Source organism: Myroides fluvii (assembly GCF_009792295.1).
GTDB classification, from domain to species: domain Bacteria; phylum Bacteroidota; class Bacteroidia; order Flavobacteriales; family Flavobacteriaceae; genus Flavobacterium; species Flavobacterium fluvii_A.
Genome location: NZ_CP039934.1, coordinates 3103063 through 3218405, shown reverse-complemented (window position 1 = coordinate 3218405; position 115343 = coordinate 3103063). Strand labels below are relative to the sequence as shown.

At 36.6% G+C, this 115343-nt stretch carries 96 protein-coding genes and 1 pseudogene (2 of these 97 only partly in view); 32 read left to right on the top strand and 65 right to left on the bottom strand.

Translation table 11 applies throughout. The features are described 5' to 3' along the window. From FBR08_RS14330 to FBR08_RS14285, 10 genes are all read right to left on the bottom strand, one after another. Positions 1–843, bottom strand: partial view of a CTP synthase gene (locus FBR08_RS14330; protein WP_158963346.1) — the 5' portion only. The gene continues 771 nt to the left of window position 1, outside the view; the window shows 843 of its 1614 coding nt (coding positions 1–843); it begins with the start codon at positions 841–843; the stop codon falls past the left edge of the window. Positions 844–1069: 226 nt separating this feature from the next. Beyond that, entirely contained in the window at positions 1070–2992 is a 1923-nt protein-coding gene (locus tag FBR08_RS14325) for an LTA synthase family protein (RefSeq protein WP_158963345.1), read from the bottom strand. Between the two features lie 194 nt (positions 2993–3186). Then, positions 3187–4350 (bottom strand): VWA domain-containing protein, encoded by a 1164-nt coding sequence (locus FBR08_RS14320; RefSeq protein ID WP_158963344.1) that lies wholly within the window; start codon positions 4348–4350, stop codon positions 3187–3189. Positions 4351–4374: 24 nt separating this feature from the next. Beyond that, complete coding sequence (locus FBR08_RS14315; RefSeq protein WP_158963343.1) at positions 4375–6666, bottom strand: DUF5682 family protein; 2292 nt, start codon at positions 6664–6666, stop codon at positions 4375–4377. Positions 6667–6673: 7 nt separating this feature from the next. Beyond that, complete coding sequence (locus tag FBR08_RS14310; protein WP_158963342.1) at positions 6674–7774, bottom strand: ATP-binding protein; 1101 nt, start codon at positions 7772–7774, stop codon at positions 6674–6676. Between the two features lie 18 nt (positions 7775–7792). Continuing rightward, a complete protein-coding gene (locus FBR08_RS14305) occupies positions 7793–9637 on the bottom strand; it encodes a HEAT repeat domain-containing protein (RefSeq protein WP_158963341.1) in 1845 nt (614 codons plus the stop codon). 19 nt (positions 9638–9656) lie between these two features. After that, positions 9657–11099 (bottom strand): SWIM zinc finger family protein, encoded by a 1443-nt coding sequence (locus tag FBR08_RS14300; RefSeq protein ID WP_158963340.1) that lies wholly within the window; start codon positions 11097–11099, stop codon positions 9657–9659. Positions 11100–11288: 189 nt separating this feature from the next. Continuing rightward, positions 11289–12467, bottom strand: coding sequence for an efflux RND transporter periplasmic adaptor subunit (locus tag FBR08_RS14295; RefSeq protein ID WP_158963339.1), 1179 nt, complete (start codon positions 12465–12467; stop codon positions 11289–11291). Positions 12468–12479: 12 nt separating this feature from the next. Then, complete coding sequence (locus FBR08_RS14290; RefSeq protein WP_158963338.1) at positions 12480–16820, bottom strand: CusA/CzcA family heavy metal efflux RND transporter; 4341 nt, start codon at positions 16818–16820, stop codon at positions 12480–12482. A gap of 69 nt (positions 16821–16889) precedes the next feature. Then, on the bottom strand, positions 16890–17222 hold the full coding sequence (locus FBR08_RS14285) for a hypothetical protein (RefSeq protein ID WP_158963337.1): 333 nt from the start codon (positions 17220–17222) through the stop codon (positions 16890–16892). Positions 17223–18236: 1014 nt separating this feature from the next. On the opposite strand from FBR08_RS14285, the pseudogene FBR08_RS14280 reads away from it, so the two are divergent. Together FBR08_RS14280 and FBR08_RS14275 are read left to right on the top strand one after the other, a co-directional pair. After that, positions 18237–18766: pseudogene (locus FBR08_RS14280) on the top strand (AAA family ATPase). Positions 18767–18812: 46 nt separating this feature from the next. After that, positions 18813–19580, top strand: a complete 768-nt coding sequence (locus tag FBR08_RS14275; protein WP_158963336.1) for a sulfite exporter TauE/SafE family protein — start codon at positions 18813–18815, stop codon at positions 19578–19580. A 192-nt stretch (positions 19581–19772) separates the two neighbouring features. On the opposite strand, the gene FBR08_RS14270 is transcribed toward FBR08_RS14275, so the two are convergent. From FBR08_RS14270 to FBR08_RS14250, 5 genes are all read right to left on the bottom strand, one after another. Beyond that, entirely contained in the window at positions 19773–20129 is a 357-nt protein-coding gene (locus FBR08_RS14270; protein WP_158963335.1) for a four helix bundle protein, read from the bottom strand. 132 nt (positions 20130–20261) lie between these two features. After that, positions 20262–21836, bottom strand: a complete 1575-nt coding sequence (locus tag FBR08_RS14265; RefSeq protein WP_199268606.1) for an MFS transporter — start codon at positions 21834–21836, stop codon at positions 20262–20264. 13 nt (positions 21837–21849) lie between these two features. Further along, a complete protein-coding gene (locus FBR08_RS14260; RefSeq protein ID WP_158963334.1) occupies positions 21850–22968 on the bottom strand; it encodes an HlyD family secretion protein in 1119 nt (372 codons plus the stop codon). A 16-nt stretch (positions 22969–22984) separates the two neighbouring features. Next, a complete protein-coding gene (locus FBR08_RS14255; protein ID WP_158963333.1) occupies positions 22985–24304 on the bottom strand; it encodes a TolC family protein in 1320 nt (439 codons plus the stop codon). 86 nt (positions 24305–24390) lie between these two features. Further along, on the bottom strand, positions 24391–25260 hold the full coding sequence (locus tag FBR08_RS14250) for a helix-turn-helix domain-containing protein (RefSeq protein ID WP_158963332.1): 870 nt from the start codon (positions 25258–25260) through the stop codon (positions 24391–24393). A 263-nt stretch (positions 25261–25523) separates the two neighbouring features. On the opposite strand from FBR08_RS14250, the gene FBR08_RS14245 reads away from it, so the two are divergent. Next, positions 25524–26750 (top strand): MFS transporter, encoded by a 1227-nt coding sequence (locus tag FBR08_RS14245; RefSeq protein ID WP_158963331.1) that lies wholly within the window; start codon positions 25524–25526, stop codon positions 26748–26750. 105 nt (positions 26751–26855) lie between these two features. On the opposite strand, the gene FBR08_RS14240 is transcribed toward FBR08_RS14245, so the two are convergent. The 4 genes from FBR08_RS14240 to FBR08_RS14225 all read right to left on the bottom strand — a co-directional run bounded on the left by FBR08_RS14240 (position 26856) and on the right by FBR08_RS14225 (position 29748). Continuing rightward, complete coding sequence (locus tag FBR08_RS14240) at positions 26856–27287, bottom strand: hypothetical protein (RefSeq protein ID WP_158963330.1); 432 nt, start codon at positions 27285–27287, stop codon at positions 26856–26858. A gap of 1 nt (position 27288) precedes the next feature. Continuing rightward, positions 27289–27618 (bottom strand): hypothetical protein, encoded by a 330-nt coding sequence (locus FBR08_RS14235; RefSeq protein WP_158963329.1) that lies wholly within the window; start codon positions 27616–27618, stop codon positions 27289–27291. 870 nt (positions 27619–28488) lie between these two features. Continuing rightward, entirely contained in the window at positions 28489–29256 is a 768-nt protein-coding gene (locus FBR08_RS14230) for a methyltransferase domain-containing protein (protein ID WP_158963328.1), read from the bottom strand. 213 nt (positions 29257–29469) lie between these two features. Continuing rightward, positions 29470–29748 (bottom strand): (2Fe-2S) ferredoxin domain-containing protein, encoded by a 279-nt coding sequence (locus FBR08_RS14225; protein WP_002985161.1) that lies wholly within the window; start codon positions 29746–29748, stop codon positions 29470–29472. A 65-nt stretch (positions 29749–29813) separates the two neighbouring features. Between FBR08_RS14225 and FBR08_RS14220 the strand changes: the two genes are divergently transcribed. After that, positions 29814–30908 carry a DUF3810 domain-containing protein gene (locus FBR08_RS14220; RefSeq protein ID WP_158963327.1) on the top strand — a complete coding sequence of 365 codons (1095 nt, stop codon included), beginning with the start codon at positions 29814–29816 and terminating at the stop codon, positions 30906–30908. 2 nt (positions 30909–30910) lie between these two features. Here the strand turns inward: FBR08_RS14220 and FBR08_RS14215 are convergent, their stop codons facing one another. From FBR08_RS14215 to guaA, 5 genes are all read right to left on the bottom strand, one after another. Then, positions 30911–32215 (bottom strand): NAD(P)/FAD-dependent oxidoreductase, encoded by a 1305-nt coding sequence (locus tag FBR08_RS14215; protein WP_158963326.1) that lies wholly within the window; start codon positions 32213–32215, stop codon positions 30911–30913. 314 nt (positions 32216–32529) lie between these two features. Next, positions 32530–32751: a DUF3820 family protein gene (locus FBR08_RS14210; RefSeq protein WP_158964315.1), complete on the bottom strand. Its 222-nt coding sequence runs from the start codon at positions 32749–32751 to the stop codon at positions 32530–32532. After that, positions 32751–33158 (bottom strand): OsmC family protein, encoded by a 408-nt coding sequence (locus tag FBR08_RS14205; protein WP_158963325.1) that lies wholly within the window; start codon positions 33156–33158, stop codon positions 32751–32753. The genes FBR08_RS14210 and FBR08_RS14205 overlap by 1 nt, the downstream gene beginning before the upstream one ends. After that, entirely contained in the window at positions 33158–35194 is a 2037-nt protein-coding gene (locus FBR08_RS14200) for a LysM peptidoglycan-binding domain-containing protein (protein WP_158963324.1), read from the bottom strand. Before FBR08_RS14200 ends, FBR08_RS14205 begins: the two co-directional genes overlap by 1 nt. Before the next feature lie 69 nt (positions 35195–35263). After that, positions 35264–36790 (bottom strand): glutamine-hydrolyzing GMP synthase, encoded by a 1527-nt coding sequence (gene guaA, locus FBR08_RS14195; RefSeq protein ID WP_158963323.1) that lies wholly within the window; start codon positions 36788–36790, stop codon positions 35264–35266. 251 nt (positions 36791–37041) lie between these two features. Here guaA and gltS point away from each other — a divergent pair, with 251 nt between their 5' ends. Then, the gene (gene gltS / locus FBR08_RS14190; RefSeq protein WP_158963322.1) at positions 37042–38247 is read left to right on the top strand and encodes a sodium/glutamate symporter; all 1206 of its coding nucleotides are present in this window, start codon (positions 37042–37044) and stop codon (positions 38245–38247) included. Between the two features lie 164 nt (positions 38248–38411). Beyond that, positions 38412–38555 carry a hypothetical protein gene (locus tag FBR08_RS16785; protein ID WP_199268605.1) on the top strand — a complete coding sequence of 48 codons (144 nt, stop codon included), beginning with the start codon at positions 38412–38414 and terminating at the stop codon, positions 38553–38555. Positions 38556–38801: 246 nt separating this feature from the next. On the opposite strand, the gene fsa is transcribed toward FBR08_RS16785, so the two are convergent. Both fsa and FBR08_RS14180 read right to left on the bottom strand, forming a co-directional pair. Beyond that, positions 38802–39458 carry a fructose-6-phosphate aldolase gene (gene fsa / locus FBR08_RS14185; RefSeq protein WP_158963321.1) on the bottom strand — a complete coding sequence of 219 codons (657 nt, stop codon included), beginning with the start codon at positions 39456–39458 and terminating at the stop codon, positions 38802–38804. 80 nt (positions 39459–39538) lie between these two features. Beyond that, the gene (locus FBR08_RS14180; protein WP_158963320.1) at positions 39539–40348 is read right to left on the bottom strand and encodes an SDR family oxidoreductase; all 810 of its coding nucleotides are present in this window, start codon (positions 40346–40348) and stop codon (positions 39539–39541) included. 161 nt (positions 40349–40509) lie between these two features. On the opposite strand from FBR08_RS14180, the gene FBR08_RS14175 reads away from it, so the two are divergent. Both FBR08_RS14175 and FBR08_RS14170 read left to right on the top strand, forming a co-directional pair. After that, a complete protein-coding gene (locus tag FBR08_RS14175) occupies positions 40510–41532 on the top strand; it encodes a M28 family metallopeptidase (protein WP_158963319.1) in 1023 nt (340 codons plus the stop codon). Next, entirely contained in the window at positions 41504–41821 is a 318-nt protein-coding gene (locus tag FBR08_RS14170; RefSeq protein WP_158963318.1) for a hypothetical protein, read from the top strand. The genes FBR08_RS14175 and FBR08_RS14170 overlap by 29 nt, the downstream gene beginning before the upstream one ends. Positions 41822–42143: 322 nt before the next feature. On the opposite strand, the gene FBR08_RS14165 is transcribed toward FBR08_RS14170, so the two are convergent. The 9 genes from FBR08_RS14165 to FBR08_RS14125 all read right to left on the bottom strand — a co-directional run bounded on the left by FBR08_RS14165 (position 42144) and on the right by FBR08_RS14125 (position 57143). Continuing rightward, positions 42144–42539: a helix-turn-helix domain-containing protein gene (locus FBR08_RS14165; protein ID WP_158963317.1), complete on the bottom strand. Its 396-nt coding sequence runs from the start codon at positions 42537–42539 to the stop codon at positions 42144–42146. A 507-nt stretch (positions 42540–43046) separates the two neighbouring features. Continuing rightward, positions 43047–43589: an RNA 2'-phosphotransferase gene (locus tag FBR08_RS14160; RefSeq protein WP_158963316.1), complete on the bottom strand. Its 543-nt coding sequence runs from the start codon at positions 43587–43589 to the stop codon at positions 43047–43049. After that, a complete protein-coding gene (locus FBR08_RS14155) occupies positions 43590–44936 on the bottom strand; it encodes an SMI1/KNR4 family protein (protein ID WP_158963315.1) in 1347 nt (448 codons plus the stop codon). It abuts the gene before it with no gap. 20 nt (positions 44937–44956) lie between these two features. Next, on the bottom strand, positions 44957–45511 hold the full coding sequence (locus tag FBR08_RS14150) for a HutD family protein (protein WP_158963314.1): 555 nt from the start codon (positions 45509–45511) through the stop codon (positions 44957–44959). Positions 45512–45558: 47 nt separating this feature from the next. Beyond that, positions 45559–47760, bottom strand: coding sequence for a peptidase domain-containing ABC transporter (locus FBR08_RS14145; protein WP_158963313.1), 2202 nt, complete (start codon positions 47758–47760; stop codon positions 45559–45561). 3 nt (positions 47761–47763) lie between these two features. Next, on the bottom strand, positions 47764–49251 hold the full coding sequence (locus FBR08_RS14140; protein ID WP_158963312.1) for a radical SAM/SPASM domain-containing protein: 1488 nt from the start codon (positions 49249–49251) through the stop codon (positions 47764–47766). A 327-nt stretch (positions 49252–49578) separates the two neighbouring features. Continuing rightward, on the bottom strand, positions 49579–51987 hold the full coding sequence (locus tag FBR08_RS14135; protein WP_158963311.1) for an outer membrane beta-barrel family protein: 2409 nt from the start codon (positions 51985–51987) through the stop codon (positions 49579–49581). 232 nt (positions 51988–52219) lie between these two features. After that, a complete protein-coding gene (locus tag FBR08_RS14130) occupies positions 52220–54574 on the bottom strand; it encodes an outer membrane beta-barrel family protein (RefSeq protein ID WP_158963310.1) in 2355 nt (784 codons plus the stop codon). 178 nt (positions 54575–54752) lie between these two features. Continuing rightward, positions 54753–57143, bottom strand: coding sequence for an outer membrane beta-barrel family protein (locus FBR08_RS14125; protein ID WP_158963309.1), 2391 nt, complete (start codon positions 57141–57143; stop codon positions 54753–54755). Between the two features lie 334 nt (positions 57144–57477). On the opposite strand from FBR08_RS14125, the gene FBR08_RS14120 reads away from it, so the two are divergent. Then, entirely contained in the window at positions 57478–58194 is a 717-nt protein-coding gene (locus FBR08_RS14120) for a helix-turn-helix transcriptional regulator (protein WP_233266124.1), read from the top strand. Between the two features lie 85 nt (positions 58195–58279). Here the strand turns inward: FBR08_RS14120 and FBR08_RS14115 are convergent, their stop codons facing one another. Then, on the bottom strand, positions 58280–59098 hold the full coding sequence (locus FBR08_RS14115) for a helix-turn-helix domain-containing protein (protein ID WP_233266123.1): 819 nt from the start codon (positions 59096–59098) through the stop codon (positions 58280–58282). 204 nt (positions 59099–59302) lie between these two features. Between FBR08_RS14115 and FBR08_RS14110 the strand changes: the two genes are divergently transcribed. Beyond that, positions 59303–60811, top strand: coding sequence for a hypothetical protein (locus FBR08_RS14110; RefSeq protein ID WP_158963307.1), 1509 nt, complete (start codon positions 59303–59305; stop codon positions 60809–60811). 67 nt (positions 60812–60878) lie between these two features. Here the strand turns inward: FBR08_RS14110 and FBR08_RS14105 are convergent, their stop codons facing one another. Then, on the bottom strand, positions 60879–61847 hold the full coding sequence (locus FBR08_RS14105) for an aminodeoxychorismate synthase component I (protein WP_158963306.1): 969 nt from the start codon (positions 61845–61847) through the stop codon (positions 60879–60881). A gap of 39 nt (positions 61848–61886) precedes the next feature. Between FBR08_RS14105 and FBR08_RS14100 the strand changes: the two genes are divergently transcribed. Together FBR08_RS14100 and mdtD are read left to right on the top strand one after the other, a co-directional pair. Further along, entirely contained in the window at positions 61887–62465 is a 579-nt protein-coding gene (locus FBR08_RS14100; RefSeq protein ID WP_158963305.1) for an anthranilate synthase component II, read from the top strand. A gap of 146 nt (positions 62466–62611) precedes the next feature. Next, the gene (gene mdtD / locus FBR08_RS14095) at positions 62612–64039 is read left to right on the top strand and encodes a multidrug transporter subunit MdtD (protein WP_158963304.1); all 1428 of its coding nucleotides are present in this window, start codon (positions 62612–62614) and stop codon (positions 64037–64039) included. A gap of 59 nt (positions 64040–64098) precedes the next feature. On the opposite strand, the gene FBR08_RS14090 is transcribed toward mdtD, so the two are convergent. The 6 genes from FBR08_RS14090 to msrA all read right to left on the bottom strand — a co-directional run bounded on the left by FBR08_RS14090 (position 64099) and on the right by msrA (position 69495). Next, a complete protein-coding gene (locus tag FBR08_RS14090) occupies positions 64099–66366 on the bottom strand; it encodes a cation:proton antiporter (protein WP_158963303.1) in 2268 nt (755 codons plus the stop codon). A gap of 116 nt (positions 66367–66482) precedes the next feature. Then, positions 66483–67193 (bottom strand): LytR/AlgR family response regulator transcription factor, encoded by a 711-nt coding sequence (locus FBR08_RS14085; protein WP_158963302.1) that lies wholly within the window; start codon positions 67191–67193, stop codon positions 66483–66485. Beyond that, positions 67159–67899: a sensor histidine kinase gene (locus FBR08_RS14080; RefSeq protein WP_158963301.1), complete on the bottom strand. Its 741-nt coding sequence runs from the start codon at positions 67897–67899 to the stop codon at positions 67159–67161. The genes FBR08_RS14085 and FBR08_RS14080 overlap by 35 nt, the downstream gene beginning before the upstream one ends. A gap of 239 nt (positions 67900–68138) precedes the next feature. Then, a complete protein-coding gene (locus tag FBR08_RS14075) occupies positions 68139–68552 on the bottom strand; it encodes a hypothetical protein (RefSeq protein WP_158963300.1) in 414 nt (137 codons plus the stop codon). 111 nt (positions 68553–68663) lie between these two features. After that, on the bottom strand, positions 68664–68957 hold the full coding sequence (locus tag FBR08_RS14070) for a hypothetical protein (protein ID WP_158963299.1): 294 nt from the start codon (positions 68955–68957) through the stop codon (positions 68664–68666). Positions 68958–68964: 7 nt separating this feature from the next. Continuing rightward, on the bottom strand, positions 68965–69495 hold the full coding sequence (msrA, locus tag FBR08_RS14065; RefSeq protein WP_158963298.1) for a peptide-methionine (S)-S-oxide reductase MsrA: 531 nt from the start codon (positions 69493–69495) through the stop codon (positions 68965–68967). Positions 69496–69640: 145 nt separating this feature from the next. Here msrA and FBR08_RS14060 point away from each other — a divergent pair, with 145 nt between their 5' ends. After that, on the top strand, positions 69641–70306 hold the full coding sequence (locus tag FBR08_RS14060) for an ABC transporter ATP-binding protein (RefSeq protein WP_158963297.1): 666 nt from the start codon (positions 69641–69643) through the stop codon (positions 70304–70306). 68 nt (positions 70307–70374) lie between these two features. Here FBR08_RS14060 and FBR08_RS14055 read toward each other — a convergent pair whose 3' ends face one another. The 6 genes from FBR08_RS14055 to FBR08_RS14030 all read right to left on the bottom strand — a co-directional run bounded on the left by FBR08_RS14055 (position 70375) and on the right by FBR08_RS14030 (position 75094). Beyond that, positions 70375–71406 carry a hypothetical protein gene (locus tag FBR08_RS14055; RefSeq protein ID WP_158963296.1) on the bottom strand — a complete coding sequence of 344 codons (1032 nt, stop codon included), beginning with the start codon at positions 71404–71406 and terminating at the stop codon, positions 70375–70377. A 107-nt stretch (positions 71407–71513) separates the two neighbouring features. After that, positions 71514–72017 (bottom strand): hypothetical protein, encoded by a 504-nt coding sequence (locus FBR08_RS14050; protein ID WP_158963295.1) that lies wholly within the window; start codon positions 72015–72017, stop codon positions 71514–71516. A gap of 11 nt (positions 72018–72028) precedes the next feature. Next, on the bottom strand, positions 72029–73486 hold the full coding sequence (locus FBR08_RS14045) for a DUF3570 domain-containing protein (RefSeq protein WP_158963294.1): 1458 nt from the start codon (positions 73484–73486) through the stop codon (positions 72029–72031). Between the two features lie 10 nt (positions 73487–73496). Beyond that, the gene (locus tag FBR08_RS14040) at positions 73497–73706 is read right to left on the bottom strand and encodes a DUF4266 domain-containing protein (RefSeq protein ID WP_158963293.1); all 210 of its coding nucleotides are present in this window, start codon (positions 73704–73706) and stop codon (positions 73497–73499) included. A gap of 3 nt (positions 73707–73709) precedes the next feature. Continuing rightward, entirely contained in the window at positions 73710–74639 is a 930-nt protein-coding gene (locus FBR08_RS14035) for an FAD:protein FMN transferase (protein ID WP_158963292.1), read from the bottom strand. A gap of 41 nt (positions 74640–74680) precedes the next feature. Then, positions 74681–75094: a thioredoxin family protein gene (locus FBR08_RS14030; RefSeq protein ID WP_158963291.1), complete on the bottom strand. Its 414-nt coding sequence runs from the start codon at positions 75092–75094 to the stop codon at positions 74681–74683. Positions 75095–75649: 555 nt separating this feature from the next. On the opposite strand from FBR08_RS14030, the gene FBR08_RS14025 reads away from it, so the two are divergent. The 4 genes from FBR08_RS14025 (at position 75650) to FBR08_RS14010 (ending at position 80535) form a co-directional block, all read left to right on the top strand. After that, on the top strand, positions 75650–76984 hold the full coding sequence (locus tag FBR08_RS14025; RefSeq protein ID WP_158963290.1) for an autotransporter outer membrane beta-barrel domain-containing protein: 1335 nt from the start codon (positions 75650–75652) through the stop codon (positions 76982–76984). Between the two features lie 25 nt (positions 76985–77009). After that, the gene (locus FBR08_RS14020; RefSeq protein ID WP_158963289.1) at positions 77010–78083 is read left to right on the top strand and encodes an imelysin family protein; all 1074 of its coding nucleotides are present in this window, start codon (positions 77010–77012) and stop codon (positions 78081–78083) included. 84 nt (positions 78084–78167) lie between these two features. Further along, positions 78168–79553 carry a di-heme oxidoreductase family protein gene (locus FBR08_RS14015; protein ID WP_158963288.1) on the top strand — a complete coding sequence of 462 codons (1386 nt, stop codon included), beginning with the start codon at positions 78168–78170 and terminating at the stop codon, positions 79551–79553. Positions 79554–79776: 223 nt separating this feature from the next. Continuing rightward, positions 79777–80535, top strand: coding sequence for a TIGR02757 family protein (locus FBR08_RS14010; protein WP_158963287.1), 759 nt, complete (start codon positions 79777–79779; stop codon positions 80533–80535). A gap of 86 nt (positions 80536–80621) precedes the next feature. Here the strand turns inward: FBR08_RS14010 and FBR08_RS14005 are convergent, their stop codons facing one another. The 3 genes from FBR08_RS14005 to FBR08_RS13995 are packed head-to-tail and all read right to left on the bottom strand — an operon-like array spanning position 80622 to position 84143. Next, positions 80622–81539: a Ppx/GppA phosphatase family protein gene (locus tag FBR08_RS14005; RefSeq protein ID WP_158963286.1), complete on the bottom strand. Its 918-nt coding sequence runs from the start codon at positions 81537–81539 to the stop codon at positions 80622–80624. Positions 81540–81542: 3 nt separating this feature from the next. Next, positions 81543–83651 (bottom strand): polyphosphate kinase 1, encoded by a 2109-nt coding sequence (gene ppk1, locus FBR08_RS14000; RefSeq protein WP_158963285.1) that lies wholly within the window; start codon positions 83649–83651, stop codon positions 81543–81545. Between the two features lie 3 nt (positions 83652–83654). Then, the gene (locus FBR08_RS13995; RefSeq protein WP_158963284.1) at positions 83655–84143 is read right to left on the bottom strand and encodes a SixA phosphatase family protein; all 489 of its coding nucleotides are present in this window, start codon (positions 84141–84143) and stop codon (positions 83655–83657) included. Positions 84144–84306: 163 nt separating this feature from the next. Between FBR08_RS13995 and FBR08_RS13990 the strand changes: the two genes are divergently transcribed. Further along, the gene (locus tag FBR08_RS13990; protein WP_158963283.1) at positions 84307–84864 is read left to right on the top strand and encodes a DUF4199 domain-containing protein; all 558 of its coding nucleotides are present in this window, start codon (positions 84307–84309) and stop codon (positions 84862–84864) included. 19 nt (positions 84865–84883) lie between these two features. Beyond that, positions 84884–85702, top strand: a complete 819-nt coding sequence (gene kdsA, locus FBR08_RS13985; protein WP_158963282.1) for a 3-deoxy-8-phosphooctulonate synthase — start codon at positions 84884–84886, stop codon at positions 85700–85702. 50 nt (positions 85703–85752) lie between these two features. On the opposite strand, the gene FBR08_RS13980 is transcribed toward kdsA, so the two are convergent. From FBR08_RS13980 to FBR08_RS13955, 6 genes are all read right to left on the bottom strand, one after another. Further along, positions 85753–88203 carry an SEL1-like repeat protein gene (locus FBR08_RS13980; RefSeq protein WP_158963281.1) on the bottom strand — a complete coding sequence of 817 codons (2451 nt, stop codon included), beginning with the start codon at positions 88201–88203 and terminating at the stop codon, positions 85753–85755. Between the two features lie 111 nt (positions 88204–88314). Beyond that, a complete protein-coding gene (locus tag FBR08_RS13975) occupies positions 88315–88887 on the bottom strand; it encodes a hypothetical protein (protein WP_158963280.1) in 573 nt (190 codons plus the stop codon). Between the two features lie 171 nt (positions 88888–89058). Then, positions 89059–90000, bottom strand: coding sequence for a siderophore ABC transporter substrate-binding protein (locus FBR08_RS13970; protein WP_158963279.1), 942 nt, complete (start codon positions 89998–90000; stop codon positions 89059–89061). Positions 90001–90017: 17 nt separating this feature from the next. Next, a complete protein-coding gene (locus FBR08_RS13965; protein WP_158963278.1) occupies positions 90018–90776 on the bottom strand; it encodes an iron ABC transporter ATP-binding protein in 759 nt (252 codons plus the stop codon). Further along, the gene (locus FBR08_RS13960) at positions 90773–91720 is read right to left on the bottom strand and encodes an iron chelate uptake ABC transporter family permease subunit (RefSeq protein ID WP_158963277.1); all 948 of its coding nucleotides are present in this window, start codon (positions 91718–91720) and stop codon (positions 90773–90775) included. The genes FBR08_RS13965 and FBR08_RS13960 overlap by 4 nt, the downstream gene beginning before the upstream one ends. Beyond that, positions 91713–92663 (bottom strand): ABC transporter permease, encoded by a 951-nt coding sequence (locus FBR08_RS13955; RefSeq protein ID WP_158963276.1) that lies wholly within the window; start codon positions 92661–92663, stop codon positions 91713–91715. The genes FBR08_RS13960 and FBR08_RS13955 overlap by 8 nt, the downstream gene beginning before the upstream one ends. A gap of 430 nt (positions 92664–93093) precedes the next feature. On the opposite strand from FBR08_RS13955, the gene FBR08_RS13950 reads away from it, so the two are divergent. From FBR08_RS13950 to FBR08_RS13930, 5 genes are all read left to right on the top strand, one after another. After that, entirely contained in the window at positions 93094–93957 is an 864-nt protein-coding gene (locus FBR08_RS13950) for a hypothetical protein (protein ID WP_158963275.1), read from the top strand. 133 nt (positions 93958–94090) lie between these two features. Continuing rightward, positions 94091–94759, top strand: a complete 669-nt coding sequence (locus FBR08_RS13945; protein WP_158963274.1) for a spermidine synthase — start codon at positions 94091–94093, stop codon at positions 94757–94759. A gap of 181 nt (positions 94760–94940) precedes the next feature. Beyond that, positions 94941–96056 carry a GNAT family N-acetyltransferase gene (locus FBR08_RS13940; protein ID WP_158963273.1) on the top strand — a complete coding sequence of 372 codons (1116 nt, stop codon included), beginning with the start codon at positions 94941–94943 and terminating at the stop codon, positions 96054–96056. 343 nt (positions 96057–96399) lie between these two features. Further along, positions 96400–96843: a GNAT family N-acetyltransferase gene (locus FBR08_RS13935; protein WP_158963272.1), complete on the top strand. Its 444-nt coding sequence runs from the start codon at positions 96400–96402 to the stop codon at positions 96841–96843. Continuing rightward, positions 96843–97916: an alanine racemase gene (locus tag FBR08_RS13930; RefSeq protein WP_158963271.1), complete on the top strand. Its 1074-nt coding sequence runs from the start codon at positions 96843–96845 to the stop codon at positions 97914–97916. The genes FBR08_RS13935 and FBR08_RS13930 overlap by 1 nt, the downstream gene beginning before the upstream one ends. Before the next feature lie 33 nt (positions 97917–97949). Here FBR08_RS13930 and FBR08_RS13925 read toward each other — a convergent pair whose 3' ends face one another. The 3 genes from FBR08_RS13925 to corA all read right to left on the bottom strand — a co-directional run bounded on the left by FBR08_RS13925 (position 97950) and on the right by corA (position 101306). Further along, entirely contained in the window at positions 97950–98639 is a 690-nt protein-coding gene (locus tag FBR08_RS13925; protein ID WP_158963270.1) for a phosphoribosylaminoimidazolesuccinocarboxamide synthase, read from the bottom strand. Positions 98640–98759: 120 nt separating this feature from the next. Further along, the gene (locus FBR08_RS13920; protein WP_158963269.1) at positions 98760–99479 is read right to left on the bottom strand and encodes an OmpA family protein; all 720 of its coding nucleotides are present in this window, start codon (positions 99477–99479) and stop codon (positions 98760–98762) included. Positions 99480–100220: 741 nt separating this feature from the next. Continuing rightward, positions 100221–101306: a magnesium/cobalt transporter CorA gene (gene corA, locus FBR08_RS13915; RefSeq protein ID WP_158963268.1), complete on the bottom strand. Its 1086-nt coding sequence runs from the start codon at positions 101304–101306 to the stop codon at positions 100221–100223. 75 nt (positions 101307–101381) lie between these two features. On the opposite strand from corA, the gene hutI reads away from it, so the two are divergent. From hutI to FBR08_RS13900, 3 genes are read left to right on the top strand one after another with little or no spacing between them, the layout of a single operon-like run. Beyond that, positions 101382–102635, top strand: coding sequence for an imidazolonepropionase (gene hutI, locus FBR08_RS13910; RefSeq protein ID WP_158963267.1), 1254 nt, complete (start codon positions 101382–101384; stop codon positions 102633–102635). 27 nt (positions 102636–102662) lie between these two features. Further along, a complete protein-coding gene (locus FBR08_RS13905) occupies positions 102663–103709 on the top strand; it encodes a formimidoylglutamase (protein ID WP_158963266.1) in 1047 nt (348 codons plus the stop codon). Then, positions 103709–104383, top strand: coding sequence for a response regulator transcription factor (locus tag FBR08_RS13900; protein ID WP_158963265.1), 675 nt, complete (start codon positions 103709–103711; stop codon positions 104381–104383). Before FBR08_RS13905 ends, FBR08_RS13900 begins: the two co-directional genes overlap by 1 nt. Positions 104384–104862: 479 nt before the next feature. Here the strand turns inward: FBR08_RS13900 and aroC are convergent, their stop codons facing one another. The 3 genes from aroC to FBR08_RS13885 all read right to left on the bottom strand — a co-directional run bounded on the left by aroC (position 104863) and on the right by FBR08_RS13885 (position 107600). Further along, on the bottom strand, positions 104863–105939 hold the full coding sequence (aroC, locus tag FBR08_RS13895; protein WP_158963264.1) for a chorismate synthase: 1077 nt from the start codon (positions 105937–105939) through the stop codon (positions 104863–104865). Between the two features lie 62 nt (positions 105940–106001). Then, positions 106002–106544: a YqiA/YcfP family alpha/beta fold hydrolase gene (locus FBR08_RS13890; RefSeq protein WP_158963263.1), complete on the bottom strand. Its 543-nt coding sequence runs from the start codon at positions 106542–106544 to the stop codon at positions 106002–106004. Between the two features lie 6 nt (positions 106545–106550). Further along, positions 106551–107600, bottom strand: a complete 1050-nt coding sequence (locus tag FBR08_RS13885) for an AI-2E family transporter (RefSeq protein WP_158963262.1) — start codon at positions 107598–107600, stop codon at positions 106551–106553. Positions 107601–107754: 154 nt separating this feature from the next. Here FBR08_RS13885 and FBR08_RS13880 point away from each other — a divergent pair, with 154 nt between their 5' ends. Then, positions 107755–108864 (top strand): peptide-N-glycosidase F-related protein, encoded by a 1110-nt coding sequence (locus FBR08_RS13880; RefSeq protein ID WP_158963261.1) that lies wholly within the window; start codon positions 107755–107757, stop codon positions 108862–108864. 80 nt (positions 108865–108944) lie between these two features. On the opposite strand, the gene glmM is transcribed toward FBR08_RS13880, so the two are convergent. Beyond that, the gene (glmM, locus tag FBR08_RS13875; RefSeq protein ID WP_158963260.1) at positions 108945–110333 is read right to left on the bottom strand and encodes a phosphoglucosamine mutase; all 1389 of its coding nucleotides are present in this window, start codon (positions 110331–110333) and stop codon (positions 108945–108947) included. A gap of 100 nt (positions 110334–110433) precedes the next feature. Here glmM and FBR08_RS13870 point away from each other — a divergent pair, with 100 nt between their 5' ends. The 4 genes from FBR08_RS13870 to FBR08_RS13855 form a co-directional block, all read left to right on the top strand. Further along, positions 110434–111033 carry an acyl carrier protein phosphodiesterase gene (locus tag FBR08_RS13870; protein WP_158963259.1) on the top strand — a complete coding sequence of 200 codons (600 nt, stop codon included), beginning with the start codon at positions 110434–110436 and terminating at the stop codon, positions 111031–111033. Between the two features lie 70 nt (positions 111034–111103). Continuing rightward, a complete protein-coding gene (locus FBR08_RS13865; protein WP_158963258.1) occupies positions 111104–112918 on the top strand; it encodes a chloride channel protein in 1815 nt (604 codons plus the stop codon). Between the two features lie 350 nt (positions 112919–113268). Beyond that, complete coding sequence (locus FBR08_RS13860) at positions 113269–114918, top strand: OstA-like protein (RefSeq protein WP_158963257.1); 1650 nt, start codon at positions 113269–113271, stop codon at positions 114916–114918. Position 114919: 1 nt separating this feature from the next. Beyond that, a protein-coding gene (locus FBR08_RS13855) for an aspartate aminotransferase family protein (protein ID WP_158963256.1) crosses the window boundary here: on the top strand, positions 114920–115343 show its beginning. Its footprint extends 770 nt past the window's final position; 424 of the gene's 1194 nt are visible here — the first part of the coding sequence; its start codon is at positions 114920–114922; its stop codon lies beyond the right edge, outside the window.

Here is a 115343-nt window from a genome sequence, read left to right as displayed (position 1 = left end):
ATTCCATTTTACTAAATCTGGTGTTTGCTTTTCTGGTAGATCTAAGCGTTTTAACGCTACTTTGTCTAGTCCTTCTTGCAACATTAAATTGGGTACGTCGTAAATTGTTTCCGCATCAATTGATTGGATTACCGCTTCTGGTTTTACATTACAGAATTGAGCTAATTTTTGACGAATCTCAGAACTTAAATTGTGTTCTGTTCTACAAACTAAAATATCCGCTTTGATTCCACTTTCCATTAATGTTTTTACCGAGTGCTGCGTTGGTTTTGTTTTCAACTCCCCTGCTGCTGCTAAATAAGGAACTAAGGTAAGGTGAACCACAATGGCGTTGTTGTCTCCTAGCTCCCATAACAATTGACGCACAGACTCAATATAAGGTAATGACTCAATATCTCCTACAGTTCCACCAATTTCAGTAATCACAATGTCATAGTCTCCTGTTTTACCAAGCAACTGCATGCGATCTTTAATTTCATTGGTAATATGAGGAACAACTTGAACTGTTTTACCTAAAAACTCTCCTCTTCTCTCTTTCTCAATCACCGATAAATATACACGTCCTGTTGTTACGTTATTTGCTTGAGAAGTTGGAACGTTCAAGAATCTTTCATAGTGTCCTAAATCTAAATCCGTTTCTGCCCCGTCATCTGTTACGAAACACTCCCCGTGTTCATAAGGATTTAACGTACCTGGATCCACATTGATATAGGGATCAAATTTTTGAATTGTCGTTGAATAACCTCTCGCTTGCAACAATTTCGCCAGCGATGCTGCTATAATTCCTTTTCCTAGGGATGACGTAACGCCCCCTGTCACGAAAATATACTTAGCTTGTCTCATTTATGTTTATTTGTTGTGTTGTAAAGAATAAAACTTGGCAAAAATACAACTTTTCCAGCTATTCTTCTAATTTTAAAACTCGTAAAATAACTTTAAAATTTACTCGTTTCTGTATAAAGGGATTAGCATTTGAAATGTTGGTCGTTTGGCGTTTGTTGACGGTTGATTGTTGACGGTTGATTGACAAACGACAAACGACAAACAACGAACGACAAACAACAATCAACTAATCCAATCGCTTATCGATGATTCGATCAAAGTAATCTTGAATAAAAGCCTTACACTTCATTTCCAATTCTTGCATTTCTTTGTTCTTTTTCTTAATTAGATTATGCTCTAATCCTTTATCCGTAATAGCATAAAATCCAGTTACTTCTTTTCCATTAAAACGCACGATGTAATTTCCTTCTTGATAGGTATATTCATTTCCGCCATAGTTAATCGCAAATGGCTTTACAAGAGAATCATTCAACAAGCTTCTACCCCAACTTCTAAACGGTTTATCATAACCAATCATATCTAATAGTGTTGGATAAATATCTATTTGTTGTGCCAACTCTTTATTTACGCCTTTATAGCGTTCATCGGCCGTATAGAACAGAATAGGGACGGCTGTACGATTGACTAATTTTCGGTATTCGTCATAATCTATTTGATTGGTGTGATCAGCAGTAATAACAAAAATAGTGTTGTTAAACCAAGGTTCTTTGCTACTTTCTTCAAAAAAGCGCTTAAAAGCGTAATCTGTATACCCTACTGTTTGGTGAATCTGTTGATTTCCCTTTGGAAATTTTTCTTTGTACTGTTCTGGAACATTAAAAGGTTCATGTGAGGAAACCGTAAACAAAGTGGCAAAGAAAGGTCCTTTTTTCTCGTTTAGTGTTTTGCGCATATACTGAAAGAACGGTTCATCCCAAATACCCCATGTACCATCAAAATCATCATCGTTATTGTACTCTGTCTTCCCGTAATAATGATCATAGCCCAAAATATTTCCAAATCCTAAGAATCCCATGGAACCATTCGGCGCTCCGTGGAAGAATGAAGTATCATATCCTTTTGACTTCAAAGTAGAAACCAGGGATTCAATCTTTTGCTTGGGAAATGGCGAAGATGTAAAGGCGTCTTTAAATGAAGGTATTCCCGCAATAACAGACGATACTCCGTGAATTGATTTGTACCCATTGGCAAAAGCATTAGGAAAAATCAAACTGTGCTGAGCTAGGGAATCAATAAAGGGTGTATAGCTTTTAAAATTGGGAATATTCATATCTTCATTGAATGCTCCTATGTATTCTCTAGCATAACTTTCTGTGATAAACAGTACAATATTGGGCGTTGATGGATCAGTAGAATAATATTGTTTTGTTCCACTCACATATTGATTTAGTGCAGCTTCATCCATATACTCCACCTTTTTGAAACTCGTTTTGCCAATAGTACGCAAAATAGCAAAAGGTGTGTTTAAAACAATGTCAGCATGTTCTGGTTTTTCCACATGGCGATTGGCGTCAATAATATTCAAAGGACGCGTTGTCTTCTTCAAATCTCCACGCACTCCAGCAATAAATCCGACAGCAACTAGAACAAAGATAAATGCGCTGGAAACAAAATAGTTCTTTTTACTTTCCAGTTCTAGTGTTTTAGTGAATTTTACGCGTTTATACAAAAACACCCACAAAGCACAAAGACCAACGCACAAAGCAAATACATGCCAGTAGTTCAACAAAAAGTTTAAGAACAATTGTCCTTTATTTGATTCGTGTTCTAAGCTGTCAAACACAGCAATTGTGGTGCGTGCATAGATAAAACGATAGTAAATAAAATCAATAAAGTTTGTAGCATACGCCAATAAATTGGGAATAATATAGCTCCAGAAAACTACTTTTTGGTATCCTTTAGAAGTGCTTTTGAAAATTGGCAAAATTGACAATAGGATAAACAATCCATTGACATAAAAGATGGCCATTCTATCAAAAGTCAATCCATGATAGGCTAATTTCATAAACTGCCCTACTGAATCAACAGCAAGCAAATCACCGTTATACAGATAAAATAAAACTCTCGCTATAAAGTAAAAAAAGAAAGCCAAAAATAGTCGATAGGCGAATACCAACATTTCGTTTAATCTGAAGCGATTTGAAAGCATGATAGATTTTTGTTTTTAAAATTTGAATTACAAATTTAATTATTTCTAGGGCTTTAGCTAGGTGAAGAAGAAATTCTTTTTCTACATCGGTTCACTTAGCTAGACAATACAGAAAAAAAGCTCTACTGCTAGTGTAGAGCTTGACAATATTTTTAAATTTCAGAATTAAATATTCCTTTTTCCTTTTGCTAGATTTAGATCGACCGTTCTTCTTTACTAAAGACACTAAGATCTTTGTCTTTCAAAGCGGCAGCAACTAAATCGGGTAAACGATCAGGCGTACAAGCAAAACAAGGAATTCCCAATTTGCTAATTTCTTTCCCCAACTGTTTATCATAAGCAGGCCTCCCACGATCAGTCAACGCAAGCAAGGTAATTACTTTTACTCCATCTTGGTGCATGTCGTTCAAACGGCGAAGCAAGCCCTTTCTCACCCCACCTTCATATAGATCTGAAATCAAGATAAAGATGGTTTTTTTTGGATTTTCGATTAAGGTTCGGCAATATGCGACGGATTTATTGATGTCCGTTCCTCCTCCTAACTGTACGCCAAACAACATATCCACAGGATCTTGACGACACAATGCTGTCAAATCAGTCACTTCCGTATCAAAAGCCACAACATGAGTATCTAATGCAGGCATACTCGCAAAGATGGAACCCATAACAGAGGAATAAATAATTGAATCCGCCATAGATCCACTTTGGTCAATATCCAAAATAACAGTCCAGCTTTTTTGTTTTTGATTGCGTTCATAAAAATAAAATTTCTCTGGGATTAATCGCTTAGTTTGCACGTCATAATTTTTCAAGTTGCGGTTAATGGTTCGCTTCCAATCCATAGATGCAAAATTGGGAATAGGCGAATGTGCCTTTTTATTCAGCGCCCCCGTTATGGCTCGACGCATATCTTGTTCCATCTTTTTCATGATCTCATCTACGACACCGCGTACCAATTGGCGTGCTGTTTCCTTTGACTTCTCGGGAATCTGGCCTTTCAATGCCAATAGTGTACCCACCATAGCAATGTCGGGCTTGACGTTTTTCAGGGTTTCTGGCTCAAATAACAATTTGGTCAACCCCTTGCGTTCAATAGCGTCCGATTGAATAACACGAACAACATCCTCTGGAAAAAAAGTGCGTACATCGGTCAACCATTTTGCCAATTTTGGTGCTGAAGCACCTAAGCCTGCTCCTTTCTTACCACCAGGACTTCCTCCTCCTTCTCCATTGTAAATAGCGGCTAAAGCATCATCCATCACTGTTTCCCTTTCACTGAGACTCACCCCCGCCAAAGCACGTGTATCTTCTCCTAAGATCAATCTCCAACGTGTTGCATTTTTATTTTCTTGTTCCATGTACTTGCTCTTTATTAGCCTCGACTAAAATTCAAAATCAAAATCGTTTAACTCATCTAATTGATCCGTTTCTGCTTCTGTCAACGCTCCTTGTACTAATTCAGCCGTATGCTCCGCTCCGCTCCCCCAGATATCACCAAGTAATTCTGCAATGCTATTTTTCTGACTCGCTTCAAATTCACCAAAAGCACGACGTAAAAAAACAACCGAACGATAGAATTCCTCTTCGTCTAATTGACTGATGTATTGATCCAATTCTCTCCACAAGGTAATTCTAGACAGCAAAGCATAGCGATTTCGCCCCGCTAACCCTTCAAACCACCCCGCACCTAAATCAGCGGGTACCCCAGGAGATAATCTACGAGACACTTCTTTTGCACAATCATCTTCACTAGCTAAATTGTGTTCCAAAAGAATAGAAAAAGCAACGCCCGAAATTGTCGTATTTAAATCATCTCGCCAAGCGACCTGATGCAATTCCCTTTGCCAAGTTTCCACATCGACGAATTCATACTGTTGCTGGCCAATCAGTTCCATTACATTAATTCCTTGAATCACAGCTTTTGCAGCTTGATTATCACAAAAAGCGGCTCCCTGTACTAAAAGTGCTGTACGCAAAAACAATTGCTGTAAAATCGGAACCAAAGGTTCTAAATTAAACTGACGTAAATCGCCATATTGTATTAAAATAGCTAATTCGTGTGCAGCCTGTGCAGTTGCTTCAAAATCCGTAGATTCAACTAATAAGGCTTGTAAAATACGCAAAGCATTATCAAAAATATGCGTCAATTGACACTCGCAAGCTAAGCGAATAATTTGTGCAGCCGTTGCAATGTCCTCCCCCTGCATGAGTTGCTCACGCAAGGCATAAGCCGTTGCTATTTCTAAAGTTTCTCCTTTTAAATTGGCCTCTACAATTTCGATTTCCACTTCTGGTGTCCATTGTAATTCCCATTTTTCAGCCCAAGTTGCACTATCTTGATGCGTGCGAATTCGCTTAGCAAAATGAATCTCCAATACTTCCAACCGATGTAGAAAAGTAGAGCGTTCTAAATCAATAAAAGCAGCCTCTTTGGATTTTACTTTAAAATTCTCTCGTAAATCCAAGCTCAATTCTTGTGCTACTGCGGATTTATAATTTGCTAATTTTAGTCTTTTGAGTTCTTGGTTGACGTTTTCTTGTACAGGCGTTTGACTTACGCCTTCTGGTAAATATCCAATCGCTGTTCCGATATCAATGCGATTAATTGCTTCGGCTACAGGGGAAAGTTCACCACCTCCAAAACAAGTGATTACCGCATCGTGTAAATCGCGAAGTACAGGTCTTGTTCCACCTCTTAAAAAAGTCAATGCTTCAGCCAATCGCACAGCCTCAATTACACTAGCAGAAGAAGCATTACTTCCTCCATCGCGCAACGCTTTAGCTACCTTGGATAAATAAACTGCTGATAAATCAGCAACTTTATCTTCCTTCATCGCTTGCCACATCAACTCAAAATAATAAGGGGCTCTATTTCCTGCTCCATATCCCATGCGGCTACTAAGACGCAAATAAGAATAGGGCATCAAGGTATGTTTGGCCTCTACCGTAGGAAGATTGTTTCCCTCTTCTTCTGTCAGCGCAGGTAAATTCAAATCCATCCCCGGCACGTGATATGCTCCAACAATCACAACGATTTCTTCAGGTTTAAATCCTTCTGAAATGGCTTGCTTAATTTGACGGCGCATATGGGATTCACGAATGAGATTATACGAAAAATCATGAGGAGCAGCCTCGTATTCTCGATCTACAACACATTGGCGCATTTCTTGTGTTTGATAAATCAAACGCTCTCGAAAGGTTTCTGCATTTAAATTGTGTTCGAAATTGCGTTCCCAATAATTTTCGTAATCCGTTTCTCCACTATATTGGGCAACCGTCTCATACAATCCGTTGTGATAGGCGTAAAAAGATTGAGCTTCTTCATCTATTTCTCGCTTGCGTTCCTGTTGCAAACGAAGCATAACTTGAGTTGGCAAATCAATAAAACGCACCTCACATTTGTGTTTGATTCCCCAACAAATTGCTTGATATTCTGGCGAATAACTAGCAAATGGATATAAAACCGTTTCAATAGGTAAAGCTGTGGTATACGCCAACAAAGCAAGTGGAGGTTTAACCTCTTGCTTTGCAATAGAAGGAATCATTGCTGTTGCATCTGAAGGTCCTTCGATTAGGATACACTTGGGTTTCTTTTCCTCTAGATAACGCAAAAGGTGATACGATGCACCAGGAGAAAGATGCCTTACCCCAAATAAGTTTACTTGTGTACTCATCTACCCCCTATTCAACATTCATTTCACTACATGTATTGTACAATCCACGCCATGTAGCTCCTCTTTTCTTCATTACATTTTCAAGGTATTCTTTCCATACCAGCTTATCTTTATCCTCGTCCTTTACCACAGCTCCTTGCAAACCTGCAGCTAAATCTTCATCTGTAATAGTTCCATTGCCAAAACTAGCAGCCAAAGCCATGCTGTTTGTAATTAATGAAATTGCCTCTGCTGTTGAAATAACACCGCTAGGTGTTTTTAATTTTTGCTTTTCATCCAAGGTTAGTCCTTGACGCAATTCACGGAAAATAGTTACTACTTTTTCAATAGCTTCTTGACTTGGTAAACTTGCTTTTAACTTGTAATTACTCGAAATTTCAGCCACGCGTTTTGTAACAATGGCGACCTCGGTCTCTAAATTAGCTGGTGATGGCAGTACAATAATATTAAAACGACGTTTTAGCGCTGAAGACATATCATTTACTCCTCTATCTCTTGTATTTGCCGTTGCAATAATAGAAAAACCACGTTGAGCGGCCAATTCTCTTCCCAATTCTGGGATAGCGATATTTTTTTCAGAAAGAACAGAAATCAAAGCGTCTTGTACCTCCGAAGCACAACGCGAAATCTCTTCAAAACGAGCAACAGAACCCGTTTCCATTGCACGGTAAATCGGACTTTTAATTAGCGCTTCATTAGAAGGTCCGTTGGCAAGCAACAAGGCATAATTCCACGAATAGCGAATTTGCTCTTCACTTGTTCCTGCAGTTCCTTGCACTACTTTGGCCGAATCTCCACAAATAGCAGCAGTTAAATTTTCTGACAACCACGATTTCGCTGTTCCTGGTTCGCCAATCAACAGAAGAGAACGATCCGTTAATAAAGTTGCAATTGCTATTTCTACTAAGCGATTATGTCCGATATATTTAGGAGTAATCTCTACCTTTCCCGACTTGCCACCAACGATAAATTTAAACACCGCTTTTGGCGACAACTGCCAACCCATCGGTTTCTCTTCCATTTTATCCTCTATTCTTAATGCCTCTAATTCGTCTGCATAAAGTTGTTCTGCGGGTAAACGCAATGTATTTTCTTGTATCGATGCCATCTCGTAAATTACTTTTGTTTAATTTGATTGTTGTGATGTGATTTCTTCTGCTATTTGCTTGTAAATATCTACGTTCTTTTTTTCGTATAACACTTGAAACTTCTTGCCATATTCTTTGGGAAATTGCGTCCAAAATCCTTTGTTCATTAAGCGATAAATAGCGTAGTAATAGGTATTTTTAGTAAAGCGATCCATAGCCTGATAAACGAGCTCAAAATTATTTTTCACCTTGCGCTCCAAGAGCAATTCGAAGATGGTAATTTGTTCTGCTGGGGCAATGATTTCCGTCAAGACTTGTAATAATTTGTCAAACCCCTTATGTCTAGGTTCTAATGCATGAAGTAAGATAAGTACTTCATCATAGGTGCTATCCCAACGTATTTTGTCGTCAAAATAATCGAGTAATAGCGGAATCCAACGGCGATCGATTTGATCTTTCCTTACCACAACCTCGTAAATCGATTGATAGTGAAACAAATGGGTATCTGTATAAACATGAAACAAGGAAGTGGGCGTTATCAACGCTTTGTTCTTTCCAAATCGCGGTCCAAAGATAGTGTACATTTGTTCAGGCGTATAAAAATTCACCGCTACTGCCATATAGTCAAACCACAAGTGCGATTGGTAATCTCCCGTAAAGGCTTTGTGGATGTAGTTTTCATAAAAGCGCAATACTACAGCCTTATCATATGTATTCAAACAAGATTCAATGGCATAGAATAAATCGCGAATACCATACGATAAAGACACTTTCTTAGCAGTTAATAGTTCCCCTAAGGCTTCACTGGTAATCACTTGAGCTAAGAAATTTATCGCTTCTGGTTGTTCTTTATTTTGCAAAACATCCAAATGGAGAATGAATCGCTCTAAGGTATCGCTCACTTTTTTATCCTCTGTTTCCTTGTCTAGTGTACTAAGTGTTTCAAAGGCATCAACAACTTGAGTAAAAACAGCAGGAAAGAAATAAGGTAAAGATGTAGTGGATAAAGCTGCTGTAATCAACTGAAGATTCGTTTTATTCTTGATATTCTTCTCATAAGCTTCTTTCAACTTCTCTAAACTAGCACTTGTATTTAACGTTGCTAATGCCAGATAAGCTGATGCTCTCACCAATTTATTTTTATCATCTGCTAAACGAATAATGAGCAATTCATTCGCTGTATCTTGCTCCAATACACGAATGACTTCTGCTTGTAAATTAGGTAGCGATTCGGATAGAATGGTATCCATCATCTGTTGAAGTCCACCATACCCCAATTGAGACAATAATCGAAATCTTCTCACCTGTTCTGTCTTATCTTCAAATTGAAATCCCTGCAACAAGAAATGAATCATCGGTGTACCTATAGCTGGAATAATAGTTTGCTCAATATATTCGGCCAATTCACTATACTTATCCGCCAAAGCTGCATCCAAATACTGAAACGTACGCGAATCATTAAAAATATGGCGCTCAAAAGCGTCTTTTAAAATCTCTAGTCGTCCTGAATTAGAAAGAGTCAAGGCTTCTAAAACAGGTTTTAATTGTAAATAAGAATACTGTGTATTTACTTCATCGATAGAAACACTAGGTTGTTGAGCTTTTACTTCGTCTCCCTCTATGGTAAATTCACCTTGGGTATACAAAATGGCATACAACAACGTGGAGAGATTCATCAATTTTGCGGCTGATTCTTGCGCATCTGACTGAATTAACGCTTCAATATCTACAGCTAACTTCTTAAAAACAGGTGCTTTCTCCCCTAATTTAGTAAACACAGCAATGTGTTTTTGCAAACGAGGATCACCCTTGGCAAATTTGCTTCCTGCAATAAACAATCGATTAATCTCTTGTTGAAGGTCGTATAATGGTTGTATTTTCATGCTAATTTTCGATCAAATATTAATATAGAAGTCTCACAATTTTTTGAGGAGTAATCAACGAAAGCGGTTGAACAGTAAACAAGCCGGTTTGCACGTCATTGTATACCATGGCCGTTAAAGCATAGCCTCTAACATCAGCGGGTATAATCGACTTTAAATTCGATGTTGGAGCCACCACTTCGCTATAGATGTCTTGCATTGTGAGTTTATTTCCTTGTTCATCCTCTACCACAAGATGATCACCTTGGAGATAGGATTTGGTTAAAGCAAGTAGTACGACTGGATTTTTATCCATCAAAGGATTCTTAATGGTATTTTTCACCTCTTTTACAAGCTCCATAAAGTTGTTACTTGCAAATGAATGAAGAGTTTCAATATCCTTTAGCTCTAATTGACGTTCTTTATTTCCCTCCACTTCCCAACGAACACGAGGGTTGCGATCTCCTGGATAGATATAGAATTCTTTCACCTGGAGGACGTCAAAACAACTATTGTCTTCTTTGATATATTTTGTTGCGCGATAAGGACGATAATTCTTTGTTTTATAGAGTTTTCCTGTTTTTAAATTAAACCAAATCCCCTCATCAACATATTCTCTTCTCGCTAAATTATCCGAACTAGAGAAAGATAGTTGTACAACTTCTGCATCTTCCTCATAACGCCCATATTGCATTAATTCCAACAAGGTCCAAGTATACCCTATTTGCTCTTCGATAGCCGAATCCAAATCCGGTACAGCTTCTGGATCTTCCTTGCGGAGATTTAAATACGTAGTGCTCTTTTTTAACAAGGCCGAAATAAAATTCAATTGATCAATCACTAGCGTATATTCATCATGACGAACTTCTTTCAACTCCAATATTAAATTGCTAAATGCCGTTTGAATTCCATTGATATAATAATTCCCCAATTCCTTAATTTGAGTCGTTATTGTTTGTTGCATTCTTGCATCTAAAGCGGCAAGACCTGTAAGTACAATATCGTCCAAAATCTTTTCAGCCATAGCAATACCCGTCAATTGGGCTTCTACTTTTTTGGCAAAAGTTGCTTTATTAACTTTTTTCGGCTTATTTGCTTTTTCCTTAATCGACTCCTTCACTTGGGTCTTTTTCTCTTGTTTTTTCTCGATTTTATCGCGTTTGGATACGATATCTTCGGGAATTTCATCAGTTTCAAAAGTATTTCCTCCTGCTTCATAGGCATAGAGCAATCCTAAGGCGTGTTTACAAGGAAATTGTCGACTCGGGCATGAACAGCGAAACACGGGATGATGAGGATCCATATAATCAGCCGAACAACGGTAGGGATTTTTGCCACTTCCAGCACATTCTCCCCAGATTAAATCTTTTTCAACCGAGATTTTTAAATTTGAAAATTTGTTCTTTTGCAATAGATCTCGTCCATTTTTAGCCGCCGCCGCATTGGGAGCCATCTCTTCAATTTTATTTTGCGTTATTTCCATCGCTTACTAAACTAATGTGTTTTTATTTGCAATTTTGATTCAAGTATAAAGATAGAGTTTTCCTTTATTCAAACGTGAAGTCTTCCATTTTAAACCTACTTATTCCAAGAATAGTACTCCTGCTTCTAAAATAAAAAAAGTCGGAAGAACAAACTTCCGACTTTCTATTATGAGAGGCAATCCCTGTTTTTAGTGACTATGTCCTCCGCCACCTTCATTTTTAATCAAATGGCTTTGTAGATAATAGGCTCCCTGAACAACAATGTTGTAATTAGCAGGTACTTCCTCCACAATTTCAACTTGTGTATAGCCTAACTCTTTAACACCTGTTTTTACCTCAACACGCAGATAGTGATAGTGTTCTCCATGCTCTTCCGTTGTATCGGAAACAAAAATAAACTCGCGTCCATCTGCTTTGACAATCGCTTCATTCGGCAAAGCTTTGACTGTTTTTGCTCCAACATCGATTAGAGCATTTACGTACAAGCCAGGAATTAAGTTATCAGGCACCTGATCAATATTCGCATGGGCAATTACCGTTTTCGTTCCGGGTTCAAAAGCTTTACCGATGCTAAATATTGTTGCAGTAACCTCTTCTTTATTGATATTCGTCAAATTAAACGACACCTTTTGTCCTTCGTGAATATAAGGCAAGTCTTTTTCGTATATTTTTAAATCCAAGTGAATTTTAGAATTGTCAACCAAAGAGAAAAGCGTTTGTCCATTTACCATATTCGTACCTATACGAATGGGAATCACAGAGACATTGCCACTTATTGGAGCCACAATTTTCAACGTTCGCGACATCGCATTGGGATTGGTTGACAACAAAGACAACTGATTGGTCAGCGATTGATAACGCGATTTTTCAATATTCAACTCCGACTTAGTTTTCTGATAGGTTTTTTCTGAATTGACATTTTCTGCTCGTAAAGTTTGTTGTCGCTTATATTCCAACTCGAAATACTCTAAGTTGTTTTTCGAAATTTGATAATCTTCTTGTAGCTTAATAAATTCTGGGCTATCTGCAATAGCCAGTACCTGTCCTTTCGTTACGCGATCGCCAATATTAACGAGAATTTGCGTCACAGTACCGCTTAAAAAAGTAGTTACATCGGCCTGATTTTGTGGTGGCAATTCCGTTTGCCCATTTACTTTAATGACATCCGTTAGATTCTTATCCTCCAACTGCCCCATCACAATACCCGCTGCTTTTTTCTGAGCGCTATTTAGCTCAACTTCTTTTCCGGTATTTTCATCTTGCTCCTCTTGTTGTGTAGTTACTACTTCTTCTGTTGTCGTTTTACTTTGACAACTCGTAAAGAAAATCGTTCCAAAAACAACAAAAACTATATATATTCTTTTCATCTTAATCTCAAATTATTGGTTAACTAAATAATGGAGGGTATTGTGTCCCAAATTGTATTGCAAGACCGCCTCTAGGTAATTAATCTGTATGTTGAGTGCCGTTTCCATAGACTGAATATACTCTACATAAGAAATATCTCCATTGTTGTACGATTTGTTTGCGTGATCTTGAATAATTGAAGCATTGAGCAGAGCACTTTCTTGGTAGTAATCAATCACAGATTGTTGGGCCTTAATGATTTCCAATTGCTGCTGAACGGATTCACTCAATTGTTTATGCAAATAGCTTTTTTCCAATTTTGCTTGTTCAATACTGTATTTTAACGCCTTTACTTTTTTGGATTGACTGCCGAAAAAAACCGGAATACTCAGTCCTACTGTATAACTGGGAATTCGCAACTCTCTTCCATAGCTGTTGCCGTTCGCTCTGATTCCTGCCGCTTCAGATTCAAGAGCATACCCCAAAGTGACATCCGGCAACAAAAGTGATCGCTCCAATTTTTGGGTAGCTTCTACTTTTTCCACTTCTTTTTCCGCTAGTTGCAGACTATTGTTTTCCTCCAAATTCAAGTCAGCCCAAGGATCATGCTCATCGTAGACCAACTCTTTCTCTGCTAATTCGAAATCTGTATCTAAATTCAAATACGTTTTAACTTTGGACTTTTCATTTTGTAAAAAGGTATTGTTTTGTGTCAATAAAACACTTATTTCTTGTTCTTTCGCTTGAGCAACATTGCTTTCCATCAACGTGGTCTCCCCTGTTTCATAACGCAATTTTGCCGATTTAGAAAAGGCCTTCAACAAGGTAAATTGTTGTTCTAACAATTTCTTTTTGGATTGAGCATAGCACATATTCTCCCATGTTTGCTTCATCTCAAATTCAATCGCAATTGTTCTTCCTTGCAACTGAATTTCGGCACTTTCATACTCTTTTTGTAGGATATTTTTCTTTTTCCCATAAGTAAATGGACTAAACGCTTGACTTACATTCAAACTAATATCCTTTTGTCCTTTGCCGTTTAGGTAACCAAATCCCATAGACACATCTGTTTTTGGGATGTCATAGGCTGTATGAACCAATTGTTGCTGACCTAAAACATAAGCTCTAGAAGCTTGTAAACTTTGATTATTCAAACGAACTAATTCCAGTGCTTGATCCAAAGACAGTTGTCTAACTTCTTGTGCCTGTACACTTCCCAAAGTTAAAAGCGCCAAAATAGTTAAAGCTACTTTTTGGTTTTTAGTTGTTTTTCGGAATCCTCTTTCCTCATAATAGTAGATAATCGGCAAGACAATCAACGTAAGCAAAGTTGCCGTAATTAATCCGCCAATAACGACAGTTGCCAATGGCTTTTGCACTTCAGCACCTGCACTGGTACTCAAGGCCATGGGCAGGAATCCCAAAGAGGCCACTGCCGCCGTTAACAATACTGGGCGCAAGCGAATTTTGGTTCCTTCAATAATGCGTTCATATAAATCCATTCCTTGTTCTTTTAGTTGATTAAACTGACCTATTAGCACAATTCCATTCAATACCGCTACACCAAATAGAGCAATAAACCCTACCCCAGCAGAAATACTAAACGGCATATCTCTCAACCACAAGGCAGCCACACCACCAATCGCTGAAAGTGGAATTGCTGTAAAGATAATAAGTGATTGCTTTACCGATTTAAACGTAAAATACAGCAGGACAAAAATTAAAGCCAAAGCAATTGGAACCGCAATCATCAAGCGATTTGTCGCTTCCACTAAATTCTCAAATTGCCCCCCATAGGTAATGTAATAGCCCTCAGGTAATTTCAACTGAGCTTCTAATTTTTCTTGAATATCGTGAACTACACTTTTTACATCTCGATCTTTGACGTTGAATCCCAATACAATTCTCCTTCTTCCATCCTCACGGCTAATCTGCTGTGGTCCGTCTTCATAATCAATATCGGCAATTTGACTCAATGGAATTTGTTGCCCATCAGCTAGTGGAACAAAGAAATTTTTCAAATTCTCAATATCCGATCGCGACGCTTGATCCAAGCGCACGACTAAGTCAAAGCGCTTTTCTCCTTCATAAACTACTCCGGTTGTTTCTCCGGCAAATCCCGCACGGATAATTTGACTGATATCGGCAATTTTCAATCCGTATAACGCTAATTTATCTTTGTCGTACTTAATCGAAATTTGAGGCAGGCCTGTTACGCGTTCCAATTTAGGGCTAGAAACCCCAGGAACACCCGCAATCATTCCGTTAATCTCATCGCCAATACTCGCTAAACGATCCAAATCATCACCAAATACTTTAATGGCTACATCACTTCGAACCCCTGTCATTAGCTCATTAAAACGCATCTGAATTGGCTGGGAAAACTCTGTTGTTACACCGGGGATTTGCTCTAAAGCCACCTCCATCTTATCAATTAACTCCCTTTTGGTCTTGGCTGAAGTCCACTCTTTTTTATCTTTTAATATAATAATCATATCCGCAGCCTCCATCGGCATGGGATCTGTGGGTATTTCGGCACTTCCAATTTTAGAAATAACCATTTTTACTTCTGGAAACTGCTCCATCAGAATTTGTTCTGCTTTGGTTGTCGTTTCAATTTCTTGTGAGAGCGAACTTCCCGACGAAATAATAATATGCGTAGCTAAATCTCCTTCATCTAAAGTGGGTATAAATTCTCCACCCATTTTACTAAATACCACTAAAGCCAAGGCAAATAAACCAAAAGCAAGTACCAAAACAAATTGCTTTATTTTAAATGCTCGCTCTAAAATTGGTTTATAGATGCGATACAGCTTGTCAATTAATTTATCGCTAAAATTCGGTTTTATCTTTCCTGCTTCTCGCTTTAAAAATAAGGAAGAAGCCATGGGCACATAAGTTAGCGAAAGAATAAAAGCGCCTAAAATAGCAAAAGACACCGTCATAGCCATAGGCCCGAACATCTTCCCTTCAATCCCCGTTAAGGCCAAAATAGGCAAGTAAACAATCAAGATAATGATCTCTCCGAAGGAAGCGCTGGTTCTAATTTTAGACGCTGCGTGATACACTTCATCATTCATCTCCTTTTGCGTGAGTTTTCTATTTTTACCACTGTGCAGTCGATGGACAATTGCTTCTACAATAATAACCGCTCCATCGACAATCAATCCGAAGTCAATGGCTCCTAAACTCATGAGGTTACCACTAACCCCAAACAGCTTCATCAAACTAATGGCAAATAATAAAGACAGCGGAATCACAGAAGCTACAATTAGTCCTGCGCGCCAATTACCGAGAAGTAAAACCAAAACAAACACCACAATTAAGGCTCCCTCAATTAGGTTGGTTTGGATGGTACTCACCGTTTTATCGATGAGTTTGGTTCGATCAATAAAGGATTCTATGGCCACCCCTTCAGGAAGTGTTTTTTCAATCTGTGTCATTTTTTCTTTGACCAATTTCACCACTTCTTGTGTATTGGAGTCTTTGAGCATCATCACCATTCCACTTACATCTTCTCCCTTTCCATCTTTGGTTACTGCACCATAGCGAATGCTACTGCCAATCTTTACTTCTGCTACATCGCGAATTAAAATTGGGGTACCATTAACCGTTTTGACGACAATTTTCTCAATGTCTTCCATAGATTGCACCATTCCGATGCTTCGAATAAAATAGGCGTATGGCTTTTTATCGATATAAGCTCCTCCTGTATTTTCATTGTTTTGCTCTAAAGCATCAAAAATTTCAATGATAGAGGTATCCATACTCTTTAGACGATCAGGCTGTACAGCTACTTCATATTGTTTTAAATGCCCTCCGAGGGTATTCACCTCAGCGACTCCCTTTACGCCAATCAATTGGGGTTTGATGATCCAATCCTGAATGGTGCGCAAATCCATACTGTTGTGCTGCTCTTCATACCCTTCTTTCGCATAAACAACGTATTGGTATATTTCACCAAGTCCCGTACTAACAGGTGCTAATTCAGGTGTTCCCACATTTTTAGGGATCACTTCTTCTGCAGCCTTCAGATTTTCATTAATCTGATTTCTAGCCCAATAGATATCGGTCTCTTCGCTAAAGACAACGGTTACTACGCTTAAGCCAAATCGGCTAATCGAGCGCAATTCGGTAATATTGGGAATAGGCTTAACTGCCTGTTCAATGGGATAAGTAATAAATTGCTCTACCTCTTGCGTAGCCAAGGTTGGTGAGCTGGTAATAATTTGAACCTGATTATTCGTAATATCAGGTTGGGTATCCATAGGTAAATTTGCCAAAGAATAGCTTCCCACTGCGATGAGTCCCAGTACGAAAAGTCCAATGATGAATTTGTTACGGATACTAAACTGAATGATTTTATCTAGCATCTTTGTATAATTATAAACGTGAAAAAAGGCGTGAATCTCTAAAAGATTAACGACAAGAGTACGAGGTAATTATACGAGTTTAGGCGGTTGCCAAATACTGTAGACTACAGTTTCTACAAAAGGATAAGGTACAAGTGTTTTTTCAGTCATCACCAATTGCTCTACTTGAGGCACGCTATAACTCGGCAAGACTAAGCTCACAGAAACGGCACAACATACACAAGCACAAAAAGGAGAACAAGCGTCGGCGGCATGATCGGTGTGTTGTTTTTCAACCAAGGCGGTTGCAACTGATTCTACCGACACCACAGGAGAAACGTATCTATCCGCACAAGGATAGAAAGAAATAACCGCTATGATTATTGCCAATACTAGAGATACTATGTATTTATACTGTTTCATCTCTACAAAAATAGCAAGTTTTTTGAATCTACACACTTCTTGATGTTCTTTTGCAATGCAATTGCATCTGTTTGTTTAGATTTGCTTTTTCTCTTTTTTGCTTTTTTGCTTTTTCGCAAGTTGTTTTTTCGCCAGATTATCGATGAAAGAATATATATCCTTAAATCAGAAAAATTAACTGTTAGATTTGCTTTTTCGTTTTTTCGCAAGTTGCTTTTTCGCCAGATTATCGATGAAAGAAAATATTTCCTTAAATCAGAAAAATTAACTGTTAGATTTGCTTTTTCGTTTTTTCGCAAGTTGCATTTTCGCTAGATTATCGATGAAAGAATATATTTCCTTAAATCAGAAATATTAACCGTTCACTGTTCACTGTTAACTGTTAACTGTTAGATTTGCTTTTTCGCTTTTTCGCCAGTTGCTTTTTCGCCCGATTATCGATGAAAGAAAATATTTCCTTAAATCAGAAAAATTAACCGTTAACTGTTAACCGTTAACTGTTAACCATTCTGGCACGGCTTTTGTGCTAAATTAAATACCCAAAATGCAAATAACAAGCAAATATAGATTACCCAAAAGTAGCCCGCATGTAAGATGCAAAAACAACAAACCCCTTGTAACCTTTTCCTCCCCAGGAAAAGGTTACTTTTTTATCCCCTCTCCTGCTTGCTTCAACCTTCTTCTTACGCTTCTTGTCAGTTAAAAAAATAAACTACCTTTGCTTCTGCTTCCTCAAATTTCAACAACTTCTAATTGAGGACTTGCTGCGCTAGTGCATCCTACCTTCTTATAAATAGCGCAGTATTTTTTGTTTCTTATTCTCTTCTTTTTTCACCTAAGTTCCCAAGAGGTTTACTTTGGGTTTGTTCGCCCAACACCCCTAGTTACTAAACTTACATTGAACGCCCCCTCATCTAATTCCCGATAATCCCATTTTTTGTTTTATTCTAACCGTCACTCGAAGTTGTGAAATCGCGATTTTGCTCTTCTAACTTCAAAAAAACACAAAAGACAATGCATACAAATTCACTGTATATTTTCACTGGTGGCCCAGGTAGTGGCAAAACCACCACATTAGACGCTTTAGCTGCGCTGGGATATAACATCATACCAGAATTATTCAACATCAAATCCAAGAAAAAGGCGAAGCTTTACCTTGGCAAAACAAACAGCTTTTTTTTGAATTGATGTTTGAGGCTTCTCTTGCTGATTATACCCAACAAATACATCCACTTGCTTTTTTTGATCGGGGTTTACCCGACAGTATGGGATATGCAAAATTGGAAAATCTTTTCATTTCTACCCAGCAACGTCAAATAGCACAGCAAACAAGCTATGCTTTTACTGTTTTTATTTTTCCTCCTTGGGAAGCGATTTACACCCAAGATAAAGAGCGCAAACAAGATTTTAACCTAGCTGTTCAAACATGTAACACCATGCGAGAGACTTATGCGCTGTTGGGCTATTCACTTGTGGATGTACCTTGTACAACCCTGGAAAAACGCGTAGAATTTATTTTAGATTATCTCCATTTAAACAAGTAGAAAATTTACCTTTGCATCCATACGCCCAATGGGTGCAATTTGTTTTATGGAATTAGATCTGATTTTCTATCTGTGCATTATTGCTTTCTGTGCAGGTTTTATTGATGCCATTGCAGGTGGTGGTGGCTTGATTCAAACCCCTCTAGGTTTAGCTTTACTGCCCAATATCCCTGTTTCTTCGGTAATTGGAACACTTAAAATCCCCGCCTTTTCCGGAACAGCTATCGCTGTGCTTCAATACCTCAAACAGACGCGTATTCAATGGTCCTATTTTTTATTTCTCGCTCTTATTTCTTTTGGGAGTGCTTTTGTAGGTTCATATACGCTAACGATTGTCAATAATGACTTTATGAAACCTTTACTCTTGGCTATCCTGATTGCGCTTTGGGTATTTACGTATTTCAAAAAGGATTTTACCAAAAAACACTTAACAGAAATAACTAAGCAAAAACGCTATATCTACGGAATACTTATCGCTGTAATTATTGGATTTTACGATGGCTTTATCGGTCCAGCAACGGGTACCTTCTTTATTATGGGGTTTATTTTCCTCATTGGATTCGACTTCTATAAGGCTTCTGCTTATGCGAAATTAATTAACCTCTTTACGAATTTGGGAAGTATCGGTTTATTCCTACTCAAAGGTCAAATTATTTGGTCCGTAGCACTCCCTATGGCTGTATGCAATGGCATTGGCGGTTACTGCGGAGCTAAACTAGCGATATTAAAAGGACAACAATGGGTGAGGTATGTTTTTCTTTTTATCATGCTGATTGCGATTGTGCGTTTTGGGTATGAGGTAATTAGAGGGTGAGTTGGTGTGGTGGTGAGTTGGTGAAATCGAAACGTAGTGAAGATTCATCGAATACCAAAACAAAACATAAACCTAATGAGATAAATATAAAATAAGTGAGATAGTTGGTGAGGTATCGGGTGTTGTGAAACAAAAAAACCAACCCTTATTCAAAATTGGTTCTCCAAAAATTAGTACAGTCTCTTAAATCACTTACTTCAAGTTTTTTTGTAAACTTTGAAGTTGATTTGTGATATATTCTAATCTTACTCTTAGTTTTTGGTATTCTTCTTCTGTGATTAATTCTAAATCTAAACATAGAATTAAAAAATTAATTACCTCAATTGCAGAGGAATATGCTATATTTAGAAACCGTCTCTTCTCTTTAGTAGATAACCTAGAAATTCCTTCTGCAATATTTGCTGCAACACTTGATATAGCTCTTCTTAATTGAGAAACTAAACCAAATTTTTCTTCTGAAGGAAAATTTCTTGTAAGTAAATAAATCGTTTTTGTTGTGTTTCTTGCATTTTGCCACACGGTTAATTTTTCAAAAGAGTAAATATGCATAAATCGAAAAAAATATAGAGATTTTGATCTTATAGTTACAACAAAAGGTGTTCCAAAATTACACCCTCAAAAAAAAAATTAACAACAAACAACATACGACCAACAACATACGACCAACAACATACGACCAACTCACCCTTCCAATTGTTCATCAATTTTTTCTTTGTCTTTACTACTGATCCACAGCTGACCGATTTTAGACATTCGAATACGCGTTAAAACATCCTTCGTACGACCATAATGATGAAATAAAGCATAGAGTAATATACCAATTCCCAGTATAGTAATAAACCCAAATATAATCTTATTTGCTCCTAGAATAGCGTTGATTTGCACGGTACTAAAACTGATAGTCCCTCCGGATTGAATCAGCCAAACATCATCCAAATACACCGCTAAATTGCTCAAGCTCTGCAATTGTAATTTGTATTGTAACCAAGTAAACAAAGCGCTAAAGATTCCAAGCGAAATAAACGTACGCCAAAGCAGAACAAAGCCGATTAAACTCAACAAACTTGGGATGTCCAATTTATCTAGGGTATAGTACCAAATCACAATAAATAAAATACTCATTCCCATTCCCTTAAAGAATTGAGGCAACAACCATAAATTATAGTTTAATTCGGGTACCATGAAGAAATACATCATTATGGTGTACATCATAAAAGCCGCAAAACCGGTAAACATAAGCATGCGAATTGGAATTAATCGATTAAACCACTGATAAGAAACAATAGCTCCTACTAATAATCCAGGAATCATCATCATATTCAAGGAAGCGTTGGTTAGCGCATTATATCCCAATACCCCCATAGCAAATGTATTTTGCATATTCGTTGTGGCTAAATACATTCCCAAAAACAGCAACATAACAATCCCGTGTCGCACGTTATTTTTGGAAAAAGCTTTTAGCGATAGAAAAGGACGTGTCAGCAATTTTTGTCGCAAGAAAAAGGAAAAGACGAACAAGACGAAAGTTAAAACGGCGTATTTTATTTGTGTTGATTCAAACCAGTTTTGTTGTTTTCCAAAGGCTAGAATATACCCCAAGATCATAAAGGAACTGATGTATAACAGCACACTCAGCCAATCGATATAATAAAGAGGGACTTTTCGCATAAAACGCTGGTTATGTTGAAATACAATACAAATCATCGCTCCTACTAAGCAGATTGAGGCATAGACCAAGTATCCAAATTGCCAATTGGCATAATAGGAAATTTTAGTAATATAATACCCTGCCATTTGCGTTACAACGAGAACTGCCGTATAAAAAATGCTGTAAAAACGTCCGCGATTACCATCTTTTGTCAAGATAAACATCAGCGGTAATACGACCTCCATCATCCCCAACATTTTGAAAACGCCAATTAAAAATGAAGCACCAATGATTACCTGAGGTTGATGCGTCGTTCCCATAACCACAAATAACAAGGCAATTCCCGTTAAGCTTCCTACTAGAATTTCTTTGGTTCTAAAACGCGCTTTGATACGAACAATCAAAGGCATAACGGTTCCCATTCCCACTACACTAGCGTAGTTTGCCCATAAATAATATTCACTCATGGCTCCTGTGCTCCCTACCAAATACGTAATATTTGGGGTATAGATGGCACTTATTCCAAAGAAAATCAAGGCTATTACGACAATGAGTAATAGCATGACTGACTTGGGTACCCAAGAGTAAAATAATCCTTGATTATACATAATTACGTTGTTCCTACTTGTTTTTTACTTGTACGTTCATATTCATTCCCGCCTTTAAACGCTGAACAGCTTCTCGATCATTGGCCGTGGTAAATTCAATACGCACCGGAATACGCTGTTGTACTTTAACGAAGTTTCCCGTTGAATTATCTGTTGGCATGCTAGAATAGCGATTTCCAGTGGCTGCCGATATGGCCGTTACGACTCCTTCGAATTGGGCTCCTCGTACAGCATCGGCTGTCATGGTCAATACCGTTCCAATCTGAACATCTGGCATTTGCGATTCAAGAAAATTAGCCGTTACCCATTTTTCATTGTCGCGTACAATTGTAGTTATTTGTTGGCTCGGATTGAGCAATTGCCCTGGGTTAATTAAGCGCCTTCCCATCGTTCCGTCATAAGGAGCTCGAATAACGGTATAGGACAAATTGAGTGCAGCCATATCCAACATCGCTTTGGTACGCTTGATATCTGCATCGTTTAACGCCAAGCGCGTTTGAATTTCCGAAACGGACAAACGCGTCGTTGTTTGTTGTTTTTTCAATGCTTCATAGGCAGATTTTGCCGCTTGATATTCTGTAATCACCTGATCGAATTGTTGTTGCGTTACCGCCTCTACTTTTAATAGATTCTCAAATCGATTTTTATTTTGCTCTGCATTCCACAAACGCGCCTGTGCACCTTGAATATTCGAATCAAAAACACCAATATTGTTGCTTGCTGTTTGCATACTAGACAAGGTTACTTCTTTAGCCGCTAGCGCGCTTAAATAAGCTGCTTCTGCTTGTTCTACTTGAGTGCGTATCTCGCGATCGTCCAAAACAACCAAAGTATCCCCTGCTTTGACGATTTGATGTTCTATAAATTTAATTGCTTTGATGTATCCAGATACACGCGTATTAATGGGGTTGATGTATTCTTCTACTTGTGCTGATTCCGTATAATCCTTATCGCCAATGTGGAAATACTTCGTTAACAACCAATAAAAAGCAAAAGCCACAACCAAGAAAGTCAAGGTATTGACCATAATAATCTTGCGCTTCTTTATTACATCTTGTTTATTGTTAATGGTAATGGGAGAACTTTTCTTTTCTTGAGGTTCTGTATGTGTAATCTTGTCTGTTTGTTCCATGATAATTGTAGCAATTTTACAACGTTCCCGTTGCATTTAATAAACTATAATATTGATAAAGTACATTAATTTGTGCATTGGAAAACTGTAATTCAGCTTCGAGTTTGGCATTCGTAGCATCTGTCATTTCTGCTTGAATGGCCAATTGATTCAGGTATTTTGCCTCTATAATGCGGTAGTTTTCTTGAGCTAAGTGCTGGCTTTTCTCTAAAAGATGAGCTTGTTGAATCGACTCTTCATACTTAGTATAAGCAGCATGAACACTCATTTCAACTTGTTGCATCACCAATAATTTCGTATCCTCTGCCTTTGCCTTTTCTAGTTTTTCTAACTTGACTTTTTGGGGCGTTTTATACAAATTATCTAAACTGTAATTCAAAGACACGCCTACTTGCCAAGTGTTGGAATACAGGTCCATAACGGGATTCGAGGTTGTAATTGGTCGACTCATCGTATAACCTCCCATAGCAATTAGAGCTGGATATTGATCTGTTTGAGCCAATTCGATTTTTTTATCCGCCGCTTCTATTCCCTTTTGTGTTTGTCTCAACATAGGGTGATGTTCATACGCCAACGCCAAATAACTATCATAAAGACCTATCAATTCCTTTTCTTTTACTACTTCAGAAGGGATAATGCGATTTTTTACCTCCAATCCCAAAGCAATATTTAAATTATAATTGACAATGGATACCTTGTTGTTCACCACCAAAAGAGCTTGATCGATATTTTGAAGGGCTAATTCTCCTCGAATAACTTCATTTCTCGTTAGCATACCTTGGCTGTAAAATTGCTTTACGTTGGCGAGTCGAATCTCTCCTAGCTGCTTGTTATTTTGATATACTTCTTGTTGATTCAACAATTTATAGAGGTCTAAGTAATTGGAAATCACCAAAAACTTAATATTCTGTTGATCCTTAATCCAATCCAACTCCGTTAGTTGCTGACCAATTGTCGAAAGCTCAATTGCCTTTTTAATGGCTCCTCCTTTATACAGTAATTCAGATGCTTGTATAGCATAGGAATTGCCAAAATGCGGCATATCTTTAGTTGTAACCTTCGAAAAATCGCGATCGAGAATCAAAACATCTCCAACATAAGCCCCAGTTGCAGCAATACCAATCGTCGGTAATTGTTGTTGTTTTAAGATTTGAGTTTGTTGGGTTGCAATTTCTTTTTGTTGGGCACTTATTTTGAGCTGTTGGTGATTCGCTAATGCTAGTTCAATGAGTTCTTCTACAGTTAGTTGCCTTGTTTTTTCTTGTGCATAACTCCCTATAGTTGAAAACAATAAAGCACCAAAACCAACGAGGATTGTGCGCAATTTTCTTTTCATTCTTTCCTTTGTTTAATCTGTACAAAGGTAAAGGACTACGCAAAGATCCTCAATGATTGAAATGAGGCATAAGATGTTCAAAAGTATTATTTAGCCTTATTAACCAGCGATCTATATTGCGTTGGACTCATCTCTAGATGTTTTTTAAAGAAGTGCGTAAAAGCATATTGATCGCTAAAATGGAGCTTAGTTGCAATTTCCTTGAGTGAGATAGACGAGTCATTTAACTGTGCTTTTGCTTCATTCACGATAAATTCGCTAATAATCTGATTGGGTGTACGTTGGGCTATTTCTTTCACTACGGCACTCAAATAGCGAATGGAAATCGAAAGGGCATCGGCATAAAACTGCACGCTTTTTTCTTGCAGATAATGATCCGAAACCAAATTGACAAAATTATACGTCAGCTTTTGTTGTCTGTTGAGTTGAGACAATTGTTCTTCGTGTAAAGGAGCAACAATTCCGACAAGGTGATAGAGCAAAATATTAAAATAACTTTGAATAATTTGCTCCGCATAGGTTGTGGTTTGAAAGTGTTGTGTATAGTGATCCAACAATTTTATATTCTCCCAAAAAACGGCAAATTCAGGAGCAGAAACTGTAAAAATACGCTTTAGTTGATTTTTCAAGTCTTTGTATACCTTCACCTTATTAAGTTGAAAGGTACTATGCTCAATAAAATCTCGATCATAGCCCATCAAACGAAATTCGGTATGGGGTTCTATTTCTATGATTTCATATACGTATTTCGTATTAATAAGAAGAAAAGAATAGCTGACAATTTCCATTTCGTGAATTTGTTCTTTCATGCGAATACGTCCTTGCAGTACAAACAAAATAGAAGAGCGCTTTGGGCGATAGGGCCTTCCTGAAACAGCTGTCTCGAAAATGGTATCTTCATTGTAAATGCGCAGCGCTTCGTATTGTTTCGGTACTTCAATTGTTGTGTCATTCATGCGTTCAATCTTATGGGGTACAAAGTACGAAATGAATTTTGTTTTTTTAGAAGTTGTGGATCTTCGATTAAAGAAGAAATATCCTTCAATCAGAAAAATAACTAAGAACTATTTTATCTTATTCTAAATAAGCCTACTACTGGACGAACAATTCTACTAAGGAGAGAATAATCCGCTATATTTGCATGCTTTTACTCTTTGGGTGTGTGTGCATCCAGAACAATAATAATTAATACAGAAACTCAACCCTTTAACCGTCAATTATGGAAGCAACTTCAACCGTGCCTTTTTCAAGGTATGAGAAATTTGTCATCTTTATACTTGCTATTACGCAATTTACTGTTATCCTAGATTTTATGGTCATGGCTCCTCTTGGGGATTTGCTCCTTAAAAGTTTAGCTATGGATACGCAGGATTTTGGTATCGCGGTTTCTGCCTATGCGTTTAGTGCGGGTGCAGCGGGATTACTTACAGCGGGATTTGCAGATAAATTTGATCGCAAGAAATTGTTGCTATTCTTTTATATTGGTTTTATTGTTGGCACTTTGTTCTGTGGTTTGGCTTACTCCTATGCAACACTAGTTGCGGCTCGAATCTTTACGGGTTTATTTGGTGGGGTAATTGGCTCCATCTCGATGGCCATTATAACGGATATTTTCAGCTTACAGCAACGTGGGCGCGTGATGGGATTCGTCCAAATGGGATTTGGCGCTAGTCAAGTACTGGGAATTCCCATTGGATTGTACATTGCCAACAAATGGGTTTGGGAAGCCCCTTTCTTTTTAATTGTTGCACTATCGATTATCATTGCGTTGCTGATTGGTTTTTATCTGCGTCCTGTCAATGCACATTTAGCTCTCCAACAAGATCACAAACCGCTAGTTCACCTTTGGAATACGCTAAAAAACAAAGAATACCGCATTGGTTTTGTCGCAACAACTTTCCTTTCCGTAGGTGGTTTTATGATGATGCCTTTCGGGACGATCTTTGCTGTAAATAACCTCGGAGTTCACCCAGATCAACTGCCATTATTGTTTATGGTTTCTGGAATTACTTCTTTGATTTTCATGCCTTTTATCGGAAAACTAAGTGATAAAATGAATAAATATATACTCTTTAGTATTGCTTCGATTTGGTTGATGCTCGTTTGTGTAGTGTATACGAATATGGCTCAAATTCCCCTGTGGTTGGTGATGGTAATCAACGTCTTAATGATGTTTGGTATTATGAGTCGCATGGTCCCTTCTTCTGCCCTAACCAGTGCTGTTCCGGAAGGTAAAGACCGCGGTGCTTTTATGAGTATCAACTCCTCTATTCAACAAATTGCCGGTGGAATCGCCGCTGCTATTGCAGGTTTAATCGTATATCAAGAACACAAAAATAGCCCGTTGGTCAACTACGATATCGTAGGCTATGTTGTAGTAGGTGTTTCGTGTTTGAGTATTGCCTTGATGTATCGCGTAAATCAATTGATTCAGACAAAACGATAAGAGGTGAGCTTTGTTTTTTCGCAAGTTGCTTTTTTGCTAGACTATTGATTAAAGAAAATATATCCTTAAAATCAGAAAATTAGCCGATAATCTGATGACGGTTAACTACCACTGTCTAACGCCTAATTTTTCTAAGCAATCTGCTAAATGTGTTTGTTGTTCTACATGGAGTGAATGCGCACTTATTCTCGGTTTGAATACCGTATTTTTTCCATGTCGTATATGAAGTTTAGCCGATTTACCATACTGAGTAAACATCGAACTATAGTCATACGTCAATTCGTCTAAAGGATAGCGTTCTGTTGTTTTTTTTCCCCATCGACTATAGGTGTAGACCAACTGTCGCTGTACTCCATCGAGTTGAATCTCAATATCGGCATATACATAACTAAACAACACAATAACTGCAGGTATAGCGATTGCACACAAAACGATACTTAAGTAATTCAATTCCATCGTATATCCAATAGCTCCTCCGCCAATGAAAAAAAACAGAGGCATAAAATAATCTATTTGGATTACATAGGTATAATTCATTTTATTTGCGATTTACTCGAAGAAACACTTGTTTCGTTCCCTTTTGATCAAAACGGTATACGATTAGTTCAGCTGAATTTGCATCTTGCATAATATGATCACCTTTGATGATTTCTTTAGGTGCATCGAAAGTATAGCTACTGAACAGATTACCTGCAGCATCATAAAAAGAATAGTTTCCATCAGAGGAAACCTCAATTTTATCTACAACAAAGTCAATAGCTTCGGTTTGTACTACTTCTACCTTGCTCGGTTGACTCTTCATAAAATGATTGAATTGCAGTACAGCAACAGTCACAACAACAATAACGATAATGATACCTTTTTTCAATGGGTTGGGATTTTATTGGGATAAAACTACGATTTAAATTTTTGATTGGGAAACATAATCTTTGTAGGAAAATGCTTTTATGTTTTTTTGCTAGTTGCTTTCCTATAGCTTGCCCCTCAAAATATACAACAATTTACATCTCATCTTCCATCGCTCTTTCTTTGAGAGGATGTACTTTTTTGTCACTCGTTTTCCAAATGACCTATATCCTTAGACAAAAAAACACTAAGTTGCATCAACAATATACAAAAAAGCTTGTCAACCCTTTGAATTTGGTGATTTTTTAAGCAATGTATTCAGTCTTCATTTTGTATTTGTTCGGTAAAAGGGCGTAAAACCAAGCAAACACCGAACAAACACAAAAGGAACCTTTAACTCACCTTTACTAACATATTATTTTTCAGTATTTTATATTTTATTTACTAAACAAAACAGGATATTTTATGTCATTTTATCCCAAAAGTAGTAGGGCACTACCCGAAGGCACGGACACAGATTATCTCCATGCTTTAGCTGTTGCGAACAAAAGTTATTAGGGAATCTAAACCATCTATACTTTTTTTTAAAGGCTAAAAAAGAACCAAACACAACTGCATAAAAACACATGCTTTACATCCACGACCCACGCTCGTCATGTCACCCTGAGGTTACGAAGGGTCGCATCCTACAAGGCTTTGAAAGACGAGCGTGATTGACGGATGTTGAGTAACAAATGCGATTTCTCCTTCGTCGAAATGACATACTGGGTAGAATTAAATGTGTTACCATACCGAATGGATAATAATTTGTTTCCTCAATGATCTTCCCAACATCGATCTTATTATTTTTTGTTGGCATCAGTAATTTTACAATTGCAATTTAAAAAATATCTTACTCTTTTTTACCATAAAGCAATATCCTTTTAAAAGCATATAAAGCAGGTAGCTTTTTAAAAGAATTCGCTATTTCTGCTTTAAAAGCTGCAATAAACAAAGCTTTTTTGTCCTCTTCTAACCTTTCTAAATAAGGTATTAAAGCAGAGCCAGCAATAAATTCATATAAGGTATGATGATCTTGAGCTATTATTGGATAAATACGTTGAGAAATACTCAACTGACTTAACCCACCATCAAACATAATTTGGGCATAATCATCTAATGCCAATACAGAAGAAGGTCTATTCCATCCTTTTAGCTGGGTTCGATAAGGCTCTGATTCCGCAAGGGTGTAAAGTAATTTGTTTAGTATATTTTCTGGTTGATAGGGCATCTGAACAACAAACTGTCCTCCTGAATTTAATTTAGCAATAAGCTTTGGAAATAAATCTTGATGATTATCAGACCATTGCAGTGCGGCATTGCTAAAAATAACATCCCACGATTCATTCGTTTCTACAAAGTTTTCTATGGTTTGACATTGAAATTCTAACCGATCGGATTTTAAAAGTGCTGCTTGTTCAAGCATTTCTACAGAAGAATCAATTCCTATAAAAGTGGCTTGTTTGAATTTTTCAACTAACAATGCGGTTTGTTCTCCTGTACCACATCCCAAATCAACTGATTTCATGATTGGTGTTTCCTGAATCATGGCACTTAAGTCGAAAAACGGCAAAAAACGAACCTGCTTAAACTTGTTATATACTACTGGATTCCAAGGCATAATACCCTATTTTAAAATTATATACTAAACTACGGAGACGCTAGTGAAATACCAGTTACAATCTACTAAAAATAAGCAGGAGTTTATGTGATTTTTGTAAAAATAAGGCTATAAACTAAGAATTTAATACAGACTGAACAAGAAGTATGGCATGCTTTTATGTCCTCTTACCACTAGTTATTCTAATCATTTTTGTCTGAACTAAAGACTAAATTACGAAGATAAAACAGCAGCCGTAACGTATTTCTCAAAGATTTTCTTTGCCTTTTTCTTCGTTACTTCTTTTTTATAAGTATCGTGTTCTGAAAGGTAGACTACGGGAGCCTTTTTACACATGCCTTGACACTTCATTTTACACAACGCATAATCGGCTCCGAGACCACTTTCTTCAAGTAAATCTTCAAAGCATGCTTTGGCTTCTTCATTGTATCGGCAACATTTTTTTCCATCGCAAACGAAGATTGTTCGCTCACCTTTCTTAACTTTACTCATTTGGATCAAAGTTTGCTGCAAATATATGGTTATATTTATCTATTCTAAATAAATTTTTAGTTAAAATGCGCCCAATAAAAACAAGATACTATCTCATCGGATTCGCTGTGTTTCTGATACTTAAAAATATACTAACCTCAAATGCCGAATGGGTTGAACGCTTTTATACCCATGGGTTTTATGCGGTTTACTTGCGTCTGATTACCGCGTGTACTAACCTATTTCCCTTCTCTCTTGGCGATGTACTTTACTTTTTAGTTGGATTATTTCTCTTGTGGAAAATTCGCCATCTTTGGAAAAAGAACCGCGAGACCAAGAAGCGAATACGTGCTTATGTGGGTTTACTCCTCAAAGGATGTGTTGTTTTTTATGTTGCTTTTAACCTCTTCTGGGGATTCAATAACTATCGAATTCCCTTAGCCACACAGCTTGATTTACAACAAGGTTATACCAAACAAGAGCTTTTGGAGTTGACTCAAATTATGATTCAACAAACCAATGCCTTACAGCTGGCTATAACCCAAGATTCTTTACAGGCTGTTGTACTTCCGTCTAACAAAGACCAAATTCGACAAGACGCTCAATTGGGCATGCATACCTTAAGCGAATCTACCCAATGGTTTACATACGGCAGTCAAAAGGCTAAAGGTTCTTTGTATAGTTTGCCTTTAACCTACATGGGATTTTCAGGTTATGTCAATCCTTTTACCTTAGAAGCACAAGTCAATACCAAAATTCCAACCTCTACATTGATTGTTACCTCCTCCCATGAAATTGCACATCAAGTCGGTTATGCCAAAGAAAGCGAAGCCAACTTTATCGGTTTTTTAGCTGCTAAAAAACAAGAAGACATTCGCTATCAATATTCTGCCAATATCTTTGCCCTGCGCTACTGTTTAAAAGCGTTGGAATCGGAAGAAACCGAAAGTGACTTTAAAGTTTTACTTGAAGAGATTCACCCAGGAGTACACACCAATTTAATCGAAAACACCTTATTTTGGCACTCCTATAAAACGGTAACGAATTCAATATTCAAGTTCATTTACAGTAACTTCCTCAAGATCAACAACCAAAAAGAGGGCATTCGCTCCTACAATAAGTTTATTGATTTATTGATTCACTACAATAAAAAAGAGCCTGTGTTTACAGGCTCTTTCTAAATTTATTCATTATTCTTCGTAAAACTTTCTTCGTTTTTCTTCTTATATGGTCGAACGATTAAACGCGCTTGACGATCAAACATTAAGTAGTTGTATAGCCAATTCCAGAACACCAAGAATTTATTTCTAAATCCGATTAGAGACATTAAATGCACAAACATCCAAACGAACCAAGCGAAGAATCCACTAAATTGAAATCTAGGCAAATCGACTACGGCTTTATTTCTTCCGATGGTTGCCATAGACCCTTTGTCGTTGTAGACAAACTTTTTCAGCGGTTTTCCGTCTCTTAATTGAATTAAGTTATTCGCTAGTAATTGTCCTTGTTGAATAGCGGGTTGTGCCATCATCGGGTGTCCCATGGGCAAATGTTCCGTTACCATAGCCGCTACGTCTCCAATAGCAAAAATGGAATCAAATCCTTCTACTTGATTGTATTCGTTGACTTTTAATCGGTTTCCTCTTTGAATCACAGCCGCTTCAAATCCATCAATCACGGCTCCCATTACACCTGCTGTCCAAATAACCGTTTCTGCTTTAAATTCTCTTCCTGATTTTGTTTGTACCGTCTTGCCATCAAAATCAGTTACAATTTCATTCACCCATACATTCACTCCTAATTTCTCTAAGAACTCTTGGGCTTTACGGGATGCTTTATCTGACATCGCATCCAAAACCTTAGCACCTCCTTGAATGACGTTGATTTCCATTTGTCTGATATCCAGATCGGGATAATCTTTTGGCAACACGTGTTTCTTCATTTCTGCCAAAGCACCAGCCAACTCTACTCCTGTCGGTCCTGCTCCTACAATAACGAAGTTCATTAAGGCGCGTTTCTCTTTTTCGTCATTGGTCAACAACGCTTCTTCAAAATTTTCCAATACCAAGCTTCGGATGTTTAACGATTGTGGAATCGTTTTCATCGCCATACTGTTTTGCTGAATAGCGGTATTACCGAAAAAGTTTGTTTTAGACCCCGTAGCGATCACTAAGTAATCAAAAAAGATGGTGCCGATATCGGCGATTACTTTTTTATTTTCTGTATCAATGCGTTGCACTTGAGCCACGCGAAAGAAAATTCCCTCATAGTTTTGAACCACCTTTCGAATCGGAAATGCAATAGATCCCGATTCCAAACCGCCAGTTGCGACTTGGTAAAGTAAAGGTTGAAACGTATGATAATTATGCTTATCTAATAGTACAACTTGAAAATTTTTGTTTTTCAATTTCTTAGCTAATGCTAATCCACCAAATCCTCCTCCAATAATTACAACTCGAGGACGATTAGATGTAGGAATATTCATCATAACTAGGCTGTTTTGTCCTACAAATTTACGACTATTTATCAAGTTTTGCGTTTCCTACTACAGGGAAGGAAAGAAAATCAATTTTCCCATTTATCTACTACACAAAAAACAAAGGTTTTTACTATTCAATTGCTAAAAATAAAGGCTTAAAATAGCAATTCAAAAAAATTAAGCAAAATACCTTCGCCTTTTTTTATTTAGCCTAATTTTTTATTTAAGGAAAGAATTAACATTTCTGCCCTATTCCCGGGTATTTACAAAGCCTTTAGTATAGATACAAAACAAAAAAACCGACGATTAAGTCGGTTGTATCTCTAAAAGTTATTTCGAATATTTCGAATTAATGGCTCTAAGCCGTTTAATTTTAATTCGTATACCAAAGCGAGTTGTTGGCCTAATTTCCCTTTTGGAAAACCCTTATTGTGGTACCAAACGACATAGTATTCTGGCAAATCAATCAGGTATTTGCCTTCGTATTTGCCAAAAGGCATTTTGGCTTTAGCCAATTCAACCAGTTCTCTTTGATTGTCTAGTATTATTTCTGCGTCCAGTTAAACGTTATTTCCTTTTCTATTTCGGGATGCAAACTCAATAAAACGGGGCAATGCATGGCTACGCGTTCTAAGATTACACGCTCCTTTTCATTAGCAGTACTCAACATCTTAATGTGTAAAGTTACTTTTTTAATTCGCCTTGGTTCCCCTTGCATTTCTTTAAAAACGTCAATCGTAGAACCGACCATATCAACCCCCAATTCATTGGCTTTAATTCCCATAATCGTCATGGCACAAGATCCTGCAGCATTGGTTACCATATCGGTTGGGGAAAAAGCTTGTCCTTTTCCGTGGTTATCCACTGGTGCGTCTGTAATAATTTTTTCTCCAGATTGCAGGTGAGTTGATTCGGTTCTCAAATCTCCTAAATACGTTATTTTTGACAACATTATTCTACTACTTTTACGGTTAAATCATCATTATATTGCAGGATATACACTCCTCTGTTTCGCACAGTTCCCTCTGGATTTTTACTGTACACAAATTTATTCTCTATTTCTGTCGATTTCATTCCCAAAGCTCCTGTAAAGCCTTCTTTCTGAAACATGCGCAAAATAACGTCTAAAGTAACGTCATATCCGCGAATAGCGAAGCGATTAGGCATCGCGTTATTTAACGCTTTATATTCTCTCGCAAAGGCTGTATCTAGGCTTGACTCACTATCTCTTGTTACGGAAGGAAAAGTATAGTGTAAGGCTACTAAGGTTTCAATCTTAATTTCTCCATAATCAAAGACTTCACTTTTGTCGAAAGAAGCAACTTGAATATCAAAGCTCGTTGTTTTTCCCTTTAATTTATCTGTTAACAAAAGTGCAGATTCGATACTATTGGAATCTAGGATAAATGCATTGTTCTTTCCTGCAACCAATGTTTTATCGACCTCTTTTATTTCTTTGGTATCGATTACTTTTATGTTGGGATAATGACGTTGCATAAAGCGCTTTGTCGATGCTTTTTTCTCATCTACAATCACGGTAATTTTACTGTCCTTTTGAATAAGATACTCCAACAAGGTCTGTTTGAGTACATCGCCATAGGGCATTGTTTGCACTAATTGAGACGAGGGGTTAGCCTTTTCATTAGACAAAGGAGAAACCAATACGATATCACTATTAGGCAAAGCTTTTACTGCATCATCGACATTACTTTGAAAGAAAGGCCCAATAATTACTTCTGTTTTATTTAAATTTTCACTTGCTAAGATGCGCTTAACATCTGAACTGCTTTTTGTCTCATTAGAGTCAAAAACTTTAACTGTTAGGGGTAGACCCATACCCACAGCCTTATCAATGGCTAATTTAGCTCCTAAATAGAAATCCATCGTCATATTTAAGAATCCATCGGTTTTCATGCGTTCGTTGGCATTATCTCCCACACGAGACGCATTAAAGGGCAACAACAACACTAATTCCTTGGACGTATAGCGATCCAGACTTTGTGTTAAATCCACAAAAGAACCCGAAGATTCCAAATTCCACTTGGGTTGTGGAGTCGAACTACTCGCTTTGTTCTCTCCTGAATTTGGTATTTTCACTTCCATACCAACCTGCAAACCTTTTCTCAATTCAGGATTGAGTTCTACCAATTCCTCAATAGAAATATTGTTTTCTTTAGCCAAGCTAAATAGCGTTTGCTTGGGTTCGATAGTAATCGTGCGATATTGTTCCGTTTCTTTGGATGTAGTCGGTGTGGTCACCGAAGTTGTTGGTTTTACTTCAGCGGCAGCAGTAGTTGAAACAACTGTCTTTCCTGAAGTAGGTACTTTTATCTTTTGTCCACTCTTCAATCCTTCGCTCAATTCTGGATTCAACTCCATAATCTTTTGCACACTCGTTTGGTATTCTACCGCCAAACTATAGAGTGTTTGCTTGGGTTCTATTTCGATTTCCTTATATCCTATTTTAGCTTTATCTACAGGTGTGTCTGCTTTTGTAGCCGCTAGCATTACCTTAACTGTAGCTGCTTGATCTGTAACAGCAGTAGTGGAAGAAGGTGAGATAAAAAGAGTCGTATTTGCCTTTAAACCACTGCGTTCCAACTCTGGATTCCATTGATATAAATCTTGTACACTCACGTTGTATTGGCGACTGATCCCAAAGACTGTTTCCTTGGATTGTACCACGTGTGTTTTTCGTTTTACATCTGTTGACTTTGCCGTTTGAGTCGTTGTAGAAATATTCGTTACAGCTGTTTTTGCTTGTGTTTTACTAGCGGGAACTTGAATGACATCGCCTTCTTTAATTCCCGTTTTAGCCTCTGGATTCAATCGCAAAACCTCGCTAACAGAAATTTTGTGTTCTCGAGCTATTTTACTAATTGTCTCCCCTTTACTCACGCGATACGTGGTGTAATTTGACTCTTGAGCGAAGGCTAATCCACTGGTAAAAATAAAGGCTGTTAAAGCTATAACGATTTTCTTTTTCATCTTGGTAGTTTTATAAAAGCGAATAAGTCGCTATACAAATATACAGCGACTTATTTATTTTTCTAATTTTTATTCCCATTCAATTGTTGCAGGTGGTTTAGAACTGATATCGTATACCACTCTATTTACCCCTTTAACCTTATTGATAATCTGATTGGAGATTTCCATTAAGAACTCATAAGGTAAGTGTACCCAATCTGCGGTCATACCATCTGTTGATGCTACTGCGCGTAAGGCTACTACTTTTTCGTATGTTCTTTCGTCTCCCATTACACCTACTGAATTTACAGGTAACAAAATAGCTCCTGCTTGCCAAACTGAATTGTACAATCCATGTTCTCTTAATCCGTTGATAAAAATAGCATCTACTTCTTGAAGTAAGCTTACTTTTTCTGGTGTGATATCACCTAAGATACGAATTGCTAATCCTGGACCTGGGAAAGGATGACGACCTAATAATTCAGGGTCAATTCCCAAAGAAGCTCCTACTCTACGCACCTCATCTTTGAATAGCATACGCAATGGTTCTACTATTTTCAATTTCATAAAATCAGGTAATCCCCCAACATTATGGTGTGATTTGATAGTTGCAGAAGGTCCTTTAACCGAGATGGATTCAATTACATCAGGATAGATTGTTCCTTGACCTAGGAACGTTGCATCTTTAATTAGTTTTGATTCATCATCAAATACCTCGATGAACACGCGTCCAATAGTTTTGCGTTTTGTTTCTGGATCTTCTTGACCTGCTAGAGCATCCATAAAACGTTTAGAAGCATCTACTCCTTTTACGTTTAATCCCATTCCTTCATATTGCTTCAATACGTTATTGAATTCGTTTTTACGCAATAATCCGTTGTTTACAAAAATACAATGTAGGTTTTCTCCAATTGCTTTACTCAACAATACCGCAGCTACTGTAGAATCCACACCTCCTGAAAGGGCTAAAACTACTTTTTCACTTCCGATTTTCTGGCGTAAATCTGCAATGGTTTCATCTACAAATGAAGCGGGGGTAAAATCTTGTTTTACTCCTGCGATATCTACTAAAAAGTTTTTTAATAGTTGAGCACCATCTGTTGAATGGTAAACTTCTGGGTGAAACTGAATCGCGTAGGTTTGTTCTCCTTCGATTTTATACGCTGCATTGGCTACATCTTTAGTGCTTGCCAATAAAACAGCATTCGCAGGTAACGTTTTAATCGTATCACTGTGGCTCATCCACACTTGACTGTTTGCTGGGATATCTTTTAAGAAAGGATCATCCGCAATAAACGCAAGATTCGCTCTTCCGTACTCACGTGTATCCGATGGGGCTACTTCTCCACCGAAGAAATGCGCCAAATACTGAGCACCATAACATACGGCTAATAAAGGTTTTTTACCTTTAATTTCAGCAAGTTCTGGGTGTAAAGCTTCTTGTGAACGAACAGAATATGGGCTTCCTGATAGAATTACCGCATTATACGCTGATAAATCCTCTGGTAAACCGTTATAAGGTAGGATTTCGCAGAATATATTTAATTCTCGAACCCTTCTCGCAATTAATTGTGTGTATTGCGAACCAAAATCTAAAATAAGTACATTGTGTTGCATATGCAAAAATAGATAATTCACACAGACTACAAAAAAGTTTTACTGCATTTTTTTTTTTGCTGAATTCACAACACTATTCCGCAATAAAGTAAAAGATTCGAATATTTTCACATTCTCACAAATGAAATACTTAAAAAACTCGCAAAAAACATTTTTCATAGTATCAAGTCACTTGATCTTTACTTATATTTGTGCTTCGAGTAACCCTGTTTCCCTTACCAACAGGAGGAAAAAACTTTAAAATATTCAATATGGATTTTGGAATTTACGAAACCTTAATGTTAGCTTGTTTGGTCCTTTTATTAGGCCATTTTATTGTATCAAAAGTCAATTGGCTACAAAAGTATAATATTCCAGAACCCGTAGTTGGCGGTTTTTTAGTTGCTCTATTTACTTGGGGAGCTCATTCCTTTTTAGGAACAGATTTTACTTTCAATGAGGCCATTCAACAAAGCATGATGCTCGTGTTCTTCTCTTCTATTGGATTAAATGCGGATTTTTCTAAATTACTTCAAGGGGGAAAATCTCTTGTTATTTTTCTTGTCATAGCAGCAATATTTATTATTTGCCAAAACTCTTTAGGTGTAATTCTAGCAAAAGTCCTCAATCTCGATTTGAGATTTGGTTTAATAGCGGGATCGATTACCCTTACAGGGGGGCATGGAACAGCAGGTGCTTGGGCAGATGATTTTGCCGTGAGTGGCAATCCTCTTTTGGGAGCCAAAGAAATTGGCATGGCTTGTGCTACTTTTGGGCTTATTTTCGGAGGATCAATTGGAGGGCCTTTAGCCTATCGATTACTCAAGAAAAACAACTACAAAGAGGCTGATCCTGATGCGATTGAAAAACAGGAAGAAGAGCAAGATATTACCAAATCTAAAAATTTCTCTCCGATTAGTTACACCACCATGATGCACACCGTAACGATGACAGCTATTTGCTTGGTATTGGGACAATGGTTAGCGGATTGGAATGCTCAGTTTTCGTTCAAATTACCCACCTTTGTTTGGTGTTTATTCATTGGATTACTTATTCGAAATAGCTTAACGTATATTTTTAAATACAAAGTACACAGTAGAAATATCGACGTTGTTGGAAACACCGGATTATCTATCTTTTTAGCTTGTGCCTTGATGTCGTTAAAACTGTGGCTAATTGTAGATTTGGCCTTACCTATTTTATTTATTCTATTGATTCAAGTTATCCTGATGCTCTTTTTTGCGGCTTATGTTACGTATCGTTTGATGGGGAAAGATTATGATGCGATTGTACTCAGTGCCGGACACTGTGGATTTGGATTAGGAGCTACAGCAACAGCAGTTGCTAACATTCAAGCGGTTACCAATCGATTTGGCCCTTCCTATAAGGCGTTTTTAATTATTCCACTTGTAGGTGCGTTTTTTATAGATATTATCAATGCGTTGATTTTAAATATATTTTTGACCTTTATTTCTTAACAGTTAACAGGGATTGGTTGACAGTTAACGGTGAACAGTAATCAGTTAACAGTTAACGGTGAACGGTTAACGGTGAATTTTTCTGATTTAAGGAAATATTTTCTTTAATCGATAGTTCACAACGCACAAACAACAAACAACAAACAACGAACAACGCACAACCTATGCAACGTATTTTAGCTATAGCAATCATTTTACTGGGAATCTATATGATTTTCCTAGGAGTTAAATCCAATATGCAACCTCCTCTTATTACGGGAATTGGTTTCATTCTTATTGGATTCTTGTTTTTGAATGGTAAGAAATGAGAGGATACGGTGAACGGTTAACGGTTGACAGTTAACGGTGAACAGTAATCAGTTAACGGTGAACGGTGAACAGTTAACGGTGAATTTTTCTGATTTAAGGAAATATTTTCTTTAATCGATAGTTCACAACGCACAAACAACAAACAACAAACAACAAACAACGAACAACATACAAAAAAAGCCAACCTTTTCGGGTTGGCTTTTTTTAGTTTGTATGTTTGTAAATAAGTTTTGTATTAAAAAAGGTTATTGATTACCTTTTGCGTAATCCGCTAAGAATTGCGCTAATCCGTTATCAGTTAATGGGTGTTTTAGTAACCCTAAAATAGCTGATAAAGGTCCTGTCATTACGTCTGCACCTAATTTAGCACAGTTAACAATATGCATGGTATGACGAACTGACGCTGCTAAGATTTGTGTTTCAAATCCGTAGTTATCGTAAATTTGACGAATCTCTTCGATTAGGACTAATCCATCAGTAGAAATATCATCCAAACGTCCAATAAAAGGAGAAACATAGGTTGCTCCTGCTTTTGCAGCTAATAAAGCTTGTCCAGCAGAGAATACCAAAGTAACGTTGGTTTTAATTCCTTTAGACGAAAAGTATTTACAAGCCATTACGCCTTCTTTCGTCATTGGCAATTTAACAACGATTTGTGGATGTAAAGCCGCAAGCTCCTCTCCTTCCTTAATCATTCCTTCGTAATCGATTGAAATTACTTCAGCACTTACATCTCCTTCTACAATATTGCAAATTGCTTTGTAGTGATTTAAGATGTTTGCCGCACCTGTAATTCCTTCTTTAGCCATTAGTGAAGGATTTGTAGTCACTCCATCTAATACCCCCAACGCTTCTGCTTCCTTGATTTGATCTAAGTTAGCGGTGTCAATAAAAAACTTCATAATTTTAAACTTAAAATTTGTTATGTTGTGTGCCAAAAATACAATTTAAATTTCCGTTTTAGGCATCCCCCTGCTCTTTTTTATCCTTTAATTTTATAATGGTTCATTAAAAGCCTTTCATACGCTTTACCAGGAAGAATCTTTTTCAAAAACAGGGAAAATTTCTGCATCGGTGCCCCTACAACGTAGCGTACTTTTGGTTTTGGTGTTTGGATTATTTTAAAAATAGCTTCAGCCATTTCACGCGGATCTCCTCCACTATTGACATGCTCATTCATCATATCCAAGGACATTTTGTACATTTCTTCATAAGGAGAACAATCAACAACTGGAGCATGGTAGCGTCCTGCAGCAATATTAGTTGCAAAATCCCCAGGTGCTACATTCGTTACTTCTACACCAAAGGTTTTTACTTCCATACGCAAGGACTCCGTAATTAATTCCAACGCTCCTTTTGAAGAGGAATAATAACCGCGAAAAGGCAATCCCATATAACCAGCAATTGAGGTAACATTGATAATCAGTCCTTTTTTTTGCTGACGCATCGTTGGTAAAACAGCTTTCATAACGGCAATAGGTCCAAATACATTGGTTTGAAAATTATTCAAAATCTCCGCTGTAGGCACTTCTTCAATGGCTCCTGTAATGCCAACACCCGCATTGTTAATTAGAATATCAATGCGCCCTTCTTTCTCTACTACAGTTCGCACAGCCTCCGCAATACTTGCTTCATCGCGAACATCAAGTTGTACCAAAGGAAATATGGACATCGTTACGCCAGCTGGATTTCTACTTGTTCCGTACACTTTAAATCCTTTTGCATGTAAAAACTCTCCTATTGACTTCCCAATACCAGAAGATCCACCTGTAATAAAAACTACTTTCGTCATGGTTATTTCTTTGTTTCCAACAAATATAAGATAACTAATAAAAAAGACAATCGGAAGTAGCCTTTAAAAAACCAAGGGAATGGGTGAGCATGTTCATACAACGAAAAATAAGTAGTACTTTTGATTGCGAGTTATCAACTACTAATTCTATTTGACACCCTATGAAAAAATATAGTATTTTATCTTTCGTTAGCCTATTGAGTTTGGGATTATTTCAATGTCAATCTCCACAAACGGTGGTGCAAAACACACCTATAGAAGCGAAAGAGGCTTATTTCACCCGCATTTCTTCCGATTCTATTCAAAAGAGTTTATTGATCTTAACGGCGGATAGTCTAGAAGGGCGTCGCACGGGAGAACCTGGACAAAGAAAAGCGGCAGCGTATCTGGCGAATTACTATACCCAATTAGGCATAGGAACGCCTCCGCATACCACAAGTTATTTTCAACCGATTCCCGCTTCTTTTATGACCAACTGGCAAATGAAGCTAAAAGACAGTGAAAACGTTTGGGCGTATATGGAAGGAAGTGAAAAACCAGAAGAAGTATTGGTACTATCGGCCCATTATGATCATATGGGTATCTTATTAAACAAAATTTACTATGGCGCTGATGATAACGGTTCGGGTACCTCAGCGGTTATGGAAATTGCTCGTGTATTTCAATCTTTAGCAAAAGAAGGGATTCGCCCGAAACGCTCCATTCTTTTTTTACATTTAACTGGAGAAGAATTTGGTTTATTTGGTTCTAAGTTTTACACGGAAAACCCGCCGATTCCTTTGTCTCAAACCATCGCCAATTTAAACATAGACATGATTGGAAGACGCAGTGCGGAACATCCTACTACAGGCGATTATATTTTTTTAGTGGGATCGGATAAATTAAGTCAAGACTTACACGATACAGCCGAAAAAGCAAATCAGGAATCGGTTAATTTAGTCCTGGATTATACATTTAACGATGACAAGGATCCTCAGCGTATCTACTATCGTTCGGATCATTACAATTTTGCAAAAAACAATATCCCTGCGATATTCTTTTACAATGGCACCCATGACGATTACCATTTGCCATCGGATACGTTTGATAAAATCGACTTTCCAATTCTAACCAAAAGAACCCAATTTATATTTGAAACTGCTTGGAAATTAGCCAATGGAGCAAACAGACCTAAACTCAACTAAAACGCGGATAAAATGGGCAAAAACGGCTGATATTTCGATTTTTGTCCTTTGCTTTATTCACCTCATGCTTTGGATTGTACGGGCGTCTTATCTCACGGGTTCTCACACGGGTGAATGGGCTGCCTGGGTGTACAATGAACTGTATACTCCCATGTATTATGCGCTATATGTTTTACCCATTGCACTAGGATTCAGCGTTATAAACCGAAAACTATCGGTAGATTCCTTCGCTTTCTTATCTTTTAAATCACTGATTATTACGTATTTTCTTATTTTTATTTTGAAGTGATAAAATTGCTTTTTCGTCTTTTTGTCGTTTGCTTTTTTGTGGAGTTTCTTCGTAAAAAGAACGAATGATCTTCTTTCTGAAAAATCAACCAACCCCTCATAGTTGATTACTGATAGCTTTTAGGATTTTGGCGTGTTGTACGTTGTGTAGACAAAACTCCCTTACCGCTACCCTCAGCAGGTGGACGCAGCGGATGCGACCCTTCTCCTTCGTGACCTCAGGACATACTGGGGGTTGACAGTTTACGGTTGACAGTTACTCCCTTGTTACTCCTACCCATCGCTATGTTTCCTCAACGCAGAAGAGGCCAAACAAAAAAATACTATTTATTTTGAATCAACTTTTCCAAGCGGTTCATCATGTCGTCTTTTTCTTTCAGCATACGCTCATACAACGCAATCTTTTCTTCGTGTAGCTGAACAATTTTATCAATAGGACTATTATTAAAAATAGGATTATAATTAATATCATTGAATGTACTAGATATAATATTAATCGCTTGTTGTTCATCAAAATTCTCAATTGCTTCAACGGGTATTTTCAACACTTTTGAAATCTGTTGTAAGAGGGAATGATCAATTACTTCTTTCTGTTCTAGTAAAGAGATCTTCTTTTGATTCCAATCTTCCCCTAAATCAAAGGCAAGAACTTCTTGTTTGATTCCAAGCATTTCTCTAAAACGCTTTACATTTCTTCCTTGGTGTACTGCATGTTCCATACTTAATCGCTGAATTAAAAGGCTCAAAGATAAAGCCAATGAGTTAAAAAGACTGAATGGTAAAGTTAGAAAATTATCTGGTAAAATATCCTATAACATGAATATTATAACGGATAAACTCATGCTCTTTTTATTAACGCTGGTTATTGCTTTTTTGCTTTTTGTTTTTTGCTCTCTTGTTACTCCTACTCCCCACTATGTCTCCTCGACGCAGGAGAAATCGAAACGTAGTGAAGATTCATCGAACACTAAAATAAATATAAAATAGGTGAGAGATATTCATCGAACTCCAAAACAAAATAATAACTTGGTGAGATATGTCGCATCTGTTGCTCAACGCTTGTTACTCCTACCTACCACTCCCCCTCAACTGGATGGACGCAACAGATGCGACCCTTTTTCTTTCTTCGTCAGGAGGACAAAAGTTGAATGAATTTTTTATTTTCAGGGTGATACTGGGTGGTGGTGGTGGGTGACAGTTGACAGTCAACTAATTACTATTCTACCCTATTTAGAAATATACTTTGGATCAATATAATCGGTTAACCAAACGCCATTAGCGGAACAATAAAACAGCAAACCATCTTCCTTCATTTTTCCAGCTAAAATAGTTAGGACTATTACGCTACCATGACGGGAACCTACGGCTGTTGCTGTTGCTTTATCTCGACTCAAATGCACGTGTTGGCGACTCATTTTTTTGATGCCTTCCCTGTAAATAGACGATAAAAAACGATTGGCTGTTCCATGATATAAAAACAATGGAGGATCTTCGGGAGAAAACTCCAAATCCACCACAATTGAATGTCCTTGATTGGCGCGTATTTTTGTTTGGTCCTCGTTAAATGAATATCTTTTCTTATTGTTTGTCGCTACAACCTCATCCAATTCACTTCGGGTAAAAGAAACGCGATGTTTTCCACATTTTTGAATTAATTCGTCAATATCTGCCCAACCGTTGGCATCCAACTGAATACCTATGTTACTGGGTTCATGTCGTAAAATTAAAGACAAAAACTTTCCTATACTTTTCTTTCTTGCTTCTTCCATTTAGGCTTGTAAATCTTCTAGTGTTAGCTGCATCTCCTCTAAACGATGTTTTAGATTCTCTATGATATAATAATCCTCCGCTCTATTTTTATACTTTTGATACACTACTGCATACGCTTGTGGCAATCGTTCATCCTTTACTCCTTTAAGTGCTTGTATACTATAGAGTACTACATAGTAATCTTCGTCTTCTAATGCAGTAATGAAATAGGATGCATAGGCTTGTCTATTTTCCAATTTCCCCAAAATGAAAATAGTTTGCTGTCGCATAGTAACCAAGGGTGAAGTAAGTTTAGAAAGTACTAAATTACCAAAGTCAGGTGTAGCCTTTGCCGCTATATAGGTATAAAAACGATACGTTTCTATTTCATCAATCTTATCTTTATAATATTCCAGCATGGGCAACCAATACGCTTTATCCTCAGCATACCAGTGAATATGCTGCAACACAAACAACAAATTGTCTTCGATCTGTTCTTCCAAAAAAGGAATAGCCACATGGAATTTTTTTGCTGCTACAATTGAAATTAAACTCAACTTTACTTGATTAGCTGTCTTTGGAATCGCTTCTACTATCTCATCTAAGATTTCTTTACTAACCGTACTTCTTGTTAACAAAGTACGCAGATAAAGGAGCTGTCCTTTTTCTGTTCTACTTTCCTGATAAGCAAGCCAAAGTGACTCATTCGATCCTCCTAAAGCATAGCCAAAATCTTCACCACCATCCCTGACTAATTCCCCTGATATAAGCTCGTCCAACCAACGTTCATACCAAGCTAAGAGATTCGATTCATGTGCAAAATCGGACAAATAAGTATCATGGAGGTAAACGATTCTCCCCTTGTGTTTTCCATTCAAAACCAAGCAAGTTATAGCGGCATCTCCTTGTGTTCCAATTGGCAATAATCCACCAAATAAAGCAGCAGTATGCTTAAGATAGTCTGCTCTTGTTTGTTGTGTGTTATTGTATTCTTTTACTCGTCTATTCCAAACATCATTACACATATCTGGATCTAATAAACAAGGATAAGACAGGAATTGTTCCCCATCTTCCATGCTTAAATCTTCTAATCCTCCTCCTAACGGATAAATCCCGTAATAAGGTCCAGCCGCACTCTCCCTATATGCATTTTCATTTGAATTGCCATTTCCGATTTGAGTCACAAATGCAACATAAGCTTCGGGTAATTGAATATTGTACTTTTGTTCCAAAACAGCAACTTCCTCTATACTCACACAGGCACCTACTTGATAGCCATGGGAATCAGCTCCAAATACAACAAGACCTTTATCGTATTTTTGGATGCCAGTTAATTTCTCTTTGATTCTACTTAGTTGTATCTCCACTTTTCTTCTCCTCCTTTATTTTATTTTGGGATCGACCAATAACCTACAAGGGTCTGTTGATCCAATTGTACTTCCACTAGCAGACCTTCCTCATTGGTAATCATGATACAATCCCAAGGTTGTACTTCAAAAGATTGGGTATTAATCCCAACTTCTCCCTTCGCTAATGCAAATAGCATAATAAACGGTTGATGGGTTTGAAAGGGTTGATCACGCACAGCAACTACCTCATCGACAATGTCATCTCTCAACATCAAATTAAAATCAGTCCCTTGCGTATAAGAAGTAATGGTATCCGTTGATTTAAAAGCAAATAGCTCGTGATTTTCATACTGTTTATCCACTCCATTGATGGTCAATTGGAGCTTGCCATCCAGCATGGCTAAATAGCGGTGATAGCCTTCAAATTTGGTAAATTCGGAGGGAATCGTTTCAATGGTAGCACTGCTGATTCGAAAGGCAAAATTTCGATCGCCATAAACAGCTTCTTGAGGATAAATGGTATATGCTCTGGTCTGTCCGCCTGTCCATTGACTAGCCGTTACGCTTTCTTTTGATCTAAATTCAATATGCATACTAAACGTGTACTTAAAAGCCTAAAATTACTACATTTTTTATGTCCTCAACTCCCTAATTCTAGTTGATTTTTCACTAGGTTGTAGTATGCTCCTTTTTTAGCGGCTAAGGTTTGGTGGTTTCCTTCTTCTATGCATTGTCCGTGTTTCAACACGACGATGTGATCCGCTTTTTTTACAGTGGATAATCGATGGGCAATAATCAATACGGTTTTTCCTTTAAAAAAAGCCTGTAGATTATCGTGAATGACTTTTTCATTTTCCGCATCCAAAGCTGAAGTCGCCTCATCAAAGAAGAGGTACTGTGGATTTTTATAGACTGCACGTGCAATTAAAAGGCGTTGCTTCTGTCCTCCTGAAATACCATTGCCCACGGCACCAATTTTGGTTTGATATCCCAAAGGCAATTCAGATATAAATGATTCTATATTGGCTATTTGAGCAGCGTAAGCTAATTTGGATTCGCTAAATGCTGGATCACTTGTTGCAATATTTCGTGCAATGGTATCCGAAAAAATATAGCCGTCTTGCATGACTACCCCTGCATTTTCTCTGATGCTTTTTGGCGATAAGGTTGATAGGTCTTCTGTATTATACTGAATACTCCCTTGAGTGGGTTCATAAAATCGCAAAAGCAACTTCATCAGTGTTGTTTTACCACTTCCACTAGCCCCTACAATAGCAGTGACCTTACCTTCTGGAAAGAACAAATGAAGATTTTTTAACACATAAGGCGATTTGGGGCCTTCATATTGAAAAGATACGTTGTTTAAATGAATCCCACGAGTTGCAACGTTTTCTTGTTTCTCTTTTGTAACAGTTAATGGTTTTAAGGACTCTTGCTCCTCGATGGGATGCTGTTGTACTTCATTTAATCGAGTTAAACTCAACTTTGCATCTTGGAGTGATCGAAAAAAAGAGATGAGTTGATTTATGGGACTATTCATCTGACCGATGATATAAGAAACACTTAGTAAAGCACCTAAGGACATTTTTTGATGCACCACTAAATAAGCCGCAAGAAAGGTTACAACGATATTTTTCAATTGATTGATACATTCAAATCCAGAGAGTTGCAATTGATCTACTTTTAAAATCCTTCTATTAATAACAAAAAGTTTTTGCTGTATTGCTTCCCACTCTATTCGCTTGGTCTCTTCCAATTGATTTAATTTCATTTCTGAAACACCATGAATCATTTCATAAATTGCTTCTTGATTTTCACTGCGCTGTTGAAAGCGAAAATAGTCTAACATTTTTCTTTTTTTCAGCCAATACAAAGACCAACCAATAGAAAGAAGCGTTAGACTCATATACACCATTAGAATCTGGATATCGTAATACCACAATACACCAAAAAAAACAGAAAAGGTAAGCATTGAAAATACGGTAAGCAAACTATCTGAAGTTAAAAACTGTTCAATCCTCTCGTGATCTTGAATACGTTGATTAAAATCGCCCATCAATTTGGTATCAAAAAACGCAATGGGTAATTGCAATAATTTCTTTAAAAAATCAGAAATAATTTGAATGTTGATTTTGGTTCCCATGATCAACATAATCCAATTTCTACCTACACTAAACACAATATTACCCAGAAAAAAGGCAAGTTGAGCCATCAATACATACGTTATAACAGATAAATTAGATTTATTGACTCCTTCATCTATAAGCTGTTGCGTTAAAAAGGGAAAAAACAACATCGTCAAGGTACCTAAAAGTAACAATCCTATTAATTGTAGCACTTGTTTGCGAAAGGGTTTGAGGTAGTTGAGCAAATAGTGAACCGTTTGCTTTTGGGGTTTGGGTATAGACTGATCGGAAAAGGATTTTGTCGGTGTCAATAGCAAAGTAACCCCTCGCTCTCCATCAGCTAACCACGATTTTTCAAATTTCTCTTGGGATAAGGCAATCAATCCATAGCCTGGATCTGCAATTTTATATTTTCTTTGTTTGGAAAATAAAGTAGTCGAAATTTTATAGAGCACAACAAAGTGATTTTGATTCCAATGTAAGATACAAGGTAGCAATGCTTGTTCTATCTCTTGTACTTTAATTTTTACTGCCTTTGTTTTTAATCCTATTTTCTCGGCAGCCAAACTAATCCCCAATAAGGAAACTCCTTCTCTCGAAATGAAACACTGTTCTCGGATGTATTGTATATCAACTTCTTTGCCGTAATACTCAGCTATCATCGCCAAACAAGCGGGACCGCAATCCATTTGGTCGTGTTGGGGGGTGAAATTCATGGACTAAAAATCAAGATCAAAAAATGGTTTAGGTGCTTTTGGGCATTTTACATCTGGATAATACCATTTATCCTCTCCATATGCTTTAACAGTCTCTCTCCAACATATCTGCTTCATAGAAAGCTTACACTCCTCATATTCCTCACAAGTTTTACAAGGACTATCAGGTTTTAATTCATCTTGTGGAATGCTTTTTAATACTAGTGCACTTGTTGAATTCCAAATTTCTTGAATCGATTGTTCCTTCACATTTCCAATTAAAAAATGATTATTCCAATACAGTTCCTCACAAATAGTAACATTACCGTCTGGAAGAATAAATAGTTGTGAATTATTAGCTGAACATATACCTCTATTTTTGAAATTCTCTTTTTTTTGTTCATAACTTATTTTCTGCGATTCAGACACTTTTAAGCCAGAAATATTTATCCAGCTTTCATTCAATGATGATAAATAATTATATATAGAAACGATTTTTTCTTTGTGAGGTTTAAATTCAGAATACTCATAATCTAAATAAATGGAAGGACCAGCTGGATCAAGTTTCCAAGAATGAACATTTTTAAGTTCTTTAATAAAAGAATACATCTCTTGTATATCATCCAATTGTCCATTGTATTTATTTATAATGCTGTGTATATATATTTTAATCCCTGCTTCATCAATATTTTTTAAAGAATTCTTCATTTTATTAAGGTAATTTTTGTGAACCTTAAGCGTTTTAATAAGGACACCATTATTTTGAGAATCAAGTGAGATTTGAATATCCTTTACATCTATACTTTTTAAATCATTAACTATTTTTTGAGTTATAGGCACTTTAGTTGATAAAAAAGAATTATAACCATTCTTTTTTAATTCAACAAGCAACTCTTTCCATTTGGGGTAATACAAAAATTCTCCACCAATTATTTCAAAGCTTCTAGAATTATGTTGTTTCGCCTCATAAATTAATGCCACAATCTTTTCAAAACTTATATCACATTTAATTTTCTTTCTTATATCAGCATAGCAATAGATACAATCTGTAGCACATTCAGTTGTCAACATTAAGGTAATATCCACAGGGAACACAGTTCTTTTGTGAATTAAATTCAATTTATCATAGTTAAATAGATTATGATCTAATCTGGCTCTTGTTTTATCTTCTTTGACATCTATTAAACAGTTTATTGGAAAAAACATTATAGTATTATCTAATTCAATAAAAAATTGTTCTTTATTATCAATAATATTTAGTACAAAATTATTCACAACTATTTCGTCAATATTCAAAAAATCAGATATAGCTTTTATTGTTTTATAAAAATTCTGATCTCCAGTGAAAAAATTTAGAATAACAGCATAAAGAGGATGAATAAATGTAAATACTTCAGGAATAGAATATAAAGATATTCTAAGGGTCTCTTTACTTAAGAGTAAGGTTCGTCCTTCATCAGGAAATAACACATACGCGGGATTGAAGATGATTCTTCTATTTCGATTTTCCATGTTGAATTATTTTTAAATTGTACAAAAGATTTAACTCAATCAACTTTAAATTATGGCGGTAATTTCTGTAAAATTACCGCCTGATTATTAAAACTTACACAGCATTACCAGGTGTACAAGCAACGCAAGTTGAATTACAAAAATTCTGAGGTCCTATTGCACCTCCCTTAATTCTAATCAAATCTGTATTCAACAATTCTTGAATTTTAGGATTTGATTTCACTGATTGTTTTTTGTTAAACTTCATTTTAATTAAATTACATATTAACCTACTCTTTTAAAAATGGATTTTTGGCATCCTCCATCTTTGTTGCAACAAAATTTTATTCAATTTGATCTGTTTTTTTCCTCCTCGTTACTCGGTTTATTTTCATTGCTTCTAAAGGAACTTTTACCTAGCGTATAGTTTACAGCAATTCTTATAAACTGTCTATCTTCATAATTCTTAGCATGATTAACAATCCCATTAAAATTTGACACATTATCCATTTTTGCTGTCCGCAATAAGTCCGCTCCATACATAGACAGCACTAAGCTTTGGTTTAGAAACACTGCTTTAAAACCAACATCAAATGAAGACAGCGCTTTTCTTTTATATATACTTTCATATTCAGACAATTGAGCCCAATAATTCATAACTATTACCCAGTTTTTATTTTTGGTGAGAAAGATTTCATTTCCCAATTGAAAAAAAGCACTCCAACTTTGATAGGATTGTAAAGTTTGGGGTAAAGAAGATTTTATTTGTTTGTTATAAATAGTTGCTGCAAGAACACTTTCCATAAAATGGAAGGGATTAAATCTATAGTTTTCAGTAATTCCCCATGTGAATTGATTATAAAAATTCTCATATTTTGTTATAGAATTAATGTTGTCGTTGGTGATATAATTGACTTGATTAAATATATTGTTGGAAGTACTTAGATAAACTGTTGTATTCCAATTGTTTTTATAATTATAATTGAGCTCATAATTATCTGTTTGATACGGTTGTAAAAAGGGATTTCCTTCGGATGTCGTCGTTTGATTAATATACCGAACAAAGGGATTTAAAATAGAATAAGAGGGTCTATTAATTCGTCTACCATAATTTAGGCTAAAAGCATGGAACTCATTTAATTTATACATGAAGTAAACCGTTGGAAATAATTTAGTATACAGGTTGTTATTCGTCTGACTCAGTGTAGTAGAATTTCCTTTTGTATTTGTGCGTTCCACGCGTAATCCTGCCGTAATTTCTAAATGTTTTCCTATCTTTTTGCTTCCTGAGATATAGACAGCTGCTATGGATTCAGCATAAGTAAAATCATCATTTGTTCCATCATTTGTTCCATCTTTTAAAGCCAACATTTCTGAATTCAACGCTTGAAATCTACTTTGACTATTATTTTGAGTATGAGAAAACTTTGCGCCGTAAGAAATATCTACTCCATTTAGTTTTTGTTCTATATCAAGTTGAGTAGCATAGTTTTTAATATCCTGCTTACTCCCATTTTCTGCTTGATAATCATTTCCAGAAACATAATGGATAAAATCATCATACTGTTTGGTTATAAAAGATCGTGAATTATTACTACTGTAATTGAAATAATCAACATTTAACATTGCTTTACTACCTATGGAGTCTATTTTATAAGTAGAGTAAAAATTTAAACTCCCATTGCGTTTTTCGATATTAGTTGTAGATAGCGTTTGCAAAAGATATTTTTCTTCATTCTCTATATAGGTGTCATTTTTCTCCTCTCCTTTAATTGTGTTATCGGTAACTAAATATTGAATACCAATTGTAGTCTTTTTATTTAATTCATAATCTAAACCTAGGTTTATAGCATTATTAGCTCGATAATCATACTTCATTTCACTTAAAGAACGATACATTTTATCGCTATAATAAATCGTCGTGTCTTCCGTTCTATTAAAATATAATCCATCATTATGATTGATACTTCCATAGAAAGAAATTGCTTTTTTAGTATAAGCTACTATTAGCGTTTGCCCTACTTGGCTGTATTTAGATTGCTTAAAAAACGCACCTAGATCTACATACCAATCCTTTTGTGTTTCTCTTTTTAAATTAATATTGATGATACCACTATTACCTTCAGCTTCGTAATTTGCGGGTGGATTAGTTATAACTTCAATCGTTGAGATGTCTTCTGATTTTATATTTTTCAAATACCCCAGGAGATCATCTCCAGACAATTTCAACATTTTATTGTTAATCATTACAGACAACTCGCTTTTACCTATTATTATAATTTGATTATTTCTAACACTAATATTTGGGGCTATATTCAAAACATCTAAAACATTCCCTCCTTGAGATACAACAGAATTCTCCACGTGAAAAACCAAGCGATCGACTTTGCGTTCAATCAGCTTTTTCTTGGCTGTAATGGTAATACTGTCTAACATTACACCTTCATCTACTGTGAGTTGCCCTAAGTTGAGATCTTGGGTTAACGTGATAACTTGACTGTATTTCTCTTTGCCAAATTCAGCGAGTGTCAACGTATAGCTTCCCCTTACAGCTTGTAACGTAAAATTCCCTAAACTATCGGTATAGGTATGAGGCATATTGGATGCTGTGCTAGTAGTGAGATAGACATCCATGAATTCAACCGGCTGAGTCGTTGCATTGACTACCTGTCCTACTATACGAAAGGATTGACTATAACTCACACCATCACCTAAAAGCAATAGTATAAAAAAGTAATTAAGGAGTATTTTATACATAATAGAACTATTTTTCAATCAACATATAAAAATCAAACATAAGTAAATGATTGTCAATTTATTATGATTTATTTTATCTAAATTAAGTGAATTAGATTTCCTAGCCGCTACACCTAAGGGTAGTTTTTACAAAAAAAACAGAAGTTTAGGGTATGTTTTTCTTGTAAAATTCTTCATAATTCCTAAACTTTCAATTAAACCTACTCTATTAAGGATTTTCGGCTTTACTATATCATAGTCTGTTTCTACTTTGATTGTCAGATTGCACATTGGAGTATTTCGTTTTACCTTGATTATTAAAAGTGTATTGGATAGAAAACGTAACTCCTCTTGTTAATCGTTTCTGATAAAAATCAAACGTAAAATCAGTATAAGTAGAACGATTTTTATCTCTACGCGTATTTAATAAATCTGTGATATAAAGTTTAGCAATTAACTGATCACCTACCATCTTTTTCTGAACAGTCACATCTAATCCATATTGATAAGCCCCCAGTATGTTTCTATACTGTGATTGGTAATCATAGTTACTAAATAATTCAATTAGGTAACTTTTAGGAAGCGTAGCTTGTAAATAGATATAGTTATAGCATGTTGGGCGAGATTTTTTTAATTCACTTGATTTAAAACTATAATAATACACCCCTGACGAAACATTTACATAGAGCCATTTAGTGATATTTCCTGAATAGGTATGATCAATGCCACTATTGTATTCTTTACCAAAATTCAGTGGTTGCACATAATTAGTACTGTCTTTTACAAAATATACTTGTTGTATAAGGTCTTTTGAAAATCTAGTAAACAGAGAAAATTCATTTTTACTTGTTCCATATGTAAGATCGATTCGTTGATTATATTGTGGAGTTAGATCTGGATTTCCCTTTTGAAATAAAAAATCACTCTGTTTTATAACAAAGGGGTTTAAATCTCTGAATGAAGGTCGATTAATACTTCGACGATAGGATAACGACAAAAAACGTTTATTATCTATACTATACTTATAGAAAAGAGAGGGAAATAAATCAACGTAACTCACCTTAACATCTTCATTGTTTATCTTATTTATCCCTGTTACTGATGTAAATTCTCCTCTTAGACCAACTTTTAAATAATTGTGTTTAGTAATCGATTTCTCTATTGAGGTATAAAACGCAACAATATTTTCTGTGTTTTTAAAATCTTCAATACCCTTTGGCATCAATTGCCAATCTTGGTCCCTCTTTTCTGAACTATTCAATTCATTACTGCGTGCTATTCGATTGAATTTAACACCTGAAAACAGTTGCCAATTTGATTTCAACTTTTGTAACCAGTCAACTTGCCCTGTATAGTAAATGGATGGAGCCTTCGTATCGAACAAAAAATTGCTGTCTCCCACCTGACCTAGAGCATAGATAATATTCCCCGTATTATAACGATTCAATCTATTACTACCATAATCGCCAATAAACTTGAGGTAACTTCCAAGGGTATCTATGCTATACTTGTAATTAATTGTAACGTACCAAATAGCTGTTTTATCATGGGTTAACGAATTAGTTTCTCCCTCAATTGCTAAAGTGGGATTGTAAATTTTAAGTAATTGATAATCTGTCAACCTGTCTTTTCCATTCCTTAAGAAAAACTCCCCGCCAAACTCGTGCTTTATATTCGGATAAAACACAATCCCTGTTCTAAAATTGTACGATTTGTTGTCCTGTAAAAAAATTCCATATTGGTGCTGTCGTCGTGAATTGCTATAATCGAATTGATTGTTGTATAGTCCTTTTGATCTATTTTTGCTAACACCTGAGGTAAAATAGACATTCCATTTTTCATGCCCGTAGATTAAATTAATGTCTCCAAAAAAATTATTATATCTTGGTTTATAATAAGTTCCACTCGTTTTTACAATCCCTCTAAGACCATAAATTTCTTTTTTTAGTACTATATTCACTATTCCACCGCTATTTGAAGCTTCTGCATCTGCCGCTGCTACATCTTGAATCTCTATGCTTCTAATATCCTCAGAGCTCAAACTCTCTAAATAGTGATTCAAATCTTCTTGGCCCATCGTAGCCTTTCGACCATTTACTAAAACCTGTACTTCTTTTTTCCTCAATTGTATGGAGCCATCACTGCTAATTTGAAGTTTAGGACTCCTCCGAAGAACCTCTAATCCATTATATCCTTTAGCCAAAGGGCTGTTTTCTATATCGAAAAGAAGTTTATCACCTTTATACTTCACAAAATTCTTAATCGCATTGATCGTCACTTCTTCCAATAGCACAGCATTATCAATTGCTAAAACACCTAAATCTATATCTTTTACTAAATCAATCGTTTTCATCCAAAGTTCCTTTCCAAACTGATCTATTTTTAAGGTGTAAATTCCCCTTTCGGCATTTAGAATAAAACGTCCCAAACTATCCGTATACACCTGAGGCATATTAGAATCAGAGGTATAGGTAAGGTACACATCCATAAATTCGATTGGTTGATTTTTCGTATTTACCACTTGTCCTTCTATGGTAAACGATTGGCCATAGCATCTACCTCCAAGCAACAATAAAATGAAAAAAAAGGAACAGAATAATGTAGACATACTAGAACTATTTTTAGATAAAATATTCAAAAAATAAAAACTAACACATTGAATATCAATCATGTATTTTATTAAAATCTAAATTAAGTGAATTAGATTTCCTAGCTGCTACACCTACGGGTAGTTTTTATAAAAAAACCAGTAGTTTAGGGTATGTTTTCCTTTGAACGTTTTTCTTTTAATTAACCCTTCCCTTTTCCTCCTCATTACTCGTATTTTGTTGTTTCACCGTGATATTTTTGTTCCCAAAAGAATAAGACAGAGAGAATCTAATATACTGTGTGTCATAGTATTGTTTGAACGTTTGAAATATATGTTGTGTTGTGTTCGATAGCATCGCTTGATCTGTTCCGAAAATATTATTAGCGTTCAATGCACATTGTAACTTCTTATCCAATAGGAATAATTTTATTCCAGCCGTTACATTGGCATTTGCGCTCATTCTAGTCCCGATGTATTCAGAGGCAAAATCTTGTTCATAGCTAATTTCCGCGATAAGTGTCTTTGCTGGATTAAGTGTTAACGTAGTGGTCGCAATAAAATAAGCGCCCCATCCAGAATATTTGGGCTTTAAATAGGTTGTATTTGTCTTCGTTTCTGTATAAAATGTATTGAATTCAAAAGCGGTGGTCCACCAGTGAAACAAATCAATAGTAGCATACAGATTATAGTTAATAATATGTGCTGAATAATAGTTTAACTGCGTGAATTTTTGAAAATTATGTTCTTCATTATGCGTCGTCAGTTGCCCAAATCCGTCCTTCACTTGACTAAGAGACACCGTTGTATACAATCGATTCTTAAAAGAATGAGAAAGTTCTAAAGCGGTCGTAAAGGCCGGTTGTAAAAAAGGATTCCCTTCTGCATAGGATGTTGTATTCAAATACCATCGAGCAGGATTTAGATTTTTATAAGAAGGACGTTGTATTCGCCTACTGTATTTTAATGAAATATCGTGCATATCATTCCACTTATAGGATACATACAAGGTTGGAAATAATTTGATGTTCTTGCTTGTATTGGTCTGATGCATACGAGTAGAATTCCCTTTATTTTGAGTAGATTCGGCACGCAAACCCGCTTTTACTTGCCACTTTTCGCCCCATGATTTAGCACCTGAAAAATAGAGTGCCTGCGTGTTTTCTCGAAAAGTAAATTGATCCTCTTGTCGGTTTACTGGTTTTAGTTCTTCCGCTGTCTCAATATCAATACCACTGTTGATTTTGGTAAAGCTTATTTTTCCACCAAATTCCCATGTTGCCCAAGCATAAGGAAGTTCAAAATCAATTTGAGTAGCCAAATTATTGATGCGTTGCACATTGCTATTCGTTAGCAGCGTTACTATATCCTGAGCATTATCCTCACGGATTTCTTGTGTGGTTTGCTTGTTATTTTTATCTGATGAAGACAGTAAATAATCTACATCTATTGTATATTTTTTACCAAGGGTATCCAATTTAGTACTCAATCCTGCTGTAAAGGAATGATTGCCATTATTATTTACTGTATTGTTTATGGAAGCTAGTGTTTTAGATAAACTTTGATCTTCTTTCTTATAAATGGCTGTTATACCCCTTTCCTTTGTTTTTGGCATGTCATTATTGCCAAGGTATTGAAAACTTATGTTGTGTTTGTCACTTATATCATATCCAAAATTGACAATACTCGCAAAACCAAAATTATTTACTCTATCATAGATTTCACTTTGCCAATGTTCCTTTGGATAATAATAGTGAATATCATTGGTGTAAATTGTTTTGGTTTGCCTTACTGATGCATCAACTAAAAGACTAAACTTACCTTTTTGATAATTAAAGCTATTGCCAAAAGAAGTTGATGGATAAGTCGCTTGCGTATAAGCAGTTCTACTGGTATTGCTCCAACTGTGTTGTGTTGTTTTTTTTAATAAAATATTGATCATTCCACCATCTCCCTCAGCACTATACTTTGAAGGAGGTATTGTCATTACTTCAATTTGAGCTATATTATCACTCGCTATTCCCTTTAAAAATTGGTTTAATTCATCTCCTGATAATACGATAATTTTATCATCAACCAAGATTGAAACATTGGACTTACCTGCCACGGCAATTTTATCATTCTTAACTCGAACACTAGGTGTTGCTTTCAGCGCATCTAAAGCATCTCCCCCACTAGCTGCAACAGAATTCTCCACGTGAAAAACCAAGCGATCGACTTTGCGTTCAATCAGCTTTTTCTTGGCTGTAATGGTAATACTGTCTAACATTACACCTTCATCTACTGTGAGTTGCCCTAAGTTGAGATCTTGGGTTAACGTGATAACTTGACTGTATTTCTCTTTGCCAAATTCAGCGAGTGTCAACGTATAGCTTCCCCTTACAGCTTGTAACGTAAAATTCCCTAAACTATCGGTATAGGTATGAGGCATATTGGATGCTGTGCTAGTAGTGAGATAGACATCCATGAATTCAACCGGCTGAGTCGTTGCATTGACTACCTGTCCTACTATACGAAAGGATTGACTATAACTCACACCATCACCTAAAAGCAATAGTATAAAAAAGTAATTAAGGAGTATTTTATACATAATAGAACTATTTTTCAATCAACATATAAAAATCAAACATAAGTAAATGATTGTCAATTTATTATGATTTATTTTATCTAAATTAAGTGAATTAGATTTCCTAGCTGCTACACCTACGGGTAGTTTTTACATCAAAAACAAAAAACTACACCGAGGAGTAGGAAAAAGAGAGAAGTACATCTCCATAGCATCCAGAGTAGATGTCGATGCGTTCAAATGCATTTATTTCTATCACTATTCAAACATTCAACACCTATTACATACAACAAAAAAACATCATTGATTGACATCTTTTATTTTCTATTATTTTTAAAAGAAAACTCTTCCATAGATTATGAAAAAAAGAAAAAAAAAGAAAGCATTCAATCCCCATTACCTCGAAGCTGTACAAGCTTTAGCTAGAATGACCTACAAAAGCATTTACATTGTGGATCATCAAAACAAGGTCTTTGACTACGTTTCTGACAATCCGTTATTTTGCTGTGGTTATTCTCCTCAAGAAGTACAAAAAATGGGATTTGACTTTTACACCCACTGCATCCCCAACCAGGAGCGGGATCTATTGGTCCAAGTAACAAAAGCGGGATTTTCTTTTTTCTCTTCTATCCCCATTAAAGAGAGAAAACAATATACGTTGTCTTTTGACATTCACCTCAAACACAGGTTAACGCACACCTTTCTAATACACCAAGAAATGACGCCTTTGTGCCTCAAAAAAACGGGGGAATTGTGGAAGTCTATTTGTATAGTCTCCCTCTCCACTGCACACCAAGCGGGAAATAGTACGATTTTTAAAAGGGGAAGTGAGCATATTTGGGTCTATCACTCGAAACAAAAAACGTGGGAGATGAGAACTAAACCTAAGCTTTCTCCTCGAGAATTAGAAGTATTACAGTATTCCATTAGAGGATATGCCATTCTAGAAATAGCTTCTTTACTCTGTCTTACAGCAGATACGATTAAATTTCACCGAAAAAAAATTCTAGAAAAACTACAAGTGAAGACGACAGCCGAGGCCATTCGCTTCGCTATTGTACACAAGCTAATATAGGGTAAGCCCTACCTATAGAGGCAATCCCCCTACAATGACAAAACACAAACAGCGTTCGTGTTTTGTATCATAGCAAGTAGCTCGGTTAAAAAAAGCGTTTAATCACGTGAAAAATTTGCAGAACATCCTCAATGGAACATTCTATCATAGCATAACTAGTATTGCGATTAGATAAGCGAAAAATTCCAGTTTGCACATTGAAATCAGCAATATCTTTATGCAAGATATAATCTTTGGTCACTAAGATAAAGCCATATTTTGTGGGTTTAAAACCACCTTCCCACAAATCTCTATTTATTTCTTTAGCTAAAATTTCCGCTCCATTTGGCGTGTCTTCAATATTTCCTCCATTCATTGTATCTCCCACTACCTCAAAGGCTTGATAATATCCCAATTCAAGATAATCTACGCTAAACTCGACTCGACTGAAGTGCTCTTGCATGGCCTTTGCATCTCGATACAATTCAACATATGCAGTATGAGCCGTAAAGGGAATCTTATATGCCTCGATATCCATTTTACCTCCTGAGTAAAAAGTAAACGTATTGCCTCGTTGATTGTAGAAAATTTCGGGTATTTGGCTCTTTACCAAATACGTTGATTCACTTTCAAACAAGAGGTTAACCCCATTTCGATGCCCTTTCATCGCTTCTTCGTGTATCGTTTTCGGTTGAGAAATAAATATACTTCCCTCCCCATTATGTAACCACTTGCGATTCAATATAGGCGCAAAAGCGACCAAGCGATTAATAAAACTGTTGCTAATATTCACCTTTCCATTGACAATCTGTGAAAAAGACGATTTCTTATACCCTAATTTTTTAGCAAGGTCGGTGTGATTTTTCGCCAAACCTTCAAAAACAATCCATTTAATAGCCTCATTAAGGCGCTGAATTTTATCCATATCTAAAGAATTTACAAAAAATATACGAACGTTATACGTAATTTTTCATGGTAGAAAAAAACTTTGTTCGTATATTTGATTTTATACCTAAAGCACAAAAATACAGAAAATTCAACAAAATATAATCATTTTTATTGATGTTAATTCAAATAAAAACACTATTTATTACATAAATCAAATATCTAATCCCGTAAAAAACACACAATGAAAACGAATTGGCGAGACACATTCCCTCCAGACTTCTCACAAGAACTCTTCCATCTACTAGAAATAGGTATCGCAAAAAACCACATCAAAGTCATTTGGTTTGGAGCAATTGGACAATCTTCTACACAACGAGGCTTATGGGTATATACACAGGACAAAACACATGCGTTATTTTCAACTATAGCTAGTCAAACTTTACTACGCGAAGACTCGATTTTTCTTATCGTACTAGACGACAAAGACTTAAGCTATCACGCAACAATAGGCAATTCTCTTTTTAAGACGAGTCTTACTGCAACCAATCTCATTTACCAAGCAACATCAACTGCGTTGCCAAAAATTTTATATACGTCTTTAGGTGGCTTCATTGCCTTATATCAAGACAAACACGCTTTATTAGCTACTTATTGTCAAGATCTAGTAAAACAGCAATACCGCGGGAGTAGTCACGCCCTATTAAAAGCTTTTACTTATGATCTCGATGTTTTAGAAATTGTTTTGTTGGGGATAAAAAACACAACAATGACCTTAACACAGCGCTTGTTACTCTTGGAGCAAGTTGTTCCCAAAATAAAAACCTTATTCGTCAAAAGCGAGCCAAATGTTTACTATATTCTAAATGACTTGGCGCAAGATATACAAGACGATGTGTGGAACTCCTCCCTGCAAAAAATTCAAAGCAAACTCCATCGCATTGTTCTTCATGTACTAGATCAAATTGATGGGCAAACATCGCTGATTAGGCCAAGAAGAACCATAAGGAAAACAAAAAACAAACCATTCAAATACAAAGAAAAACTTTTGCCTCTACTGATTACCAATCAAGTAGAAGAGCTCTATCAATTTCACGAAATACTGTATTTTCAGCAAAGTAAGCAACAAAAACAGGTCTATTTATTGGTGCTGCTTAAAGAGACTCCCACCAAAGCAACAAAGAGAATCATCAAGGATATTGAATCGAACCAAGAGGGCCTCGGCTTGACAATCTTAGCGCATACTCGCCTCTATATTCAGGACCATGTTTACGAGTTTTCGGAATTTTTCAGTTCCATTATTCAACCAAAAAACAAAATTTACGCCAGTGATTATTATCCGCAAATTCACTGGTATAAAAGCAGCATGAGAGATTATAGTGATTTTATACTCCCCTATAAAAAGCGCTTAAAACAAATAAATCTAACCCTAGAACAAGACTTTACTAACCCCAAAAAAGAGACGTATATCACAACACATCATTTGCACGTCTGTTTAGCTGTTAAGCTCAAAATTTACATCTTGCATCACCTTCATTATGTCCCTCAAACAAATAGCATTCACTCCTTGTTGTATTTAGCTTTGTATGCCCAAGACAAAGAAGCACCTTCACTAAAATCACTATACGATATCTTGTATCCCTTGGTATTTGATTATACCATCCGACACAAGCAAGAAAAAAAATACAATTTAGTTTTAGACATCACCCTGGTTAAACAAATACGTCAATTCTTCACTACACTCGAAGTCTAAGGTCGCACAATTACCTGAACACAAAAAAAACCGATACGCCTTTTTCTTGTATCGGTTTTTTACTCCTTTAGATAGGAAGATAAATTTTTTGCAAAATTTCTTCATATTCTTTATCCGCTTGGCTGGCAAAAGTTATTCCCCCTCCACTTTTGTATACCATTTGTTCCCCTTGCTGTTCGACAAAGCGAATCATCACAGCAGTATCTAGGCTTGTACCATCAAACACTCCGCAAATACCGGTATAATAATTGCGCGCGTAACCTTCGACATCGCTAATAATTTGAACCGTTTTTTCTTTGGGTGATCCGGTAATGGAACCAGCAGGTACTAATTTAGCTAAAAGATCTCCTACACTTTCTTGCCAGTTTTCTTGTAAATCTCCACTAATTTGAGAACTTACCTGCAGTAACTCTCCTTTTGTGGTTTGTAGCCGATCGAGGTAGCGAAAGCGATCTACACCGACATTTTTAGCTACGATATTCAAATCATTGCGAATCAAATCAACAATAGTAAAATGTTCTGCTGTTTCTTTTTCATCTGCTAGAATCAATTCTTCTGCATGAGGTATTGAAGCATCAATAGTTCCTTTCATCGGATAGGAATAAATCCTGTTTTCTTTTATTTGAACAAAAATCTCAGGTGAAAAACACACAAAATGGTCTTTTATCCAAAGTTTATATTTAGCCTTACTCGCGTAAAAAATATCTTTTAAAGTACCCTCTACTTCAATGGGTGTTGACACAGTAAGATTAAGTAAATAAGTATTGCCTTTTTTTATTTGATTCATCACCTGATCAAACTTAGCGAGATAGGTTTCAAATGCGATGGGTTGCGCATTTATTTTTGGAACTTGGAAGTCAGCAGGAAATTCTTGATTTGTCAAATCATTAAATTGATATGCTATTGCATTAACATCCACTTTATCTAAGGGAATAACTTGCCCATTCTCCCCCTGGTAGTCTACAAAAAATAAAAAAGGTTTTCTCTCCTTTCCCCATGTATTCATACTTGAGATAATCGTATCTTTGATGCTCATAATCTAATCTAAATTGAAGGTCAAAAATACAAATTGTTTATGAGCTCAAAGAAGGAAATTATAATTATCGATAACCGCGATTCGTTTACGTATAATTTGTATCAAATTTTTGATGAACATCCCCTTTGTACGATTCATGTTGTACAAAGCGACCAAGTACAACTCGAGGACTTAGAAGCTTATGATCAATTGGTTCTATCCCCTGGCCCAGATGTACCTCGTTCTTACCCGATTTTATTTGATATTATTGCGCGTTATGAGAACAGTAAACCTATACTCGGTGTCTGTTTAGGCCATCAAGCTATTGGAGAGTATTACGGTGCAGAATTATACAATGTTCAACACGTTTTTCATGGACAAATGCGTCAATTACAACTGATGATTCCCGATTTACTCTTTGAAGGTATTCCAAATCAAACGCCTATTGGTTTGTATCATTCTTGGGCTTTAGCTCAACATAATTTCCCCACTTCTCTCGAAATTACGGCAATGAGCAATGAGCAAGTTGTTATGGCTTTTAGGCATAAAACAAAAAACATTAGGGGTATTCAATTTCACCCTGAATCTTATATGACTCAAACGGGTAGGAAAATGCTAGCCAATTGGATTGAACAATAGCGATTTCTTCTTTTATCAATTTTGGGATTCTATTTAACTTTGAATGGAATACAAATTGTCCATAAATCATAAAACTTCTAAAAAATATTGTTTGGCTAAATGTAAAATGGTAAATTCAAACTTTTATAGCAAAACACATTCTTTAGATGAAAGCTGGAATAATACAAGATCCCAAAGTTCAGAAATACCTCCCTTACTTAGGTGCTTTAGCTATTTTCATGCAAGCTTTAGATGGTACTATTCTAAATACAAGTCTTCCTTCTATTGCAAAGAGCTTGGGTGAATCGCCCTTGGAAATGCAAAGTATTATTGTTTCTTATACTTTGACAGTAGCGCTGTTAATTCCGTTAAGCGGATGGCTAGCGGATCGATTTGGAACCAAGCGAATTTTTATACTCGCCGTTGCCTTATTTACGTTGGGTTCTTTATTTTGTGCCTTGTCTAATACGCTAAATGAATTGATCTTCGCTCGTATATTTCAAGCTATTGGAGGTTCCATGATGGTTCCGGTTGCACGCCTAACACTCCTTTATGCGTACCCCAAAGATCAACTCTTAAAAATCATCAATTTTATTACGATTCCCGCGTTAATTGGTCCGATGTTAGGCCCTACCGCTGGTGGATTTTTGGTTGAAAAACTATCGTGGCATTGGGTTTTTCTCATTAATCTACCTGTGGGGATTATCGCTATTATCATGGCCCGATTCATTATTCCAAACTTCACAAACAAAGTGGAGCGTTTTGATGTAATGGGATGGATTTTATTCAGTGGTGGATTAACCGTGTTAACCCTTGTCATTGAGCGTTGGAATTCTCCTAGTCTTTCCGTAGTTCAGTTAGTGGGATTATTTATCATGGCTATACTTCTCATTATTGCTTATATTGTTTACGCCAAAAGAAGCACAAGTCCTTTAATTAAACTCGACTTGTTTAAGATTAAAACGCTTAATATTGGTCTTATTGGCAATCTCGTTACGCGATTTGGCATTGGAGGAATGCCCTTAATGATTCCCCTTTTACTGCAACTCGGCTTTGGTTATTCGGCTTTCTACGCAGGCTTAATGATGATTCCACAAGCTTTATCAAACCTAATTTCCAGAAATTTTGTCATTCCTATTGTAAAGCGATATGGCTATAAAAAGACCTTGGTTTTCAACACAATTGCAACAGGAGTTCTCATTAGTCTTTTTTTCTTTGTCAACCAGCAGACGCCCTTCTTTGTGATTATTCTACTCATGGTATGCAATGGCGCCTTTAATGCCGTACAGTTTACTGCTATGAATACGATTTCCCTAGCCGATTTGGATCATGCAACGTCTAGTGATGGCAATAGCTTATTATCCGTTACCCAACAATTAGCGATTAGTTTGGGAATTTCAATTTCCGCTATGTTTTTACAAATTTTTAGAGCTAGTTCTATTGATATTCCGGAGCAACCGACGGCCGTTTTCAATTACACCTTTTTAGTTATGGGAATCTTGACCATCTTATCGAGCACCGTTTTTATGAAACTCAACAAAAATGACGGCGCTAGCTTATCGGGTACGCAAGATTACGGATCATCAAAAAAATAAACCCCAAGCTTTTCGGCTTGAGGTTCTGCAAATTAATATAAAACAACATAACTAAATAGTTATAACGATTGCATTAAAAGCATGGATGGTGCATGATTTAACCAGATACTTCTAGTTTCGATTAGCTTCTTCCAACTGTCTAAGGTAATGAGCATTAAATCGAATTCTTCGATGAATTCTTTCGACACAACCTTATTGCTTACAATGCGGATATGATTTGGCTTATACTGTTCAATAAGCCTAATGTGTTCTTTAAACTCCGTGTGGTTTTCCAACTCTCCAGTGGCGTCTAAAATCGAAACTTGTACATCATTGTTTCGGATCATTTTTTGAGCATACGGCAATAGCTTTAAATCTCCTTTACTAAAAATAGGCAAGAATACGTGCTCTAACTTTTGAAAGTCCTTGTTAATTAGAATTCCCAAAGGCACTTTCGTGCGATTCATAATTTGCTGAGTACGCGCGTTAAACCACGAATTTTCGAATAATTTTTCTCTTCCAGTTACTTTGTTTAACAAGACATCTGGATTAATAATACGCGTGGTAAATCCGAGAATATTCCCTAACACAGAACCGCGATAAATGGAATACCCCATCTCAATAAGCAATAAGTCGCACGTTTCTTGATGAACCATGCCCACTACATCACTTTCTATATCATTGGACACTTTGTAATAGGTCTGAACCTCTTGATCCATTTCTGTTGCTTGTTCTTGAACTGCCTCAAATATTTCCTCTTCGTAATCTTGGGTGTTAAATGAATTTAATTCCTGACTATCAATCATGTGCATGGCTGTAATACGCGTATCTACACTTGACTTTCCAGTAAACGCATTAGCCAATTTCATCAAGGGGGCTAAACTCAATTTATGCTCAAAAAACAAGAAGACTTGATACTTTCCGATGACAACACCTTTGTGTTGAGGTTCATCGCCTAATGGACCAAATATTTTAGCAATTAGATCCAGTAAAGGTCCTGTCATAAAAGTAGTAGCTAACGCCATAATGACCATCATTGCAAATACTTCACCCGTCATAACACCTAAGTCAAATCCAATATTCAACACAATGAGTTCCATTAGTCCGCGGGTATTCATCAAAGCTCCGATGGTCAAGCTATCCCGCCAATTTATTCCGACGAACTTAGCCGTTATCGCACTTCCTACAAATTTACCAACGGTTGCTACTAAAATAATAAGCCCTGTAATTTTCCACAGATAGGGTTCATTCAACAAACCTATTTCTGTACGTAATCCTGTATAAACAAAGAATAAAGGAAGGAATAAAACAACGGCTACGTCTTCTACTTTCTCAATAAAAATAGTTCTAAACTTCATATTATCTGGCATGATAGCACCCGTCATAAACGCGCCAAACAACGCGTGAATACCGATTACTTCCGTACAATAAGCCGAAATAATTAACGTCAACAAAAAGATGGCGACAGTTCCTTTGCTCAATAATTTGCTATTGCCTTGATATTTTGCAATACGCGCTAAAAAGGGACGCACAAGCTTTAACATCACAATCACGTAGATAAAAGCTAAAGCAATGATATAAAGCGAACTCACGAAACTACCTGCTTGTACAATGGCAATTACGCCAGCTAGTAAACACCAAGCTGTGATGTCATCAGCAGCAGCACACGTAATAACAATGGTTCCTATTCGCGTCTTTTGCAACCCTCTTTCTTGTACAATCCGCGCCAATACAGGAAAGGCGGTAATACTCATGGAAATACCTAAAAACAATCCAAAAGACAGAAAATCAACCCCATCAGGTGCAAAAGATTCGAATATGTAATAAGCTAATGCCATTCCTAAAGCAAAGGGAATAACAATACTCGCATGGCTAATTAAAACAGCATCATGGGCCTTATTTTTCAATATTTTGAGGTCTAATTCCATTCCGATGACAAACATGAAGAGAATTAATCCGATTTGACTCAAAAAGCTCAAATTACCCAAAGATTGGGTTGGAAACATGACCGCAGAGAACTCTGGAAAATAAGTACCAACGAGGGAAGGTCCTAAAGCGATCCCTGCAATAATTTCACCAATTACGGAAGGTTGTCCGATTTTCTTACAAATCCAACCAAATACTCGAGCAACCAAAACAATGGTTACAATTTGAGCCAGAAGCAATGCTAAGGGACTTTCTAAGTTGTGTATTAACGTTTGAAGGAAGTTCTCCCAAGCTGTATTTTCAGAAACTACGGCTTTTGTATTGACTTCCAATTTTGATCCTTGTGTGACTACCCAATAGATAAGAGCAGTACATCCACCAATAATAGAAACATAAAGTAGGGAATTTCTATATTTTGACATTTTAAATAAGGTTTTCGATTTCAGCAGTAAAATTCTGAAATATATCGAATGGAAAACACCGACCTGAGTTCAAACCAAGCTTTCTTGTAATGAAACGCGAAATTCTTGTAATGAAATTAAATCTTATCTAGAAAATCGGTCTTAAACGTAACACCTAACGTAAGCTCAAGAGGCTTTCCATGCTCCGTTAGCAATTGCGTAGTGATTAAATCATGGCCAAAAAAGCGCACAATCTTTAGTGCTATAATTTCTCGTTTATTGATGCGACAAAATTTGGTAGCAGGTAGCACTTCTACCAGTTTATCCAAAGCGATGTTCTTGGCAATCAAATGCTGCTCTCCTTCCAGGATTATTTCCTTATCTCGACCATCATTTTCACATGTTTTAATATAGAGGATATCATCAAATTGCAAAATAGCCTTTCCTTTATTGGAATTGATGGTCAAGGACGTATTTTGTTCGATGGGTTTTAATTGGCGCATTGCTTTTTGAACTGCGCGTTGCAAGCGTTCTTTTTTAATTGGTTTGGCAATATAATCAATAGCATCGACTTCAAATGCCTCCAAAGCATATTCTTTGTAAGCGGTAACGAAGACGACTCCCTTATTGTCTAGCAATTGAGCTACACTTAATCCGTCCATCCCAGGCATATTGATATCGAGAATAGCTAATTCAAAATCTAACGCAGGTGCTTCTTCTAAAAATTGAGTTGGATTGTCAAATACTTTGACCACTTCAATTTCCGGAATTTGCTCACATAGCATCTTCAAGTATTTTAATCCCAATAACTCATCATCTAAGAGTATACATTTTAGCTTTGAAATCATATAAATTAATTTTTAAATGCATCGAGTGAACTTGTTCGTCTTCTGATTTTTCCAATTTGTAATACGGGCCATAAATCAGGTGCAAACGTTCACGCAAGGCAGATAAACCATACCCGCCTCTTTCTTTTCTCAACGACCCTTTAGAGGATTTTTTATTCGAAACGACTAAATCAAATTGCCCGTTTTTCAACTTAAAAAGAATGGTTATAAAAGCATCATTTCCAGTTAAATCCGCGTGTTTAAAAGCATTTTCTATCAACTCTACACAGATGAGAGGCGCCACCAAATCTTCGGCATATAAGGCTTCAACTTCTCCAATATTCGAACGAACATCAAGGCGAAAAAGTGGATTCAGTTTGATTTTATTAATATCAATCAAGCGCAATGCAAATTCGTGCTCTTCTTTTAAAGTAACCAATTTGCGTTGACTATCATACAAAATATAATCCAACACACCTGCCATCTTATCCAAGGCATAATAGGTTTGGTATGCATGAGACTGTATCGAATTCAGAATATTTTTAAATAGATGAGGATCTAACCGTGATTCTAGATTTTCCAGTTGTAGGTATTTTATTTTTGTATCAAACAAGTCTTTTTCTTTTTCGAAAGCAACCCTTTGTTTGTTGTACTGTAGCAAGAAATACAACAAAATCCCCACAATAACGAGTAATAAAAATATGATAAAAAGGTATAAATACTCCATCGTAATTTCCTTTAACTATTTGTTTTTCAACATAATTTATGTGTCAGTCTCTACCTTTTTCTTTGGATTATCTCAAAGTATAAAATTTCGATACTTGCTAACAAATGTACAGTTTTCTCAGTAGATACACTTTTATACCCCCAGAATATTTAATTTCCTCGTTTATAAACAAAAAAAGAGAAGTTTAGCATAACTTCTCTTTTCTACAAACGATTGTTTTATTTTGTAATGTGCTAATTTTAGAAATCAATTTTAGCAATTTTAAATTCGTTCTCTCTTTTGATGAGGTGAAATTTTTCTACCACCTCACTTTTCTCATATTGCACCTTATATTCGAATTCAAATTCTTTAATTTTCTCTTTTTTATTTTCTTCTGTTAAATCCCCATCTTGGAACACAGCTTTAATAATATGACCATATTCTGCTTGTCGTTGCTTTAATTTATTATAGAACTCTGCCTCAGAAGTTGTTTTAAAGAAATCTTCGTCCAAATATTGCTTTAAATCGTCATACTTTTCCTCTCCTAAATTATAGTAATACCAACCTATTAAAGTTTTTCCTGCGTTTTCATCTCCCAGCGCTCTACTGTTTTTCGTTTCTTTACAGCTAACAAATAACAAAACGCTACAAATAATCACAAATAAGTTTCTCATAAAAAATATGGTTTATAGTTAATCAATACTTTTCTACCTTCCAACCTCAATTGAAAGCACTTTAAAGTTAAGAAAAGTTTATGATTTTAACAAAATAAAAAACAATATTTATTAGAAACTTTTCTTCTGAAAATAATACGTGTACACCCAAGTCAACGTAAATGTGGGTATGATGTCTAAACCAGGGGATATTTCTTCGATAAAATTAACTAAAGCTCCAACTTTACCGACTTTACCTGGATACATTTTCGCCAAAATAAAAGCGGATATAGGCGCCCAGATGACATCGCTAAATTCACCTAATCCCGGTAGTAAATAACTGAGCATTCCAATCAAATCGAGAAAGAGACCCATGATTAGCTTTCTCGTTTTTAATGAGTTAGGTTGCTTAGATTGATTTTGCATGTGTGTATTATTTCAGTTTAGAAGCGTACTGCATTTTGAATTTATCTACTTTGGGTTTCACTACCATCTGGCAATATGGATTTTCTGTTCCTTTTCGTTCAAAGTAATTTTTGTGATAATCTTCTGCTACATAGAACGTTGTTGCAGGACTAAGTTGAGTAACAATCGGTTGGTCAAATACTTTTTCATCAGTAAGAATCCCAATATATTCTAAAGCGGTTTGTTTTTGCTCCTCATCAAAATAAAAAATTTCACTTCTGTATTGTGTTCCTCTATCCTCCCCTTGTCGATTTAAGGTAGTAGGGTTGTGTGTGGCAAAGAAAATTTCCAAGAGTTGGGTATAACGTATCTCTCTTTCGTCATATACTATTTCAATTGCTTCTGCATGCCCAGTTTCTCCAGTACAAACTTCTTCATACGTAGGATTCGCTTGTTTACCCCCAATATACCCTGGCACAGCTTCAATTACTCCTTTTAAATGCTTAAAAACGGCTTCTGTACACCAAAAACACCCTCCTGCTACTATTGCTTTTTTCATTTACTATTTCTTTACTACTTGTTTTAAACAAGGTCTAAGTTATTAATAATCATCGGAAGTCCATACTCCTTTGAAATATTTTTCCTGTTTTAATTTTTAATTGAAATAAAACATTGTTATTTTGTATTCGATCAAATAAATTATTATGATACGAGCAACGAATATTAGAAAATCATATGGCCAGTTAGAAGTTTTAAAGGGAGTTGATATTCACATCAAAGAAAAAGAGATTATTTCTATTGTGGGTGCATCTGGAGCTGGAAAAACAACTTTACTTCAAATTTTAGGTACATTAGATAAACCTACTATTCAGCCTACGAGTTCGCTTATAATCAACAACACAGATGTTTTACAGTTGAATGACAAAGCAATCTCTACCTTTAGAAATCTAAATTTGGGATTTATCTTTCAATTTCACCAGCTCCTTCCCGAGTTTACTGCCTTAGAAAATGTTTGTATTCCCGCATTTATAGCTGGTAAAGACAAAAGAGAAACAGAACAAGATGCTAAGAAATTATTGGATTATTTAGGTGTTTCTCATCGTTCACAACATTTTCCCTCAGAGCTCTCGGGTGGAGAACAACAACGCGTTGCTGTTGCACGAGCTTTAATCAATAAACCCAAGGTTATCTTTGCCGATGAACCTTCGGGAAACTTAGACACTAAAACAGCGGAAAACCTGCATAATCTCTTCTTTCAATTGAGAGAAGAATTCGGACAAACCTTTGTTATTGTTACACATAATGAGGAATTGGCAGATATGGCGGATCGAAAACTTATCATGACGGATGGATTCATTACCAACGACTAAAAGTATAAAAAAAATAGAGCAACTCATTTATCAACGAGTTGCTCTATTTTTTTTTACTTAAAAAGCGTTTACTTCTTTTTCAAGGTCAATTTCACCCCATTACTAGGAACCATACTGTCTAAGTATAAGGTTCCCACTATTTCTCGGTCATTGTAACTAGCTACTTTAAAGTAATAAACAATAGCGGTTCTTCTTCCCGTTAGAATCAACGTACTTGAATTGTGTAAATCGTAATAACGCAAATCATCTACAAGGTACAATATAGGATTGTATTTGCCCATATTTTTAGCCTCTGCTTCCATCTTGTCTGATTTAAACTTCATCTTAATGGAGTAATCCATCTCTCCATCTTCATAGCCTCTCCATTCTCCATAAAACATAGCTAAGTTGATCGTTACATTTCCGTTATCATCATCGTCATCATCGCCATTGCCATTACCTGGATCTTCCTCTATTACACGTTCTAATTGCCCGGTTTTTCCCGTTTTGAATCCATCTTTAACAATTACTTCAACGTCGAGTAAATTAGCAGTAAATTTAGCAATATTGATAACGCCGTAATCTTCGTCTTTAGTATCTCCTTCCACTAGCGTCATTTGCACGCGGTTTCCTTTTACGCTATAGGTTCCTCTTTTTACTTCGCCTGCCTGTGTATACGTGAAACTCATGTCTTTGTTGAACTCAAAAATAGCCGCTAGTGTTGATGGAATAAACTTCCATTTTCCCGTTACGACCGCATCGACATCGTCTTTTTCAATAAAGCGAATTTCTACCGTATTACTTGTTTTAAAGCCTGCTTTTTGGGCATATACTTTAAAACTAGCAGCCGTTTTTGAAGAAAAACTAGCAGTATTCAACGCTTGTTCATTGACAAATAGTTTAGCATCCGTTACGACATTGCCTTTTTCATCGACAACTTTAAAGCTAACTTCTTCATTGACAAAGGAATCCTTCGTACTTGCTGTTAACTTAAGTGTGGGTAATTTTGAAGTTGGTGTTGTTTCAGGATCCACAACATTATCATCTCCTTTACTACAACTCGTTACTACCATAAACAGTAACATAAGGACATTTACAAGTCCAGCTTTTTTTAAACTCATAGTGTGTGTGTTTAGAATATTTATAATTGTGAGCGCCTGTACCGCTCGATTGATACAACATTACAAAAGCCTTTGCTCGATTGGCTTTGTCTAATTCTTTGTAAGATTTATTGTTTTTTATACACCTTATAGCTCGTGTACACCTTACCTCCTAAGGAGGTTTCTTTTTCTAAGTAAAAGGTTTTTTTATCCGCACTAAAAGAAATGGAGTATTCCTTGTTTTCTGTCGAATTAGTACCCTTTAATTGATATAAATCCCCACTAATTTTCGTCCAGGTTCCAATCACTACGCCATTTGATTTACAATTGACTGTATTGTCAATTTCTGTATAGTAATCGTCATCACTACCAAATAAATCAAAGCTTGCTGCTTTGTATTTTATTCGTTCTTGGCTGTATGTTTCATGCGAATACTGCTCTTTTCCGAATACATAAACTTCTTTGAGATCGCAGATTCCCAAAGAGACTAAACGATCATTTTCTATCATTTCTCTTAGTCTCCAAATTCCGATAAGATCTTCTTTAGGTTCTCGTGGGGCATCGTCATTTTTGTTACATCCCAATAAGACGAAGAGTATTGTTATTACAGCTAAACTTCCTGCTCTTTTCATGTTTTCTAAATTTATTGTACAAACTTTAATCCAAAGCTTACGATATTCGCACTCAAGCCATCATTTCTATCGTAATAATTATACCTGATTTCAAAGCTCTTTAAAGAAAAACCACCGAGGGTTGATTGACTAAAGGGATTGTTATAGACTAAACCTCCCCCGTACTGATGGCTGTCAAAAGCAGACAAATCATAATCTGAGGTATAGTATTTTTGCTTGGAAGTATGCTGTCCAAAAGGAGCAAAATACTTCGTTTCACTTTGGGTATAAAAGCGATACATCGGAAATACAGTAACGCGTTCGGATAGTTTTACGGGAAATTCAACACTCAACGTATGTGATCTCAATTCCCAATCATCCGTATAAAAACGGTAGTAACTTCGTATCGTAAGCCAGTTGTTTACATAGTAATTTAGGCGCATTCCGATAGGCAATTTAAAACGCGTATTTGGCAATCGCTCAATATCATCTGCTAATCGATATACTTCGCTATTTTGAGGCGAATCATACAGAGGTATATAATTGGGCGTCCCAATATAATAGCCCATTTTATCTGCAAAATAAATGCGGTGATACGGCGTTGAAAGCAGTCCTTTTTGATAGAGTAAATCAGCAAAAACAGCCAATTGCATTTTCTCTGTCACAATCTGTGCAGCAGAAAAGGAAACAGCATACGAATTGCGTTTATAATCATCCAAAGCTACGAATCGATCGGGCAGGTATTTGGTCGATACATTTCCTTGTTGATCGTAAATTTCAACATTGGCAAAGTATCCTGCATGCTGAAAATTAGTACCATACGTATGGAATTCATCTAGTTCAGTAGGATAAAAAGGCTTCCAGGTATCAAAATAAGCATTGGCTTTTACACCAATCTCTGTATTCTTTTCATTGAATAATTTAGAAACTCCTACTCCCACTCCAATAGATTCGTAGTCAAACTCTCTAGCAACATTGGCGTTTACAGTAAGAATAGTATTGCGATCGTCCGAACTATGGCTGTAACTTGCACCTAAATTGTACAAAACATCTTTGCGAGAAGGACCTGTGGAAGCATACCAAGGACTTCCATACTGCATGGTTTTCGTACTTTCAACCGAAGTTGCTCCTGTTGAAGCCCCTGTGGCATTCACTTGGGTAAATTGCCTACTCATAAAAGGGTTGATATTACTTGACGAGGCTGAAGTATAAGCCGAGAAACCAATATCAAAAGACAAGACTCCGTCAAAACTAACAGGAATAGCCAACAGCATATTTCCAGCGTAATTATCTAATTCTTCAGTTCCAATTCCACCATTTACAGCGGAATGTCTTCCTTTTTGATCATAATAACTACCCAAAAAATCCAACTCTACGGTTTCTAATACTTTCTTTTTATATAGTGAGGTTTGATTTGTTGTGCTTTCTTGAGCTGATAAGAGTCCTGACACACAGGTTAGGGACATCAAGGTAATGAGCCGTTTTTTCATTTTTATCTATTTAATTACATCCACAACCTCCACCTGTTTTTCCTCCGTTAGCGCCTGACGCTCCCTCTCGGTAAACTTGAAAATTGGTTTCATAACGTTCACATACATGTGCATTTAATGCCATATCAGGATCATTGATGTATTGTTTCTCATATTCCTTGACTGTCTGGCAGGATACGAGAAGCAAAACAAAACATCCGGTACAAAATAGTTTTCTCATGGTTTAAATCTTATTGGTTTTAATATTGTTCGAGGTGAATACATTTCCCGCATGATCGACGATAACACAGCGAACGGCGGGAATTTGATTGACAAAGTGTAGCCCAGTTTGAATCCCCATAACAGCAATAGAGGTTGATATGCCATTCGCCATTTCTGCCTTTGGAGCAAAAACAGTCACACTTGCTATTTCGGTTGTAGGTATACCTGTACGCGGATCAATAATATGGGAATACTTTTTATTGTTTATAAGAGCATACTTTTCATACGTACCCGAAGTGACTACAGCTCCATCTTGAATGGGAATCGTGGCAAAAACTTTTTCTTTGTTCAGTGGATTGACAATCCCCACCGTCCACGGTTTTCCGTCAGGCTGTACGCCCCAAACAGCCATATCGCCAGAAGCATTAACGATTCCGGCTTCGACTCCTTGAGCAAGGAGCAAAGCTTTAGCACAATCTGCAGCATACGCTTTTCCAATCGACCCAAAACCAATCTTCATCTTTTTTTGTCTTAAAAACAGCGTTTGTTTTTCGCAATCCAATTGAACCTGTTGATATCCTACATAGCGAATAGCTTCTTTTAATTTTGCGGGAGAAGGAACTCGACTCATTGTACCGTCATAAATCCAAATTTGATTTAGACCTGCTAGGGTAATATCAAACGCACCATCCGTTAGTTTTGAAAAGTTTAACGCCCTAGTTGTAAGTTGCAAAAGTTCATCCGGAACGCTAACAGGTTGTAGTCCAGCATTGGCATTAACAATAGAAACAGGGGTAGTTGGTATCCACTCCGAAAGTAGGTACTCTATGCGTTTCATTTCCGCAATAGCACCTTCCATCAACCGATCGGCAACACTGACCTCGTCAGCAACTAGGGTGAGATCAAAATGACATCCCATCAGGAAAAAAGAGCGCGTAAAAATTGAAGACATAGTAAGGGGAATAAGGAAATACAGCGGGTAAAAAACGTGTTTTACTGAATAAAAGCGCGTAGTTTTTTGATATAATCCGAAGGCGTATCTTTCGAATATCCCAATTTACCTAGTACTTTGCCTTTGGAATTCAAAATAACAACAAGAGGAAAATACCCTTCAGGATTGTATTGGTCGGCTAATTGTCCGTTCTCTTTCTTCACCGTTTCAGCGAGTTTAGATTTCTTCAAAAAATCCGCCTTATACAACACCCATTTTGCCTTTTCTCTTTCGAACACTTCCGTTTGAAAGATTTCTTTATCTAGCTTAATGCAAGGGGCGCACCAATCTGATCCAGCAAAAACTAAAAGTATATTTTTATCTTCATTTGATGCCTTTTTCATTGCATCATTAAATGTTTGACCCATACTTAACTGAGTCATTGCAAACGCACAGAGTACATAAAAAATTTTCATACTACACTTGGGATTATAAATGCTATCCAATCTATATTTCCTAAGTTATTTTACGCCTATATCTTCAACTTGATTGGGTATTAAAAAATCGAATTTCACAGCCATAACCTAACATAAAAAAAAGAACCGATTGTTTTTTTAATTGTTAACAATATCCCAACAACAAGTAAAGGATATATTAATTTCGAGGGCAAATATATATTTATTTAGACCAATTAAAAACAAATAAGTGTCTTTTTTTAGCTAAAACCAGACAAATCACCTTTTTTGAAGATTATCCCTCCCCCTTCATTAACTTTTACTTCCATTTTTTAGCAAAAATCACCAATCAATAGCCCAATAAAACTTAATTATTTTTACACATAATAAAATTATTTCTTAATAAACAATACTTATCAACACCTTTTAACCTTTAAAATAAAGATATACTCAACATAAGGTTTTTAACTAAACGCCTACAAAGTTAAAAAAATCTTATATTTTATTTTTAATAAATCTAAATAAATATATATTTGCAACAAAATTCACTGGATTTATTCACCTCATAATCATTTTATGAAAACAAAATTATTGGTTTGTTTTGCCCTCCCGTGCTTGATGTTGCACGCCCAAGACAAAGACGCAATTCCACTACAACAACTCAAAGAAGAACTCAAAAAGGAAATTATCCAAGAGCTCAAAGAGGACAAGAAAAAATTGATTCCCCTTAGCAATTTTACCTTAAGTGGGTATGGTGCTGTCAATTATTACAACTACGGCCGTTATGATACAGATCCAAACATTAAGAACAAATTTGACGCTGAGCGATTGAATTTATATTTGGGCTATCGCTTTAACGATTGGATTAGCTTAAAAACCGAAATTGAATTCGAACACGGAGGTACAGGTTCAACCATAGAACTAGATACACAGGAAGAATTTGGTGAATATGAGAAAGAAATTGAATCAGGAGGAGAAGTTAAATTAGAGCAAATTCACCTTGATTTTAAAATCAGTCCCTATTTCAATGTGCGTGTGGGGCGCATGAAACTGCATATGAATTTAGCTCAAAACCTCGATCGTCCAACGCAGTATTTTACCACGTACAAGCAAGAAATGGAAAATGAAATACTCCCTTTGGGATGGTATGAAAACGGAATTCAGTTTTATGGTAGTTTTCTCAAAAATCGCTTGAGCTATGAATTCTCTATCACCAACGGGTTGGATGCTACGGGATTTAGTTCGAGAAACTGGATAAAAAGAGGACATCAAACGAGATTTGAAATGGCTGTCGGCAATAGCTTAGCCTACACTGCTCGATTGGATTATAAGTTTGGAACAAACCGAAATACGTTTGCAGGAGTTTCTGCTTATATCAATGATGCGGCTGCCAATAGACCTAAAAGAGACATGGACGTATCGGCTTACGTTACTATTTTAGAAGCTCATGTCAGCTATGATGAACAATACTTAAAATTTAGCTCGGTATTCTTATATGGCAATGTTGAAAACTCTAATATTGTCAGCCGAAAAAATGCCAACCTCTCCAATAATCTAGGGGTAAAACGCACCCCAGTTGGGAAAAATATGATTGGTTTTTCTGGAGATGTAGGATATGAAGTCTTACACTTCTTCAACACAACAACATCCCAAAAACTCTATCCTTTTGTGCGTTACGAATACTACGATACCATGCATGAAACTGAAGGAGCTGTTGTGCGCAAACCGCGTTGGGAACGAAGTGTATGGACTAGTGGTATCAACTGGTTTGTACATCCTCAAATTGTTGTAAAAGCGCATTATTCAACCCGACGTTTAGGCTCCGATCACTACGACCCTGTAACATCTTTAAATACAGGAAATAAACAAAAAGAGAACACCTTCTCTGCAGGAATAGGATTTACATTTTAATCATAAAAATAAATAGTATAAAATAATGAGAAACAAATTTTTAGCTTTAGGATTGGTTGCTACGTCATTCATGATGGTGAATTGTAGCAATAATGACGACTCTTCAACAGACACGAAGAAGGATGATTTCTACGCAACCGTAATTTCAGACTTAACCTCCAGTGTGGTGACAGAAACCTATCGCGATTTAAATGACAAGGCCAATGCATTGAAAAAGGCAATCCATAATTTTGTCTCTAATTCAACAGATGCCAACTTAGAATTAGCGAAACAAGCGTGGATTGAAACGAGAAAACCTTGGGAACAATCCGAAGGATTTTTGTATGGACCTGTAGATACGGAAGGAATTGACCCTGCAATGGATACATGGCCAGTAGACGTAGAAGCGATGAATAATATCTTGAAAAGTAACCAAGCGATTACTGCTTCTTTAATCAGTTCAAATAACGAGGCTCGTGGATTTCACTTGATTGAGTTCCTATTATGGGGGGAAACAGGCACGAAAAAAGCAGCTGATATTACGGCTAGACAAAAAGAATATTTAAAAGCGGCTACAGAGGATTTACAACAAAACACACAATTGCTGTATGATCAATGGAAAGTAGACGGAGGAAATTATGCGGCAGTATTTAATACAGCAGGATTAAATTCTACAAAATACCCCTCAAAAGCAGCTGCTTTAGAAGAAATTGTAGACGGATTAATTACCATTGCGGACGAAGTAGGAACAGGTAAAATCGAAGATCCTTTAAACTCAGAAGGTAGTACACCTTATCCTGAAAAAGAGGAATCTCGTTTTAGCAATAACTCAAAACGCGACTTTGCAGATAATATGAGAAGTATTGAAAACATTTACTTAGGTCAATACAACAAATCCGTAAAAGGATTGTCTGAAATTGTAGCCAAAGAAAATAAGGCTCTAGATACGGAAATCAAAACGGCTATTACAGCGTCTATCCAAGCGATTGAGAGCATTCCTGGTACTTTTACCGAGGCTATTCACAGCCACAGACCTGAAGTAATTAAAGCGCAGAATATTGTCAATGACTTATCTACTTTATTAGAATCTAAGTTAAAACCGTTTATCAATAGTCTCTAAGACTTTTAAATCGTTCATCCTATAAAAGAATACACAAGGATTTGTGTATTCTTTTTTATTCAATCTACTCGATTTTTTATCCTAATGAAATACTTTTCCTTTTTTACCTTCTTTCTTTTCTCTCCATTCCTTCTTTCTTGTTCTAGTGATGATTCCGCAGATTACAAAGAGCTTCCTTCTCTACTTGAACGTCAATTAGCGGGAGGAGAAACGACCGTATTTATTAATACAAGCAATGCGTATGGTACACCGGCGCCTAATTTATCTGCTGCTGATTTAGCCTTACATCTAACAGGAGATCTAATTTTTGAATCGGTTTATGTTACCCCGCCGAATAAGGTCAACGGTGGTTTAGGCCCCATCTTCAATAATTCCTCTTGTATTTCTTGCCATCCCAAAGATGGTAGAGCGCCCTTCCCAGCGAATATCAATGCGAGAAGCGGTTTTTTCATGCGGGTGAGTTTACCAGGAATCGCAGAAAACGGTGGTCCCGTTCCCGTACCTGGTTTTGGATTGCAAGTACAAAATCAAGCGGTATTTGGTGTAGAACCTGAGGCTCAATTTCAAGTTACGTATTCCACGATCGTAGAAGAATTTGCAGATGGAACAAAAATAACACTGCGCAAACCCCATTACAGCTTAGTCGAATCGTATATTTCCGTTCCTGCTAACATACTCTTATCTCCACGAATCGGTTCTCCAGTCTTTGGTTTAGGGTTATTGGAAGCGATTCCCGAGGCAGATATTCTAGCGGATATCGATGCCACTGACGCCAATCGAGACGGAATTTACGGAAAAGCCAATTACGTGTACGATGTGATATCCAAACAAACGAAATTAGGTCGCTTTGGATGGAAAGCCAATACAGCTTCTCTACTAGAGCAATGTGCCGCAGCTTTCAATAATGATATGGGAATCACCAACTATGTTTTTCCTTATGAAACAGGTTATGGGCAAAGCAATGGAGATGATGGTTTAAACGCTGGACTTGAAATACCCAACGCCACTGTGGATGCAGTGACCTTTTATACGCAAACCTTAGCTGTGCCTGCCTCGCGTTTTCACGAAAATCAACAGGTGCGAAATGGTGCGCGTATTTTTGAAGAAATCGATTGTGCAAAATGTCATAAACCCAAACAAAAAACAGGACCAAGTCCGATAAAAGCACTTGCTCATCAGACATTCTATCCCTACACCGATATGCTACTCCACGACATGGGCGAAGGTTTAGCAGACGGTCGTCCTGATTTTATGGCCAACGGCCGAGAATGGAAAACACGACCACTTTGGGGCATTGGCTTTCAATACTTAGTCAACGGACATACCCAATTTTTACACGATGGACGCGCAGCGAACCTAACCGAGGCAATCTTATGGCACGGTGGTGAAGCAGAGCGTTCCAAAGATAAATTCAAACAACTATCAAAAAAGGAAAGAGATGATCTTTTGGCCTTTTTGAATTCGTTATAAAACTATTTACCTCCATTTTTCTATTTTACCTTACTACTACAATCCTCTTTGCTTGTCCTACTCTATTAACTACTCTCAGGACAACAAAGGGGATTTTTTACAAAACCGTACTTCCTTTAGCTGATGATTGTTGTGTATATTGAAGCTATGGCGATGTTACCTGCCCTCCTATTCAGCAAAGCAAATCCTGTTGTTCCTAAGTTTAATTTCATAGCTTTGTGTGATGAATCAAATCGAACTCAAAGAATTTCTAGACGAGAAAGTACTGTTGTACAATAATCCCTCTTTTATTGTGGATGATCCCGTGCAAATCCCCCATTTGTATACACAAAAAGAAGATATCGAAATTGCCGGTTTTTTAAGTGCTACCATCGCTTGGGGCAATCGCAAGATGATTATCAAAAATGCGCATAAGATGATGGAATTAATGGGTAATTCCCCTTATGATTTTGTGATGAATCACAACGAAGATCATCTAGATGCTTTGGAGGGATTTGTTCACCGTACCTTTAACAGTACAGACTTCGCTACTTTTATTCAGGCTTTACAGCATATCTATCGTCATCATGGTGGTTTAGAAGGGGTTTTTAGTGATGCTTCCCTTCCGTTACAGGAACGAATTTCAAGATTTAAAACGGTATTTTTTGAGATTCAACATCAAACCCGCACACAAAAGCACATTTCTGATCCAGTAAAAGGGTCGGCCGCGAAACGCATTAATATGTACTTGAGATGGATGGTGCGCAACGACAACGCAGGAGTTGATTTTGGGTTGTGGAAAGGAATTTCTCCAAGTGAGTTATCCTGCCCCTTGGATGTACATTCAGGAAATATGGCGCGTAAATTAGGCATACTAAAACGCACCCAAAACGACGCCAAAGCCTTGCTAGAACTAGATACCGCTTTGCGCAAATTAGATCCTATAGATCCGGTGAAGTATGATTTTGCCTTGTTTGGTTTGGGGGCAATTGAGAAGTTTTAGATGCTATTTTGTGCTTTGTGAGGTTTGTTAGTCGTGAAGAATAAAACAAAGAGCAAACCTCACAAAGAGCAAACCTCACTCGCTCACTAATACACAATCACCTGATAGTCCAACGGAATTTTTCCAAAGTATATGGCTTTGACAATTCCATCCGAAACTCCTATTTTAGGTACGTAAATTTGTTTGGCTCCACTGGATTTCATAGCAAAACTATAAATGCGCAACGCGGGAATGATTACATCTGCACGGTCTGGATTTAATCCCAGAATGGCGATACGCTCATCATATGTCATTTCGGACAACTTAGTCAGCTGTTGATTTAAATAACTATATGACAAGGGTTTATCCTGACTTTTTCCCGACATTTTAAAGGCTTTATTGATATTTCCTCCTGAACCAATCACAATCAAATCATGGAGATCTTTCGTTTCTTCTTTGACCCAACTTTGGATGTCGTTCCACACGCTTTTAGACACCATATCGTTTAACAAACGTACTGTCCCATTGCGAAAAGACTTAGAAGCAATCGGTTCACCTTCTTTGAAAATAGTAAATTCAGAACTCCCCCCACCCACATCGACAAACATCACGTTTTTCGTTTGGTTGATGAAGTTCTTCAAATCAGTAGACGCAATAATCATCGCCTCTTTTTCGCCATCGATAATATTAATTTTAATCTTCGATGCAGCTAAAACAGCCTCAGCCACTTCTTTTCCATTATCCGCTTCGCGCATGGCACTCGTGGCACAAGCCATAAAGCGCTCTACTTTATTCACGCGCATCAACAGATAAAAGGCTTGCATGGCTTCGATCATGCGTTGCTTCGATTCACTGCTAATTTCCCCTTGGGTAAATACATCCTGCCCCAAGCGAATGGGAACGCGAATTAGTGAACTCTTATTGAAAACCGGATCTTTGCCTTTGGTTTCCACAATATTCATAATCAACAAACGCATGGCATTGGAACCAATATCAATTGCTGCGTATTTCTTTATCTTCAACATGGATTATCCTTTTAGTTTGTTTAGGTAATAACGATACATTTCCTTCTGAGACTGGAAATCGGCCTCCCCATGTCTCTCCCTATATTTATTGGATAAATCACCCGATTGAATACGGGTCTTGATGTTGCCTTTCCATCCGATTTCGAAAGTTTCGATCAATTCTTGTTTGATGCGATCATCGTAAATCGGACAAGTCACTTCTACGCGTTCATCCAAATTACGCGTCATAAAATCCGCAGAAGAGAGGTACACCTCGGGGTTGTTGTTATTGCCAAAGATATAAATGCGCGAATGCTCCAAGAAACGATCCACCACACTAATTACTTCAATGTTTTCACTCATTCCAGGAATACCAGGTACCAAACAACAGATACCTCGAATATTTAACTGCACCTTTACCCCCACATTACTCGCTTCATACAAGCGATCCACCATTCTCAAATCCGATAAACTATTCATCTTTAATCGAATCGAAGCAGGTAATCCATTTTTGGCATTGCGAATCTCTCGATCAATTAATTTATAAAAGCCCGATCGCGTATAATGGGGCGACACCAATAAGTGTTTGTACTTGTGTACACGGTAGTTTACTTGTAAAAATTCAAAGACCTTAGATACATCTTTCAAAATTTGATTATGTGCAGTCAATAAAGTAACATCGGTGTATATCTTAGCTGAGCTCTCATTAAAGTTTCCCGTTGAAACAAAGCCGTATCGCTTGATTTTTTTGTTCTCTAATCGCTCAATCACGCAGATTTTACTGTGTACTTTAAGTCCTTTTACCCCAAAGATCAATTGCACTCCTTCCGATTGCATCAATTCAGAATAGTAGATATTACTCGCCTCATCAAAGCGCGCTTGTAATTCAATTTGCGCAATTACCTTTTTGCCATTTTTCACTGCATTGATTAACGAACTAATAATCTGAGAGTTCTTCGCCAAGCGATAAAGAGTGATTTTAATCGACAACACTTGTGGATCCAAGGCCGCCTCGCGTAACAGTCGAACGAGATACGAAAAGGATTGATAAGGGGTATAAATTAAATAATCTTTCTTTTGCAATTGCTGAATAATACTGTCTTCCATATCCAAATCGCGTACCGCTGCAGCGATCTGTTTCGGATAGGTTAAATCCGATCTTCCCATGGTTGGAAAACTCATATAATCTCGTCGGTTGTGGTATCGACCTCCAGGGATAATACTGTCGTTCATTTCAATTTCCACATTCTCAAGCAAATAGTCCAATAAATCTTGATCCATTTCTTGATCGTAGACGAAACGCACGATTTCCCCTTCCTTTCGATCTCTTACTCCACTGGAGATTTTCTCGACAAAAGATTTGTGTAAATCGGTATCTACTCCCAATTCTGCATCACGGGTAATCTTAATCATAAAAGCCTTTTCTGCTTTATAATCAAAGATGCTAAAAATAGAAGATAAATTATCTCGAATTATATCGTCAATTAGGATGATGTATTTCTTATCATCATCAGAAGGTAATTCTACAAAGCGATTGACTATATTGGGAATTTCAATAATGGCATAACGCGTTCCCTTTTCGCGTTTATTGGCTTTACTTCTCTTACTTCTCAACGCTTCATCTACCTCTAGCTTAACAGCCAAATAGCCATGGGTATCTCTCAACAAGGGAAAAGGGGCTAAATCACTCAAAATAACCGTTACGAGGTCATGAGATAGCGTATGTAGAAAATAATCTTTGACAAAGGCTTTTTGTGTCTCACTGATGGTATTTTCATTGAGTATGAATATTTTCTCCGCTTCTAATTGCTTTTCAATTTCCGCTAAAATGCGTAAACTCTCACTTTGTAAGACAATTACGCGATTGGTAATTTGCGTCAACAAATCTTTGACTACTACTCCACTTCCCAAGCGGCGGTTGCTCTCACCTGTTAAAACCATACGGCGAATTGTAGCATAACGCACCCGGAAAAACTCATCTAAATTATTGGAAAAGATTCCGATAAAACGCAAGCGTTCCAATAATGGAACGGTTATATCTCCTGCTTCTTGTAAAACTCTTTCGTTAAAAGCCAACCAGCTTTTCTCACGATCAACATAATAATATTTAGGTGGTACAGTAGTTGTATTCATTTCTTATTTTAAATCTCTAGGAAAAACTTTACTTATTACAGTTCCGTTTTTAATTTCTTTCCAATCATCTTGAGGGAAGTCCATTACGACCACACCCGATGTCGGCACATTATCAATCGAAACCATACCAAATTTATTAACAAAATCCGTGATAGCATCATTATGTCCAAAAATAATCAGCGCATTGTGCGTATTTTCACATTTTTTTATCGTTCGCGCCAATTTCTTGACGTCGAAAGTATAAATATCTTCTTTTTCAATGACATAAGTTGGATTGATATCTAAATTTTGACAAAAAAGAGCTGCTGTTTGTTTTGCTCGTTGAGCGGTACTCGTCCAAACAATAAAACGATCAGGTAAAAGCGAACCTATTGCTTGAGAAACTAAAAGCGCATCTTGCACACCACGATCTTTTGAGATGGGTCTATTTTTATCCTCTGTAATAGCATCCCAACATGACTTTGCGTGTCGAATTAAAATAAGCGTTTTCATAACTAATTGTTTTTTTCACTATATTAATTTATAAAATAGTGGTTATTTTTTTTTATTTTTCCATACTTCTTATTAAATCTAAGAAAAAAAATTATAAAAAAATATATTTTAAGCTATAAAATAAAAACTTTACTTTTGAAGTAATATAATTTAAGCTATTACAATGAAAAAATTCTCTATTGAATTCAAATGGGCTGCTTTGGCAACCTTGGCGGCATTAATTTGGATGTTTATAGGAAAATCAATGGGATTCCACACGGAAAAAGTGCGTTTTGAAGTGTTACATGAAATGCTTTTTAGTTTTTTACTATTTGTTTTTTATTGGTTGGGAATTCGTCAAAAAAAGAAAGATTACTTTGACCATGTTATGCAATGGCAACAGGCCTTCATGACTGGGCTAGTGATGTGTATCATGATTACGTTGTTCTTCCCTATTGTTCAATTCATTACCTTCAATCAAGTGAGTCCTCATTTTATGCAGACCTTGGAACAAGCGTTGATTCACGATGCGAAAATGACCGTAGAGGAAGCTCAGAAGAATGCTTCTTTTGACTTATTTTTAAGAAATGGAGTGATGAATAATCTCTCCTTTGGTATTATCTTTACTACTATTATTTCTTACTTTTTAAAGACTAAGAATTACGATCAAATAAAAGCCGCTAAACAAAAACCAGAAATGGTAAAAGTGAAAAAACAAAAAGGCAAAACAAAACGAAAATAACGCTAATAAAAACAACACTATGGATATCAGAAATATACCTCAAATAAAAAATACAGAAGCTGATAATTTCTTTTTATTAGCTGGACCATGTGCCATTGAAAGTGAAGAAATGGCGATGCGCATTGCAGAGCACATCATCAAAGTGACGGACAAATTGCAAATCCCTTATGTATTTAAAGGGTCTTTCAAAAAAGCAAACCGCTCTAGAATTGATAGTTTCACGGGAATTGGAGATGAAAAAGCATTAAAAATACTAGCGAAAGTTGGAAAAGAATTCGGTGTACCTACTGTTACAGATATACACGAATCTTCTGATGCTGCTTTAGCCGCGGAATATGTAGATATTTTACAGATTCCCGCATTCTTAGTTCGCCAAACCGATTTAGTCGTTGCTGCAGCAAATACTGGAAAAGTGGTAAACTTGAAAAAAGGACAATTTATGAGTCCAGAAAGCATGAAACACGCCGTCCAAAAAGTATTAGACTGCCACAATGAAAGCGTGATGGTGACGGACCGTGGAACCATGTTTGGTTATCAGGATATGATTGTTGATTACAGAGGAATTCCTACCATGAAGCAATTTGCTTCAACGGTATTGGATATTACTCACTCTTTACAACAGCCGAATCAATCAAGTGGGGTAACAGGCGGTCGTCCAGACTTAATTGAAACTGTGGCTAAGGCCGGAATTGCTGTGGGTGTAGATGGAATCTTCTTAGAAACGCACTTCAATCCAGCAGAAGCAAAAAGCGATGGTGCTAATATGTTGCACTTGGATCACTTCGAAAACTTAATGACAAAATTAGTTGCGATTAGACAAACGGTTCGCCAGTTCTAATGCTAATCATACCAAAGAGGGTGTCCCAAAAGGACACCCTCTTTTTTTGTTTATAGCTCCATCTCATTGGCTGTAGCGTAATCTACAATTCGTTGGTATTCCGCTTCATTTTGAAACTTAGGATGCTCTTTATAATAGTACAACAAGCGTTCTACAGCATAGAAGTAGCTCGAATGCTCGATGGCTTTTTCGTAATGCTCAACAGCCTTCTTTTCGCTTTGTTTTACACCATAACCATGATCGTACAAAATACCGTAATAAATGTGAATATACGATTGGTATTTGTTGCGCCTCAGGTATTTTAACACTTGATCAAATTCGCTTCTTTGGTAGTGAATCTCAATGAGATTTTGAGCATAACTGCCGTAGTATTTCTCTGACAATACATAATATGACAAGGCTTTATCGTAATCTTGTCCTACCTGCTGTCCATAAAAATACAAATCACCCAAATTTTGATTGGCCCACATACACCCCAATTCAACGGCTTTTTCATAAGCGTGAATCATCGCGTCAAAATCATACACATAACCGATTGCATTTTGATATAAATAACCGATGCTATTCCACGCATCAGCGTATTCTTGCTCCGCGGCATCTTCTAAATAGGCTATCCCCTTCGCTATAGCTGTCCAAGCATTTTCATCGGTATAAATCACCCCTAATTCATACTGCATACGCGCATCTTTTCGCGTAGCCCCAATTGTAAAATACCTGATTGCCTCATGCCATGCTTCATCGTCTCTTGCAGCAATACCTCGTCGATATAAAGTATCTAAATCAAAGTATTCTTCATATTTATCTCCCATTCGCTTTACCCAATCCTCGTAAAAGGAAGAGAAGAAAGCCAAGTCCTTTCCGCGGAGATTATAGCGTTGCTCGTACAATTGTCCCATTTGCTCGTTGCATACTTCCACTCGATTTCCATCCTGCGATACGTAATACATCGTGGTTCCTTGAAATAAGCAGACACGCTGGGTGTGATAATCGATAGGTTCACACAGATAATCATAACGCTCACTTAGCATATGCACTTGATAATCGTAATAATACATCCCTGACTTTTGAGTCAATTGAAGCAACTCCTGGTTGAGATGTTCTATTTTGAGATTCTTCTGATTCGGCTCAATCAACCAAGCGTCACTTGCCGCGTGATAAAAACCACATCCTTCTGTTGTTTGAATTACATAGGCATCGTGCATATAATTGCACAAATAATTGGCGTGAATCTTGTCTATGACTGCAGTTATCAAACGATGAGCCTGTGTTTTACAATCAAATAACCTCCATTGTTTATTCACTTTGTAAGCAAAAGAAGTATATCCAGTAAATACCATGATTTGATCAATATCCGATAGAAGTATTTCCCCTTTCGAATTAATTACACTGCATTTTTTTTGATATTTATTGGGTTTAATCCAATAGTAATCCAAGGGTAATTCTTCCAATACATCCTCGGGATATTCTCCTAAGAATTGCCCTGATAGGGTATAGTATTTTCGCTTGGCTGTTCCCTCTTGTTTGGTGAAAAATTTGAGTGGATAAGCTAAGCTAAAAGGAAAAGCACTTGTTTCTATTATGATGGGTTTCCCTGTATAATCAACCAACTGATAATCGCCTTGTCGCTGCACGTTGTGATATTGCTCATACAATTGTTCTACTTCATCATATTCGGGTAAAATCCCCCATTCTTGGGTATCTAGGTTCAATAATCCCGCTTTTTTACCTACACAAACAACACCTACTTTGGTGTGATTGACCATATACGCATCAAAAGCCTCCTCATATTGTAGGGGCACTACGAGTTTGCCTTGCTCATTGATATAACCATATTTTCCTTCTTTTTCTACCACAGCAATATAAGCCTCACTAAAAGCATAAATTGCATCGTATAAAGCGGGAGCTACTATCTTTCCGTTTTTGTCCTTTAACCCTTGTTGATTGCCTTCATGAAAAACAACACTACGCGTTTGCTTTACTACAGCGGCCTCCCAATAGCCTAAACCATATTTAACCCAGTCTTGTTGGAGTGCCTCGAGAAAAGAAGTATATCCAGAGGATTGAATGACCTCATCTAAAACGCGTAAATCTTTTTGATCTAGGGCTTTTTGGTAAATCTCCCACTTTTGTTTGATTTCTTCTACCCATTGTTTGGCTTGTTCTTTGGGTTTTTCTTCGTTCATGGTATACACATCACTGGCATCAACATAAAACGTATCATAAGGAAGATCAAAAAGAAACTCAAACATCAAAGACACCGCATCCGAAAAGGATTTATTGTTTTGTAACTGATAGGTTTCGGTTAATAAATCATAGAAAAGACTCAAGCGATTCACACCTTCACCCTTGTCAAAATAAAGGGCTTTCCCTTTGGTTTTGGGATTGACGGACAACAAGGGGAACAACAAATCTGGAATGACGTAGTTCCACTCTCCTAGATAACCAGCGTGTGTTTGATGGGTTTCAGAGTCTATATTGTAAATGTAAATGCGATGTGCCATAGCTTTATTTTCAACCAAAAATAAAGCGAACAATCTTTTAAAAAAACAGTGAACATTTAAAAAACAAAAAAATCACTAGAATTAGGTAGATTCGCCCTACGCTATCTTCATCTATTTCAATTTAATCTCCTTGATTAAGGCATTCATTGGGATTACTTTTACTTCTTCTCCTTCTAATAAAAAGATATAATCCGCTGTTTTTCCAATTAAAATTCCCTCTAATCGGCTATTATCTGCATAAGTAACGCCTATCAAATCTTGTTTGATTATTGCTTTCTTATAGCGTTTTGCATATACATCCGCACCTAAAAACAAGTACAACACAAAAAGCAGTACTCCCATTCCAAATTTTTGTTTGCTGTACCACTTGGTCGGATCTAAGCTAAACATCCACTTGGCATAAGAAGAAGGGTGTGTTTTTTGCCAAAATAGATCCACTTGGTATATGATAACCGTTAATACAATAGTACCTATAGTAAATAGTAAAATCATAAAATCTCCAAAGGGTGCAATCAAGAAATCAAACAAACCCGCATAATCAAAAATATTAATATCGAAGAGAATGAATTTTTTGTAGTTAAATAACATCCCAATACCAACAGCCACTAGATAAGCAATAGCCAAAAGGGTTTGTACATCTTTGAACAAACGCTTGAGAATTGTATTTGCAAATTGATTCTCCATAAGTATGTAGTTGTTCTAAAAGGATTAATATTCATTACTTGTAAAGGCTAATGTAAATAAAAAACAACAAATTTTAACCTTGTGTTTAGAAGAAAATGAGCACAAAAAAACGAGCGAACACTATGTTGTGTACTCGCTCGTTTTAGTATTTGAAATTAACAACAACTTTACTTAGTTTGCTACTGCCTTTTCTACTTCGTCAATCATCATTTTGATTGATTTTAATCCTCCTCCTGATAAATACCAAGTTTCAGGATTTAAGAAAATAATTTTATCGTTTTTGTAGGCATTGGTTTGTTGTACTAAAGCATTAGCAAATTCCTCTTTGCTCAACGATGTTCTTTTAATTGCAGCTCCACGATCAATAACGAAAATATAATCTGGATTTAATTCTTTGATTAATTCATTCGAAATTACCTGACCATGTGTGGCTACTTCGATTTTTTCATCTGCTGGTTTTAATCCGAATACGTCGTGGATAATTCCAAAGCGAGAACCTTTTCCGTATGAACTTAAACGACCTTCATTAGCCAATACAATTAGTCCTTTTTTGTCTGAGTTTTCTGTAATAGCTTTAATCTTAGCAATACGCGCATCGATAGCTTTCAATTCTTGCTCTACTTGCTCTTCTTTACCGAACAATTTACCGATGATGCGTTGGTTGTTTTTGAATGAATTCATATAATCTTTAGCATCAACATCTAAATTGATTGTTGGAGCAATTTTTGTAAACTCATCATACATGGCTGCTGTACGCCCTGCAATAATAATTAATTCTGTATCCGCTGCATTTACTTTTTCTGCATTTGGCTCTTTAATTCCACCTACATTTTCGTATTCCGCCGCGCTGTATTGCTCTAAATAAGTGGGTAAATTTGAAGCTGGCACTCCTTTAACCGGAATTCCCAATTCGTCAAACGTATCTAAAATACCGTAGCTCAATACTACTGGATTTTTAGGGTTTACTTTTACTTCAGAAGTACCTGAAAGGTGATCAACAGTAAGTACTGCTGTTGTTTCAGCTGCTGAACTTTGTTCTTCCTTTTTTGTCTCTTTACAAGAAACAAATAAAAAAACGGATGCTGCCAAGCAGCTAATCATAAATTTACTCATAACGATGTTTTTATAAATTATTTAAAATAGACGCAAATTTTGTGGTCTCCATTATCGATAATTTTCATATCGATATCGAAGACATCTTTCATTTTTTCTTCTGTAATTACTTCGTTAGTTGGGCCGAAATACAGAATTTGATGATTTTTTACCGCAGCGATATAATCAGCATAAGCAGCTGCATAATTGATATCGTGTACCACAATAACGATGGTTTTATGGTACTTATCTGCTAACTCCCGCAAGGTTTTCATAATTTCGACAGAGTGCTTCATATCTAAATTATTCAATGGCTCGTCCAACAAGATATACTCGGTATCTTGTGCTAAAACCATGGCGAGAAAAGCCCGTTGGCGTTGTCCTCCACTCAACTCATCAATAAACTGATTTTCAATATCCTTCAATCCCATGAAAGCGATACTCTCTTCAATCTTTTGATGGTCTTCTTTTTTGAGTCTTCCCTTAGAATGCGGAAAACGACCAAAAGAGACCAACTCCTTAACGGTCAACCGAATGTTGGGGCTATTACTTTGCTTTAAAATTGCTAAACGCTTGGCAAAATCTTCATTCGTATAGCTCAAAACCTCCTTATTCAAAAGGTTTATCTCGCCCTTATCACGCGATACCAAACGGCTGATAATGGAAAGTAGTGTACTTTTTCCCGTACCATTACCGCCAATAAAACACGAGATCTTTCCTTTGGGGAAGCTTACACATACCTGATTTAAAATCAGTTTTTCGCCATATGATTTTGATACTTGATTAACTTGAATCATACTTTATTACTTTTTAACAGCAAATAGATAAAATACACTCCTCCTACGAAGTTGATAATAATACTTACTGTTGTGGTCAAATTAAATAAATGTTCTACGAGGTATTGCGCTCCAATTACAGTCACTGAAGTCAACAAACAACAAGTGAACACAACTAGGGCATGATTGTTTTTCTTAACTAATTCGTAAGTCAAATTGGCAACCAAGAGCCCCAAGAAGGTAATAGGCCCTACTAAGGCCGTTGATACGGCAACCATGATAGAGATAAATATCAGGTTGGCGCGTACCACTTTGTGGTAATTCACCCCTAAACTAATGGCGTGATCTCGTCCTAAACTAATCACATCCAATTGTTTGAAATAGCGGATTCCATATAGCATTGTTGCAACTAATATCCCTGCTGCAATTCCCAAAATTTTCAAATTAATACGCTCAAAAGAAGCAAACATGGCATTTTGAATAATGCTAAATTCATTGGGGTCAATGAGCAGCATAATAAAAGAAGCCCCACTCTTAAAAAGCGTTCCGATTAAGAGTCCTACTAACAATAATGTATATAGCCCTTTACTCTCTCTTTTGAACACGGCGAAATACATAAGAAGGGCAAAAACCATCATCAATACGACTGATAAGGCAAAATTCCATTCGGAACCTAATACCTTAAAGGTGCGATCTCCATACCACAAGACGATAAGTGACTGCAATAGCAAGAAAAAAGAATCAAATCCCATAATCGATGGGGTTAAAATTCGATTGGCAGTTATGGTTTGAAAGACCACAGAAGAATAACCAATGGCAAAAGACACCAATACCATGGTTAAAATCTTATATCCTCTTCTTGGCAACACGTAGTCTAACTTCGTTCCTGTAAACGTAAACATATAAGTAGCAACGCTGATTAATAGGGCAACGAGCAATAGGATGATTAATTTATTCTTAGGCATGTTTCGTCTTTTTTAAGATTAGATATAAAAACACAACTCCCCCAACAATACTTACCGTTAGTCCAATAGGAACTTCATAAGGAGCGATAATGATGCGACTAATCAAATCGCAAACCAATAAAAATATAGCCCCTACTAAAGCGGTGTAACTGATTGTTTTACGGAGGTTATCACCAAAAATCAAGCTGACAATATTAGGAACAATCAAGCCAAGAAAGGGAATTACACCTGCTGTCAATACAACTACAGTTGAAGTAATAGAAACGAAAACCAACCCTAAATACATGATTCGCTTGGGATTTAAACCCAAACTTATTGCCGCATCCTCCCCTAATCCTACAATAGTAAATTTATTAGCATAGAGATAGCAGAGAATCACAACCAAAACACCTAGATATAGAATTTCGTAATTTCCTTTTAAGATAGAAGAAAAATCGCCCATCATCCAGCCGTCCATATTTTGAACAAGATTGTAACGAAAAGCAAAAAAAGTAGCGATGGCACTTAATATATTTCCAAATACAATTCCAATTAGAGGAATAAAAATTACATTTTGTACTTTGATTTTACTAGCCAAACGCAAGAAAACAATACTGGCTAATAAGGCAATGGTAAAAGACAATAGCGTTTTAAAAACAATTCCCCCGTTGGGAAAGAGAATCATACTAAAGAGAATACCCATTTTACAGGCATCTAGCGTCCCCATTGTTGTTGGAGAGACAAATTTATTCAACGCGATCTGTTGAACAATTAAACCCGAAATACTCATTCCTACCCCCGCAATTAATACCGCAATGGTACGAGGCACCCGACTCACAAAGATCACGAGAAGCTCATCGTTTGTTAACCGGTGTAAATCAAAAACGGAAATATCTTTCACCCCCACAAAAATGGACAAAAAAGACAGCAGCACGAGGATAAGAACTAACACAATTCTCAACATATATTGGCTTATTTTTATTTAGAATAAAATTAAATAAGGACAAATATATAAAACTCGAGGGACTAGAAAAAAATATTTTCCTTTTCTATCCGTGAAAAACAGCACCTTAGATTTCCATATTTTCAATAGGTTTACAGATAAATCCGAAACTCCTAAGTATTCTATCCAATCTTACCGAATACCTAAACATCCACTGTAGATTCTAATGAATCTCATAAATTGTATAAAATTCACTTTTAGTTTCCTTCGATCCTATCTCACGCTACAGTGTGAGATCCTCTTAAAAGACAATTACATTTAGCTATAAATAGCACTTCACAATAAAAAGCACTCCTCCCAAAAAAACAAACCCTTTTTTTTATTTTTGTTAAATTAATGTTTTTTAATCTGCAATGGATTGGATTATATTTGCGGCAAACAAAAAATAAGTATGAACTATTCAATCAAACTAACCGCTTTAGCTAGTTTTTTTCTATTTTTAGGAAGTTGCAACTCTGATGACTCCACCACACAACCGGAAAACAACACAAAATATCTTGTTTCCAAGGTACATTCCACCTCTTATGAAGCTACAAAAATAGTCAATGGCAATGGTACACATATCGAACGTACACCAACCGATTACGCTGAGTTTCACCTAACCTATGACAAAAATGATCAATTAGAATCCCTTGTACAAGATTCTAGAGCCATGAAAAACGAAGAAGTCGTGGCTAGTTTTCATCATATTTTTGACTTGAAATTAAATCAATCCAACCAATTGGATTCTTTACATATTCTTTTAAATGGCAGAAAAATACAATCGTATTACTTTAAATATGAAAACAATGTAGTACACGAGTTTTCTACCTTTGGAATTTTAAAAATAGCATTGAACTACAATAATCAAAATCAATTTACTACTGGAATAGCTGATTTTATTAAACCTGTTGCAAACAGTAAACCTTACACAGTCAATTACAAGTACAACTCTAATAAACAATTAGTTGGATACAACTACATGGATTATAAACTGGAGTTAACTTATAGCGGTGGAAAAAACCCTTTTAGTCATTTACCTGTAGATTTAACTTTTTTTACTTTTGGTGAATTCGGTTATATTCCGCTTACCTATCAATTCCCGAATACAGTGGCTGGTTATAAGATTACTAGCGATACATCCACTACGTATTCTATTAAATATAACTTTAATTCAGGAAATTATCCAATAGATGCAACGGTATATAAAGGAAGTATTACACCTGAAAATATTGTTCAGGTTATAACGTACACTTATCTTGAAAAAGCATTATAATCAACTATTATTAAAATAAGCAAAAGCCCAATCTTGAGATTGGGCTTTTTATTTCCATCAAAACTTTATCTCAACGGTTTTTGAACTACTTCTTTTTTCGTTTATATTTGTTTAAATTGATGTGAAAAAAGATATGCTAAAAAAGTGGTTGAGCTACCTGACTCCTATTCCTGTAAAAAAAATTTCTTCAAAAATCAACAATAAATTAGAAATCACTTGGCAAAAGGGGCAATTGGTCTTGGATACAAAAAACACCAACTATTCTTATGGCCAATTGGAACAGGTTTTTAAAAGAGGGTTAAAATTCATTGGCTATCAAAAGATTAAAGCGATGCAGCAGGTGCTAAACTTGGGTTTAGGGGCTGGTAGTACGGTTCATCTACTTCGCAACGAAATCAATTTCACAGGAACCATTACTAGCGTTGAACTCGATGAAGCGATTATCTATGTGGCTCAAAAATACTTCAATCTCGACCGATATAAAGACAAACACAATATCGTTCAGCTGGATGCCTTTGAATATGTATTGACCTGTCAGGAACAATATGACTTAGTTATCCTCGATATTTTTCAAGACAGCTATATGCCTTCTTTCTTATTTGAACACTATTTTGTCCATCATCTCAAGCAACTGCTCGCAGTAGATGGCTTCATTATTTTCAATACCATCATTCTCACACCGGAAGATGAACAACGCAATCAAAACTTCAAAGCCTTATTTGATCCGATTCATTTCTCGGTGCGCGTGATGCCAACGACCTTAGATCACAATAGCGTTATAACCATTAAAAGACTGGCTTAAAACACCTTACCGATTCGCGGAGCTCCCTCTCCTCTATCCTTTATCCACTCCTGAAAATCCTACACAGGTGGAAGACTTGTTTCTTTCGGTTACTGCGTTCAACTTTTCTCGCAATTTTATACTAAACGGTGATTTAATATTTAGTATTTTTATCCTGATTTTAGATTTTAATGCAAAAGAAATGATTGAAATTAAACAAGCCATTACACCAAAGGAAATGAAGGAGTTCGTCCAATTTCCTTTCACACTATACAAAGACAATCCCTATTGGGTGCCTTCTATCATCAAAGAAGAAGTAAAGAGTTTTGATCCTTCTAATGCTATTTTTAAAACGGTAGATGTTCGTTTTTTCCTTGCGTATAAAAACAATAAATTGGTTGGACGTATTGCTTGTTGTATCAATTGGACTGAGGTAAACGATTTAAACAAACCCAAAGTGCGATTTGGTTGGTTTGATTTCATTGATGATTTAGCCGTGACTGAAGCCTTGTTAGCTGAAGTTGAAAAATTTGGAAAAGCCAACCAGATGCAATACATAGAAGGTCCTATGGGATTTTCAAATATGGATAAGGCGGGGATGTTAACGAAGGGATTTGATCGCTTAGCGACCATGATTGGATTGTATAATTATGAATACTACCCCAAGCATCTGAATCAATTAGGGTTTACACCAGAAGCAGAATGGATGGAATACAGCTTAGATATCTCTAATTTTGATGAAGAAAAAATCACCAAAATGTCGCAGCTCATTCAACAGCGCTACGCAGTAAAACCGCTTGTATTCAAAACAACCAAAGAGCTCATGCCTTATGTGGATGAAATGTTTGCGCTGCTAAACAAGACCTATGCAGATTTGCAGAGCTTTGTTCCCATTGAGCCTTTTCAAGTTGAACACTACAAAAAGAAATACTTGCAGTTTATTCATCCTGATTTTATTTCTTGTGTAATGGATCACAACCACAAGATGATTGCCTTTGCTATTACCATGCCTTCCTTCTCAAAAGCCTTTCAAAAGGCAAAAGGGAGATTGTTTCCTTTTGGATTCATTCACTTGCTACAAGCTATGAAACACAATGATCGCGCCGAATACTATTTGATTGGCATTGATCCTGAATATAGAAATAAGGGGATTACAGCCATTATATTTGAAGAGATTTACGCTTGTTTTATGAAGCATAAAATCAAACATATTGAAACGAATCCCTTACTTATTGAAAACGTAAAAATTCAACAATTATGGAAACATTTTAATCCTGAAATCCACAAAGAACGCAAAACGTACCGAAAAGATATTTAGGATTCTTCCTAACGCGTACTAAGCCTAGTAGAAACAAGTATTCCGCTTGTTTCTACTAGACTTGTTTTTTTGCATAATTCTCAAATTAAATAAATAAAACAAAGATTAATTCTGAAAAATTTGCAAGAAGCCCTCTTTTTTTGTATTTTTATGGTTTAAACATTTATTTTTACAATTTTCAACTATTGTAATTCGTACATCAAGAGAGGTACACCTACCCAATTGTGCGTGCAAAATTGCACACGCACACTATTTATTTATCAGTTTATATTTTACCGCTGATTCTCTATAATTGAAATGGTTTTGACCTTTGTACAACTGCGTAGTTGTAAAAACACACATTATGATTCAAATAGAAAAAAAGAATTCAGACAGTCCCGTCAGTCCAGCAGAAGTAGAACAATACACCAACTTCTTATTTCAACATCTCGAACAATATGGAGATGAGAAAGAAGACATTGCCAAAGCGCTTGCTTACGCACTCGGTCAAGACAACAAACCAGGCGGTGTGATTCTCATTGCAAAAGAAGAAGCGCGCATCGTAGGGATGACGGTTGTTCTAAACACCTTGATGGAGGGATTTATACCTGAACATATTTTAGTCTATATTGCTACAGATCAATCCCTAAGAGGTAAAGGTATTGGTGGACAATTAATTGATTATCTCAAAACAGCACTGACAGGATCCATTGCCTTACACGTGGATTTTAACAATCCTGCCCAACATTTGTATGAGCGCAAAGGATTTGAAAAAAAGTATATAGAAATGAGATTAAACAACAAATAATGGCTTGTATAACCTTAAGTAAAACGAAACTAAAGCACAATTTTGACCTGCTTCAAAACCTATTTGATACAGAAGGGATTACATGGGCTGTAGTAGGTAAATTACTATGTGGTAACTCGCTGTTCCTAGAACAAGTGCTCGAATTAAAACCGCAGCAAATTTGTGATTCACGCGTTTCTAACCTCAAGAGCATCAAACTCATTGATCCCGATATCGAAACAATTTACATCAAGCCTGCACCTAATGGCAGTATTGATGAGATTGTCGAATATGCCGACATTAGTTTCAATACGGAATTAGAAACCATTAAACTTCTATCAAAAGAAGCAGCAAAGCAAAATAAAGTGCACAAAATTGTGATTATGGTTGAGCTAGGAGAACTTCGAGAAGGTGTTTTACGAGAAGATTTAATTTCTTTCTATGAAAAGGTCTTCAGTCTACCCCATATCGAAATCATTGGCTTAGGAACAAACCTAACTTGCATGTATGGGGTTTTGCCCAACAATGATAAATTAATTCAGCTCAGCCTATACAAAGAGCTTTTAGAGCTAAAATTCAATAAAAAATTACCTTTTATTTCTGGAGGCGCTTCTGTTACACTCCCGTTGATTACCAATCATCAGTTGCCTAAAGCTATTAATCACTTCCGCATAGGCGAAACCCTATTTATGGGAACTAATGCGTATGATGGCAGCCAATATGAAGCCTATGAGCAACATGTTTTTGAACTACACGCCGAGATTATCGAGTTACACGAAAAACCGATGATGCCGAGTGGTGAAACAGGAATCAATATGACGGGTGAGAAAATTGAATTCAATCCCGAATGGGAACATGCTACAAAGTTTAGAGCTATCATTGACCTGGGATTACTGGATATTGATACCGATCATTTCTTCCCCCTTAATCCTAAACATCAATTAGTAGGCTCTAGCTCAGATATGATGGTCATCGATTTAGATTCCAATCCCGAAAACCTCAAGGTCGGCGATACCCTTTCCTTTCACATGAATTATATGGGCATCCTGCGTTTGATGAATTCAGATTATGTAGAAAAAAAAGTAATCGCATAAAAAAGGAGAAGCACGTGCTTCTCCTTTTTTCTTTTATAAATTACTTAAAAAAAGTTTTTCTAAATCTAGTGGAGCTACATATTTTCCCGCCTGATATACTCTCATATTCCCTCCTGAAATTTCATCAATCAAGATGATTTCATTTGTAGCTTTATCTCTACCAAATTCTAATTTGATATCATAAAGTTCCAAATCCTTCTTCGCCAACTCTTCCTTCACCATCCAACAAATTGTTTTCGTCAACGACTTCAACGTACTGTATTCTTCGTGAGATAAGATTCCCAACATAGCCAAAGCATCTTCTGAAATTACAGGATCACCTTTTTCATCGTCTTTGATTGTTATTTCAACAAAGCTATCTAATGCTTGTCCTTCTGTACAATAATCATTATATCTTCTGAAAAAACTACCTACTGCGCGGTATCTACAAATTACTTCTAATCCTTTTCCAAAAGACACTGCCTCTTTTACAACCATAGAAACTTCTTCTAAATCTGCCGAAACGTAATGTGTTGGAATAGCCTTAGCATTAGCCAATTCAAAGAAATATTTCGTCATTTTCAATCCACTTTTCCCAGCTCCTTCAATCGTTAGTCCTACTGTATTTGCTCCTGGATCAAAAACGCCGTCTGTACCAGTTACGTCATCCTTAAATTTTAGGAGTACTTGATGATTTCCTAAGCTGTAAACATCTTTTGTTTTTCCTTGATACTTTAATTCCATAGTGTGTGTTGTTATTTAGGCCCCAAAAATAAGAAAAACTCCGACATAACCTGCTATTTTCAATTCCTAAATTAACTCGATGACAAAAAAAACCGATGTGAGATACATCGGTTTGAAATTTTATTGAATAAAGAAATCGCATCTTCTAAAATCTCTAGCTGTTCCTGTAGATCCATCTCTACTTGTTGCATTTTGAGACAAATGTACAACGTCTTTTACTAATCGACTTGGACTTACGCCTTGCTCTACTAAGTAATCTATAACGCGTTGTGCTCTACGCTCGCCCATCCACGTATTGTAATGTGCATTATTTCTTGTTTCGACATAAGAGCGTATCACTACAGATTGATTTGTATTTTTTTGTAAATAATGCAACAACTCATTTGCGGAAGCTCTGTTGTTATCATTAAAATAAGAGCTATTAAAATCATATTGGATAAAGAAAGGCAACATTGTTTTTGCGCTCATTGCCGTCAAGGCGGTTTGCACTCCAGTTTCTTTTGCTTTTTTTGAATATCCTAATTCTTTAGTCAGGTTGAAATTCACTTCCAAATCATCCAAAATATTGTTGACTACAACTTCGGCAGAATTATACCCTTCAGCAAATCCGACAACTTTTTGAACTTTTTCAATATTCTTGCTGTTAATCTCGAATTTTCCTTCTTGATCAACCATCATCTCTATTACTTTTTGTCCTTTTTCATTGTAAAAGGCAACTCTTGCCTCTTCTATAATTCGATTATTGTCTTTATTATAGAATGTTCCTCGGATACTTTGACCATAAAACTGCTGAGTGCCAAGTAAAGTCACCCCTAAGACTAAAAAATAGATTTTCTTCATAATACTCCTTTTTTTACGCAAACAGAAACACGCATCTGCTTCTGCTGTTTTTTAACATAAACCAACCAAATATAACTAAAAATAAAATACATTTGCTTTTTATTTTTAGTTTTTAGTTAAAAATAAAAAGCTTTTATTCAATCCTATAGTGTAAAGATCTTCAAGTGATTACTTCGTTGTGCTTCCCTATTTACTACTACATGCTTCCCTTGTATTTTTTAGAATGAAACAAGACGCTCACCTAACTTGCACTCCTTTTATCCCTAAACGCCTGCGCCTTTTTTACACGCATACACCCTAAGCGCGCTTGATTCCTACTCCTACTCTCAATTTTTAGCATAAATAAGTCTTCTGTATTTATTTATCATATTTTTCATTTATCCAAAAATCATTATAGTTAATAAATAAAATAACAGCAACAAAAATACTTTTTAATAAAAAATAATTCAACAATTACCAATAAAATACCGTTTATTTTTAACGATTCGCATTGAGATTTACCATATCTTTAATTACTTTTTAAGAAAATAAATTAGTTCAACTCAAGAAGGTTATCTAAATTTGTTCGAGTGTAAAAATCCAGACGGATGGTCAATATACAACAGCAGTACAATCAACTGTTTTCAGTCTTTTTTACCCACTAAAATTGAACTATATAAAGTGTTATACTTTATCTAAGTTATATGTTGTTTCCTATGCAAAAGCCCAGTTAAAATCGCTGGGCTTTTGTTTTTTATTGCTTTAAAACCATCGCTTCCATTTAAAATAGGCAATCATGGCAAAGACAAGTAAAAACATACCAATAAGTGTGATATAATAGCCATTTTCCATTTGAAGTTCTGGCATATTTTCAAAGTTCATCCCGTATACCCCCACAATAAATGTCAACGGAATAAAAATCACCGAAACAATGGTTAACACCTTCATAATCTCGTTCATTCGATTACTTTGCGAAGAGAAATAGTAATTCGTGGCACTATCCAATTTGTTGAGATTGTATTCTATTTGATCGAGAATTTCCACGCTTTTGTATTGCAATCGATCGTAAAAAAGCAAGCTTTCTTTACTGATGATCATATGGGTGTGTTTTTTATCGTGTAGCGTTCTGACGTTATTTAAAATCTCGCGCATCGGCATAACGGCGCGTTTCACATCATTTAATTCTTGGGTATATTCTTCAATGCCAATTAGTGTATCTCTATGGTATTTAGCCCTTGCGTCGAGTAAAATCTGTTCTACGTTATCTTCTACTACATCTAAAGTAACAAAGAAGCTATCCATCAAGGAGTCCATTAACAAATACAGCAAATAGCCTGTATCTCGTTTGCGCACTTGTCCAATTTTCAATCGAATTCGCTCTCGAATAATGTGAAAGAAATCACCTCGTTTTTCTTGAAAAGACAAGAGTAGGTTTGACTTCAGTATAAAGCTAATTTGCTCAATTTCCACATTTTGGTCTACCTGCTGATAAGGCAATAGCGCTTTTAAACTAAAAAAGAGCGTATCATCTAAATCTTCGACCCTGGTTCTACGTCCAAAATTCAAAATCTCAGCCATGATATACGACTGAATTTGAAAGAATTCACCAATTTCTTGTAATAGTTCAATATCGTGTAAACCGTGTAAGTTAAACCACTTGATCGAATCCGCAGTAGAATTTCTCAACACTTCTTCTATTTCTTTCAGGCTTAAATCATTATATTCTTCAAAATGATCTTCTGTATAAATAAACAACTGCATCGAAATAGGAACATCTGGAAAAGAACCAGAATATTCTAGCGTATTGGGTTGAAGTTTTCTTATTTTACTATATTTAACTCGTCTCACATTCGTAAATTTGTTTTAAATATATAACATTTTTAAACTGTACTTTTAAGGCGACGTAAAAAATAATAAACAACCATGAGAATTTTAATTAAAAACATAAAAGAATTACTACAAACTAGAGCAACACATATCGAGATGATTTCGGGAGAAGACATGAAACATCTGCCAAAAATTGACGATGCTTTTTTGCTTATTGAGGATGAACTAATTTTGGATTATGGTTCGATGGAGCACTGTCCGAAAGAAGATGTTGCTATTGATGAAGTTATCGATGCTCAAGGATGTGTCGTTTTACCGACATGGGTCGACAGTCATACCCATTTGGTATATGCGGGTAATCGAACGTTGGAATTTGTTGATCGAATTAACGGTTTGAGTTATGAAGAAATTTTTAATCGCGGAGGAGGAATTTTAAATTCAGCTAAAAAACTACAAGAAACAAGCGAGGCTACTTTATATGAACAATCAAAGGTTCGATTAGAAGAGATTATTGCCCAAGGCACAGGAGCGGTTGAAATTAAATCGGGTTATGGCTTAACTGTTGAGTCAGAGTTAAAAATGTTACGTGTAATCAAGCGTTTAAAAGAAAACTATCCGATTGCCATTAAGGCGACCTTTCTGGGGGCACATGCCTTTCCGAGCGAATACAAAGACAATCACAAGGGATACATTGATCTAATTGTCAATGAAATGATTCCGGCCATTGCCAAAGAGAATTTAGCAGAGTACATTGATGCCTTCTTAGAAACGGGGTATTTTTCTGTAGCAGAGACAACGCGCATTATGGAAGCAGGTAAACAATATGGTTTACGCGCTAAGATTCACGTCAATCAATTTACGGCTATTCATGGTATTGCTGCTTGCGTAGAACACGATGCGCTTTCTGTAGATCACTTAGAAATTGTAACAGACGAGGATATTGCGATATTAAAAAATAGCAAGACAATGCCTGTGGCTTTGCCGACGTGTTCTTACTTTATTTCCATTCCGTATACTCCTGCTAAAAAGATGCTAGCTGCTGGACTACCCATTGCTTTGGCTTCTGATTCCAATCCGGGGACAACACCGTCAGGAAATATGAACTTTGTTGTGGCAACGGCTTGCATTAAAATGAAACTAACTCCAGAAGAAGCAATCAATGCGGCAACAATTAACGGTGCTTATGCCATGGGAGTTGGTGAAACACACGGCAGTATTACAAAAGGAAAAAAAGCAAGTATAATTATCACAAAGCCTTTACATTCATTTTACGAAATTCCGTATGCCTTTGCGAGTAATCCTATTGGTACTGTACTATTAAATGGAAAAATTCAACCGTATAAAAACTAACTAGAAGTAGCCTAAAAATACTGCGACATGACACAAACGAAACTAACTTTTTTCACAAGAGATAACCTATTGGCATTGACTAGTTTAAGAAGTGGAGAGATCAAATTAGGAGAACGTGTTCACTTGATTCAACAACCTTTAGATTGGGAAAGCGAACTCGTCCAAAATGAAAGTAAATACGTTGTTTTGGGTATTCCTGAGGATATTGGCGTAAAGGCTAATTTTGGTCGCACGGGAACAGCTGGTGCTTGGGAGAAATTCATTGCTACTTTTTTAAATATTCAACACAATCGCTTCAATAAAGGGTATTGGGTTACAGTGCTTGGACATCTTGATTTTTCTAAAGAGATGGAGGAAGCGCAGTCCTTAAATCCTTCTGATAAAGCAGATCGCAAACGTCTTTTTGAGCTTGTACAACAAATTGACAAGGAGGTATCTCACCTAATTGCCAAAATTGTCAAGGCGGGTAAAATTCCTATCATTATTGGAGGGGGACATAACAACGCATACGGAAACATCAAGGGAACGGCCTTAGCTAAGGGCAAAGCGATTAATGCAATTAACTTTGATGCGCATACAGATTTTAGACCGTTAGAAGGAAGACACAGCGGCAATGGGTTTTCATATGCCTTTGAAGAAGGCTTTTTAAAAAACTACTTTGTCTTTGGTTTACATGAAAACTACACCTCCAAAGGTATTCTTAGCGCGATCAAATTGCATACTGATCGCGTCAAATACAATACCTATGAACAAATGAATATCAGAAAAGAAAAATCGTTTAGCAATGAGCTTTTAAATGCGAAAAAACACATTGACACTGGTTTTTACGGTATTGAAATCGATTTAGATGCGATACCACAAATTGCCAGTAGTGCTATTACACCGACTGGTTTTTCAGCGGAACGCACGCGTCAATTCTTGCATTTTTTTGCTGCATCGACAAATGTAGCTTATTTACATATATGCGAAGGGGCTCCGTCATTGGATTATCCAACCAATAATCACGTAGTTGGCAAATTAATAGCGTACCTTGTCTCTGATTTTTTGAAATCAAATTCAAATAGCGATAAGTAGTGAATATATTATTAGTTGAAGATGACAAAAGAATTAGCGAATTCATAGTCAAAGGTTTAGAAGAAAAAGGAATGCATGTACAACTAGCTTCGTCAGGAGACGAAGCTAGAAAGCTTATTCTCAATGGCGATTGGGATCTAATCCTCATGGATATTATGCTACCAGACATCGATGGCATTCAACTAACGAAAATGATTCGTTTTAAAAAAGATTACACCCCTATTTTAATATTGAGTGCACTTAGTGATACCACGGATAAAATCGATGCACTGGATGGAGGTGCGGACGATTACCTAACAAAACCTTTTCACTTCAGTGAATTGTTATCGCGTATTAATGCCTTAACACGCAGAACCAAATTCAACTACGAAAATCAAAACAAATCTTACACTTGTAGGGATTTACAACTGGATCCTGAAAAACACATTGTAACACAAGCGGGAAAGATTATTGATTTATCTCCAAAAGAATACAAGTTATTGCTTTATTTACTGGAAAATAAAGGACGAGTTATCTCGAGAACACAGATTTTAGAACAAGTTTGGGGTATTCAATACGATACAAACACCAATGTTATAGATGTCTATATTTCGTATATCCGCAATAAGATTGACGAAACAGAAGGGAAATTAATTCACACCATAAAAGGAACAGGCTATATGCTTCAGGAATAGTTTGTTGTTTATTGCTTTTTTGTTTTTTCGCCAGTTGCTTTTTTGTCAGATTATCGATGAAAGAATATATTTCCTTAAATCAGAAAAATTAACCGATTAACTGTCAACCGATAGCCTTTAGATTTGCTTTTTCGCTTTTTCGCCAGTTGCTTTTTTGTTTGTTGCTTTTTTGTCAGATTATCGATGAAAGAATATATTTCCTTAAATCAGAAAAATTAACCGCTAACTGTCAACCGATAGCCTTTAGATTTGCTTTTTCGCTTTTTCGCCAGTTGCTTTTTTGTTTGTTGCTTTTTTGTCAGATTATCGATGAAAGAATATATTTCCTTAAATCAGAAAAATTAACCGATTAACTGTCAACCGATAGCCTTTAGATTTGCTTTTTCGCTTTTTCGCCAGTTGCTTTTTTGTCAGATTATCGATGAAAGAATATATTTCCTTAAATCAGAACTGATTTCTGATAACTGATTTCTGATAACTCATAACTTTTTCACCCCTTGTTTGCCAAACTGTTCGATAAACATATCAAGCAGAACCAAAGCGGTCATCGCTTCTACGATAGGTACAGCTCTAGGCAATACACAAGCATCATGACGTCCTTTCCCCTGCACGGTAACCACCTCATTATCAATATTAATTGACGGTTGATCTTTCATAATTGTTGCTGTTGGTTTAAACGCCACATGGAAGAAAATATCCATTCCATTGCTAATGCCACCAACAATTCCACCTGCGTTATTCGTTTGTGTCTTACCATTGGGCAATAAGATATCATTGTGCTGACTTCCCCTCAGCTGAGTACCAGCAAAACCACTGCCAAATTCCACTCCTTTTACTGCATTGATACTCAACATTGCTTTTGCCAATTCCGCATCTAATTTATCAAAAACAGGAGCTCCAAGTCCAACCGGAACGTTTTGTACCACGCAGGTAATCACCCCTCCTATTGAATCGCCTTCTTTTTTCACTTGTCGAATCAAGTCCTCCATTGCTTGCGCAACGTTAGGATCTGGGCAACGCACAGCATTAGATTCAATCGCCTGTAAATTTAATGCCGTATAAGGCTGTTCCAATCGAATAGTTCCAACCGAAGATACATAAGCTGTAATCTGTAAAGGTGCTAAGAGTTGCTTTGCTATTGCACCGCCAACTACTCTACAAGCTGTTTCACGAGCTGAGCTTCTTCCCCCTCCTCTATAGTCGCGTATACCATACTTTTTATCGTAAACATAATCCGCATGACTCGGTCGGTAAATTTGCTTAATATGCTCGTAATCTTGTGATTTTGAGTTGGTATTTTCGATGATAAAGCCAATAGGAGTACCTGTTGTTTTGCCTTCAAAAATTCCCGATAAGAATCGCACTTCATCTGCTTCTTTGCGCTGAGTGACCAAAGTAGACTGTCCGGGCTTGCGTCTATCCATCTCACGTTGAATGGCTTGCATATCCAACACTACTCCTGCTGGACATCCGTCAATAATACCACCTAACGCTTCTCCGTGTGATTCGCCAAAAGTTGTTAAACTAAAATAAGTGCCAAAGGTATTTCCATTCATAATCCAATACAATGATTTAAGTAAGCCAAACAAAGATAATTCAAACCAAGCATTTCCGCCTTCTATTTAGATAAAATCAAGCATTGACGTTCCACATAATCCCCTATAAGCCCAAGATATTGCTCAAATAGCGGTAAACGATGCGAATCATCTATGTAAACAACTTCACTATTTTTACAAGCATAAGGATTCACTTCCTTAAGATCCAGCGTTTCATCTTGTTTTCCAATCAAAATGAGTGCCTCTGTTGGAGCGACAATATCTTGTAAACTATTTTTCAAATTCGCTGTAAAGGCCAATTCCTTATTGAGACGATGATCATAACTCAACAGCGGACTCAATAAAACAAGTATAGTATCTAATCCCTCTGCGTTGCGCATTTCTTTCAACTGATACGCAAAATTAGCTCCTGTCGAATCACCAACGACCACAACCGTTTGTTCGTTTTCAACGGATTGATACAACGCCTTCAACCAAGTGTTGAAATCCGTTTCTGGCGTCCATTCTGGACAACGAGCTTGATAGGCTACTAGTTGTGTCTGAAGTAAAACGTATTTTCTAGACTCGCGATTGGAGCCATACCCATGAATATAAATAAACTGCATGAATTGCTACTTTTCAATAATTTTAGACTTATTTGCCTCTACAAACTCTCTGTAATAGATTTTAACCAACCACATAAAAAGAGAAAATAAAATAGGTCCGAATATAATTCCGATAAACCCAAAGACATTCACCCCTACGATAACTCCAAAAATAGTAATTAAAGGATGGACGTCTGCCATTTTCTTTTGCAGTAAAAATCGAATTAGATTATCGGAGGTTCCCACTACAACTAAACAATAAATGAGTAAGCCTATTGCATTTCCTTGTTGACCATTAGCCAACATCATGACCACCAAGGGAATATAAATAACTGCTGCTCCAACAACGGGCAACAAAGAGGCAAATGCTGTAAGAATAAAAAAGACAAAAGCATCATCTACCCCGAAAATCAAATACCCAATAAAAGCGACAATACCCTGGATAAATGCCGTTAATGGTACGCCCACACTATTAGAAACAACCAAGCGCTTCATATCTACTTTCAATTCATCCATATTGCTTACTTGCATGGGCAAATAACGCGTAAGCCAAGCTTGAATTTGCTGATATTCTTTCAACAAAAAATACAACATCAAATAGGCAACTCCAATTTCCACTATGCTATTTACCGACGTATTGACAATCGCCTGAAAAGCTTGTGTACCCAATTCTGTTGCTTTGCTGATCGTATTTTCATTAAAAATATCAATGTTGTAATTCTCTCGTAAACTGCGCACTGTCGATTCTATCCCGGCTTGAATCTTATCTTTATCTTGTAATACCACTAAAACTTTTTGGGTAAGTGTTTGAATTAACAAATACAAAGGAGCAAGAACCAAAAGACTACTGCCTAACATTAAACTTACAATCGCTGCATTTTTATTCCATCCTTTTTTTTGTGTCATCCATCGATAGGGTGTTAACAGCAAGACAAATAAACATAAAGCCCCTAAAAAACCAGGAAGGAAAAAGACAAGATTACTTGCTAACAAATAGAAGACAGATAGAATTAAAACGAGGAATCCTAGTTGTATCAAGATAGAAGTAGGAATTAACGGTTTAGGTTGTGAGGTCATATAAAAATCATTAAAATTTTATGTTTTAAAGGTATTAAAATAACAAGTAACAAATAGACCACTTCATTTAAATACACCATATATTTTATACCGACACTTGTTTTTTTGTTTTATTTAACTAATTTCACATTTCTATAACATTTGATAAAAAACAATGAGCAAAAAAATTTTATTACTTAGCTTTCTAGCATGTAGCTTACTATTAGGAACGGCTTGTTCCTCAGATAATTCTTCGCCTGAAAAAGAAAAGCCAAAGACAGAACCAGGTAAAGGTGATGGTGATGGTGATGGCGACGGTGAGGGTAATGGAGATGGAGATGAACCTGCAAAAACAGGAACGTTCAACTACACCACTTTTAAAGATGTCAAAGTAGGATTTGGCGGAGGCCTATCTCAAAGTGTGGAAGGAACCTTTACCCTTCCTACCGATATTGAAAAAGTACAAACGATTAAAATGTACGTACAAAACCCATGTCAAAATAAAGAATGTGATGAATGGGATCGCTTTGCGAACGTCTATGTAAAGAACAAAAAAACGAATGAATGGTATGAAATTGGGCGTTTTATCACTCCATATTGGGTAGGTTCTGAGAAACTGCCAAGAGGATGGGAATTTGACGTAACGGATTTCAAATCGCTATTAACAGGCGATGTAGAATTAAAAATATACACGGAAACGTGGTTGGAAAAAGGACGTGTATACAGCGTTGATTTTGATTATATTTATGGAGAAAAAGCGTTTAAATACTCTGCAGTAACCCCTTTATTTCAATACAATCAATCGTCTATTGATGGAGTTCCTTATGGAACAGCACAAACGACAGATTTAGCAAGAAGTATAAAACTACCAGCCAATACCGAATTAGCCTATTTCAGAACGACTATTTCAGGATGGGGACATGCTACGCCAAATGATGCTGGTGGTAGAGCATGTGCGGAATGGTGCTACCGAACACACCATATACAATTGGATGGTGCTAACACTTTTGAGCACTATATGGGACCGATTGGCTGTGCCAACAATCCAATCAACAACCAAGCGCCAGGAAACTGGAAACCCGATCGCGCTGGCTGGTGTCCAGGGATGGTCGTTCCTCCATATATCAACAACCTAGCAGGTGATTTGAAAAACAAAACATTGAATTTCAACTATAAGCTAGAACCTTGGACAGCGAACAACCCTGAAAAGAAAGCGTATTATGCGATTTCTACCTTCATAGTCATCCATAGTAATACACCTATAACAGCAGCTTTAGTGAATTAGATAAATATAAAAAAAGCGAAAGAAAATTCTTTCGCTTTTTTTATGCTTATATTGTATTTAATTAATATGCTTTTTTCGAATTAAATTCCCGCAATTACGCGTAATTCTTCCATCATACGAGCTGCTAAATCATCTGCTTCCACTTGGGATGGTGCTTCTGTATAAATACGGATAATCGGTTCTGTATTTGATTTTCTCAAGTGCACCCAACTCGTTGGAAAGTCAATTTTCACTCCATCGATTGTGCTAACTTCTTGATTTTTATAATTTTCAGCGATTAATTCTAAAATCATATCGACATTCAACTTCGGTGTCAATTCGATTTTATTTTTACTCATAAAGTACTGAGGATACGTTGCTCTTAATTCAGCCACCGTTAGTGTTTGATTAGCCAAATGCGTCAAGAATAAAGCTACCCCAACCAAGGCATCGCGTCCGTAGTGAATCTCAGGATAGATAATCCCCCCATTTCCTTCACCGCCAATGATAGCATTTGTCGCTTTCATTAACTCCACAACATTTACCTCTCCTACCGCTGCCGCTTGATAGTTTCCTCCTCTATTGATTGTCACGTCTCTTAAGGCACGTGAAGAAGATAAATTCGAAACGGTATTTCCAGGTGTTTTACTCAAAACGTAATCTGCCACAGCGACCAAGGTATATTCTTCGCCAAACATTTCCCCATCATTCGAGATAAATGCCAAACGATCTACATCCGGATCAACCACAATACCAAAATCAGCCTGTTCTTTTTTCACTAATTCACAGATATCTTGTAAATGTTCTTTTAATGGCTCTGGGTTGTGTGGAAAATGTCCCGTAGGATCACAGTATAACTCTACCACATCCACACCTAATTTTCTCAATAAAGCAGGAATAATAATCCCCCCAGAAGAATTAACGCCATCCACGACAACTTTGAATTTGCGCTTTTTAATTGCCTCCACATCGACTAATTTCAATTTCAAAATTTCTTCGATGTGAATATCCATGTAATCCTTTCTTTCTGTAATGTTACCTAAACGATCTACTTCTGCAAAAACATAAGCATCTTGGTCGGCAATGTCCAAAATGATTTCACCTTCAGCCCCACTTAAGAACTCTCCTTTATCATTTAATAACTTTAAAGCATTCCACTGTTTCGGATTGTGAGAAGCTGTTAGAATAATTCCACCATCCGCACCTTCCATAGGCACAGCCACTTCAACTGTTGGCGTTGTAGACAAGCCTAAATCAATCACGTCAATTCCCAATCCCACTAAGGTTTGCATCACTAAATTGTGAATCATCGGCCCAGATAAACGAGCATCACGACCAATAACAACTTTTAATTGTTCTTTACTGCTGTTGTTTTTTAAAAATGTTCCGTAAGCAGAAGCAAATTTAACTGCGTCAATAGGCGTTAAATTAAAGCCTACCTTTCCTCCTATTGTTCCTCGTATTCCTGAAATTGATTTTATCAGTGTCATATCTTTAATTTTTTTTCTTACCAACAAATATAAAACAATTCAATCGCTTATACTTTCAAATACTAAGCTAAAATTGTAAATTTGGTTTTAAAGTAATAAAATGAATTTTTTAGCACATGTGTATTTATCGGGTCAAGACGAGCAGAAAGCTATTGGAAATTTTATAGCAGACAGCGTTCGCGGTAAGCAGTATCTCGAATTTTCCAAAGGTATTCAACACGGCATTCTCTTGCATCGAGAAATTGACACCTATACAGATGCTCACCCTATTTGGCGCAAAGATAAAAAGTTATTGGTTCCTGTGTACAACCACTATGCTGCTGTAATTATTGATCTGTATTACGATCATTTTCTCGCCAAGAACTGGGCTGCCTATCACGAGATTCCCTTAGCTACCTATGCTGCAAATTTTTACGATACCCTACAAGTCAATTTTGATATGCTCCCTACTAAAATTCAGAACTTCTTATCCATTATGATTCGAGAAAACTGGTTTACTTGTTATGAAACAATAGAAGGATTGGGTTATATTCTCCAACAAATGGATCGCAGAACAAAAGGCATTTCCAAAATGACTCAAGCTACACGGGAGTTGGCAGAACATTACGAAGTACTAGAACGCGATTTTACTCATTTTTTCAAAGAATTAGAAGAATACGTTGCATTCGTTCAAAAAACGCCGCGTTTCACGAGTATTTAAACTATTTTTAGCCTAAAAAAATATTGCTACCCGCATCGCTTTTATCGACTATTTAGGCTATTTTTGCAAGATGAAAATTTGGAATAAAAAACGTATTGTCTTCTACGGCAAGCAAACCTTTCGGTATGCAGAAGGGATTTTATTTTTTTTAAAATCGATTCTTTCGGATCGCCAATTTTTATATTTATCCTGTGTCTTAGTAGGTGCTTCTAGTGCGATAGCCGTGACTATTCTAAAATCATTTGCTCACGCTGTATTCAAGTTTGCTACCTATATTGACAATATCTCTCATTTGCCTTACACCAATAGTATTTTGCCCATTATTGGTATTTTGCTCACGGTATTTGTTGTGCGAAAATTCTTAAATGGCAGTATTGAGAAAGGAACCTATCAGATTATGATTGCTGTAGCAAAGCGTTCGGGAGTCATGCCTAAAAAGCAAATGTACGCCCAGATTGTCACGAGCTCCCTAACCGTAGGCATGGGAGGATCATTGGGATTAGAGTCGCCAATCGCCATTACAGGAGCTGCTTTCGGATCAAACTTTGCACAAAATTACAAACTGAGTTATAAAGATCGAATTCTACTGCTAGGATGTGGAGTGGCTGCTGGTATTTCTGCGGCTTTTAATGCTCCTATTGCTGGTGTACTTTTTGCCATTGAAATTGTGCTGGCTGATATTGCGGTTTCGGCATTTATTCCCATTATGATTGCCTCAGCAACGGGAACTATTGTTACAGATCTAATTATCAAAGAAGATATCTTACTTTCCTTTAAGAAACAGTTAGTATTTGATACGTTTAATACGGGTTACTACATTATTTTGGGTATTCTTGCAGGATTATTCTGCGTTTACCATGCGCGTATGTTTCGAAAAACGGAAGCTTATATTTCCAAATTTACCAATCACGCCTACAAAAAAGCCCTTATTGGCGCAACGATGTTAGCGGTTTTAATTTTCCTCTTTCCTACGCTCTTTGGAGAGGGATATGAAAGCATCAAAATACTTGCAGGAGATAATCCGGAAACGATTCTCCATAATACCTTACTCAAAAATTTCTCTACCAATGAATGGGTTCTTCTTCTCTTTGTAGCTGGTGCGGCCTTAGTTAAAACCTTTGCTGCTGGATTAACTATGGGAAGTGGAGGAAACGGAGGAAACTTTGCCCCGTCTCTATTTGTTGGCTCTTACCTCGGGTTTACAGTCGCTAAATTCTTGTCCCTCTTAGGAGTAAAAGAGATACCGATTCACAATTTTACTGTCGTTGGTATGGCAGGAGTCATCAGTGGTTTGTTTCACGCACCTTTAACTGGTATCTTCTTGATTGCAGAAATTACAGGAGGATATGGTTTAATGGTTCCGCTTTTAATTGTGTCATCCATCAGTTTTGCTATTGCCAAACACATGGAAAAATACTCGATGGATATTAAATCGATCGCCGAAACAGGTATGGTTTTCACTTCCGATAAAGATGCTAACATCCTTTCGACCATCAATGCACACGATTTTATTCGCAATGATATTCACCTATTAAAATCGACACAAACAACACAAGATGCCGTAACCATTTTTACTCAAACGCAACAGGAGTTTATTCCAGTTGTAGACGAAAATCAAACGCTCGTTGGCGTGATTAACCTCAATCATGTGCGTCCTATTGTCTTTAGTACCTTCCAAACTAAATTCACCCCAATTACTGATTTAATTGAACAACCCATCACCGTTTCTTATGACGATAGCACCAAACACATTATCAATCGCTTTGACCTGAAAAAATCCGACTTCTTACTGGTACAAAAAGACAAAGCCTATTTTGGGTATATCTTAAAGGCCGATATGTTAGAAGCTTATCGCAATAACTTAAAGTCGCTTTCGATCAATTAGTTGACGGGGTTAGATGATAATGGGGTATGAATCGATTTTTCTCATTGAAGAGCATTCATCCTGTCATGTGCTCTTTTTCATGCGCCCTATTCCTATTGAAAGTGTACTGCCTCCGCCTTTACCCTTCTGCCTCCCTGCCATCCTCTAAAAACTCTTGACAACTATTTTTTCTAAGCACAAATTCATAGGCCGAAAGAAAAAGCGTCACTCCTTTTAACCCAAACAAGAAACAAAAAGCCTTCTCCCTCATCTTGAACGATCAAGTAAGTGCCAATCCACAGCGAATTAAATTATTCCCAACTCAAATTAAACTTCGCATATTTTGTTTAAATTTGAAAAAAAATATAGACTTGAGAACAGTATACTTCTTTATCCTATTTACGTTAATTAGCATTCCTAGTTTTAGTCAAGATAAGAACAAGATTATCATTCACCATGCGGATCTATCCGATCGCAATCAGGCTGAATTACCCGATGCGACCTTGTTAAGGGGAAATATCACCGCTGAGCACAACGGAATTATACTCAATTGCAACAAAGCCTATTACTTTGAGAAAGAGAATTACATCAAACTTTTGGGTGATGTGAGAATGAATCAAGGGGATACGTTGTTTTTAGACAGTAAATACGCTGAATACAATGCCATTAATGGTTTTGCTTATGCAGAAGGAGATGTCATTGTACGTTCTCCAGATTCAACACTTGAAACAGATACACTTCGTTTTAACCGCAACGAAAATTTGATTTACTACAATACCCCTGGAACTATTGTAAACAAAGGGAATATATTGAAGAGTAAATCGGGAAAATACTTGTTAACGGAGAAGAAATTTCAGTTTTTCACGGCAGTTACCATCACAACCACGCAGGGAACAATTGTTAAGTCCAATCACTTGGACTTTTACGAGGTGCCTGAGCATGCCTATGTATTTGGTCCGTCAACGATTACCAACAAAGACGATTATATCTATACGGAGAATGGCTATTACGACGTCAAGCGCGACTTGGGTAAAATGGTCAAGAATTCTTATATATGGTATGATCAACGGAAGATCGAAGGCGATTCGATTTATTACAACAAGCGCAATGAATTTGCCTCTGCTACAAATCACGTCCGCATTACTGATACGATCAACAAATCAAAAATAACGGGACATTATGCCGAGCTTTACAAATTAAAAGACTCGATGTTTGTTACGCAAAAGGCCTTAGTTAGCATGCTGACAGAAGAAGGAGATTCGGTCTATTTTCACGCCAAGCGCATTGTACTTACTGGTCCTGAAAAAGATCGTGTAATTCGCGGTTTTCACGACGCCCGCATCTTTCGAGATAGCATGAGCGGTAAGGCGGATTCCATTCACTGGAGTGAAAAACTTGGCTTAACGCAAATGATTCGACGTCCTGTTTTATGGAATGGCGATAGTCAAGTAACAGGAGACATCATGCACTTGATCAGTAACTTACAAACGAATCAGATGGATTCACTCAAGGTACTCAACAATGCATTTATCATTGAAAAAGACACCATAGGAACGGGATACAACCAAGTAAAGGGAGTGAATCTCTATGGAAAATTCGTAGACAACAAGCTCAGCGAACTTGATTTAATCAAGAATGCGGAGATGATTTATTATGCCTACAATGAGAAAAATGAATTTATTGGGATAGACAAAGGAATTTGCAGCCATATCAACGTCGGTTTTAGCGACAATGAGATTAGCAGTGTAACGCTATTTGTTGCACCAGAGAGTCAGCTTTACCCTGATAGTATGCTACCAGAGAATGCGCGATACCTCAAAGATTTCCTTTGGCGGGGGGATGAAAAGATTAATTCCCTAGCGGAAATCTTCAGCGATGAGGAAATTCAGGATGAAGCAGACAAAAAAGAAGAACGAGAACAGAAACAAAAAGAGGCAGAAGACCCAATGGAGATTCAAAAGGAAACTTTAAATCCAGTGATTGAGCCTCAATCAACAAAAGAGAAAAAAGCCTCTAAATAAAATGAAAGAAGATTTTTTTAAATATCAAGCACAAACCTCACCTAATCCTTTAGCGATGGAAATTTCCCACGCCAAAGGATCCTACATATACGACAAAAACGGAAAAGCCTATTTAGATTTCGTAGCAGGGGTTTCTGCATGTACATTGGGGCATCAACACCCAAAAGTCAACAACGCGATTAAAGATCAGTTAGACAAGTATTCACACGTCATGGTTTACGGAGAATACATTCAAGATCCTGCGGTAGAATTTTGTAAGATTTTAGCAGAAAATATTCCTGCACCTTTAACTAAAACTTATTTGGTCAACTCTGGAACAGAGGCTACTGAAGGAGCATTAAAATTAGCCAAACGCGTAACAGGAAGAAGTCAATTAATTTCGTGCTTCAACGCCTATCACGGAAACACGATGGGATCAATGAGCG

Coding starts and splice junctions, on each gene's coding strand:
- FBR08_RS14325 (WP_158963345.1), bottom strand. CDS start 2,992: ATGCTTTCAAATCGCTTCAGATTAAACGAAATGTTGGTATTCGCCTAT.
- FBR08_RS14320 (WP_158963344.1), bottom strand. CDS start 4,350: ATGGAACAAGAAAATAAAAATGCAACACGTTGGAGATTGATCTTAGGA.
- FBR08_RS14315 (WP_158963343.1), bottom strand. CDS start 6,666: ATGAGTACACAAGTAAACTTATTTGGGGTAAGGCATCTTTCTCCTGGT.
- FBR08_RS14310 (WP_158963342.1), bottom strand. CDS start 7,774: ATGGCATCGATACAAGAAAATACATTGCGTTTACCCGCAGAACAACTT.
- FBR08_RS14305 (WP_158963341.1), bottom strand. CDS start 9,637: ATGAAAATACAACCATTATACGACCTTCAACAAGAGATTAATCGATTG.
- FBR08_RS14300 (WP_158963340.1), bottom strand. CDS start 11,099: ATGGAAATAACGCAAAATAAAATTGAAGAGATGGCTCCCAATGCGGCG.
- FBR08_RS14295 (WP_158963339.1), bottom strand. CDS start 12,467: ATGAAAAGAATATATATAGTTTTTGTTGTTTTTGGAACGATTTTCTTT.
- FBR08_RS14290 (WP_158963338.1), bottom strand. CDS start 16,820: ATGCTAGATAAAATCATTCAGTTTAGTATCCGTAACAAATTCATCATT.
- FBR08_RS14285 (WP_158963337.1), bottom strand. CDS start 17,222: ATGAAACAGTATAAATACATAGTATCTCTAGTATTGGCAATAATCATA.
- FBR08_RS14275 (WP_158963336.1), top strand. CDS start 18,813: ATGGAATTAGATCTGATTTTCTATCTGTGCATTATTGCTTTCTGTGCA.
- FBR08_RS14270 (WP_158963335.1), bottom strand. CDS start 20,129: ATGCATATTTACTCTTTTGAAAAATTAACCGTGTGGCAAAATGCAAGA.
- FBR08_RS14265 (WP_199268606.1), bottom strand. CDS start 21,836: ATGTATAATCAAGGATTATTTTACTCTTGGGTACCCAAGTCAGTCATG.
- FBR08_RS14260 (WP_158963334.1), bottom strand. CDS start 22,968: ATGGAACAAACAGACAAGATTACACATACAGAACCTCAAGAAAAGAAA.
- FBR08_RS14255 (WP_158963333.1), bottom strand. CDS start 24,304: ATGAAAAGAAAATTGCGCACAATCCTCGTTGGTTTTGGTGCTTTATTG.
- FBR08_RS14250 (WP_158963332.1), bottom strand. CDS start 25,260: ATGAATGACACAACAATTGAAGTACCGAAACAATACGAAGCGCTGCGC.
- FBR08_RS14245 (WP_158963331.1), top strand. CDS start 25,524: ATGGAAGCAACTTCAACCGTGCCTTTTTCAAGGTATGAGAAATTTGTC.
- FBR08_RS14240 (WP_158963330.1), bottom strand. CDS start 27,287: ATGAATTATACCTATGTAATCCAAATAGATTATTTTATGCCTCTGTTT.
- FBR08_RS14230 (WP_158963328.1), bottom strand. CDS start 29,256: ATGCCTTGGAATCCAGTAGTATATAACAAGTTTAAGCAGGTTCGTTTT.
- FBR08_RS14225 (WP_002985161.1), bottom strand. CDS start 29,748: ATGAGTAAAGTTAAGAAAGGTGAGCGAACAATCTTCGTTTGCGATGGA.
- FBR08_RS14220 (WP_158963327.1), top strand. CDS start 29,814: ATGCGCCCAATAAAAACAAGATACTATCTCATCGGATTCGCTGTGTTT.
- FBR08_RS14215 (WP_158963326.1), bottom strand. CDS start 32,215: ATGATGAATATTCCTACATCTAATCGTCCTCGAGTTGTAATTATTGGA.
- FBR08_RS14205 (WP_158963325.1), bottom strand. CDS start 33,158: ATGTTGTCAAAAATAACGTATTTAGGAGATTTGAGAACCGAATCAACT.
- FBR08_RS14200 (WP_158963324.1), bottom strand. CDS start 35,194: ATGAAAAAGAAAATCGTTATAGCTTTAACAGCCTTTATTTTTACCAGT.
- guaA (WP_158963323.1), bottom strand. CDS start 36,790: ATGCAACACAATGTACTTATTTTAGATTTTGGTTCGCAATACACACAA.
- gltS (WP_158963322.1), top strand. CDS start 37,042: ATGGATTTTGGAATTTACGAAACCTTAATGTTAGCTTGTTTGGTCCTT.
- FBR08_RS16785 (WP_199268605.1), top strand. CDS start 38,412: ATGCAACGTATTTTAGCTATAGCAATCATTTTACTGGGAATCTATATG.
- fsa (WP_158963321.1), bottom strand. CDS start 39,458: ATGAAGTTTTTTATTGACACCGCTAACTTAGATCAAATCAAGGAAGCA.
- FBR08_RS14180 (WP_158963320.1), bottom strand. CDS start 40,348: ATGACGAAAGTAGTTTTTATTACAGGTGGATCTTCTGGTATTGGGAAG.
- FBR08_RS14175 (WP_158963319.1), top strand. CDS start 40,510: ATGAAAAAATATAGTATTTTATCTTTCGTTAGCCTATTGAGTTTGGGA.
- FBR08_RS14170 (WP_158963318.1), top strand. CDS start 41,504: ATGGAGCAAACAGACCTAAACTCAACTAAAACGCGGATAAAATGGGCA.
- FBR08_RS14165 (WP_158963317.1), bottom strand. CDS start 42,539: ATGGAACATGCAGTACACCAAGGAAGAAATGTAAAGCGTTTTAGAGAA.
- FBR08_RS14160 (WP_158963316.1), bottom strand. CDS start 43,589: ATGGAAGAAGCAAGAAAGAAAAGTATAGGAAAGTTTTTGTCTTTAATT.
- FBR08_RS14150 (WP_158963314.1), bottom strand. CDS start 45,511: ATGCATATTGAATTTAGATCAAAAGAAAGCGTAACGGCTAGTCAATGG.
- FBR08_RS14145 (WP_158963313.1), bottom strand. CDS start 47,760: ATGAATTTCACCCCCCAACACGACCAAATGGATTGCGGTCCCGCTTGT.
- FBR08_RS14140 (WP_158963312.1), bottom strand. CDS start 49,251: ATGGAAAATCGAAATAGAAGAATCATCTTCAATCCCGCGTATGTGTTA.
- FBR08_RS14135 (WP_158963311.1), bottom strand. CDS start 51,987: ATGTATAAAATACTCCTTAATTACTTTTTTATACTATTGCTTTTAGGT.
- FBR08_RS14130 (WP_158963310.1), bottom strand. CDS start 54,574: ATGTCTACATTATTCTGTTCCTTTTTTTTCATTTTATTGTTGCTTGGA.
- FBR08_RS14125 (WP_158963309.1), bottom strand. CDS start 57,143: ATGTATAAAATACTCCTTAATTACTTTTTTATACTATTGCTTTTAGGT.
- FBR08_RS14120 (WP_233266124.1), top strand. CDS start 57,478: ATGAAAAAAAGAAAAAAAAAGAAAGCATTCAATCCCCATTACCTCGAA.
- FBR08_RS14115 (WP_233266123.1), bottom strand. CDS start 59,098: ATGGATAAAATTCAGCGCCTTAATGAGGCTATTAAATGGATTGTTTTT.
- FBR08_RS14110 (WP_158963307.1), top strand. CDS start 59,303: ATGAAAACGAATTGGCGAGACACATTCCCTCCAGACTTCTCACAAGAA.
- FBR08_RS14105 (WP_158963306.1), bottom strand. CDS start 61,847: ATGAGCATCAAAGATACGATTATCTCAAGTATGAATACATGGGGAAAG.
- FBR08_RS14100 (WP_158963305.1), top strand. CDS start 61,887: ATGAGCTCAAAGAAGGAAATTATAATTATCGATAACCGCGATTCGTTT.
- mdtD (WP_158963304.1), top strand. CDS start 62,612: ATGAAAGCTGGAATAATACAAGATCCCAAAGTTCAGAAATACCTCCCT.
- FBR08_RS14090 (WP_158963303.1), bottom strand. CDS start 66,366: ATGTCAAAATATAGAAATTCCCTACTTTATGTTTCTATTATTGGTGGA.
- FBR08_RS14085 (WP_158963302.1), bottom strand. CDS start 67,193: ATGATTTCAAAGCTAAAATGTATACTCTTAGATGATGAGTTATTGGGA.
- FBR08_RS14080 (WP_158963301.1), bottom strand. CDS start 67,899: ATGGAGTATTTATACCTTTTTATCATATTTTTATTACTCGTTATTGTG.
- FBR08_RS14075 (WP_158963300.1), bottom strand. CDS start 68,552: ATGAGAAACTTATTTGTGATTATTTGTAGCGTTTTGTTATTTGTTAGC.
- FBR08_RS14070 (WP_158963299.1), bottom strand. CDS start 68,957: ATGCAAAATCAATCTAAGCAACCTAACTCATTAAAAACGAGAAAGCTA.
- msrA (WP_158963298.1), bottom strand. CDS start 69,495: ATGAAAAAAGCAATAGTAGCAGGAGGGTGTTTTTGGTGTACAGAAGCC.
- FBR08_RS14060 (WP_158963297.1), top strand. CDS start 69,641: ATGATACGAGCAACGAATATTAGAAAATCATATGGCCAGTTAGAAGTT.
- FBR08_RS14055 (WP_158963296.1), bottom strand. CDS start 71,406: ATGAGTTTAAAAAAAGCTGGACTTGTAAATGTCCTTATGTTACTGTTT.
- FBR08_RS14050 (WP_158963295.1), bottom strand. CDS start 72,017: ATGAAAAGAGCAGGAAGTTTAGCTGTAATAACAATACTCTTCGTCTTA.
- FBR08_RS14045 (WP_158963294.1), bottom strand. CDS start 73,486: ATGAAAAAACGGCTCATTACCTTGATGTCCCTAACCTGTGTGTCAGGA.
- FBR08_RS14040 (WP_158963293.1), bottom strand. CDS start 73,706: ATGAGAAAACTATTTTGTACCGGATGTTTTGTTTTGCTTCTCGTATCC.
- FBR08_RS14035 (WP_158963292.1), bottom strand. CDS start 74,639: ATGTCTTCAATTTTTACGCGCTCTTTTTTCCTGATGGGATGTCATTTT.
- FBR08_RS14030 (WP_158963291.1), bottom strand. CDS start 75,094: ATGAAAATTTTTTATGTACTCTGTGCGTTTGCAATGACTCAGTTAAGT.
- FBR08_RS14025 (WP_158963290.1), top strand. CDS start 75,650: ATGAAAACAAAATTATTGGTTTGTTTTGCCCTCCCGTGCTTGATGTTG.
- FBR08_RS14020 (WP_158963289.1), top strand. CDS start 77,010: ATGAGAAACAAATTTTTAGCTTTAGGATTGGTTGCTACGTCATTCATG.
- FBR08_RS14015 (WP_158963288.1), top strand. CDS start 78,168: ATGAAATACTTTTCCTTTTTTACCTTCTTTCTTTTCTCTCCATTCCTT.
- FBR08_RS14010 (WP_158963287.1), top strand. CDS start 79,777: ATGAATCAAATCGAACTCAAAGAATTTCTAGACGAGAAAGTACTGTTG.
- FBR08_RS14005 (WP_158963286.1), bottom strand. CDS start 81,539: ATGTTGAAGATAAAGAAATACGCAGCAATTGATATTGGTTCCAATGCC.
- ppk1 (WP_158963285.1), bottom strand. CDS start 83,651: ATGAATACAACTACTGTACCACCTAAATATTATTATGTTGATCGTGAG.
- FBR08_RS13995 (WP_158963284.1), bottom strand. CDS start 84,143: ATGAAAACGCTTATTTTAATTCGACACGCAAAGTCATGTTGGGATGCT.
- FBR08_RS13990 (WP_158963283.1), top strand. CDS start 84,307: ATGAAAAAATTCTCTATTGAATTCAAATGGGCTGCTTTGGCAACCTTG.
- kdsA (WP_158963282.1), top strand. CDS start 84,884: ATGGATATCAGAAATATACCTCAAATAAAAAATACAGAAGCTGATAAT.
- FBR08_RS13980 (WP_158963281.1), bottom strand. CDS start 88,203: ATGGCACATCGCATTTACATTTACAATATAGACTCTGAAACCCATCAA.
- FBR08_RS13975 (WP_158963280.1), bottom strand. CDS start 88,887: ATGGAGAATCAATTTGCAAATACAATTCTCAAGCGTTTGTTCAAAGAT.
- FBR08_RS13970 (WP_158963279.1), bottom strand. CDS start 90,000: ATGAGTAAATTTATGATTAGCTGCTTGGCAGCATCCGTTTTTTTATTT.
- FBR08_RS13965 (WP_158963278.1), bottom strand. CDS start 90,776: ATGATTCAAGTTAATCAAGTATCAAAATCATATGGCGAAAAACTGATT.
- FBR08_RS13960 (WP_158963277.1), bottom strand. CDS start 91,720: ATGCCTAAGAATAAATTAATCATCCTATTGCTCGTTGCCCTATTAATC.
- FBR08_RS13955 (WP_158963276.1), bottom strand. CDS start 92,663: ATGTTGAGAATTGTGTTAGTTCTTATCCTCGTGCTGCTGTCTTTTTTG.
- FBR08_RS13950 (WP_158963275.1), top strand. CDS start 93,094: ATGAACTATTCAATCAAACTAACCGCTTTAGCTAGTTTTTTTCTATTT.
- FBR08_RS13945 (WP_158963274.1), top strand. CDS start 94,091: ATGCTAAAAAAGTGGTTGAGCTACCTGACTCCTATTCCTGTAAAAAAA.
- FBR08_RS13940 (WP_158963273.1), top strand. CDS start 94,941: ATGATTGAAATTAAACAAGCCATTACACCAAAGGAAATGAAGGAGTTC.
- FBR08_RS13935 (WP_158963272.1), top strand. CDS start 96,400: ATGATTCAAATAGAAAAAAAGAATTCAGACAGTCCCGTCAGTCCAGCA.
- FBR08_RS13930 (WP_158963271.1), top strand. CDS start 96,843: ATGGCTTGTATAACCTTAAGTAAAACGAAACTAAAGCACAATTTTGAC.
- FBR08_RS13925 (WP_158963270.1), bottom strand. CDS start 98,639: ATGGAATTAAAGTATCAAGGAAAAACAAAAGATGTTTACAGCTTAGGA.
- FBR08_RS13920 (WP_158963269.1), bottom strand. CDS start 99,479: ATGAAGAAAATCTATTTTTTAGTCTTAGGGGTGACTTTACTTGGCACT.
- hutI (WP_158963267.1), top strand. CDS start 101,382: ATGAGAATTTTAATTAAAAACATAAAAGAATTACTACAAACTAGAGCA.
- FBR08_RS13905 (WP_158963266.1), top strand. CDS start 102,663: ATGACACAAACGAAACTAACTTTTTTCACAAGAGATAACCTATTGGCA.
- aroC (WP_158963264.1), bottom strand. CDS start 105,939: ATGAATGGAAATACCTTTGGCACTTATTTTAGTTTAACAACTTTTGGC.
- FBR08_RS13890 (WP_158963263.1), bottom strand. CDS start 106,544: ATGCAGTTTATTTATATTCATGGGTATGGCTCCAATCGCGAGTCTAGA.
- FBR08_RS13885 (WP_158963262.1), bottom strand. CDS start 107,600: ATGACCTCACAACCTAAACCGTTAATTCCTACTTCTATCTTGATACAA.
- FBR08_RS13880 (WP_158963261.1), top strand. CDS start 107,755: ATGAGCAAAAAAATTTTATTACTTAGCTTTCTAGCATGTAGCTTACTA.
- glmM (WP_158963260.1), bottom strand. CDS start 110,333: ATGACACTGATAAAATCAATTTCAGGAATACGAGGAACAATAGGAGGA.
- FBR08_RS13870 (WP_158963259.1), top strand. CDS start 110,434: ATGAATTTTTTAGCACATGTGTATTTATCGGGTCAAGACGAGCAGAAA.
- FBR08_RS13865 (WP_158963258.1), top strand. CDS start 111,104: ATGAAAATTTGGAATAAAAAACGTATTGTCTTCTACGGCAAGCAAACC.